The organism is Micromonospora chalcea, assembly GCF_028768405.1.
In the GTDB taxonomy this organism is placed as follows: Bacteria; Actinomycetota; Actinomycetes; order Mycobacteriales; family Micromonosporaceae; genus Micromonospora; species Micromonospora chalcea.
Genome location: NZ_CP118233.1, coordinates 2,241,364 through 2,356,706, shown reverse-complemented (window position 1 = coordinate 2,356,706; position 115,343 = coordinate 2,241,364). Strand labels below are relative to the sequence as shown.

46 protein-coding genes and 1 pseudogene (2 of these 47 only partly in view) are annotated in these 115,343 nt (G+C 74.4%); 39 read left to right on the top strand and 8 right to left on the bottom strand.

What is annotated here, in order from left to right; all coding sequences use genetic code 11:
- The 9 genes from PVK74_RS10335 to PVK74_RS10295 form a co-directional block, all read left to right on the top strand.
- Positions 1-12,701 carry the 3' portion of a type I polyketide synthase gene (locus tag PVK74_RS10335; protein WP_274478941.1) on the top strand. It extends 1,945 nt beyond the left edge of the window, so the window shows 12,701 of its 14,646 coding nt (coding positions 1,946-14,646); the start codon falls outside the window, past its left edge; the stop codon is at positions 12,699-12,701.
- A gap of 41 nt (positions 12,702-12,742) precedes the next feature.
- Positions 12,743-23,923, top strand: coding sequence for a type I polyketide synthase (locus tag PVK74_RS10330; RefSeq protein WP_274478940.1), 11,181 nt, complete (start codon positions 12,743-12,745; stop codon positions 23,921-23,923).
- Positions 23,924-23,969: 46 nt separating this feature from the next.
- Positions 23,970-38,102: a type I polyketide synthase gene (locus tag PVK74_RS10325; RefSeq protein ID WP_274478939.1), complete on the top strand. Its 14,133-nt coding sequence runs from the start codon at positions 23,970-23,972 to the stop codon at positions 38,100-38,102.
- A 47-nt stretch (positions 38,103-38,149) separates the two neighbouring features.
- Positions 38,150-49,120, top strand: coding sequence for a type I polyketide synthase (locus PVK74_RS10320; protein ID WP_274478938.1), 10,971 nt, complete (start codon positions 38,150-38,152; stop codon positions 49,118-49,120).
- Between the two features lie 36 nt (positions 49,121-49,156).
- Positions 49,157-54,151, top strand: a complete 4,995-nt coding sequence (locus PVK74_RS10315) for a type I polyketide synthase (protein WP_274478937.1) — start codon at positions 49,157-49,159, stop codon at positions 54,149-54,151.
- Positions 54,152-54,197: 46 nt separating this feature from the next.
- A complete protein-coding gene (locus PVK74_RS10310; RefSeq protein WP_274478936.1) occupies positions 54,198-63,695 on the top strand; it encodes a type I polyketide synthase in 9,498 nt (3,165 codons plus the stop codon).
- A 25-nt stretch (positions 63,696-63,720) separates the two neighbouring features.
- Positions 63,721-69,180: a type I polyketide synthase gene (locus PVK74_RS10305; protein ID WP_274478935.1), complete on the top strand. Its 5,460-nt coding sequence runs from the start codon at positions 63,721-63,723 to the stop codon at positions 69,178-69,180.
- An 87-nt stretch (positions 69,181-69,267) separates the two neighbouring features.
- Positions 69,268-70,320: an ABC transporter ATP-binding protein gene (locus PVK74_RS10300; RefSeq protein WP_030498869.1), complete on the top strand. Its 1,053-nt coding sequence runs from the start codon at positions 69,268-69,270 to the stop codon at positions 70,318-70,320.
- A complete protein-coding gene (locus PVK74_RS10295) occupies positions 70,317-71,156 on the top strand; it encodes an ABC transporter permease (RefSeq protein WP_043322806.1) in 840 nt (279 codons plus the stop codon). The genes PVK74_RS10300 and PVK74_RS10295 overlap by 4 nt, the downstream gene beginning before the upstream one ends.
- Positions 71,157-71,264: 108 nt before the next feature.
- Here PVK74_RS10295 and PVK74_RS10290 read toward each other — a convergent pair whose 3' ends face one another.
- Together PVK74_RS10290 and PVK74_RS10285 are read right to left on the bottom strand one after the other, a co-directional pair.
- Positions 71,265-74,087 carry a helix-turn-helix transcriptional regulator gene (locus tag PVK74_RS10290; RefSeq protein WP_210869391.1) on the bottom strand — a complete coding sequence of 941 codons (2,823 nt, stop codon included), beginning with the start codon at positions 74,085-74,087 and terminating at the stop codon, positions 71,265-71,267.
- A 513-nt stretch (positions 74,088-74,600) separates the two neighbouring features.
- Positions 74,601-77,456, bottom strand: a complete 2,856-nt coding sequence (locus PVK74_RS10285; RefSeq protein ID WP_274478934.1) for an AAA family ATPase — start codon at positions 77,454-77,456, stop codon at positions 74,601-74,603.
- Positions 77,457-78,728: 1,272 nt separating this feature from the next.
- Here PVK74_RS10285 and PVK74_RS10280 point away from each other — a divergent pair.
- Positions 78,729-80,102 (top strand): AMP-binding protein, encoded by a 1,374-nt coding sequence (locus PVK74_RS10280; protein WP_069088287.1) that lies wholly within the window; start codon positions 78,729-78,731, stop codon positions 80,100-80,102.
- Positions 80,103-80,144: 42 nt separating this feature from the next.
- Here the strand turns inward: PVK74_RS10280 and PVK74_RS10275 are convergent, their stop codons facing one another.
- Complete coding sequence (locus PVK74_RS10275) at positions 80,145-80,582, bottom strand: cold-shock protein (protein ID WP_104112195.1); 438 nt, start codon at positions 80,580-80,582, stop codon at positions 80,145-80,147.
- Positions 80,583-80,738: 156 nt separating this feature from the next.
- Here PVK74_RS10275 and PVK74_RS10270 point away from each other — a divergent pair, with 156 nt between their 5' ends.
- Positions 80,739-81,401, top strand: a complete 663-nt coding sequence (locus PVK74_RS10270; RefSeq protein ID WP_064445435.1) for a 4'-phosphopantetheinyl transferase family protein — start codon at positions 80,739-80,741, stop codon at positions 81,399-81,401.
- Here PVK74_RS10270 and PVK74_RS10265 read toward each other — a convergent pair.
- Positions 81,398-82,810 carry an acyl-CoA synthetase gene (locus PVK74_RS10265; protein ID WP_274478933.1) on the bottom strand — a complete coding sequence of 471 codons (1,413 nt, stop codon included), beginning with the start codon at positions 82,808-82,810 and terminating at the stop codon, positions 81,398-81,400. The genes PVK74_RS10270 and PVK74_RS10265 overlap by 4 nt on opposite strands.
- A 197-nt stretch (positions 82,811-83,007) precedes the next feature.
- On the opposite strand from PVK74_RS10265, the gene PVK74_RS10260 reads away from it, so the two are divergent.
- From PVK74_RS10260 to PVK74_RS10205, 12 genes and pseudogenes are all read left to right on the top strand, one after another.
- On the top strand, positions 83,008-83,673 hold the full coding sequence (locus PVK74_RS10260; RefSeq protein WP_274478932.1) for an HAD-IA family hydrolase: 666 nt from the start codon (positions 83,008-83,010) through the stop codon (positions 83,671-83,673).
- Between the two features lie 304 nt (positions 83,674-83,977).
- Entirely contained in the window at positions 83,978-84,919 is a 942-nt protein-coding gene (locus PVK74_RS10255; protein ID WP_043322824.1) for an ABC transporter ATP-binding protein, read from the top strand.
- Positions 84,916-85,653 (top strand): ABC transporter permease, encoded by a 738-nt coding sequence (locus PVK74_RS10250; protein WP_274478931.1) that lies wholly within the window; start codon positions 84,916-84,918, stop codon positions 85,651-85,653. The genes PVK74_RS10255 and PVK74_RS10250 overlap by 4 nt, the downstream gene beginning before the upstream one ends.
- A gap of 254 nt (positions 85,654-85,907) precedes the next feature.
- A complete protein-coding gene (locus PVK74_RS10245; protein WP_030498879.1) occupies positions 85,908-86,150 on the top strand; it encodes a DUF5988 family protein in 243 nt (80 codons plus the stop codon).
- Positions 86,151-86,170: 20 nt separating this feature from the next.
- A complete protein-coding gene (locus PVK74_RS10240) occupies positions 86,171-86,551 on the top strand; it encodes a VOC family protein (protein ID WP_064445437.1) in 381 nt (126 codons plus the stop codon).
- A 457-nt stretch (positions 86,552-87,008) separates the two neighbouring features.
- Entirely contained in the window at positions 87,009-87,572 is a 564-nt protein-coding gene (locus PVK74_RS10235) for a dihydrofolate reductase family protein (protein ID WP_274478930.1), read from the top strand.
- Positions 87,573-87,750: 178 nt separating this feature from the next.
- Positions 87,751-89,982, top strand: a complete 2,232-nt coding sequence (locus tag PVK74_RS10230) for a hypothetical protein (protein ID WP_274478929.1) — start codon at positions 87,751-87,753, stop codon at positions 89,980-89,982.
- A 141-nt stretch (positions 89,983-90,123) separates the two neighbouring features.
- Positions 90,124-91,244, top strand: a pseudogene (locus PVK74_RS10225) (MGDG synthase family glycosyltransferase).
- Positions 91,245-91,284: 40 nt separating this feature from the next.
- Positions 91,285-92,139 carry a DMT family transporter gene (locus tag PVK74_RS10220; protein WP_274478928.1) on the top strand — a complete coding sequence of 285 codons (855 nt, stop codon included), beginning with the start codon at positions 91,285-91,287 and terminating at the stop codon, positions 92,137-92,139.
- Complete coding sequence (locus PVK74_RS10215; RefSeq protein WP_255358557.1) at positions 92,136-92,270, top strand: hypothetical protein; 135 nt, start codon at positions 92,136-92,138, stop codon at positions 92,268-92,270. Before PVK74_RS10220 ends, PVK74_RS10215 begins: the two co-directional genes overlap by 4 nt.
- A 45-nt stretch (positions 92,271-92,315) precedes the next feature.
- Complete coding sequence (locus tag PVK74_RS10210; protein ID WP_167435504.1) at positions 92,316-92,852, top strand: phosphatase PAP2 family protein; 537 nt, start codon at positions 92,316-92,318, stop codon at positions 92,850-92,852.
- 748 nt (positions 92,853-93,600) lie between these two features.
- A complete protein-coding gene (locus PVK74_RS10205; protein ID WP_146074779.1) occupies positions 93,601-93,987 on the top strand; it encodes a DUF7144 family membrane protein in 387 nt (128 codons plus the stop codon).
- A gap of 82 nt (positions 93,988-94,069) precedes the next feature.
- On the opposite strand, the gene PVK74_RS10200 is transcribed toward PVK74_RS10205, so the two are convergent.
- Entirely contained in the window at positions 94,070-95,707 is a 1,638-nt protein-coding gene (locus PVK74_RS10200) for a lipase family protein (protein WP_244205972.1), read from the bottom strand.
- Between the two features lie 776 nt (positions 95,708-96,483).
- Between PVK74_RS10200 and PVK74_RS10195 the strand changes: the two genes are divergently transcribed.
- Genes PVK74_RS10195 through PVK74_RS10170 form a run of 6 tightly spaced genes read left to right on the top strand, consistent with a single transcriptional unit; the run spans position 96,484 to position 101,037 of the window.
- Positions 96,484-96,786 carry an urease subunit gamma gene (locus PVK74_RS10195; protein WP_043322840.1) on the top strand — a complete coding sequence of 101 codons (303 nt, stop codon included), beginning with the start codon at positions 96,484-96,486 and terminating at the stop codon, positions 96,784-96,786.
- On the top strand, positions 96,783-97,163 hold the full coding sequence (locus tag PVK74_RS10190; protein WP_051610833.1) for an urease subunit beta: 381 nt from the start codon (positions 96,783-96,785) through the stop codon (positions 97,161-97,163). Before PVK74_RS10195 ends, PVK74_RS10190 begins: the two co-directional genes overlap by 4 nt.
- Entirely contained in the window at positions 97,160-98,863 is a 1,704-nt protein-coding gene (locus PVK74_RS10185) for an urease subunit alpha (RefSeq protein WP_274478927.1), read from the top strand. Before PVK74_RS10190 ends, PVK74_RS10185 begins: the two co-directional genes overlap by 4 nt.
- A complete protein-coding gene (locus PVK74_RS10180) occupies positions 98,863-99,552 on the top strand; it encodes an urease accessory protein UreF (RefSeq protein WP_043322844.1) in 690 nt (229 codons plus the stop codon). Before PVK74_RS10185 ends, PVK74_RS10180 begins: the two co-directional genes overlap by 1 nt.
- A complete protein-coding gene (gene ureG / locus PVK74_RS10175) occupies positions 99,542-100,300 on the top strand; it encodes an urease accessory protein UreG (protein ID WP_043322846.1) in 759 nt (252 codons plus the stop codon). The genes PVK74_RS10180 and ureG overlap by 11 nt, the downstream gene beginning before the upstream one ends.
- Positions 100,300-101,037 carry an urease accessory protein UreD gene (locus PVK74_RS10170; protein ID WP_274478926.1) on the top strand — a complete coding sequence of 246 codons (738 nt, stop codon included), beginning with the start codon at positions 100,300-100,302 and terminating at the stop codon, positions 101,035-101,037. Before ureG ends, PVK74_RS10170 begins: the two co-directional genes overlap by 1 nt.
- Here the strand turns inward: PVK74_RS10170 and PVK74_RS10165 are convergent.
- Positions 101,024-101,500 carry a MarR family winged helix-turn-helix transcriptional regulator gene (locus tag PVK74_RS10165; RefSeq protein ID WP_043322852.1) on the bottom strand — a complete coding sequence of 159 codons (477 nt, stop codon included), beginning with the start codon at positions 101,498-101,500 and terminating at the stop codon, positions 101,024-101,026. The genes PVK74_RS10170 and PVK74_RS10165 overlap by 14 nt on opposite strands.
- 96 nt (positions 101,501-101,596) lie before the next feature.
- On the opposite strand from PVK74_RS10165, the gene PVK74_RS10160 reads away from it, so the two are divergent.
- The 8 genes from PVK74_RS10160 (at position 101,597) to PVK74_RS10125 (ending at position 109,802) form a co-directional block, all read left to right on the top strand.
- Positions 101,597-102,679, top strand: coding sequence for a substrate-binding domain-containing protein (locus PVK74_RS10160; RefSeq protein WP_043322855.1), 1,083 nt, complete (start codon positions 101,597-101,599; stop codon positions 102,677-102,679).
- Between the two features lie 443 nt (positions 102,680-103,122).
- Positions 103,123-104,328 (top strand): urea ABC transporter substrate-binding protein, encoded by a 1,206-nt coding sequence (gene urtA, locus PVK74_RS10155; protein WP_247660278.1) that lies wholly within the window; start codon positions 103,123-103,125, stop codon positions 104,326-104,328.
- Between the two features lie 65 nt (positions 104,329-104,393).
- A complete protein-coding gene (gene urtB / locus PVK74_RS10150) occupies positions 104,394-105,281 on the top strand; it encodes an urea ABC transporter permease subunit UrtB (RefSeq protein WP_274478925.1) in 888 nt (295 codons plus the stop codon).
- Positions 105,278-106,408: an urea ABC transporter permease subunit UrtC gene (gene urtC / locus PVK74_RS10145; RefSeq protein WP_274478924.1), complete on the top strand. Its 1,131-nt coding sequence runs from the start codon at positions 105,278-105,280 to the stop codon at positions 106,406-106,408. The genes urtB and urtC overlap by 4 nt, the downstream gene beginning before the upstream one ends.
- Entirely contained in the window at positions 106,405-107,181 is a 777-nt protein-coding gene (urtD, locus tag PVK74_RS10140) for an urea ABC transporter ATP-binding protein UrtD (RefSeq protein ID WP_084789371.1), read from the top strand. The genes urtC and urtD overlap by 4 nt, the downstream gene beginning before the upstream one ends.
- Positions 107,181-107,873, top strand: a complete 693-nt coding sequence (urtE, locus tag PVK74_RS10135; RefSeq protein ID WP_274478923.1) for an urea ABC transporter ATP-binding subunit UrtE — start codon at positions 107,181-107,183, stop codon at positions 107,871-107,873. The genes urtD and urtE overlap by 1 nt, the downstream gene beginning before the upstream one ends.
- Positions 107,874-108,055: 182 nt before the next feature.
- The gene (locus tag PVK74_RS10130; RefSeq protein ID WP_043322864.1) at positions 108,056-109,123 is read left to right on the top strand and encodes a lytic polysaccharide monooxygenase auxiliary activity family 9 protein; all 1,068 of its coding nucleotides are present in this window, start codon (positions 108,056-108,058) and stop codon (positions 109,121-109,123) included.
- Positions 109,124-109,217: 94 nt separating this feature from the next.
- Positions 109,218-109,802, top strand: coding sequence for a hypothetical protein (locus tag PVK74_RS10125; RefSeq protein ID WP_043322868.1), 585 nt, complete (start codon positions 109,218-109,220; stop codon positions 109,800-109,802).
- Positions 109,803-109,911: 109 nt separating this feature from the next.
- Here the strand turns inward: PVK74_RS10125 and PVK74_RS10120 are convergent, their stop codons facing one another.
- Positions 109,912-110,511: a TetR/AcrR family transcriptional regulator gene (locus PVK74_RS10120; RefSeq protein ID WP_043322870.1), complete on the bottom strand. Its 600-nt coding sequence runs from the start codon at positions 110,509-110,511 to the stop codon at positions 109,912-109,914.
- A gap of 129 nt (positions 110,512-110,640) precedes the next feature.
- Here PVK74_RS10120 and PVK74_RS10115 point away from each other — a divergent pair, with 129 nt between their 5' ends.
- Together PVK74_RS10115 and PVK74_RS10110 are read left to right on the top strand one after the other, a co-directional pair.
- Positions 110,641-111,798, top strand: a complete 1,158-nt coding sequence (locus PVK74_RS10115) for an alkane 1-monooxygenase (RefSeq protein ID WP_043322873.1) — start codon at positions 110,641-110,643, stop codon at positions 111,796-111,798.
- 227 nt (positions 111,799-112,025) lie between these two features.
- Positions 112,026-113,741, top strand: coding sequence for a tetratricopeptide repeat protein (locus PVK74_RS10110; RefSeq protein ID WP_274478922.1), 1,716 nt, complete (start codon positions 112,026-112,028; stop codon positions 113,739-113,741).
- Positions 113,742-113,833: 92 nt separating this feature from the next.
- On the opposite strand, the gene PVK74_RS10105 is transcribed toward PVK74_RS10110, so the two are convergent.
- Positions 113,834-115,343, bottom strand: the 3' portion of a protein-coding gene (locus PVK74_RS10105) for a lysylphosphatidylglycerol synthase domain-containing protein (RefSeq protein ID WP_064445452.1). 830 nt of this gene lie beyond the right edge of the window; 1,510 of the gene's 2,340 nt are visible here — the last part of the coding sequence; its start codon lies beyond the right edge, outside the window — the gene reads right to left on this strand; the stop codon is at positions 113,834-113,836.

The following is a 115,343-nucleotide window of genomic DNA, read 5'->3' as shown; positions in this document are numbered from 1 at the left end:
TGGTGGAGTCGTTCGGTGTGGTGCCGGACCTGGTGGCCGGGCACTCCATCGGCGAGATCGCGGCGGCGCATGTGGCGGGCGTGCTCTCCCTGGCTGACGCGTGCGCGCTGGTCGCGGCGCGGGGCAGGCTCATGCAGGTCCTGCCGGCGGGCGGTGGCATGCTCGCCGTGGCCGCCGACGAGGCCGCCGTCGCCGCGTCCCTGGCGGGGCTGACCGGCCGGCTGGACGTGGCCGCCGTGAACGGCCCCGCCGCCGTGGTGGTCGCGGGCGACGTCGAGGCGCTCGACGAGGTGCAGCGGGTGTGGTCCGAGCGGGGTGTGCAGACCCGCCGCCTGCGGGTGAGCCACGCCTTCCACAGCGCCCGGATGGACCCGATGCTGGCCGAGTTCGCGGCCGTCGCCGAGGGACTGACGTTCCGGCCGCCGACGATCCCCGTGGTGTCGAACCTGACCGGCCGCGTCGCCGACGCCGACCAGATCTGCGACCCGGGCTACTGGGTGCGCCACGTACGCGGCACCGTTCGCTTCGCCGACGCCGTCGACTGCCTGCGCGTGGAGGAGGTCGACACCTACCTGGAGGTGGGACCGAACGGCGTCCTCACCGCCATGACGCAGAACTGCCTCGCCGAGCGCGCGGAGGACGAGCCGGCGCCCCTGCTGGTGCCGGTGTCGCGCCACGACCGGCCTGAGCCGCAGGCCCTCCTGGAGGCCCTCGCGTCGCTGCACGTGCACGGCCGCGCCGTCGGCTGGGCGGGCCTGCTCGACCGGGCCGGCGGCCGGCACGTCGACCTGCCGACGTACGCCTTCGAGCACCAGCGCTACTGGCTGGAGCCGGCGGGCCGCTGGACGGACGTCTCCGGTGCCGGCCTCGGCGCGGCCGGGCACCCGCTGCTCGGCGCGGCGGTCTCCGTGGCCGGCGAGGACATGGTGGTGCTGACCGGCCGGCTCTCGACGTCGACGCACGCGTGGCTCGCCGACCACGTCGTCTCCGGCGCGGTGATCGTGCCGGGCGCTGCCCTGGTGGAGTTGGCGGTGCGGGCGGGTGACGAGGTGGGTGCGTCGCGGGTGCGGGAGTTGACCGTGGCCGCGCCGCTGGTGCTGCCGCAGGCGGGTGCGGTGCGGGTGCAGGTACGCGTCGGCGCGGCCGACGAGGCGGGCGTGCGTGTGGTGGCCGTGCACTCGCAGCCCGAGGGTGATCCCGAGGCGGAGTGGGTTTCGCACGCGGAGGGTGTGCTGGAGCCGGCGTCGGCCGACGAGCCGGGCGTGGGGGAGTGGCCGCCGGTCGACGGTGTCGAGGTGGACGTGGCGGGCTGGTATCCGGCCCTGGCCGAGCGCGGCCTGTCGTACGGGCCGGTGTTCCGGGGGCTGCGCCGGGTGTGGGCGGGCGGTGACGAGGTGTTCGCCGAGGTGGTGTTGCCGGACGAGGTGGCCGGTGACGCCGCGGGGTTCGGCGTGCACCCGGCGCTGCTGGACGCCGCGCTGCACCCGATCGGGCTGCTGTCCGGCTCGGAGGGCTCGGGCGGGGCGCGGGTGCCGTTCGCGTTCGAGGGTGTGCAGGTATGGGCCTCGGGTGCGCGGGTGCTGCGGGTGCGGTTGACCCGCAACGGTTCGGCGGTGCGCCTGGTCGCGTGCGACGAGTCGGGCGCGGCCGTGGTGTCGGTGGACAGCCTCGCCCTGCGTGAGCTGACCGGGGTGTCGGCGTCCCCGGACGCGTCGGCCCGGTCGCTGTTCGAGGTCGCCTGGCAGGCCCAGGAGGTCGCCCCGGCCGGGGACGCCTCCGGGTGGGCGCTGCTCGGCTCGCCCGCCGCCGGCCTGCCGGCCGTCGCTGAGCTGCCGGTGTACGCCGACGTCGAGGCGGTCGCCGTGGCGTCGGGTGTGGCGCCGCGTCTGTTGCTGGTGCCGGCGGGTGGCCTGCGCCGGGCCCTGCACGCCGAGACGGAACCTGCTTCGGTCCCCGGTGAGATGCCCGCCGCCGTCGACAATGGCCCCGAGTCGGTGCGGGCGGCGACGTCGCAGGTGCTGGCGACGGTGCGGTCCTGGCTGGCGGCGGACGCGCTGGCGGAGTCGCGGTTGGTCGTGGTGACCCGGGGTGCGGTGTCGATCGGGGACGGAGACCGGGTCACCGACCTGGCCGCAGCGGCGGTCTGGGGTCTGCTGCGCTCGGCGCAGTCGGAGCATCCGGGCCGCATCGTGCTGGCGGACGTCGACGGTGACGCGGACGCCGGGCTGCTGGCTGTGCTGGGTTCCGTGGCCGACGAGCCGGTGACGTTCGGTGGTCAGGTCGCGGTGCGCTCGGCTGAGGTGTTCGTGCCGCGTCTGGTGCGTGCGGTAGCGCCCTCGTCGGCGGACGGTGCCGTGGTGGGTGACGGCGCCGTGCTGGTGACGGGCGGTACGGGCGCGTTGGGCGCGCTGGTGGCGGAGCATCTGGTGTCGGCGTACGGCGTGCGGTCGCTGGTGCTGGTGTCGCGGCGCGGCCCGGAAGCCGCGGGTGCGGGTGAGTTGTCGGAGCGGTTGTCGGCGCTGGGTGCGTCGGTGCGGGTCGTTGCCTGTGACGTGACGGACCGGGACCAGGTGTTCGGTCTGGTGGCGGAGGTCGTTGCCGGGGGTCGGCTGGCGGGTGTGGTGCACACCGCCGGTGTCCTGGATGACGGGGTGATCGAGCGGGTCACCGAGGAGCGTCTGGCAAGGGTGCTGGCGCCGAAGGTGTCGGCGGGTTGGCTGTTGCACGAGGCGACGGCGGGTCTGGATCTGGATCTGTTCGTGATGTTCTCGTCGGTGGCGGGTGTGCTCGGTTCGCCGGGTCAGTCGGCGTACGCGGCGGGCAACGCCTTCCTCGACGGGCTTGCGGTCCACCGGCGGCAGCTCGGGTTGCCTGCGGTCAGCCTCGCCTGGGGCATGTGGGACACCCCCGGCATGGCCGCGTCCCTCGACGAGGCGGACCGGGCGCGATCGACCCGGGGCGGCATCACCGCGATGAGCGCCGAGACCGGGCTGCGGCTGTTCGACGCCGCCCTGACCGCCGGCCGGCCGGCCCTGGTGCCCGCCGTGATCGACCTGGCCGCCCTCCGGGCCGCTGCCGGCGCCGGCCTGGTGCCGCCGATGCTTCGTAACCTGGTCGGTACGACCACGACCCGCCGCCAGGCGGGACAGGGCACCACCTGGGCGACCCGCATCGGCGGCCTGACCGCCGACGAGGCGCGCGCCCAGCTCGACGTGCTGGTACGCGGCCTCGTCGCGCAGGTGCTCGGGCACGGCGGGGCGGAAGCCGTGCCCGCCGACCGGGCGTTCCGCGAGTTGGGCTTCGACTCGCTGACCGCCGTCGACCTGCGTAACCGCGTGAACGCGGCCACCGGCCTGCGGCTGCCCTCGACGCTCGTGTTCGACTACCCGACGCCGCAGGCGCTCGCCGCCCATGTGCACGCCGAACTTGCCGGCGCCGCAGGTCGCCCCGCCGCGCCGGGCGCGCGGACCACCACCCGCGCCGACGAGCCGCTCGCGATCGTGGGCATGGCCTGCCGCTACCCGGGCGGCGTCGAGACGCCCGACCAGCTGTGGGCGCTGCTGGCCGCCGGCGGGGAGGGGATCGGGGAGTTCCCCACCGACCGCGGGTGGGACCTGGAGAGCCTGTTCGACCCCGACCCCGACCACCCCGGCACGTCGTACACCCGCCACGGCGGTTTCCTGTACGACGCCGGCGCGTTCGACCCCGCCTTCTTCGGCATCTCGCCCCGCGAGGCCCTCGCCATGGACCCCCAGCAGCGGCTGCTGCTGGAGGCGTCGTGGGAGACGTTCGAGTCCGCCGGGCTGGACCCGCAGCGGCTGCGGGGCAGCCGGACCGGTGTCTTCGCCGGCGTCATGTACCACGACTACGCCTCCCAGCTGATGGAGCTTGCCGACGAGGTCGAGGGCTACGTCGGCACCGGCAACTCCGGCAGCGTCCTGTCCGGTCGGGTCGCCTACACCTTCGGCCTCGAAGGCCCGGCGGTCACCGTCGACACCGCGTGCTCGTCGTCGCTGGTGGCGCTGCACCTCGCGGCGCAGGCGCTGCGGTCGGGTGAGTGTGATCTGGCGTTGGCCGGTGGTGTGACGGTGATGGCCACGCCCGGCACGTTCGTGGAGTTCTCCCGGCAGCGGGGTCTGTCGCAGGACGGCCGCTGCAGGTCGTTCGCGGCGTCGGCCGACGGCACGGGCTGGTCCGAGGGCGTCGGCGTGCTGCTCGTGCAACGACTCTCCGACGCGCAGCGGGAAGGCCGGCGTATCCACGCCGTCCTGCGCGGCACGGCCGTCAACCAGGACGGCGCGTCGAACGGGCTCACCGCCCCGAACGGCCCGTCGCAGCAGCGCGTGATCCACCAAGCCCTCGCGAACGCCCGCCTGACCCCGGCCGACGTGGACGCCGTCGAGGCGCACGGCACCGGCACGACGCTGGGTGATCCGATCGAGGCGCAGGCTCTGCTGGCCACGTACGGGCAGGAGCGTCCCGTCGACCGGCCGCTGCTGTTGGGGTCGGTGAAGTCGAACATCGGGCACACGCAGGCCGCCGCCGGTGTGGCTGGTGTGATCAAGATGGTCATGGCGATGCGGCACGGCCTCGTCCCGCCGACCCTGCACGTGGACGAGCCCTCCCCGCACGTCGACTGGACCGCCGGGGCGGTCGCACTCGCCACCGAGCCCACCCCCTGGCCGGCCGTGGACCGGCCGCGTCGGGCGGCGGTGTCGTCGTTCGGGATCTCCGGCACGAACGCGCACGTCATCATCGAGCAGCCGCCCGCCGAGACGGTCGGCGCGCGGCCCACCGACCGGCCGCGCGCCGACGTCGTACCCCTCGTGCTCTCCGCCGTGGACGCCCCGGCGCTGCGCGACCAGGCGGCCCGGCTGAAGGCGCACCTCGCGGCACACCCGGAGCTGGCGCCGGCCGACGTCGCGCACGCCCTGGTCACCACCCGGGCCACGTTCGACCACCGCGCCGTCGTCCTCGGCCGTGACACCGTCGACCTGACGCGGGCCCTGGAGTCGTTCCACCTCGGCGAGGCCACCGCCGCCGTCACCGGCGTCGCGGCGCGCGCCGCCGACCCGGTCCTCGTCTTCCCCGGCCACGGCGACCCGTGGCCCGCCGCGACCGTTGAGCTGCTGGACCGGGCACCGGAGTTCGCCACCGCGATCGCCGCCTGCGAGGCGGCCCTCGCCCCCCACATGGACTGGTCGCTCGCCGCCGTGCTGCGCGGCGCGGAGGGCGCTCCCACCCCGGCCGACCCCGGGGTGGCGCCGGCCGTCCGGTGGGCCGTGGCCGTCTCGCTGGGACGCTGGTGGCGCTCCCTCGGCGTACGACCCGCCGCCGTGCTCGGGCACGCTCACGGCGCGCTCGCGGCCGCCTGCGTGGCCGGCGCGCTGTCGCTGGAGGACGCGGCGAGGACGATCGCCCTCGCCAGCCCGGCGGAGGACGGCCCGGACGCGCTGGCCGGGATCACCCTCCGGGCGGCCGACGTGCCGCTGTACTCGGCGACGACCGGCGGCCCGGTCGACACCGACGGCCTCGACGCCGCCCGGTGGTATCGGGACCTGACCACCCACGCCGACGCCGAACCGGCCGTACGCGCCCTGCTCGACCAGGGCCACCGGGTCCTCCTCGAGGCTGCCCCGGCGACCGTGCTCGCCGCCGGCATCCGCGAGAGCGCGCGGGCCGACGACGCCGTCGTGGTGGCCGCCGACGACACCGTGGCCGGCGGCTGGCAGCGCATGCTGACGGTCCTCGCCGGACTGCACGTGCACGGCGTGCCCGTCGACTGGACGGCGATCCTGGGCGCCCCCACCGGCCCGCCGCCCCCGCTGCCCACGTACGCCTTCCAGCGCCGGCGCTACTGGCCGCAGCCGACGGCGGCGACCGCCCCCGCCCCCGCCGGCACCGACGAGGCGGACCGGCGCTTCTGGGAGGCCGTGGAACGCGCCGACGCGTCTGCGCTGGCCGCCGCCATGCGCATCGACGAGGCCACGGTCAGCTCCCTCGACCCCGCGCTGCCGCTGCTCTCCTCCTGGCGCCGGCGCCGCCGCGACGAGTCCACCGTGGACTCGTGGCGCTACCGGGTGACCTGGAAGCCGCTGGCCGTCAAGCCGGAGGCCACCCTCGCCGGCACGTGGCTGCTGGTCGTGCCGGCCGCCGAAGCCGAGCACCCCCTGGTCGACGGCGTCGCCCGGACGCTGGGCGAGGGCGGGGCCGAGGTCGTCCGGATCGACGTGCCGGAGACGGGCCGGCCGGTGCTGGCCGAGCGGCTGGCGCGTACCGGCGGGCCCGTCGCCGGGGTGCTCTCCCTGCTCGGCCTGGACGACGCGCCGCACCCGGCCCACCCGGTCGTCCCGGCGGGTCTCGCCGCCACGTACGCCCTGGTCCAGGCCCTCGGCGACACCGGCGTCACCGCCCCGCTGTGGTGCGCCACCGCCGGCGCGGTCTCGACCGGCCGCGCCGACCAGCTCGACCGCCCCCGCCAGGCGATGCTCTGGGGGCTCGGCCGGGTGGTCGCCCTGGAGCACCCGGACCGCTGGGGCGGACTGCTGGACCTGCCCGCCGAGCTGGACCCCCGGGACCGGGCCCGGCTCGTGGCGGTGCTGGCCGGCGTCGACGCGGAGGACCAGCTGGCGCTGCGCCCCTCCGGGGTGTTCGCCCGGCGACTGGTCCGCGCCCGCGCCGAGCGCACCGCGACGCAGGACTGGCGTCCCGCCAGCGGCGCCGTCCTGGTCACCGGCGGCCTCGGGTCCATCGGGGCCCAGGTGGCGCGCTGGCTGGCCCGCGAGGGCGTGGGTGAGCTGGTGCTGACCGGCCGCCAAGGCCCCGCCACGCCCGGCGCCGACGAGCTGGCCGACGAACTGCGCGCCGCCGGCGCCACAGTCACCATGGCCGCCTGCGACGTCGCCGACCCGGCCGCCGTACGGGCCCTCGTCGAGCGGCTCGCCGGGCAGGGCACCCACATCGGGGCCGTGTTCCACACCGCCGGCGTCGCCCACGCCGCGCCCGTCGCGGCCACCGACGTCGCCGACCTCGCCGACGCCCTGCGGGCCAAGGTGGCCGGCGCGGTCAACCTCGACGAGGCGTGCGGCGACGAACTGTCGGCGTTCGTGCTCTTCTCCTCCGGCGCGGGCGTCTGGGGCGGCGGGCACCAGGGCGGCTACGCCGCCGCCAACGCCTTCCTCGACGCGCTCGCCGAGGACCGGCGACGGCGCGGACGGGCCGCCACCGCCGTCGCCTGGGGTGCCTGGGACGGCGGCGGCATGGTCGACGCCGAGGGCGCCGCCGACCAGATGTTCCGCTCGGGCGTCCGGGCCATGCGCCCCGACCTCGCGGTCTCCGTCCTGGCCGAGGCGCTCGACCACGGCGACACCACGCTCACCGTGGCGGACATCGCCTGGGACCGGTTCCTGCAGACCTACACGCTGGCCCGCCCCCGGCCGCTGATCGCCGACATCCCCGAGGTGGCCCGGCTGCTCGCGGCCGGGCAGCGCGACGGCGGCACGCCCGACGCGGCGTCCCCGCTCCGCGGCCGGCTGGCCGGCCTCGCCGTACCGGAACGCCGTCGGGTCCTGCTCGACCTCGTACGCGTCCACGCGGCGGCGGTGCTGCGCCTGTCCTCGCCGCAGGCGCTGGCGGCGGACCGGTCGTTCCGGGAGATCGGCTTCGACTCGCTCAGCGCCGTCGAGATGCGCAACCGCCTCGCCGAGGCGGTGGGACTGAACCTGCCGGCGACCCTGGTGTTCGACCGCCCGACGCCCGACGCCCTCGCCGAGCACCTGGCGGGCAGGCTCGCGGGCGACGACACCCCGGCGACCGAGCCCGTGCGGGCCGCCACCGCGCTGGACGAGCCGATCGCCATCGTCTCGATGAGCTGCCGCTACCCCGGCGGCGTCGCCGGCCCCGAGGACCTGTGGCGACTCGTCGCCGAGGGACGCGACGGCATAGCGGAGTTCCCGACCGACCGGGGCTGGGACCTGGCAGCCATCTACGACCCCGATCCCGACCGGCCCGGCACCTCGTACGTGCGCGAGGGCGGCTTCCTCACCGACGCCGCCGGCTTCGACGCCGCCCTGTTCGGCATCTCCCCGCGTGAGGCGATGGTGATGGACCCGCAGCAACGGGTGCTGCTGGAGAGCGCCTGGGAGCTGTTCGAGCGGGCCGGCACCGCGCCCGCCGACATGCGGGAGACCAACACCGGCGTCTTCGTCGGCACCAACGGCCAGGACTACGCGACGCTGCTGATGGCCGCCCGGGTCGAGACCGAGGGCTACCAGGCCACCGGCAACGTCGCCGCCGTCATCAGCGGTCGGCTGGCGTACCACTTCGGGTTGCAGGGGCCCGCCGTCAGCGTCGACACCGCCTGCTCGTCGTCGCTGGTGGCGCTGCACCTGGCCTGCCAGTCCCTGCGGCAGGGCGAGTGCGACGTCGCGGTTGCCGGCGGCGTGACGGTGATGGCCACCCCCGGCCCGTTCCTGGAGTTCGCCCGGCAACGGGGGCTCGCCCTCGACGGCCGGTGCAAGTCGTTCGCCGGGGCCGCCGACGGCACCGGCTGGGGCGAGGGCGTCGGCTTGGTGATGTTGCAGCGGCTCTCCGACGCCCAGCGCGACGGCCGGCGGATCCTCGCCGTCGTGCGCGGCTCGGCGATGAACCAGGACGGTGCCAGCAACGGCCTGACCGCCCCCAACGGGCCCGCGCAGGAGCGGGTGATCAACCAGGCGCTGGCCAACGCGCGGCTGAGCGCCGCCGACGTGGACGCCGTCGACGGGCACGGCACCGGCACCCGGCTCGGCGACCCGATCGAGGCGCAGGCCCTGCTGGCCACGTACGGGCGGCAGCGCCCCGCCGACCGGCCGCTCTGGCTCGGCTCCGTGAAGTCGAACATCGGCCACACCCAGGCCGCCGCCGGCGTCTCCGGCGTGATCAAGATGGTGCTGGCCCTCCAGCACGACCTGCTGCCGCCCACCCTGCACGTGGACGAGCCGTCGCCGCACGTGGACTGGTCGTCCGGTGCCGTCGCGCTGCTGACCGAGGCGCAGCCGTGGCCGGACGTGGACCGGCCGCGCCGCGCCGGCGTGTCGTCGTTCGGGGTCAGCGGCACCAACGTGCACGTGATCCTCGAACAGGCGCCCGCCACGCCCTCGGCCGACACCGCCGCCCCCCGTCCGGCCGGCGCCGACGCGCCCACGACCAGCTCCAGCCGCGGCACGCCCGGCGCCGCCGACGGGACGCTGCTGCTGCCGTGGGTCGTATCGGCAGACACCGCCGACAGCCTGCGGGCGCAGGCGGCCCGGCTGGCCGACTGGCTGCCGGGCAGCGGAACACCCGCGGCCGACGCGGCCCGGGCACTGGCCACCGGACGGTCCCCGCTGCGGCACCGCGCGGTGCTGCTCGCCGCCGACGCCGACGCCGCCCTCGCCGGCCTGCGGGCCCTGGCCGCCGGGCAGGACCACCCCGGGCTCACCCGGGGCGCCGCCGAGCCCGGCGGCGCGCTGGCGGCGCTCTTCTCCGGCCAGGGCGCGCAGCACGCCGGGATGGGCCGACGCCTGTGGGAGACGTTCCCCGTCTTCGCGGCGACCCTCGACGAGGCGTGCCAGCACCTGGACGCGTACCTGCCGCGGCCGCTGCGCGCGGTGCTGTTCGCCGAGCCCGGCACCGCCGAGGCCGACCTGCTCGACCAGACCGTCTTCACCCAGGCCGGGCTCTTCGCCGTCGAGGTGGCGCTGTTCCGGCTGCTCGAACACTGGGGGGTCCGGCCCGACTTCGTGGCCGGGCACTCCGTCGGGGAGATCAGCGCGGCCCACGTCGCCGGAGTGCTCGACCTGGCCGACGCCTGCGCGCTCGTCGGCAACCGGGGGCGCCTGATGCAGGCCCTGCCACCCGGCGGCGGGATGCTCGCCGTCGCCGCGCCCGAGGTCGACGTGCTGCGGGCCCTGTCCGGCACGCCGGGACAGCCCGCCGTCGCCGCCGTCAACGGGCCGGCCGCCGTCGTCGTCGCCGGCGCCGAGGACGTGCTGACCGAACTGGCCGCCCACTTCGCCGACCTCGGCGTACGCACCAAGCGGCTGCGGGTCAGCCACGCCTTCCACAGCCCGCTGATGGAGCCCATGCTCGCCGAGTTCGCGGCCGTCGCGGCGACCCTGTCGTACGCCCCGCCGACGGTGCCGCTGGTGTCGAACCTGACCGGCACGGTCGTCGACCCCGAGCAGCTCTGCACACCCGACTACTGGGTCCGCCACGTCCGCGAGGCGGTCCGCTTCGCCGACACCGTCACCCACCTGCACTCCCACGGGGTGACCCGGTTCCTGGAGATCGGGCCGGACACCGTGCTGACCGCCCTGACCGCCGACGCGCTGCCGGTGGACGCGCCGGTCGTCGTGACCGGCGTGCAGCGGCCCGGCCAGGACGAGGTGGCCACCCTGCTCGGCGCGGTGGCCCGGCTGCACTGCCACGGCGTGCCCGTACGCTTCCCGGCACTGCTGCCCGGCGCCGCCGCCCCGGTGGACCTGCCCACGTACGCGTTCGCCCACCAGCGGTTCTGGCCGACCCTCGACGCGGCGGCGACCCACACACCCGCCGCCGCGCACGACGACGTCGACTCGGCGTTCTGGCGGGCCGTGGCGTCCGGCGACGGCGACGCGCTCGCCGGCCGGCTCGGTCTCGACGCGGACCGGCCGCTGCGGGAACTGCTGCCGGACCTGGACCGGTGGCGGCGCCAGCAGCAGGAGGACACCCTCGCCGGCGGCTGGCGCTACCGGATCACCTGGCGCCCGCGGGCTCTCGTCGCGGGTGCCGTCGACGGCACGTGGACCCTGGTGCACAGCGGTACGGACCAGCCGGTCGTCGACCGGCTCGCCGAACTGCTCACCGCGCGGGGCGGCACCGTGCGGCAGCTCGCCGTCGACCCGGCGACGACCGACCGGAGCACGCTCGCCGGGCAGCTCGCCGCCGCGGCGCCCACCCGGATCGTGTCGCTGCTCGCCCTCGACGAGCGGGCGCACCCCGACCGCTCGGCCGTGCCGCTGGGCCTGACCGCGAACCTGGCCCTGGTGCAGGCGGTCACGGACGCCCTGCCACCGGTGCCGCTTTGGCTGCTCACCCGGCGGGCCGTGGCCACCGGCGCCGACGACCCCGTAGCCCACCCCGCCCAGGCCACCACGTGGGGCCTCGGCCTGGTGACCGCGCTGGAACACCCCCGGCACTGGGGGGGCCTGCTGGACCTGCCCGCCACCCTGGACACCGCCGCCGCCGAGGGAGTCCTGGCGGCCCTCACCGCCGCCGGTGACGAGGACCAGCTCGCGGTGCGTGACTCCGGGACGTACCTGCGGCGGCTGGAGCGCGCGCCCCGCGCCGAGGCGCCGGCCGGCTGGCAGGCGCCGGGCACCGTCCTGGTCACCGGCGGCACCGGCGCCGTCGGCCGGTACGCCGCCGGCTGGTTCGCCCGGCACGGCGCGCGGCGGCTGCTGCTGGTCAGCCGGCGCGGCGCGGCGGCCCCCGGCGCGGACGAGGCGGTGGCGGAACTGGCCGCCCTCGGCGCCGAGGCGCGGGTGCTGGCCTGCGACCTGGCCGACCGGGACGCGGTCGCCGACCTGGTCCGTGGCCTGCGCGCCGACGGTGAGGCCGTGCACGCCGTGGTGCACGCCGCCGGGGTGGGCCGGCTCAACCCGGTCGCCGCCGTGACCGAGGCGGAACTCGCCGACGTCGTCTCCGGCAAGATCGCCGGCGCGCGGCACCTCGACGAGTTCCTCGACCCGGAGGCGCTCGACCTGGTCGTGCACTTCTCCTCCATCGCGGCCGTCTGGGGCGTCGGCGACCACGGGGCGTACGCCGCCGGCAACGCCTTCCTGGACGCCTGGGCGCAGTCCCGGCCGGCCGGGCGGGCCCGGCACCTCTCGGTGAACTGGGGACCGTGGGCCGGCGGCGGCATGGTGACCGACGCGCACGCGGCGGCCATGAGCCGGCGCGGGGTGTCCCTGCTCGACCGGGAACCGGCGATGGCCGCCCTGCGCGCCGGCCTCGACGGCGACGACACCGCCCTCACCGTCGCCGACATCGACTGGGAACGCTTCGCGCCGGTGTTCGCCTCCGCCCGGCCCCGGCCGCTGATCAGCGAGATCGCCGAGGTGGCCGCCCAGGCCGCGGCGGCGCGCGCCGACGCCGAGGACGGCGACCAGGTCGCCGGCGAACTGCGCAAGCGGCTCGGCGAGTTGTCGCAGGCCGAACAGGCACGGCTGCTGGTCGATCTCATCCGCACCGCCGCGGGCGAGGTCATCGGCCACGACAGCCCGTACGCCGTGGAGGCCGGGCGGCCCTTCCGGGACCTCGGCTTCGACTCGCTCACCGCCGTGGAGCTGCGGGGCCGGCTGGCCCGCTCGACCGGGCTCAGCCTGCCCAGCTCGGTGGTGTTCGACCACCCGACCCCGCAGGCGCTGGCCGAGCACCTGCGGGCCGAACTGCTCGACGAAGCGTCGGTGGAGGCGCTGCCCACCCTCGCGGAGCTGGACCAGTTGGAGGGCGCCCTCGCGCTGCGCGACCCGGACGACATCGGCCGGGTGCGGATCACGATGCGCCTGCACAGCCTGCTCGAACGGCTCGGCGCCGCCGAGGAACGCCGGGAGGACACCGCCGAGGTGGCCGGCCGGCTGCGGGCGGCCAGCAACCAGGAGCTGTTCGACCTCATCGACCAGGACCTCGGGCTCTCCTGAGCCGCCCGGGGATCTGTGGTGTCACGAGAAAGCGAGATGTCATGGCGGACGAAGATCGGCTGCGCGAATACCTGACGCGCGTCGTCGCCGAGCTGCAGCAGACCCGCCAACGGCTGCGCGAGGTCACCGCCGAGGAGTCCGAGCCGGTGGCGATCGTGGCGATGAGCTGCCGCTACCCGGGCGGCATCAGCTCGCCGGAGGAGCTCTGGGAGTTCGTCTCGTCCGGCGGGGACGCCATCGGCGACTTTCCCACCGACCGCGGCTGGGACCTGGACCGGCTCTACCACGCCGACCCGGACAACGCCGGCACCTCGTACACCACCGCCGGCGGGTTCCTGCGCGACGCGGGGCAGTTCGACGCTGCGCTCTTCGGCATCTCGCCGCGTGAGGCGGTCGCCATGGACCCGCAGCAGCGGCTGCTGCTGGAGGTCACCTGGGAGCTGTTCGAACGCGCCGGCATCGCCCCGCTGTCGCTGCGTGGCAGCCGCTCCGGCGTCTTCGTGGGCACCTCCGGGCAGGACTACGCCGCCGTGCTGCACCGGGCGCCCGGCGTCGAGGGGTACGTGCTGACCGGCACCGCCGCCAGTGTCGTGTCCGGTCGGCTGGCGTACACGTTCGGCCTCGAAGGCCCGTCGGTCACCGTGGACACCGCCTGCTCGTCGGCGTCGGTCGCCATCCATCTCGCCTGCCAGGCGCTGCGCCAGCGCGAGTGCGGCCTCGCCCTGGCCGGTGGCGCGACCGTGCTGGCCACCCCCGGCCCGTTCGTCGAGTTCTCCCGGCAGCGCGGCCTCGCCGCCGACGGCCGGTGCAAGTCGTTCGCCGCCTCCGCCGACGGCACCGGCTGGTCCGAGGGCGTCGGCATGCTGCTGCTGGAACGGCTCAGCGACGCCCGCCGCAACGGCCACCCCGTGCTCGGCGTCATCCGCAGCTCGGCGGTCAACTCCGACGGCGCGTCGAACGGCCTCACCGCCCCCAACGGCCCGTCCCAGCAGCGGGTCATCCGGCAAGCCCTGGCCGGCGCGAAGCTCACCCCCGACCTGGTCGACGTGGTGGAGGCGCACGGCACCGGCACCACCCTCGGCGATCCGATCGAGGCTCAGGCGCTGCTCGCCACGTACGGCCGGGAGCGGGGCGACGCCGCGCCGCTGCTGCTCGGCTCGATCAAGTCCAACATCGGGCACACCCAGGCCGCCGCCGGTATCGCCGGTGTGATCAAGATGGTGCTGGCGATGCGGCACGGCGTCGTGCCGGCCACCCTGCACGTCGACGAGCCCACCCCGCACGTGGACTGGGCCGCCGGCGCGGTCACCCTCGTCACCGAGGCCACGCCGTGGCCGGCCGTGGACCGGCCGCGCCGGGCCGCCGTCTCGTCGTTCGGGATGAGCGGCACCAACACCCACCTCATCCTCGAACAGCCCGAACCGGCCGGCGTCGAGGCGGACCACCCGGTGCCGCCCGCGCCCGCGCCGGTGCTGCTCACCGGCCGAACCCGCACCGCGCTGCGCCGCCAGGCCGAGCGCTGGTCGGCCTACGTCGCCGACGACGCGCACCTGCGCCCGGCCGACGTCGCCTGGACCTCGGCGGTCTCCCGCTCGCCCCTGGAGCACCGGGCGGTCGTGCTCGCCGACGACCGCGACGGCCTGCTCGCCGCGCTGCACGCCCTCGCCGACGACCGGCCCGCCCCCGGGCTGGTCACCGGCGCCGCCGCCGAACGCGGCGGGGTCGCGTTCCTGTTCTCCGGCCAGGGCGCCCAGCGCGCCGGCGCCGGCCGGGAGCTGTACGAGGCGTACCCGGTCTTCGCGGAGGCGCTCGACGAGGTCTGCGGCCACCTCGACCACCGGCTGCCCCGGCCGCTGAAGCCGCTGCTGTTCGCCGAGCCCGGCACCGCCGAGGCCGACCTGCTCGACCAGACCGTCTTCACCCAGGCCGCGCTGTTCGCCGTCGAGGTGGCGCTGCACCGGCTGCTCGGCTCCTGGGGCCTGGCCCCCGACATGGTCGCCGGGCACTCCGTCGGCGAGCTGACCGCCGCCCACGTGGCCGGCGTGCTCAGCCTCGACGACGCGTGCGCCCTCGTCGCCGCCCGGGGGCGGCTCATGCAGGACCTGCCCACCGGCGGCGCGATGCTCGCCGTGGCCGCCGACGAGGCCCGGGTCGCCGAGTCGATCGCCGCGCTGACCGGCCGGGTCGCCGTCGCCGCCGTCAACGGTCCCGACGCCGTCGTCGTCTCCGGCGACGCGGCGGCCATCGACGAGCTGGCGGAACTCTGGACCGGCCGGGAGGTGAAGGTGCGGCGGCTGCGGGTCAGCCACGCCTTCCACAGCCCGCTGATGGAGCCGATGCTCGCCGAGTTCGCTGCCGTCGCCGCCCGCCTCGACCTGCGCGCCCCCACCCTGCCGGTGGTGTCCAACGTGACCGGCGAGCTGGCCGACCCGGCGCAGCTCACCGACCCCGGCTACTGGGTGCGCCACGTCCGGGAGGCGGTCCGCTTCGCCGACGGCGTACGCGCCCTGCGCGCCCACGGCGTCGGCACCTTCGTGGAGGTCGGGCCGGACGCCGTGCTCACCGCCAGCGTCCAGGAGACCCTCGCCGGGATCGAGACCGACGCCGCCTCCGCCGTGGTGGTGCCGGTGCTGCGCCGGGACCGCCCGGACCGCCGTGCCCTGCTCGCCGCCCTCTCCCAACTGCATGTCGCCGGCACGCCGCCGCACTGGGCGGACGTCCTCGCCGGCCGGCCCGGCCGGCTCGTCGACCTGCCCACCTACCCGTTCGAGCGGCAGCACTACTGGGTGCCGGCCGAGGCGCCCGCCGACGACACCACGACGGGCGGGGCCGGCGCGCTCGACCGCCGGTTCTGGGCGGCCGTCGAACGCGCCGACCTCGACGCGCTGCGCGACACCCTCGCCGTCACCGACACCGCCGCCGCCGAGTCGCTGCGTACCCTGCTGCCCGTCCTCGCCGACTGGCGGCGGCAGCGGCAGGAACACTCGGTCCTCGACGGCTGGCGGTACCGGGAGGAATGGCAGGTGGCCCCCGAGCCCGCCCCCGCCCGGCTGGCCGGCACCTGGCTGCTGGCGCTGCCCGCCGACGACGCCGACGACCCGGTGGCGCAGGCCGTCCGGGCCGCGCTGACCGGCGCCGGCGCCGACGTGCTGCCGCTGACGGTGGAGCCGGACGCCGACCGGGCCGGCCTCGCGGCGGCCCTCGCCGGCACCGAGCCCGCCGGCGTCGTCTCCCTGCTCGCCGGGGAACCACGCACCGCCGACGGCACCGTCCTGCCCGGCCTGACCGCCACCCTCGCCCTCGTGCAGGCGCTCGGCGACGCCGGCGTGGCAGCGCCGCTGTGGCTGGTCACCCGGGGCGCGGTCGCCGCCGCCTCGTACGACCGGCTCGCCGACCCGGCGCAGGCCGCGATCTGGGGCCTCGGCCGGGTCGTCGGCGTCGAGGCGCCGCACCGCTGGGGCGGCCTGGTCGACCTGCCGTCCGACCCCGACGACCGGGCCGCCTTCCGGCTCGCCGCGATCCTCACCGGTTCGACCGGCGAGGACCAGCTCGCCGTGCGCGGCCCCGGCGTCTTCGCCCGCCGCCTCGTCCGCGCCGCCCTCGGCGACCGTCCGCCGGCGCGCCGGTTCACGCCCACCGGCACCGCCCTGGTCACCGGCGGCACCGGCGGGCTCGGGGCGCGCGCCGCCCGCTGGCTCGCCGCCGCCGGAGCCGAGCACGTCGTGCTGGTCAGCCGGCGCGGACCCGACGCCCCCGGCGCCGCCGAGCTGGAGGCCGAGCTGGCCGGCCTCGGGGCCCGGGTCACCGTCGCCGCCTGCGACATCGCCGACCGGGCCGCCCTCGCCGACCTGCTCGACCGGGTCGAGGCCGACGGCCCGCCGGTGCGCACCGTCGTGCACACCGCCGGCGTCGCGCAGGCCACCCCGCTGGCCGAGGTCACCCCCGCCGAGCTGGCCGGGGTGACAGTCGGCAAGACCGCCGGGGCCACCCACCTCGCCGACCTGCTCGCCGACCGGGAGCTGGACGCCTTCGTCGTCTACTCGTCCATCGCCGCCACCTGGGGCAGTGGCGGGCAGGCCGGGTACGCGGCCGGCAACGCCTACCTGGACGCGCTGGTGCGGCGGCGGCGCGCCGACGGCCGGGCCGGCACCGCCATCGCCTGGGGCCCATGGTCCGACGGCGGCATGCACGCCGCCGACGCCGAGCGGAACCTGCGCCGCCGGGGCCTGCCCGCCATGGACCCGGCCGTCGCCATGGCCGCGTTGCAGCAGGCCCTCGACCACGACGACGTCACAGTGACGGTGGCCGACGTGGACTGGACCCGGTTTGCCCCCGCGTACGCCTCCGCGCGCCGCCGGCCGCTGCTGGAGGGCGTACCGGAGGCGCGGGCCGCCCTCGACGGCGGCGCCGCGGCCGACGACGGCGACGACGGCCCGGCGGCCACGCTGCGCCGGCGCCTCGCCGCGCTGACCCCGGCCCGCCGCGAGGAGACCGTCGCCGACCTGGTCCGCGAACTCGCCGCCGACGTGCTCGGCCACGACGGCGGGGCTGCCGCCGTGGGCGCGACCACCGCGTTCCGCGACCTCGGCTTCGACTCGCTGACCGCCGTGGAGCTGCGCAACCGGCTCGTCGCCGCCACCGGGCAGGCGCTGCCCACCACCCTGGTCTTCGACCACCCCACCCCGGTGGTGCTGTCCCGCTTCCTGCTCGCCGGCCTCTTCGGCGCCGACGCCGGGGCGGCTCCCGTCGCTGTCCCGGCCGCCGTGGGCGACGACGAGCCGGTGGCCATCGTCGCCATGGCCTGCCGCTACCCCGGCGGCGTCGACGGCCCCGAACGGCTGTGGCGCCTCGTCGCCGACGGCGTCGACGCGATCGGCGACTTCCCGACCGACCGGGGCTGGGACCTCGACCGGCTCTACGACCCCGACCCGGCCAACCCCGGCACCACGTACGCCGACAAGGGCGGCTTCCTGCACGGGGCCGGCGAGTTCGATCCCGGTTTCTTCGGGATCTCGCCGCGCGAGGCGGCGGCGATGGATCCGCAGCAGCGGTTGCTGCTGGAGGTTTCGTGGGAGGCGGTCGAGCGGGCAGGGGTTGCGCCTGGGGTTCTGCGGGGTTCGCGAACAGGGGTGTTCGTGGGCACGAATGGTCAGGACTATGGGGCCCTGCTGATGGCTGCGGGGGAGCAGGCCGAAGGGTTCGGGGCCACGGGCAACGCCGCCAGTGTGGTGTCGGGCCGGGTGGCGTACGCGTTGGGGTTGGAGGGGCCGGCGGTGTCGGTGGACACGGCGTGTTCGTCGTCGCTTGTGGCGTTGCACCTGGCGGTGCAGTCGCTGCGGCGTGGCGAGTGCGACCTCGCCCTCGCCGGCGGCGTCACGGTCATGGCCACCCCCGGCACCTTCTTCGAGTTCTCCCGGCAGCGGGGCCTGGCGGCCGACGGCCGGTGCAAGGCGTTCGCGGCGGGTGCGGACGGCACGGGCTGGGGCGAGGGTGTGGGCGTGCTGCTGGTGGAGCGGCTGTCGGACGCGCGGCGCAACGGGCACCGGGTCCTGGCGGTGGTGCGTGGGTCGGCGGTCAACCAGGACGGCGCCTCGAACGGGCTGACCGCCCCGAACGGCCCGTCGCAGCAGCGGGTGATCCGCCAGGCCCTCGCGGGGGCCCGGCTGGGCAGCGCGGATGTCGACGTGGTCGAGGCGCACGGCACGGGCACGACGCTCGGTGACCCGATCGAGGCGCAGGCCCTGCTGGCGACCTACGGCCAGGACCGCGAGGGCGGCGAGCCGCTGCTGCTCGGCTCGATCAAGTCCAACATCGGCCACACGCAGGCCGCCTCGGGCGTCGCCGGTGTGATCAAGATGGTGCTGGCGATGCGGGAGGGCGTGGTACCGGCGACGTTGCACGTGGACGAGCCGTCGCCGCACATCGACTGGACCTCCGGCGCGGTGGAACTGGCCACGCAGTCGCGGCCCTGGCCGGTGGTGGACCGGCCGCGCCGGGCGGCGGTGTCGTCGTTCGGCATGTCCGGCACCAACGCCCACGTGATCATCGAACAGGCCGACGAGCCGCAGGCCGTGGCTGCCGCTCCGGCCGAGCAGGGCCCCGGGCTCGTTGCCTCCGACGTCGTGGTGTGGCCGCTGTCGGGACGTTCGAAGGGCGCCCTGACCGGCCAGGCGGCTCGCCTGGCGGAGTACGTGCGCGAGCACGGCGAGGTGGACGCGGCGGCGGTGGGCTGGTCCCTCGCCGCCACCCGGTCGACGTTCGACCAGCGGGCGGTCGTGGTCGGGTCGAGCGCGGAGGAGTTGCTGGCGGGGCTGGACGCCCTGGCGGCTGGTGCGCCGGCGGGGAACCTGGTCACGGGTACGGCCGTCGGGACGAGTGCGGTGTTCGTGTTCCCGGGTCAGGGTGCGCAGTCGGCGCGGATGGCGGCCGGCTTGGTGGGTCGGACGCCGGTGTTCGACGCGCGGTTGGCGGAGTGTCAGCGGGCCCTGGCCCCGTACCTGGACGTCGATCTGGTGTCGGTGTTGACGGGTGACGACGAGTCGTGGCTGGCGCGGGTCGAGGTCGTGCAGCCGGTGCTGTGGGCCGTGGGTATGGCCCTGGCGGCGGTGTGGCAGCACGCCGGGGTCACCCCGGCGGCGGTGGTCGGTCACTCGCAGGGCGAGATCGGCGCGGCGTGTGTGGCGGGGATTCTCTCCCTGGAGGACGCGGCGAAGGCGGTGGCGTTGCGGTCGCGGGCGCTGACGGTGCTGCGGGGCACGGGGACGATGGCGTCGGTGGACCTGTCGGCGGAGGCGGTGGCTGAGCGGCTGTCGGCGTTCCCGGGTGTCGGGGTGGCGGCGGTGAACGGTCCGTCGACGGTCGTGGTGTCGGGTCCGCCGCAGCCGGTTGCGGATCTGGTGGCGGCGTGTCAGGCCGACGGGGTGCGGGCGCGGTTGATCCCGGTGGACTACGCGTCGCACTCGGCGGCGGTGCAGGACGTCGCGGAGCAGTTGCGCGCGGACCTGGCCGACGTGAGCCCGCAGCCGGGGCACACTCGGCTCGTCTCGACGTTGACCGGTGACTGGGTCGAACCGTCCTCGATGGACGCCGGTTACTGGTACGACAACCTGCGGCAGACCGTGCAGTTCGACGCCGCCGTGCGCGTCGCTGTCGCCGCCGGGCACACCACGTTCATCGAGATCAGCCCCCACCCGGTGCTGACGATGCCGGTGACGGCGATCCTGGACGATGCCGGCGTCACCGGGCACACGCTGGGCAGCCTGCGGCGCGGTGACGACGACCCGACGCGGCTGCTGACCAACCTCGCCACCGCCCACGCGATCGGCCTGCCCGTCGACCTGACGGCCGTCCTCGCCGAGACCGACGTGGTGGCACTGCCCACCTACGCCTTCGAACGGGGACGCTACTGGCTGGACGCGCCCGCGCACCGCGTACGCGACGTCGGCTCGGCCGGCCTCCAGGACACCGGGCACCCGCTGCTCAGCGCGGCCGTACCCGTCGCCGACGACCGGGCGGTGGTGCTGACCGGGCGGCTGTCGGTGCGTACCCACCCGTGGCTGGCCGACCACGCCGTCGGCGGGGCGGTGATCGTCCCCGGCACCGGCGTCGTCGACATGGTGGTCCGGGCCGGCGACGAGGTCGACGCCGGCCAGGTGGGCGACCTGACGCTGATCAACCCGCTGGTGCTCCCCGCGACCGGCGCGGTGCAGGTGCAGGTACGAGTGGGCCCGCCCGCCGACACCGGCGAGCGGAGCGTCACCGTGCACTCCCGCCCCGAAGAGGACGCCGACGCCGAGTGGACCCGGCACGCCGAGGGACTCCTGCTGCCGCAGCCGCCCGCCCCGACCGCCGTACCGGGGCAGTGGCCGCCGGCCGACGCCGTCGAGGTCGACGCCGACCTGGACGCCTGGTACGCGCAGACGGCCGAGGGCGGCCTCGGCTACGGCCCCTCCTTCCGGGGGCTGCGCCGGGTGTGGCGCGGCGACGGCGAGGTCTACGCCGAGGTGGCCCTGCCCGAGGAGGCGAGCGCCGACGCGTCCCGCTTCGGGCTGCACCCGGCCCTGTTCGACGCGGCCCTCCAGGCCAGCGGCGTCACCGCCCTGCTCGGCGACGCGGCGGACACCTCGGGGGCGGGCTGGATGCCGTTCGCCTTCCGCTCGGTCGCCCTGCACGCCCACGGCGCCACCCGGCTGCGGGCGCGGCTGCGCCCGCTCGGCCCGGACACCGTCGCGGTCACGCTCGCCGACACCGCCGGCCAGCCGGTCGCCACCGTCGAGTCGCTGACGTTCCGCCCGGTCGCCGCGGGCCGGGCCGACGAGGCCGCCGCCCTGCGCCGCACGTCGGTGTTCCACCTGGACTGGACGCCGTTGACGGACACCGGGGCGGCGGCCGGGGAGGCCCGCTGGGCGCTGCTCGGCGACGACCCCCTCGGCCTCGCCGGGGCGCTCGCCGCCGCCGGGCACCCGGTGCGGTCCCACGCCGACCTGGCGGCGCTGATCGCCGAGATCGGGGAGTCCGGGGACGTACCCGATGTGGTGCTGGACCTGCGCTCCGGCGCGGAGCCGGACCCGCAGCGGGCCGGTGAGGCCGCGCACGACGCGGCCCGCGACGCCCTCGCGCTGGTGCGGCAGTGGTTGGGCGAACCCCGGCTGGAGCGGTCCCGGCTCGTGCTGCACACCCGGGGCGCGGTCGGCGCGGCCCCGGGCGAGGCCCCCTGCGACCTGGCCCGGGCGACCCTGTGGGGGCTGGTCCGCTCGGCGCAGTCCGAGCACCCCGGCCGGTTCACGCTGCTCGACACCGACGACGCCGCCGCCTCCCTGGCGGCCGTCCCGGCGGCCGTCGCCTCCGGCGAGCCGCAGCTCGCGCTGCGCGACGGCGCGCCGCTCGTGCCCCGGCTGGCCCGGGCCCGCGACGCCGGTGTGTTGCCGCTGCCCGCCGACGAGGTGCCGTGGCGCCTCGACGTCACCGAAAAGGGCACGCTGGAGAACCTCGCCCTGCTACCCGGTCCCGAGGCGGGCGGGGAACTGCCGGCGGGCCACGTCCTGGTCGGGATGCGCGCCTCCGGGCTGAACTTCCGCGACGTGGTGCTGGCCCTCGGCATGGTCCCCGACCAGGAGGTGCTGGGCAACGAGGGCGCCGGCGTGGTGCTCGGCGTGGGGCCGGGCGTCGCCGACCTCGCCCCCGGCGACCGGGTGATGGGCATCTTCTCCGGCTCGTTCGCCTCGGCGGCGGTCACCGACCGCCGGCTGGTCACCCGCATCCCCGACGGCTGGTCCTACACCGACGCCGCCGCCGTGCCCGTGGTCTTCCTGACCGCCTGGTACGGGCTGGTGGAGCTGGCCCGGCTGCGCGCGGGCGAGTCCGTGCTCGTGCACGCGGCGGCCGGCGGCGTGGGCATGGCCGCCGTGCAGATCGCCCGCCACCTCGGCGCGGAGGTCTACGGCACGGCCGGCCCCGGCAAGTGGCCGGCGCTGCGCGACACCGGCTTCGACGACGCGCACCTCGCCTCCTCCCGCAGCCTCGACTTCGCCGACGAGTTCGCCCACCGCACCGGCGGGCGGGGCGTCGACGTGGTGCTCAACGCCCTGCGCGGCGAGTACGTCGACGCGTCGCTGCGGCTGCTCGCCGACGGCGGCCGGTTCGTCGAGATGGGCAAGACCGACAAGCGGGACCCGCGGCGGGTCGCCGCCGACCATCCGGGCGTCAGCTACCAGGTCTTCGATCTCATCGAGGCCGGCCCGGAGAAGATCGGCGCGATGCTGGGCGAGCTGATGGCGCTTTTCGCCGCCGGTGCGCTGCGGCCCCTGCCCCGGCGCACCTGGGACGTCCGGCGCGCCCCCGAGGCGTTCCGCTTCCTCAGCCAGGCCCGGCACGTCGGCAAGCTGGCCCTGAGCATTCCGCAGGCGCCCCGGCTCGACGGCACGGTCCTGGTCTCCGGGGCGACCGGCACCCTCGGCGCGCTGCTCTGCCGGCACCTGGTCACCGCGCACGGCGCCCGGCAGCTGCTGCTGGTCAGCCGGCGCGGCCCGGACGCCGAGGGCGCCGACGAACTGCTCGCCGACCTGAAGGCGCTCGGCGCGGACGTGTCGATCGTCGCCGCCGACCTGGCCGACCCGGACGCCGTGGCGGACGTGCTGTCCATGGTGGACCGGCGGCACCCGCTGCGCGCCGTCGTGCACGCCGCCGGCGTCCTCGACGACGCCACCGTCGAGTCGCTCACCCCCGACCGCCTCGCCGCGGTGCTGCGGCCCAAGGTCGACGTGGCGTGGAACCTGCACCGGGCCACCCTCGGCCACGACCTGAGCGCGTTCGTGCTCTTCTCCGCCGCCGCCGGCGTGTTCGGCGGTCCGGGCCAGGGCAACTACGCCGCCGGCAACGCGTTCCTCGACGCGCTGGCGGAGCACCGGCGGGCCCTCGGCCTGCCGGCGGTCGCGCTGGCGTGGGGCCGCTGGGCACAGGCCAGCGGCATGACGGGCCACCTCGACTCGGCCGACATCCGCCGCCTCGACCGGGGCGGCATGGCGGCGCTCTCCGACGCCGAGGGGCTCGCCCTGTTCGACGCCCTCTGGCGCTCGGAGCGGGCGACAATCATGCCCGCCAAGATCGCCACCGGCGTGGCCGCGCCCGGGTCGCCCGTACACCCGCTGCTGACCAACCTGGTCCGCGCCGCCGGCCGCCGGGCCGCGGCCGGCGAGGCCGCCGACGGGCAGGCGTACGCCGAGACGCTGCGCGCCCTGCCCGACGACAAGCGGGTACGCGCCCTGCGCGACCTGGTGCTGGCGCACGTGGCGGTCGTTCTCGGCCACGGCGACCCGGCCGGCATCGAGCCGACCCGCGCGTTCCGGGAACTCGGCTTCGACTCGCTGACCGCCGTGGAGCTGCGCAACCGGCTCGGCGCGGCCACCGGGCTGCGGTTGCCGGCGACGCTGGTCTTCGACAACCCGACGCCCGAGGCGCTCGCCGTCCACCTGGCCGGGCAGTTCGCCCCGGTGAGCCCGGCCGGCGAGCCGTCGGCGGCGGGCCGGGAACTCGACCGGCTGGAGGCGGCGCTCGTCGGGCTGGACCCGGCCGACGACGAGTTCCGCCGGATCACCGACCGGCTGCACGGCCTGCTGGGCCGGCTGACCGAGCGGCAGGCGGACGCGGACGGCGACGACGACCTGGAGTCGGCCACCGCCGAGAACATCTTCGACCTGATCGACCGCGAGCTGGAGACGTCGTGACCACCAGCCGCAACGACATCGGCATGCCGAGTGAGGTAGGTCCACGGTGAGCAACGAGGACGAGAGGTACGTCGAGTACCTGAAGCGTACGACCTCGGAGCTGCGGCGTACCCGGCGTCGGCTGCGCGAGCTGGAGAGCCGGGACTCCGAGCCCATCGCCATCGTGGCGATGAGCTGCCGCTACCCGGGCGGCGTCGACAGCCCCGAGGCGCTGTGGCAGCTCGTGCACGACGGCGGCGACGGGATCGGGCCGTTCCCCGCCGACCGGGGCTGGGACCTGGAGAACCTCTTCCACCCCGATCCCGACCACCCGGGCACCAGTTACGTGCGCGAGGGCGGCTTCGTCTACTCCGCCGCCGACTTCGACGCCGACCTGTTCGGCATCTCGCCCCGCGAGGCCCTCGCCATGGACCCGCAGCAGCGGCTGCTGCTGGAGACCTCCTGGGAGGCGTTCGAGCGGGCCGGGCTGCCGCTGCCGGCCGTCCGGGGCAGCCGTACCGGCGTCTTCGTCGGGGCCTCGTCGCACGGCTACGACGGCATGATGGCGCAGGCCGAGAACGGCGAGGGTCACCTGCTCACCGGCAACGCCACCAGTGTCATCTCCGGCCGCGTCGCGTACACCCTCGGGCTGGAGGGGCCGGCGGTCACGGTCGACACCGCCTGCTCGTCCTCGCTCGTCGCTATCCACCTGGCCGCGCAGGCCCTGCGCAACGGCGACTGCGAGCTGGCCCTGGCGGGCGGCGTGACGGTGATGCCCACCCCGGCGGTCTTCGTCGGCTTCAGCCGGCAGCGCGGTCTCGCCGCCGACGGGCGGTGCAAGGCGTTCGCCGCCGGCGCGGACGGCACCTCGTGGTCCGAGGGCATCGGCATGCTGCTGCTCACCCGGCTCTCCGACGCGCAGCGGCACGGCTACCCGGTGCTCGCCGTGGTACGCGGCAGCGCGGTCAACTCCGACGGCGCGTCCAACGGGCTCAGCGCCCCGCACGGCCCCTCCCAGGTGCGGGTCATCCGCCAGGCCCTCGGCAACGCCCGGCTCACGCCCGAGCAGGTCGACGTGGTGGAGGCGCACGGCACGGGCACCCGGCTCGGCGACCCGATCGAGGCGCAGGCGCTGCTGGCCACGTACGGGCAGGACCGCGACGAGGCCGCGCCGCTGCTGCTCGGGTCGGTGAAGTCGAACATCGGGCACACCCAGGCAGCCGCCGGCGTGGCCGGTGTGATCAAGATGGTGATGGCGATGCGGCACGGCGTCGTGCCGCCCACCCTGCACGTCGACGAGCCGTCGCCGCAGATCGACTGGACCGCCGGGGCCGTCACCCTCGCCACCGCCGTCACGCCGTGGCCGGCCGTGGAGCGGCCGCGCCGGGCCGCCGTGTCGTCGTTCGGCGTCTCCGGCACCAACGCGCACACCATCATCGAGCAGGCCCCGGCTCCCGCCGAGGTCGAGGCCGAGGCCGAGCCGACCACGCCGCAGGCCCGCACGGTGGCCCCCGTGCTGCTCTCCGCCCGCTCCGACGCCGCGCTCGCCGCGCAGGCCGGCCGCTGGGCCGCCCGGTTCGCCGCCGACGAGACCCTCCGCCCGCTCGACGTGGCCTTCTCGTCGGTCACCTCCCGCTCCACCCTGGACCGTCGGGCCGTGCTGTCCGCGACCGGCCGCGACGACCTGCTCGCGGGGCTGCGCGCCCTCGCCGCCGGGGAACCGGCCGGTACGGTCGTGCTCGGTGCCGGGGTGCCGCGCGGCCAGCTCGCGGTGCTCTTCTCCGGCCAGGGCGCGCAGCGCGCCGGCATGGGCCGGGAGCTGTACGCCGAGTTCCCGGTCTTCGCCGCCGCCCTCGACGAGGCGTGCGGGCACCTGGACAGAGCCCTGCCGCGCCCGCTGCGTGAGGTGCTCTTCGCCGCCGAGGGCTCGGCCGACGCCGACCTGCTGGACCAGACCGTGTTCACGCAGGCCGGTCTGTTCGCCGTCGAGGTGGCGCTGTTCCGTCTCGTCGAGTCCTTCGGCGTCGCCCCCGACCTGGTCGGCGGCCACTCGATCGGCGAGGTCACGGCTGCGTACGTGGCGGGGGTGCTGTCGCTGGAGCACGCCTGCGCGCTGGTGGCGGCGCGGGGCCGGTTGATGCAGGCGCTGCCCGCCGGGGGTGGGATGCTGGCCGTCGCGGCCACCGAGGCCGACGTGGCGGCCACGCTGGACGGGCTGGCCGGCGTGGGGATCGCGGCGGTCAATGGTCCGCAGGCCGTCGTGGTCTCCGGTGCCGTCGAGGCCCTCGACGAGGTGGAGCGGGTCTGGCGTGAGCGGGGCGTACGCGTCCGCCGCCTCACCGTCAGCCACGCGTTCCACAGTCCGTTGATGGAGCCGATGCTCGCCCGGTTCCGCGCGGTGCTCGACAAGCTCACCTTCGCCGCGCCGTCGCTGCCGGTCGTGTCGAACGTGACCGGGGCACTGGCCGACGCCGACGAGATCCGCACGCCCGACTACTGGGTGCGCCACGTCCGCGAGGCCGTCCGCTTCGCCGACGGGGTCGCCGCGCTGCGCGCCGCCGGGGCGGACACGTTCCTGGAGATCGGCCCGCGCAGCGTACTGACCGCGATGGCGGCCGACATCCTGCCCGCCGACGACGCCGTGCTGGCCGTCGCCGCGCAGCGCGCGGACCGGCCCGAGGCGCACGGGCTGCTGGCCGGGCTGGCCGAGTTGCACGTGCGCGGGGTGGCGGTCGACTGGCGGCAGTGGTTCGCCGACACCGGCGCGCGCCGCGTGGACCTGCCCACGTACGCCTTCCAGCACCAGCGCTACTGGCCCGAGGTCGGCGGCACCGCCGTGACGGCCGTGCCGGGTGACGCCGCCGAGGGGGACTTCTGGGCGGCCGTGGAGCGTGGCGACCTGACCGGGGTCGCCGCCCACCTGGCCGTGCAGGACGATCCCGCGGCAGTGGAGGCGCTCGCCCCGGCCGTACCGGTGCTGTCGTCGTGGCGGCGGGCCCGGCAGCGCGACGCCGTGGTGGACGGCTGGACCTACCGGGTCGAGTGGGAACCCGTACGCCCCGCCGCCGTTCCGGCGCTGACCGGCCGCTGGCTCGTCGTCACCGCCGACAACGACGACGCCGGGGTGGCCGGCACGTTGACCGGTGCCGGCGCCCACGTCGACACCCTGACCGTCGCCCCGGGCGTCGATCGCGCCGAGCTGACCGGGCTGCTGCGCGGCCACGGCGAGCAGGGCTGGGCCGGCGTGCTCTGCGTGCTGCCCGCGACCGACCGGGCGCTGCCGGACGCCCCGGCCGTCTCCGTCGGCGCCGCGCTGCTGCTCACCCTCACCCAGGCGCTCGCCGACGCGGGCCTGCCCGGCCGGCTCTGGTGCCTCACCCGGGGCGCCGTGCGCGCCGGGGCCGGCGAGACCCTCACCGACCCGTGGGCCGCCCTGGCCTGGGGCCTCGGGCGGGTCGTCGCCCTCGAACAGCCGGACCGCTGGGGCGGCCTGGTCGACCTGCCCGCCCGCGCCGACCGCGCCACGGCCGACGCGCTGCTCGCCGTCCTCGCCGACGCCGGGCACGACCAGGTGGCGATCCGCCCCCAGGGCGTCCTCGGCCGGCGGCTGGTGCCGGCCGTGCCGCCGGTGGGTGTGGGTTGGCGGCCTGCCGGGACGGTGCTGGTGACCGGTGGTACGGGTGCGTTGGGTCGGCATGTGGCGCGGTGGTTGCTGGCGAACGGGGCCGGTGAGGTGGTCCTCGCCTCGCGGCGGGGTCCGGGGGCGCCGGGTGCGGCGGAGTTGGTGGCCGAGTTGGGTGCGGTGCGGGTGGTGGGGTGCGACGTCACCGACCGGGCCGCCGTCGAGGCTCTGGTCTCCGGGCTGCCGGAGCTGACCGCCGTCGTGCACACCGCCGGCGTGATCGACGACGGCGTCCTCGACGGGCTCGACCTGACCCGGATGCAGGCCGTCCTCGACGGCAAGGTCCGCGCCGCCCGGGTCCTGCACGAGGCCACCGCCCACCGCGACCTCGACGCGTTCGTGCTCTTCTCCTCCCTCGCCGGCGTCATCGGCAGTGCCGGGCAGGGCAACTACGCGGCGGCCAACGCCTATCTCGACGCGTTCGCGGCCTGGCGACGCGACCAGGGCCTGCCCGCCACCGCCATCGCCTGGGGCGCCTGGGCTGAGGACGGCATGGCCGCCGCCCTGACCGCCCGGCTCGCCCGGGGCGGGGTCGACGCGCTCCCCGCCGCCGAGGCCGTCACCGCCCTCGGCCGGCTGGTCAACACCGCCGAGCCGGCGGTCACCGTCGCTGCCGTCGACTGGGGACGCCTCGCCGCGTCCTGGGGCCGGCCCACGCCACTGATCGCCGCCCTGCCCGGGGTGCCCGCCGTGCCCACCGGTCCCGTCCGCGCCGTGGTGGTCGGCCGGTCCCTGCCGCAGCTCGCCGACCTCGTACGCACCCAGGCTGCCGTCGTGCTCGGCTACCCGGCCGGGCGGCCGCTGCCCGAGCGCACCTTCCGTGACCTCGGCTTCGACTCGCTCACCGCCGTCGAGCTGCGCAACCGGCTGACCGCCGAGACCGGTATGACCCTGCCCGCCACGCTGGTCTTCGACCACCCCACGGTCGCCGAACTCGCCGCCCACCTGCACGGCCTCACCGCCGGGCACACCACCGGCGAGGTGGTCGCCGACGGCACCGGCCGTGACCGCGAACCGATCGCCATCGTCGCCATGAGCTGCCGCTTCCCCGGCGGGGTCACCTCGCCCGAGCAGCTCTGGGACCTGCTGGCCACCGGCACCGACGCGCTGAGCCTGATGCCCGGCGAGCGCGGCTGGAACCTCGCCGAGCTGTACCACCCCGACCCCGAGCACCTCGGTACCAGCTACGTCCGGGAGGGCGGCTTCGTCGCCGGTGCCGGCGAGTTCGACCCGGCGTTCTTCGGCATCAGCCCCCGCGAGGCCCTCGCCATGGACCCGCAGCAGCGGCTGCTGCTGGAGACCACCTGGGAGGCGTTCGAGCGGGCCCGGATCGACCCGACCGCCCTGCGCGGCAGCCGCACCGGCGTGTACGTCGGCACCAACGGCCAGGACTACGGCTCGCTGCTGATGGCCACCGGGGACGTCGACGAGAACTACCTCGCCACCGGCACCTCCGCCAGCGTCATCTCCGGCCGGCTGGCGTACACCTTCGGGCTGCACGGCCCGGCCGTCACCGTCGACACGGCCTGCTCGTCGTCGCTGGTCGCGATGCACCTGGCCGCGCAGGCCCTGCAGACGGGGGAGTGCGACCTGGCCCTGGCCGGCGGCGCCACCGTGATGGCCACCCCCGGCATCTTCGTCGGCTTCTCCCGCCAGCGCGGTCTCGCCGCCGACGGCCGGTGCAAGCCGTTCGCCGGAGCCGCGGACGGCACCGGCTGGGGCGAGGGCGTCGGCCTGCTGGTACTCCAGCGGCTCTCCGACGCCCGCCGCGACGGCAACCCGGTCCTCGCCGTGCTGCGCGGCAGCGCCGTCAACCAGGACGGCGCCTCCAACGGCCTCACCGCCCCCAACGGCCCCGCCCAGCAGCGGGTGATCCGGCAGGCCCTCGCGAACGCCGGACTCACCGCCGAGCAGGTGGACGCCGTCGAGGCGCACGGCACCGGCACCACCCTCGGCGACCCGATCGAGGCGCAGGCCCTCATCGCCACGTACGGCCAGGACCGGCCCGCCGACCGGCCGTTGTGGCTCGGCTCGATCAAGTCGAACATCGGGCACACCCAGGCGGCGGCGGGTGTGGCCGGGGTGATGAAGATGGTGCTGGCGATGCGGCACGGGGTGCTGCCGCCCACGCTGCACGTGGACGAGCCCACCCCGCACGTCGACTGGACCGGCGGCAGCGTCGAGCTGCTCACCTCCGCCCGGCCGTGGGAGCCGGCCGACGGGGTACGCCGCGCCGCCGTCTCCTCGTTCGGGATCAGCGGCACCAACGTGCACACCATCCTCGAACAGGCCCCCGCCGACGAGCCGGAGCCCGGACCGGCGGCCGACGTGCCGACCGGGGAGCTGCCCTGGGTGCTCTCCGGGCGCACCGTCGACGCCCTCACCGCCCGCACCCGGGACCTGCGCGAGCACCTCGGCACAGTGGACGACGACGCGCTCGCCGACGTCGGCTGGTCGCTGGCCGCCACCCGCGCCGCCCACGACCACCGGGCCGTCGTCTTCGCCGCCGACCGCGACGACCTGGCCGCGTCCCTCGACGCGCTCGCCGCCGGCCGGCCCGGCCCGCAGACCGTCACCCGCGCCCCCGGCACGCCGGGCGAGGTCGCGTTCGTCTTCCCGGGCCAGGGATCGCAGTGGGCCGGGATGGCCGCCGAGCTGCTCGACACCGCCCCCGTCTTCGCGGAGACGTTCGCCGCCTGCGCCGAGGCGCTGCGCCCGTACGTCGACTGGTCACCGACCGACGTGGTGCGCGGCGCGCCCGACGCCCCGTCGCTGGAGCGCGTCGACGTCGTGCAGCCCACCCTGTTCGCGGTCAGCGTCTCGCTCGCCGCGCTCTGGGAGTCGTACGGGGTGCGCCCCGGAGCCGTCGTCGGCCACTCCCAGGGGGAGATCGCCGCCGCGTACGTCGCCGGTGGCCTCACCCTCGACGACGCGGCGGCCGTGGTCGCGCTGCGCAGCCGGATCATCGCCGGCATCGCCGGGGACGGCGGCATGGTCTCGGTCGCCACCACCGCCGACGAGGCCACCGCGACGATCGCCCGCTGGGCCGGCCGCATCGCCCTGGCCGCCGTCAACGGACCCACCTCCGTCGTGGTCTCCGGCGACGGCGCCGCCCTCGACGAGCTCGTCGCCCACTACGAGTCCCACGAGGTGCGGGTGCGCCGCGTCCCCGTGGACTACGCCTCCCACTCCGCCCACGTCGAGCAACTGCGCGAGCAGCTCCTGGAACTGCTCGCCGGGCTGCGGCCCCGCACCGGCGAGGTCCGGTTCCGCTCCACCGTCGAGGGGGACTGGCTCGACACCGCCGCCCTCGACGCCGACTACTGGTACCGCAACCTGCGGCAGACCGTCCGCTTCGACGAAGCGGTACGCAGCCTCGTCGCCGCCGGCTACCAGACCTTCGTCGAGGTCAGCGCCCACCCCGTGCTGACGATGGCCACGCAGGAGAGCGTCGAGCTGGCCGCCGCCGACCCGGACGCGGTCACCGTCACCGGCAGCCTGCGCCGGGGCGAGGGCGGCCTCGGCCGCTTCCTGCGCGCCCTGGCCGAGGTCTGGGCCGGAGGTACGGCCGTGGACTGGCGGCCCGCCTTCGCCGGCCTCGCCGGGCGTCGCCTCGACCTGCCCACGTACCCGTTCCAGCGGCAGCTCTACTGGCCGCAGCCGTCGACCGCGCCCGCCCCCGCGGTCGGGACCGCCGGTGCCGTGGCCGACGACGAGGTCGACGCCCGGTTCTGGGCGGCCGTCGAGGCGGAGGACCTGACCGCGCTCACGGCCGAACTCTCCGCCACGACCGAGCCGGGGCCCGTCCCGGAGACGGCGTTCGCCGACGTGCTGCCGGTGCTCGCCGCCTGGCGTCGCCGGCACCGCGACCAGGCCACCGTGGACTCGTGGCGGTACCGGGACAGTTGGACGCCCGTCGCCCCCGACGCCTCCGGCGAGCCGGCCGTCACCGGCACCTGGTGGCTGCTGACCGGCCCCGACGACACCGGCGCGGCCGAGGCCGGCTTCTGCGCCGAGGCGTTGCGGCGCCATGGCGGCACCGTCGTACCGCTGGCGCTGGACGCCGACCGCACGGACCGCGCGGCGCTCGCCGCCCGGCTGCGCGACCTCGCCGACGGCGGCCCCCGCCCCGCCGGGATCGTGTCGCTGCTGCCGCTCGACGAGACGCCCGCCCCGGCGTACCCGTCCGTGCCGGTCGGCTTCGCCGGCACCGTCACCCTCGTGCAGGCGCTCGGCGACGCCGGCGTCCGCGCGCCCCTGTGGTGCCTCACCCGGGGTGCCGTCGCGACCGGCCCGGCCGACCCGCTGCCGCACCCGCTCCAGCAGCTCACCTGGGGCTTCGGCCGGGTCGCCGCGCTGGAGCACCCGGACCGCTGGGGCGGCCTCGTGGACCTGCCCGACGAGCTCGACGACGCGGCCGGCCGCCGGCTCGTGCGCGTCCTCGCCGGTGCCGACGGGGAGGACCAGGTCGCGCTGCGGTGGGCCGGCGTGTTCGGCCGGCGACTGCTGCACGCCCCGCTCGGCGACACGCCCGCCCCGCGCGCCTGGCGGCCCTCCGGCACCGCCCTGGTCACCGGCGGCACCGGCGCGCTCGGCGGGCACATGGCCCGCTGGCTCGCCGCCAACGGCGCCGCCCACCTGGTGCTGGTGAGCCGGCGCGGCCGGCAGGCCGAGGGCATCGCCGACCTCGAGGCCGAACTGGTCGCACTGGGCGCCCGGGTCACCGTCGCCGCCTGCGACGCCGCCGACCGCTCGGCGCTCGCCGCCGTCCTCGCCGACCTGCCGTCCGAGCACCCGCTGACCACAGTCGTGCACACCGCAGCCGTGCTCGACGACTCGGTGATCAACTCGCTGACGCTGGACCAGGTCGACTACGCGCTCAGCGCGAAGGTCACCGCCGCACTGAACCTGCACGAGCTGACCCGCGAGCTGGACCTCGACGCGTTCATCCTGTTCTCGTCGATGGCCGGCACCGTCGGCAGCTCCGGCGTGGGCAACTACGCCCCCGGCAACGCGTTCCTCAACGCCCTCGCCGAGCACCGCCGCGCCCTCGGCCTGCCCGCCACCTCCATCGGTTGGGGCGCCTGGGGCGGCGGCGGCATGGCCGACGGCGAGTTCGGCCGGATGCTGCACCGCCACGGCGCACCCGAGATGCCGCCGCGGCTCGCCGTCGCGGCCCTGCACCAGGCCGTCGAGCACGACGAGACGTTCCTGACCATCTCGAACATCGCCTGGGAGCGGTTCTTCGTCGCGTTCACCGCCACCCGGCCCGGCCCGCTGATCTCGGAGATCCCCGAGGCGCAGCGGTTGCAGGCCACCAAGGGACTGGCCGAGACGAAGGAGACCGACGAGGCCGGCCCGGCCGGCGCGTTCACCCGGATGAGCGCCGCCGAGCGCCAGCAGGCGCTGCTCGACCTGGTCCGCGACCAGGCGGCCACGGTCCTCAGGTACGCCGACGGCCAGGCCGTCGACCCGCACCACGCGTTCCGCGACCTCGGCTTCGACTCGGTGACCGCGGTGGAACTGCGCAACCGGCTCGCCACCGCCACCTCGCTGCGGCTGCCGGTGACCCTGGTCTTCGACTACCCGTCGCCGACCGCGCTCGCCCGGCACCTGCACGAGGAACTGGGCGGGGAGGCCGCCGTGGCCGTCGAGGCCGCCCCGGTGGCGTTCGGCGACGACGAGCCGGTGGCCATCGTGGCCATGTCCTGCCGCTTCCCCGGCGGGGCCAACGATCCCGAGCGGTTCTGGCAGATGCTGCACGCCGGCCGCGACGCCGTGTCGGACCTCCCCGGCGATCGGGGTTGGGACGTCGAGCGCCTCTACGACCCCGACCCCTATTCCACCGGCACCTCCTACGTCCGCAGCGGCGCCTTCCTCTACGAGGCGGCGGAGTTTGATGCCGGTTTCTTCGGGATTTCCCCCCGCGAGGCGTTGGCCATGGACCCGCAGCAGCGGTTGTTGCTGGAGGTTTCGTGGGAGGCGGTCGAGCGGGCAGGGGTTGAGCCTGGGGTTCTGCGGGGTTCGCGAACAGGGGTGTTCGTGGGCACGAATGGTCAGGACTATGGGGCCCTGCTGATGGTGGCGGGGGACGAGGTGGAGGGCTTCGCGGGAACGGGCAACGCCGCGAGTGTGGTGTCGGGTCGGGTGGCGTACGCGTTGGGGTTGGAGGGGCCGGCGGTGTCGGTGGACACGGCGTGTTCGTCGTCGCTTGTGGCGTTGCACCTGGCGGTGCAGTCGCTGCGGCGTGGCGAGTGCGACCTGGCCCTCGCCGGCGGCGTGACCGTGATGGCGACGCCCGGGCTGTTCGTGGAGTTCTCCCGGCAGCGGGGCCTGGCGGCCGACGGCCGGTGCAAGGCGTTCGCGGCGGGTGCGGATGGCACGGGCTGGGGCGAGGGTGTGGGCGTGCTGCTGGTGGAGCGGTTGTCGGACGCGCGGCGCAACGGTCACGAGGTGCTGGCGATCGTGCGGGGCAGTGCCGTCAACCAGGACGGCGCCTCGAACGGGCTGACCGCCCCGAACGGTCCCTCGCAGCAGCGGGTGATCCGGCAGGCGCTGGCCTCGGCGCGGCTCTCCGCGGCCGACGTGGACGTGGTCGAGGCGCACGGCACCGGCACCACGCTCGGTGACCCGATCGAGGCGCAGGCCCTGCTCGCCACGTACGGGCAGGAGCGCGACGAGCCGCTGCTGCTCGGCTCGGTCAAGTCGAACATCGGCCACACCCAGGCCGCCGCCGGCGTCGCCGGTGTGATCAAGATGGTGCTGGCGATGCGGGAGGGCGTGGTACCGGCGACGCTGCACGTGGACGAGCCGTCGCCGCACATCGACTGGACCTCCGGGGCCGTCGAGCTGGCGATCGAGTCGCGGCCGTGGCCGGCCGTGGACCGGGCGCGCCGGTCGGCGGTGTCGTCGTTCGGCATCTCCGGCACCAACGCCCACGTCATCATCGAACTGCCCGAGGACCTCCCCGCCGAGAGCGTGGAGCCCGACGGCGAGGCCGCCGAGGATCGCAGCCCGGGGCTCGTGGCCTCCGACGTCGTCGTCTGGACGGTGTCGGGGCGGTCGAAGGGCGCGCTGGCCGGTCAGGCCGCTCGCCTGGCCCGGCACGTCCGCGCGCACGCCGACCTCGACGCGGCGGCGGTGGGCTGGTCTCTCGCCGCCACCCGGTCGACGTTCGACCAGCGGGCGGCTGTGGTCGGGTCGAGCACGGAGGAGTTGCTGGCGGGGCTGGACGCCCTGGCGGCTGGTGCGCCGGCGGGGAACCTGGTCACGGGTACGGCCGTCGGGACGAGTGCGGTGTTCGTGTTCCCGGGTCAGGGTGCGCAGTCGGCGCGGATGGCGGCCGGTCTGGTGGGTCGGACGCCGGTGTTCGACGCGCGTCTGGCGGATTGTCAGCGGGCCCTGGCCCCGTACCTCGATGTGGACCTCGTTGCGGTGTTGACCGGTGACGACGAGTCGTGGCTGGAGCGGGTCGAGGTCGTGCAGCCGGTGCTGTGGGCCGTCGGCGTCGCCCTCGCCGCCGTGTGGCAGCACGCGGGTGTGGTTCCGGCGGCGGTGGTCGGTCACTCGCAGGGCGAGATCGGCGCGGCGTGCGTGGCGGGGATTCTCTCCCTGGAGGACGCGGCGAAGGCGGTGGCGTTGCGCTCCCGGGCCCTGACCGCGCTGCGGGGCACCGGGACGATGGCGTCGGTGGACCTGTCGGCGGAGGCGGTGGCCGAGCGGCTGCCGGCGTTCCCGGGTGTCGGGGTGGCGGCGGTGAACGGTCCGTCGACGGTGGTGGTGTCGGGTCCGCCGCAACCGGTCGCGGATCTGGTGGCGGCGTGTCAGGCCGACGGGGTGCGGGCGCGGTTGATTCCGGTGGACTACGCGTCGCACTCGGCGGCGGTGCAGGACGTCGCGGAGCGGTTGCGCGCGGACCTGGCCGACGTGAGCCCGCAGCCGGGGCACACTCGGCTCGTCTCGACGTTGACGGGGGACTGGGTCGACCCGTCCTCGATGGACGCCGGCTACTGGTACGACAACCTGCGGCAGACCGTCCAGTTCGAGGCCGCCGTCCGGGTGGCCGTCGAGGCGGGTCACACGACGTTCGTCGAGATCTCACCGCATCCGGTGCTGACGATGCCGGTGACGGCGATCCTGGACGACGCCGGCGTCACCGGGCACACGCTGGGCAGCCTGCGCCGCGGTGACGACGACCCGACGCGGCTGCTGACGAACCTCGCCACCGCCCACGCGATCGGCCTGCCCGTCGACCTGACGGCCGTCCTCGCCGAGACCGACGTGGTGGCACTGCCCACGTACGCCTTCGACCGCAGCCGCTTCTGGCCCACCGCCGTGACCGGGCAGGACGGCGCCGAGGAGACCCCGAGCGGCGTCGACTCCGCGTTCTGGGCGGCCGTCGAACGCGAGGACCTGGCCGCGCTCGCGGAACTCACCGAGCAGGACGCGACGGAATCCCTGGAACGGCTGGGCGGGGCCCTGCCCGTGCTCGCCTCCTGGCGACGCCGGCAGCGCAGCCGGTCCGCCCTGGACGACCTGCGCTACCGCAGCGTCTGGCAGCCGTACACCGGCACGCCCGTCAGCTTCCTCCCCGGCGCCTGGTGGGTGATCGCCGACGCGCGGCACCCGGAGGAGGGCGAGGCCGCCGTCGCCGAACTGTCCCGCCGGGGCGCCGACGTCCGGCTGGTGTCGCTGCCGGAGAACCTGACCGACCGGGCCGCCCTCACCGCGCACCTGAGCGGTGTGACCCGTACCTCCGACGGCGGAACGGCCCCGGTCGACGGGGTGCTGTCCCTGCTCGCCCTCGCCGACGGCGCGGTCGACGACACCCAGCCGGTGCCGCCGTTCCTCGCCCGGTCGCTGGCGCTGATCCAGGCGCTCGGGGACCTCGACGTCGCCGCGCCGCTGTGGTGCGTCACCCGGGGCGCCGCCGGCACCACCCGGGGCGGCACCGCCGGCCGCCCGGAGCAGTCGCTGCTCTGGGGCCTCGGCCGGGTCGTGGCCCTCGAACACCCCGAGCGGTGGGGCGGCCTGGTCGACGTACCGGCCACCCTGGACGACCACGGCTGGGACCTGCTCTGCGCCGCCCTCGCCGGCCTCGACGGCGAGGACCAGCTCGCGGTCGACGGCGCCACCATCCTGGTACGCCGGCTGGTGCGGGCACCCGGCGGCGAGGCGCCCGCCGATGACGCCGGCTACCCGGGCACGACGCTGGTCACCGGCGGCACCGGCGCGCTCGGCGCGGAGGTGGCCCGCTGGCTGGCCGCCCGGGGCGCCGAGCACCTGATGCTCGTCAGCCGCCGCGGCGCGGACGCCCCCGGCGCCACGGCACTCGTCCGTGAGCTGACCGGGGCGGGCACCCGGGTGACCGTCGCGGCCTGCGACGTGGCCGACCGGGCCGCGCTGGCCAAGCTGCTCGACGAGGTGCCCGCCGACGCGCCGCTGACCACCGTCGTGCACGCCGCCGGCGTGCTGGAGGACGGGGTGCTCGACGGGCTCACCCCCGACCGGCTCACCACCGTCCTGCGACCCAAGGTGCTCGGCGCCCTGCACCTGCACGAGCTCACCCTCGGGCGGGAACTGCGCGCGTTCGTGCTGTTCTCCGCGATGGCCGGCCAGCTCGGCGCCGCCGGTCAGGGCAGCTACGCCGCCGCCAACGCCTACCTCGACGCGCTCGCCGAGCAGCGGCACCGCCAGGGCCTGCCGGCCACCTCGGTCGCCTGGGGCCCCTGGGCGGCCGGCGGGATGGCCGCCACCGACCAGGCCGTCGAGGAGCGCCGCCGGCGTACCGGCGTGGCCCGCCTCGACACCGCGCTCGCGCTCACGGCGCTCGCCCAGTGCGTCGCGCGGGGCGAGCCGACGACGATGGTGACCGAGATCGACTGGGCCCGCTACGTGCCCGGCTTCGTGGCCGTGCGGCCCAGCCCGCTCATCGCGGGTGTGGCCGAGGCACGGCGGGCCGTCGCCGAGCGGGCCGAGGACACCGGCGTCTCCGCGGAGTCCCTCGCCGCCCTGCTCGCCGGGCAGACCGACGCCGAACGACGCAAGACCCTGCTGGAGCTGGTACGCGGGCAGGCCGCCGCGGTGCTCGGGCACGCCTCGATGGACGCCGTCGAGCCGGACCGGGCGTTCCGCGAACTCGGCTTCGACTCGCTGACCGCCGTGGAGCTGCGTAACCGGCTCACCGCGGCGACCGGCGTGCGGCTGCCCGCCACCGTGGTCTTCGACTACCCGACCGCCGCCGGGCTGGCCGAATACGTGCGGGCCGCGATCGTCGACGGCGGCGTGGCCGGGGTCGCACCGGTCTTCGGTGAGCTGGACAGGTTGGAAGCGGCACTCTCCGGCTCGGCGCCGGACCGCAGCGCCCGGATTCGGATCACCGAACGGCTGCGGGCGCTGCTGGCCTCCCTCAACGAGGCCGACGCCCCGGCGGACGGCGACACCGTCGCCGAGAAGCTCCAGGACGCGACGCCGGACGAGGTCTTCGACTTCATCGACCGCGAGCTGGGGATGTCCTGACGTGATCGCTGCTGCGACGACGGGTCAACACAAGGAGTGCGCGGTCCATGGCTGACGAGGCGAAGCTTCTCGACTACCTCAAGCGGGTCACCGCTGACCTGCACCAGGTGCGCCAGCGCCTGCGCGAGGTGGAGGCCGGTGAACAGGAACCGGTCGCCATCGTCTCCATGAGCTGCCGCTTCCCCGGCGGGGTGCGCTCTCCCGAGGACCTGTGGGAGGTGGTCGCGTCCGGCCGGGACGTGGTCACCGACTTCCCCGAGGACCGCGGCTGGGACCTCGGGTCGCTCTACGACAGCGACCCTGAACAGAGCGGCACGTCGTACACGCGGCAGGGCGGCTTCGTCCACGACCTGGCCGACTTCGACCCGGGCTTCTTCGCGATCTCCCCCCGCGAGGCGCTGGCGATGGACCCGCAGCAGCGCTGGCTGCTGGAGACATCGTGGGAGGCCCTGGAGCGGGCCGGCATCGACCCGCACTCGCTGCGCGGCAGCCGCACCGGCGTCTTCGCCGGCAGCACCGGCCAGGACTACGGCACCGTGCTGATGGGCGCCGCGCAGGGCCTGGAGGGGCACCTGATGACCGGCAACGCCGGCAGCGTGGTCTCCGGCCGGATCGCCTACACCTTCGGGCTGGAGGGCCCGGCGGTCACCATCGACACAGCCTGCTCGTCCTCGCTGGTCGCCCTGCACCTGGCGGGGCAGGCGCTGCGGCAGCGGGAGTGCACCCTGGCGATCGTCGCCGGGGTCACCGCCATGTGCACCCCGGCCGCCTTCGTCGAGTTCTCCCGGCAGCGCGGCCTCGCCGCCGACGGCCGCTGCAAGGCGTTCGCCGCCGCCGCCGACGGGACCGGCTGGTCCGAGGGCGTCGGCGTCCTGGTGCTGGAGCGGCTGTCGGACGCGCAGCGCAACGGCCACCCCGTCCTCGCCGTGGTGCGGGGCAGCGCCGTCAACCAGGACGGCGCCTCCAACGGCCTGAGCGCCCCGAACGGGCCGTCGCAGCAGCGGGTGATCCAGCAGGCGCTGGCCAACGCCGGCCTCGCCACCGGCGGCGTGGACGTGGTGGAGGCGCACGGCACCGGCACCCGGCTCGGCGACCCGATCGAGGCGCAGGCGCTGCTCGCCACGTACGGGCAGGACCGGGGGGACTCGGCGCCGCTGCTGCTCGGGTCGGTCAAGTCGAACATCGGTCACGCCCAGGCCGCCGCCGGTGTCGCCGGTGTGATCAAGATGGTCATGGCGATGCGGCACGGCGTCGTACCGCCCACCCTGCACGTGGACGAGCCGACGCCCGAGGTCGACTGGTCGGCCGGCGAGGTGTCGCTGGTGACCGAGGCGACGCCGTGGCCGGCGGTGAGCCGGCCGCGCCGCTCGGCCGTCTCCTCGTTCGGGGTGTCCGGCACGAACGCCCACACCATCCTGGAGCAGGCTCCGGAGCCCCAGCAGTCCCCGTCGGCCGCCGCCGCGTTGCCGGTCGAGCGGCCGGTCGTGCCGGTGCCGGTGTCGGCCCGGGACGCGGCCGGCCTCGCCGCGCAGGCGGGCCGCTGGGCGGCCCGGATCGCCGCCGACGAGACCCTGCGGCCCCTGGACGTGGCCTTCTCGTCGGTCACCTCACGCTCCACCCTGGAGCACCGGGCCGTGGTCTCCGCGACCGGCCGTGAGGAGTTGCTGGGCGGGTTGCGTGCCCTGGCCGCCGGGCAGCCGTCGGGTGCGGTTGTCGTGGGCCAGGCCGGCGGCCGGGGTCCGTTGGCGGTGCTGTTCTCCGGCCAGGGTGCGCAGCGCGCCGGCATGGGCCGGGAGTTGTACGCGGAGTTCCCGGTGTTCGCTGCGGCCCTCGACGAGGCGTGCGGGCACCTGGACAGGGCCCTGCCGCGCCCGCTGCGTGAGGTGCTCTTCGCCGCCGAGGGCTCGGCCGACGCCGAGCTGCTGGATCAGACGGTGTTCACGCAGGCGGGGTTGTTCGCCGTCGAGGTGGCGTTGTTCCGGTTGGTCGAGTCCTTCGGGGTCGTGCCGGATTTCGTGGGTGGCCATTCGATCGGTGAGGTCACGGCCGCGTGTGTGGCGGGGGTGCTGTCGCTGGAGCACGCCTGCGCGTTGGTGGCGGCGCGGGGCCGGTTGATGCAGGCGCTGCCCGCCGGGGGTGGGATGCTGGCCGTCGCGGCCACCGAGGCCGACGTGGCGGCCGCGCTGGACGGGCTGGCCGGAGTGGGGATCGCGGCGGTCAACGGTCCGCAGGCCGTTGTGGTCTCCGGTGCCGTCGAGGCCCTCGACGAGGTGGAGCGGGTCTGGCGTGAGCGGGGCGTACGCGTCCGCCGCCTCACCGTCAGCCACGCGTTCCACAGTCCGTTGATGGAGCCGATGCTCGCTGATTTCCGGGCCGTTCTCGACGGGTTGGAGTTCGCCGCGCCGGTGCTGCCGGTCGTGTCGAACGTGACCGGTGCCCTGGCCGGCGATGAGATCCGCACGCCGGAGTACTGGGTGCGGCACGTGCGCGAGGCGGTGCGGTTCGCTGACGGGGTCGCCGCGCTGCGCGCCGCCGGGGCGGACACGTTCCTGGAGATCGGCCCGCGCAGCGTCCTGACCGCGATGGCGGCCGACATCCTGCCCGCCGACGACGCCGTGCTCGCCGTGCCGGCGCAGCGCGCGGACCGGCCCGAGGCGCACGGGCTGCTGGCCGGGCTGGCCGAGCTGCACGTGCACGGGGTGGCGGTCGACTGGCGGCAGTGGTTCGCCGAGACCGGCGCGCGGCGCGTCGACCTGCCCACGTACGCCTTCCAGCACCAGCGCTACTGGCCCGAGGCGGGCGCCGGGTGGACCGGCGACGTCACCGCCGTCGGCCTGCGCCCCGCGCAACACCCCCTGCTCGGGGCCGCCGTCGGCGTCGCGCACGCCGAGGGATTCCTGTTCACCGGCCGGCTGGCCCGGCGTACCCACCCGTGGATCTGTGACCACGTCGTCTTCGACACCGTGCTGCTGCCCGGCACGGGCTTCGTCGAACTCGCCCTCCAGGCCGGCGCGCACGTCGGCGCGGACCACGTCCGCGAACTCACCCTGGAGTCGCCGCTGATCCTGCCGGAGACCGGGGGCGTCGACATCCAGCTCTGGATCGGCCCGGCCGACGAGACCGGCTGCCGGTCCGTGTCGCTGCACTCCGCCCAGGACGGCGAGCCGGCCGAGGGCGCGGGCGAGCGGACCTGGACCCGCAACGCCAGCGGTGTGCTGGCCAGCGGCCCCGCCGCCCCGGGCGGCCCCGCCGCCCCGGGCGGCCCCGCCGGTTGGTCCGACCTGACCACCTGGCCGCCGCCGGGCGCCACCGAGGTCGGCACCGACGACCTCTACCTGAACCTTTCCGCCCAGGGCTACGACTACGGTCCGTCCTTCATCGCCCTGCGCTCCGCGTGGCGGCGCGGCGACGACCTCTTCGCCGAGCTGGCGCTGCCCGAGGCCCCCGCCGCCGAGGCCGGCGGATACGGCCTGCACCCGGCCCTGCTCGACGCGGCGCTGCACACCCTCGGCCTGACCACGCCGGCCGGAGAGCCTTCAGGGGCGGGCATGCCCCCGGGGTACGGCCGGCTGCCGTTCTCCTGGAACGACGTCGCCCTGCACGGCGCCGGGGCCGCGGCGGCCCGCGTCCGGGTCTCGCACACCGGCCCCGACAGCATCTCGCTGCTGCTCACCGACGTCACCGGTGCGCCCGTCATCTCCGTCGGCTCCCTGGTCCTGCGGCCGGTCTCCGCCGACCAGCTCCGCACCGCCTCCGGCGGCGGCGGCACCGAGTCGCTCTTCCAGGTCGATTGGGCGCCGCTCGCGCTGCCCGCCGGCCCGTCCACTGTCGACTGGGCGGTCATCGGCGACGCCGCGGCGCTCACCGACGCGGTCGCGGCCACCGGCACGGCCGTGGCGGCGTACCCCGACCTGACGGCCCTGGCCACGGCGATGGACGACGGGACGGACGCGCCCGGCGTGCTGGTCCTGCCGTTGCTCGACCCGCCCGCGTCGGCGGACGTGCCGCGCGCCGTCGCCGAGGCGACCCACCGGGTGCTTGCCGTGCTCCAGCAGTTCCTCGCCGAGGAGCGCTACGCGGTGTCCCGGCTGGTGGTGCTGACCTCGGGCGCGGTCGCCACCGACCGGGACGCCGACCTGACCGACCTGGCCGGCGCCGCCGTGATCGGCCTGCTCCGCTCCGCCCAGTCGGAGAACCCCGACCGGTTCGTGCTTGTCGACGTCGACGACGTGGCCGGCTGTGCCGCCGTGCTCGTCCCGGCCGTCGCGACCGACGAACCGCAGGTCGTGATCCGCGCGGGTGTCGCCGCCGGCGCCCGGCTCACCCGGGTTCCCGCCCCGGCCGAGCCGCCGGCCGCCCCGTTCGACTCCGACGGCACCGTCCTGATCACCGGCGCCACCGGCACCCTCGGCCAGCTGATGAGCCGGCACCTGGTCAGCACGTACGGCGTCCGGCACCTCATCCTCACCAGCCGGCGCGGCCGCGCCGCCGGGGGCGTCGCGGAGCTCTGCGCCGAGCTGGAGGCGCTCGGCGTGAGCGTCACCGTCGCCGCCTGCGACGTCGCCGACCGCGCCGCCGTGGCCGAGTTGCTGGCCGGCATCCCGGCGGAGCACCCCCTCACCGCTGTCGTCCACGCCGCGGGCGTCCGCGACGACGGCGTCATCTCCTCGCTGACCCCGGAGCGGATGGACGGCGTGCTGCGGCCCAAGGTCGACGCCGCGTGGCACCTGCACGAGCTGACCGCCGACCTCGGCCTGAAGGCGTTCGTCTCGTACTCCTCGCTGGCCGCCACCGCAGGCGGCCCGGGCCAGGGCAACTACGCCGCCGCCAACGCGTTCCTCGACGGGCTGGCCCAGCACCGCAAGGCGCGCGGCCTCGCCGCGCTCACCCTCGCCTGGGGCCTCTGGGCCGACCGCAGCGGCATGACCACCGAGCTGGACGACGTCCACCTCAACCGGATCTCCCGCTCCGGCGTCGCCGCCATGGAGGCTGAGGAGGGGCTCGCGCTCTTCGACGTGGCCTGCCGCACCACCGACGCCGCGCTCGTCCCGGCCCGGCTGGACCTCGCCGCGATGAAGGTGCAGTTCGCCGGCGGGAGCATCCCGCCGCTGTACCGGGCGCTGATCCGCACGCCCGCGCGCGCCGCCGCGGCCACCACCGGCGCGTCACTGGTGCAGCAGCTCGCCGGGCTGGGCGACGCCGAGCGGGCCGCCGCGCTGGTCGAGATCGTCCGCGGGCAGGCCGCCGCCGTGCTCGGCTACCCCGACCCGGCGGCCATCGAGCCGCGCCGGGCGTTCAGCGAGTTCGGCTTCGACTCGCTGACCGCCGTCGAGATGCGCAACCGGCTCAACAACGCCTTCGGGATGCGGCTGCCGGCCACCCTCGTCTTCGACTATCCGACCCCGCACGACCTGGCGGGCTTCCTGGGTACGGAGATCGCCGGCACCCCGGTCCCCGTGCGACCCGCGACGACCACCGTGCCGGTCGGCGACGACGAGCCCCTCGCGATCATCGGCATGGCCTGCCGGCTGCCCGGCGGCGTGTGGTCGCCCGACGACCTGTGGCGGCTGGTGGTCGACGGCGTCGACGCGATCAGCGACCTGCCGACCGACCGTGGCTGGGACCTCGACAGCCTCTACAGCCCCGACCCCGACGCCCCCGGCACCTTCTACGCCCGCGGCGGCGGCTTCCTCAGCGGCGTGGACCGGTTCGACCCCGGGTTCTTCGGCATCTCGCCCCGCGAGGCCCTGGCCATGGACCCGCAGCAGCGGCTGCTGCTGGAAACCACCTGGGAGTCCTTCGAGTCCGCCGGCATCGACCCGGCCGACGTACGGGGCAGCAGCACCGGCGTCTTCGTCGGCACCAGCGGCCAGGACTACGGCTCGCTGCTCGCGTACTCGCCGGAGGCCGCCGAGGGCTACATGCTGACCGGGATGACCAGCAGCGTCATCTCCGGCCGGGTGGCGTACACGTTCGGACTGGAGGGGCCGGCGGTGTCGCTGGACACGGCCTGCTCCTCGTCGCTGGTGGCCCTGCACTGGGCCGGTCAGGCGCTGCGGCGCGGCGAGTGCGACATGGCCCTCGCCGGTGGCGTGATGGTGATGGCCACCCCGACCGCCTTCGTCGAGTTCTCCCGGCAGCGCGGCCTGGCCGCCGACGGCCGGTGCAAGTCGTTCGCCGCGTCGGCCGACGGCACCGGCTGGTCCGAGGGCGTGGGCATGCTGCTCGTGCAGCGGCTCTCCGACGCGCGCCGGCAGGGCCGCACCGTGTACGCGGTGGTGCGCGGCTCGGCGATCAACCAGGACGGCGCCTCCAACGGGCTGACCGCCCCGAACGGTCCGTCGCAGCAGCGGGTGATCCGGCAGGCGCTGGCGTCGGCCCGCCTTACCACGGCCGACGTGGACGTGGTCGAGGCGCACGGCACCGGCACCACGCTCGGTGACCCGATCGAGGCGCAGGCCCTGCTGGCCACGTACGGGCGGGAGCGGCCCGCCGACCGGCCGCTGCTGCTCGGCTCGATCAAGTCGAACATCGGCCACGCCCAGGCCGCCGCCGGGGTGGCCGGTGTGATCAAGATGGTGCAGGCCATCCGGCACGGCCTCGTCCCGGCGACGCTGCACGTGGACGAGCCGTCCCCGCACATCGACTGGACCTCCGGCGCCGTCGAGCTGGCCACGGAGTCGCGGCCGTGGCCGGCGGTGGACCGGCCGCGCCGGGCGGCGGTGTCGTCGTTCGGCATCTCCGGCACGAACGCCCACGTGATCATCGAGCAGGGTGACGAGCCGGTCGACGCCGCACGCGTGGACACCCGGCCCGGCCTCGTGGATTCCGGCGTCGTGGCATGGCCGCTGTCGGGGCGGTCGAGGGAAGCCCTGACCGGCCAGGCGGCCCGGCTGGCCCGGCACGTACGCGAGCACGGCGAGGTCGATGCGGCGGCGGTGGGCTGGTCCCTGACGACGACCCGGTCGACGTTCGACCACCGGGCGGCAGTGGTCGGGTCGAGCACGGAAGAGTTGCTGGCGGGGCTGGACGCTCTGGCGTCGGGGTCGCCGGCCGGCAACGTGGTCGCGGCGACGTCGTCGTCGCACGGTGCGGGCCCGGTGTTCGTGTTCCCGGGTCAGGGTGCGCAGTCGGCGCGGATGGCGGCCGGTCTGGTGGGTCGTACGCCGGTCTTCGACGCGCGGTTGGCGGAGTGCCAGCGGGCGTTGGCGCCGTATCTGGACGTGGACCTCGTGTCGGTGCTCACCGGTGACGACGAGTCGTGGCTGGCGCGGGTGGAGGTCGTGCAGCCGGTGCTGTGGGCCGTCGGCGTCGCCCTCGCCGCCGTGTGGCAGCACGCGGGTGTGGTTCCGGCGGCGGTGATCGGTCACTCGCAGGGTGAGATCGGCGCGGCGTGTGTGGCGGGGATCCTGTCGCTGGGGGACGCGGCGAAGGCGGTGGCGTTGCGCTCCCGGGCCCTGACCGCGCTGCGCGGCACCGGGACGATGGCGTCGGTCGACCTCCGCGCGGACGCGGTGACGGAGCGCCTGCCGGGCTTCCCCGGGGTGGGCGTCGCGGCGGTGAACGGCCCGTCGACGGTCGTGGTGTCGGGTCCGCCGCAACCGGTCGCGGATCTGGTGGAGGCGTGTCAGGCCGACGGGGTGCGGGCGCGGTTGATCCCGGTGGACTACGCGTCGCACTCGGCGGCGGTGCAGGACGTCGCGGAGCGGTTGCGCGCGGACCTGGCCGACGTGAGCCCGCAGCCGGGGCACACTCGGCTCGTCTCGACGTTGACGGGGGACTGGGTCGAACCGTCCTCGATGGACGCCGGCTACTGGTACGACAACCTGCGGCAGACCGTCCAGTTCGACGCCGCCGTGCGCGTCGCTGTCGCCGCCGGGCACACCACGTTCGTCGAGATCAGCCCCCACCCGGTGCTGACGATGCCGGTCACGGCGATCCTGGACGACGCCGGCGCCACCGGGCACACCCTGGGCAGCCTGCGCCGCGGTGACGACGATCCGACGCGGCTGCTGACCAACCTGGCTACCGCCCACGCGATCGGCCTGCCCGTCGACCTGACGGCCGTCCTGGCCGGGACCGACCCTGTCGCCCTGCCCACGTACGCCTTCGACCACCAGCGGTACTGGGTCGAGCCGCCGGCGCACCGGGCGCAGGACGTCAGCTCCGCCGGTCTCCAGGACGCCGGGCACCCGCTGCTCAGCGCCACGCTGACGTTCCCCGACAGCGAGCGGATGGTCTTCACCGGGCGGCTGTCGGTGCGTACCCACCCGTGGCTCGGCGAGCACCGGGTGATGGACAACATCCTGCTGCCCGGCACCGCCTTCGTGGAACTCGCCACATACGCCGGTGCGCAGGCCGGCTGCCCGACGGTGGAGGAGCTGACGCTGCTCGCCCCGCTCGTCCTGCCCGAACTCGGCGCGCTCCAGGTGCAGCTGACGGTCGGCGACCGCGACGACGACGGGCGGCGCACCGTCCAGCTCCACTCCCGGCCCTACCGGGACGGCTCCGACGAGATCCTCGCCGACGTCGCCTGGACCTGCCACGCCACCGGCCTGCTCGGCCCGCATCCGGCCGACGCCGCGCCCGCCTTCGACCTGGGGGTGTGGCCGCCGCCCGGCGCGACGCGCGTCGAGTCCGACGACTTCTACTCCGGCATCGAGGCGACCGTCTTCGGGTACGGGCCGGCGTTCCGGGGTCTGCGTGCCGCGTGGATCCGCGACGACGAGGTCTTCGCCGAGGTCGAGCTGCCCGCCGGCCACCACGCCGAGGCCGGCCGCTTCGGCGTGCACCCGGCGCTGCTCGACGGCGCGCTGCAGGCCATGTCGATCGGCGGCTTCCTCGGCCGGATGGGCGACGGCGCCGACGCCGGCGTGCCCCGTCTGCCGTTCGCCTGGACCGGGGTCTCCCTGCTCGCCGCCGGGGCCACCGCCCTGCGCGTGCGCGTCGCCGCGGCCGGCGAGGTCGGCGTCTCGTTCCAGGTGGCCGACGCCACCGGCGCCCCGGTGCTGCACGTCGACTCGCTGATCATGCGCCGTGTCTCCGGGGACTCCCTCGGCGCGGCCCGCTCCGGCCGGCACGAGTCGCTGTTCCAGGTGGACTGGCCCGTGCTGCCGGTGCCCACCGGCCCCGTGCCGGCGGCCATCCGCTGGGTGGCGCTCGGCGACGACCTGGTGCTCAGCGCGGCCTGCGAGGCGGCCGGTGCCCGGGTGCGTACCGACGTCGGGCTCGACACCCTCGGCGACCTGCTCGCCGGGGGTGAGCCGGCGCCCGAGCTGGTGATCGTCCCGGTCGGCGACGCCGGGAACCCGTCGGCCCCGGAGCTCGCCGCGCAGGCGCGCGCCGCCACGCACCGTACGCTCGCCGCGTTGCGGACCTGGCTCGCCGACGACCGGTTCGCCGACTCGCGGCTGGTGCTCGTCACCCGGGACGCGGTCGCGGCGGGGGAGCAGGAGCAGGTGAACCTGCGCCAGGCCCCGGTCTGGGGCCTGCTGCGCGCCGCCCAGCTCGAACACCCGGGCCGGTGCCAGCTCGTCGACCTCGACGACGCCCCGGACAGCGCCGCCGCGCTGGCCGCCGCCATCGCCTCCGGCGAGCCGCAGCTCGCCGTGCGCGACGGGCAGGTCCGCACCCCACGGCTCGGCCGGGTTCCGGCCGGTGTCGAGCCGCTGCCCGGCGGGATCGACCCGGCCGGCACCGTGCTGATCACCGGCGGCACGGGCGTGCTGGGCCGCATCCTGGCCCGCCACCTCGCCACCAGCCACGGCGTACGGCACCTGCTGCTGGCCGGGCGGCGCGGCGCGGCGGCCGAGGGGATCGGCGACCTGGTCGACGAACTCGCCGGCACCGGTACGGAGGTGACCGTCGCGGCCTGCGACGCCGCCGACCCCGAGGCCCTGTCGGCGCTGCTGGCCGGGGTGCCGGCAGCGCACCCGCTCACCGCCGTGGTGCACGCCGCCGGCGTCCTCGACGACGGCGTGCTGGAGTCGATGACCCCCGAACGGGTGGACGCGGTCGCCGTGCCGAAGATCGACGCCGCCTGGCACCTGCACCGCCTCACGGCCGACGCGAACCTCGCGGCCTTCGTCCTGTTCTCGTCGGCGGCGGCCACGCTGGGCAGCGCCGGCCAGTCCAACTACGCGGCGTCGAACGCCTTCCTCGACGCCCTCGCGGCGCACCGCCGGGCACGCGGGCTCGCCGGCATCTCGCTCGCCTGGGGCCTGTGGGCGCAGGCCAGCGGCATGACGGGCCACCTCGGCGGCGACGACGTGCGGCGGATGGCCGAGCAGGGCGCCACCGGCCTGCTCACCGAGCAGGCGCTGGATCTCTTCGACGCCGCGTGGCGGCTCGACGCGGCAACCGTCCTGCCGATGCGCCTGGACGTCGGGACGCTGCGCGGGCAGGCGGAGACCGGCACCCTCGCGCCCATGCTCCGGGCCCTGGTCCGGGTGCCGCTGCGACGCTCCATGGACGCCACCGGTGCCCGCTCCGGCGGGGTGCAGCTCGGCCGGCGGCTCGCCGGACTGGCCGCCCCGGAGCGGCTCAAGGTGGTGCTCGACGTGGTACGCGCGAACATCGCCGCCGTCCTCGGCCACGCCGGCTCGGACGCGGTCGACCCGAACCGGCTCTTCACCGACCTGGGCTTCGACTCGCTCACCGCCGTCGACCTGCGCAACCGGCTCAACAGCCTGTCCGGCCTGCGGCTGCCGGCGACGCTCGTGTTCGACTACCCGACGCCGACGGCGCTCGCCGAGAAGCTGACGAGCGAGATCGCCGCCGACGCGGCGCCCTCCACCCAGCCGCTCTTCCAGGGCATCGACACGGTGGAGAGCCTGCTCACCGCCATCCCGCTCGACCCGGCGGCCCGCGCCCGGTTCACCGCCCGGATGCAGGACCTGCTCGCCAAGGCGTCCGATCTGGCGGCCGGGCCCGCCGTCGAACCGGACCGGCCAGACCTCGACTCGGCCAGCGACGACGAGATCTTCGACTTCATCAGCAAAGAGTTTGGAATCTCCTGAGATGACCAACCTTCGGACCGAGGCAGGGGCCACCCGATGAGCGACGACAAGCTGCGGTACTTCCTGAAGCGGGTGACAGCCGACCTGCACGACACCAAGCGCAAGCTGCAGACCGTCGAGGCCCGCGACCAGGAGCCGCTGGCCATCGTCTCGATGAGCTGCCGCTTCCCGGGTGGCGTGCGGTCGCCGGAGGACCTGTGGGAGCTTGTCGCCGACGGCCGGGACGCGCTCACCGAGTTCCCGGACGACCGGGGCTGGGACCTGGAGGCGCTCTACGACCCCGACCCGAACAAGCCGGGCAAGAGCTACACCCGCATCGGCGGGTTCCTCGACGGCGCCGGTGACTTCGACCCGTCCCTGTTCGGGATCTCGCCGCGTGAGGCCCTCGCCATGGACCCGCAGCAGCGGCTGCTGCTGGAGACGTCCTGGGAGGCCGTCGAGCGGGCCGGCATCGACCCGCTGTCGCTGCGCGGCAGCTCCACCGGTGTCTTCGTCGGGCTGAGCACCTCGAACTACGGCATGGGTCTGCCGAACGTGCCCGAGGGCGTCGACATGTACATCGGCACCGGCAACACCACGAGCGTGGCGTCCGGCCGGATCTCGTTCACCCTCGGCCTCAACGGCCCGGCCGTCACCGTGGACACCGCCTGCTCCTCCTCGCTGGTGGCCCTGCACCTCGCCGTGAACGCCCTGCGCCGCGGCGAGTGCGACCTGGCCATCGCCGGTGGCGTCACCGTCATGGTCACCCCCGGCGTGTTCGTCGTCTTCTCCCGGCAGCGCGGCATGTCCGTCGACGGCCGGTGCCGGGCCTTCGCGGCCGGCGCGGACGGCACTGGCTGGGGCGAGGGCGGCGGCGTGCTCGTCGTGGAGCGGCTGGCCGACGCCGAACGCAACGGCCACCCGGTCCTCGCCGTGATCCGGGGCAGCGCCCTCAACCAGGACGGCGCCTCCAACGGGCTCACCGCCCCCAACGGCCCCTCTCAGCAGCGGGTCATCCGCCAGGCCCTCGCCAACGCCCGGCTCGGCTCCGCCGACGTCGACATGGTCGAGGCGCACGGCACCGGCACCACCCTCGGCGACCCGATCGAGGCGCAGGCGCTCATCGCCACGTACGGGCAGGACCGCCCGGCCGACCGTCCGCTGTGGCTGGGCTCGGTGAAGTCGAACATCGGCCACACCCAGAGCGCCGCCGGCGTCGCCGGGCTGGTCAAGATGGTGATGGCGCTGCGTAACGGCGTCATGCCGGAGACCCTGCACATCGACGAGCCGTCCCCGCACGTGGACTGGACGGCCGGGGCGGTCTCCCTGCTCACCGAGTCCAAGCCGTGGCCGGAACTGGACCGCCCCCGCCGCGGCGGCGTCTCCTCCTTCGGGGTCAGCGGCACCAACGCCCACGTCATCCTGGAGGAGTACCGCCCGCGCGTCGCCGAGGCGGCGACCGCCGACGGCAGGCAGGCGGACGGGACCGACGCCGTCGAGCCCGCGCGCCGGCCGGGCCTGGTCGCCTCGGACGTGACCCTCTGGCCGGTGTCGGCCCGGTCGAGGACCGCCCTGGGCGGGCAGGCGGCCCGGCTCGCGGACTTCCTGCGCAGGCGCGGCGAGATCGATCCGGCGGCGGTCGGCTGGTCGCTGGCCACCACCCGCTCGACGTTCGACCACCGTGCCGCCGTCGTCGGGTCGACCGCCGACGAGCTGCTGGCCGGGGTGGACGCCCTCGCCGCCGGCCAGCCGGCGGGGAACCTCGTCACCGGTACGGTCACCAGCGCCGGCGCAGGTCCCGTCTTCGTGTTCCCGGGTCAGGGGGCGCAGTCGGCGCGGATGGCGGCCGGGCTCGTCGGTCGTACGCCGGTGTTCGACGCGAAGCTGGCCGAGTGCCAGCGGGCCCTGGCGCCGTACCTCGACGTGGACCTCGTCGCGGTGTTGACCGGTGACGACGAGTCGTGGCTGGAGCGGGTCGAGGTCGTGCAGCCGGTGCTGTGGGCCGTCGGCATCGCCCTGGCGGCCGTGTGGCGCGCGGCGGGCGTCGTCCCGGACGCGGTGATCGGTCACTCCCAGGGCGAGATCGGCGCGGCCTGTGTCGCCGGGATCCTGAGCCTGGAGGACGCCGCGAAGGCAGTGGCGTTGCGGTCGCGGGCGCTGACGGTGCTGCGGGGGACCGGGACGATGGCGTCGATCGACCTGTCCGCCGACGCGGTCACCGAGCGCCTGGGGGAGTTCCCGGGCGTCGGAGTCGCGGCCGTCAACGGGCCGTCCACCGTCGTGGTGTCCGGCCCGCCGCAGCCCGTGGCCGACCTCGTGCAGGCGTGCCAGGCGCAGGGCGTCCGCGCCCGGCTGATCCCCGTGGACTACGCGTCGCACTCCGAGGCCGTGCAGCAGGTGGCCGAGCAGCTCCGCGCGGACCTGGCCGGCGTCACCCCGCGGGCCGGCCACACCCGGCTGGTCTCCACCCTCACGGGCGAGTGGGCCGACCCGCTCACCATGGGCGCGGAGCACTGGTACGACAACCTGCGGCAGACCGTGCAGTTCGACGCCGCCGTCCGTACGGCGGTCGCCGCCGGGCACACCACGTTCGTCGAGATCAGCCCGCACCCGGTGCTGACGATGCCGGTCACCGCGATCCTCGACGACACCGGCGCGAGCGGGCACACCATCGGCAGCCTGCGCCGGGGCGACGACGACGCGACCCGGCTGCTGACCAACCTCGCCACCGCGTACGCCGTCGGCCTGCCCGTCGACCTGGCGGACGTCCTCGCCGAGACCGAGGTCGCGCAGCTGCCCACGTACGCCTTCGACCACCAGCGGTTCTGGCTCGACGGCAGCGGCGGGCCCGACCTGGAGACCCTGCTGTCGGGCATGAGCGGCGACCCGGGCGACGCGGGCTTCTGGGCCGCCGTCGAGAGCGGGGACGTCACGGCGCTCGCCGAGACCATCGCCACCGAGGAGACCCCGGCACACGAGGTTCTCGACGCGCTGCTGCCGGCCCTGCCGATGCTCACCTCCTGGCGCCGGCAGCGGCGCCGGCAGGCCGACATCGACAGTTGGCGCTACCAGGACACCTGGAAGCCCCTGACCGGCGTCGCCAACCGGGGCATGGACGGCACCTGGGTCGTGGTCATGCCGACCGGCGACATCATCGAGCCCTGGCAGGACGCCTGCGTCGAGGCGATCGCGGCGGCCGGCGCGACGCTCGTGCCGGTGGCCGTCTCCACGCCCGACGTCGACCGCGACCAGTTCGGCAAGCTGCTGCAGGAGGCGCTCGCCGCCGCACCGGGCGGCGACGCCACCGCCGACGCCGCCGGCGTGGTCTCGCTGCTCGCCTTCGACGAGCTGGCCCACCCGCTGTACCCCTCCGTGCCCGGCGGCTTCGCCGCCACCGTCGCGCTCTTCCAGGCCCTCGGCGACATCGGCCTGCGCGCGCCGATGTGGAGCGTCACCTCCGGCGCCGCGTCGGTAGGCATGGCCGACCTGCTGCGCGCCCCGGCGCAGTCGCTGGTCTGGGGCTTCGGCCGGGTCGCCGCGCTGGAGCACCCGCAGCGCTGGGGCGGCCTCGTGGACCTGCCCGAGGCCGTGGAGGACCGCTGTGCCGACCTGCTGGTCGCGGCCCTCACCACCGCCGGGGACGAGGACCAGATCGCGGTACGCCCGAGCGGCCTGCTCGCCCGCCGGCTCACCCGCGTCCCGCTCGGCGACAGTCAGCCCGCCAACCCGTGGCAGCCGTACGGCACGGGGCTCGTCACCGGCGGCACCGGCGCGCTCGGTGGGCACGCCGCCCGCTGGCTGGCCCGCAGCGGTGTGGAGAACATCGTCGTCGTCAGCCGGCGGGGCATGGCCGCGCCCGGCGCGCAGCAGCTCGTCGACGACCTCACCGCGCTGGGCGCCCAGGCCACAGTGGTCGAGTGCGACGCCTCCGACCGCGACGCCCTGGCCGAGCTGATCGAGGCGATCCCCGCCGAGTACCCGCTCACCGCGGTCGTGCACGCCTCCGCGGTCCTCGACGACGCCATGATCAACGACATCCGGCCCGAGCAGATCGAACGGGTGCTGCGGGCCAAGGTCGACGTCGCGTACAACCTGCACGAGCTGACCCTCGACCACGAGCTGTCCGCGTTCGTCATGTTCTCGTCCTTCGCCGGCAGCGTGGCCAGCTCCGGCGTCGGCAACTACGCCCCGAGCAACGCGTTCCTCGACGCGCTCGCCCAGCACCGCCGGGGCCTCGGCCTCACCGCCACCTCCGTCGCCTGGGGGGCGTGGGCCGGCGGCGGCATGGCCGACGGGCCGCTCGGCGAGCTGCTGCACCGCCACGGCGTACCCGAGATGACCCCGGAGGCGGCGATCACCGCGCTGCACCAGGCCGTGGACCACGGCGAGGCGTTCCTCACCATCGCCGACATCGCCTGGGAACGGTTTTCCGTCGCGTTCACCGCCACCCGGCCCGGTCCGCTGATCAGCGACCTGCCGGACGTGCGGCGGCTCGCCGCCGCCGAGGCGATGGACAGCGTGGAGGTCGGCGACGGCCCGGAGTCGTTGCGGGAGCGGCTCGCCGGGCTGCCCGCCGCCGAGCGGTTCGCCGTGCTGCTCGGCCTGGTCCGTGGCCAGGTCGCCGCCGTGCTCAACTACCCGTCCGCCGACTCCGTGGACGAGCATCGGGCGTTCCGGGAGCTGGGCTTCGACTCCGTCACCGCCGTCGAGCTGCGTAACCGGCTCGGCGCGGCCACCGCCGTGGCCCTCCCGGTCACCCTGGTCTTCGACTACCCGACCCCGACGACCCTGGCGGAGTACCTCTACGCCGAGGTCGCCCACGACGACGTGGTCACCCCGAACGCGCTCCTCGACGATCTGGACCGGATCGCCGAGGGCCTCGACGTGGTCGCCCGGGACGAGGCGGCCCGGGTGCGGGCCACCGTACGCCTGCAGGCGATGCTCTCCCGGCTCGGCCAGGACAGCGGTGGCGCCGACATCGGCCGGCACCTCGACGACGCCACCGACGACGAACTGTTCGCGATGGTGGACAAGGACCTCGGCATCTCCTGACCCAGCTCCAGCTCTCTCCCGTCTCTTTCGAGGAAGCGGCACTCCGATGGCCAACGAAGACAAGCTCCGCGACTACCTCAAGCGGGTCATGGCTGATCTCCACGACACCCGCCGCCGACTCAGCGAGGCCCAGTCCCAGGAACTGGAGCCGGTGGCGATCGTGGCGATGAGCTGCCGGTTGCCGGGCGGGGTGCGCAACCCCGACGACCTGTGGGAGCTGTTGCGGGACGGCCGGGACGCCGTCGCGCCCTTCCCCGACGACCGGGGCTGGGACCTGGAGCGCCTCTACCACCCCGACCCCGACCACCCGGGCACCTCGTACGCCCGGGAGGGCGGGTTCGTCGACGGGGCCGGCGACTTCGACTCCGCCTTCTTCGGCATCTCGCCGCGCGAGGCGCTGACCATGGACCCCCAGCAGCGGCTGCTGCTGGAGACCTCCTGGGAGGCGGTAGAGGCCGCCGGCATCGACCCCGCCTCGCTGCGCGGCAGCCGGACCGGGGTGTTCGTCGGCACCAACGGGCAGGACTACGGCACCCTGCTGATGATGTCGCCCGACGGCGACGAAGGGCACTCGATGACCGGGGGCGCGGCGGCCGTCGCGTCGGGCCGGGTGTCGTACTCCCTCGGGCTCGAAGGACCGGCCGTATCCATCGACACGGCCTGCTCGTCGTCGCTGGTGGCGCTGCACCTCGCCGTACAGGCGCTGCGGGCGGGGGAGTGCGACCTGGCGCTGGCCGGCGGGGTGACCGTGATGGCCACCCCGGGCCTCTACATCGGATCCAGCCGGCAGCGCGCACTCTCCACCGACGGGCGCTGCCGGTCGTTCGCCGCCGCCGCCGACGGCGCCGGGTTCTCCGAGGGGGTCGGCTGGCTGCTGGTCGAGCGGCTGTCGGACGCCCGCCGCAACGGCCACCGCGTCCTGGCTGTGGTCCGCGGCACCGCCGTCAACCAGGACGGCGCGTCGAACGGGCTGACCGCGCCCAACGGGCCGGCCCAGCAGCGGGTCATCAGCCAGGCACTCACCTCCGCCCGGCTCTCCACCGCCGACGTCGACGTGGTGGAGGCGCACGGCACCGGCACCAGGCTGGGCGACCCGATCGAGGCGCAGGCGCTCATCGCCACGTACGGGCAGGACCGTGACGAGGCACCGCCACTGCTGCTCGGCTCGGTGAAGTCGAACATCGGCCATGCCCAGGCCGCCGCGGGCGTGGCCGGCGTGATCAAGCTGGTGCTCGCCATCCGGCACGGCCTCGTGCCGGCGACGCTGCACGTCGACGCGCCGTCGCCGCACGTCGACTGGACGGCCGGCGCGGTGGAACTGGTGACGCAGGCCCGCCCGTGGCCCGAGACGGGCCGGGTACGCCGGGGCGCCGTCTCCTCGTTCGGCATCTCCGGCACCAACGCTCACGTGATCATCGAGCAGTCGGCTGAGCCGGTCGAGTCGGATGCGGGTGGGCGTGGGGCGGGGTTGGTCGCTTCGGATGTGGTGGCCTGGCCGGTGTCGGCGCGGTCGGGGACGGCGTTGGCCGGTCAGGTTGCCCGGCTCGCGCGGCACGTGCGTGAGCGGGGTGGGATCGATCCGGTGGAGGTGGGCTGGTCGTTGGCGGCTACCCGGTCGGCGTTCGATCATCGCGTCGTTGTCGTCGGGTCGTCCGTCGAGGGGTTGCTTGCCGGGCTGGATGCCTTCGCTGCCGGTCAGCCGGCGGGGAACGTGGTCACGGGGGTGGCGTCGAGTCCGGGTGCGGGTCCGGTCTTCGTGTTTCCGGGTCAGGGCGCGCAGTCGGCGCGGATGGCGGCGGGGCTGGTGGGTCGTACGCCGGTGTTCGACGAGTGTCTGGCGGAGTGCCGGCGGGCGTTGGCGCCGTATCTCGATGTGGATCTCGTGTCGGTGCTCACGGGCGAGGACGAGTCGTGGCTGGACCGGGTCGAGGTGGTGCAGCCGGTGCTGTGGGCCGTCGGTGTCGCTCTGGCGGCGGTGTGGCGTGCGGCGGGTGTGGTTCCGGACGCGGTGATCGGTCACTCGCAGGGTGAGATCGGCGCGGCGTGCGTGGCGGGCATTCTGAGCCTGGAGGACGCGGCGCGGACGGTGGCGTTGCGGTCGCGTGCGCTGGCGGTGCTGCGGGGTACCGGGACGATGGCGTCGGTGGACCTGTCGGCCGAGGCGGTGGCCGAGCGGCTGCCCGCGTTCCCGGGTGTCGGGGTCGCGGCGGTCAACGGCCCGTCCACCGTCGTGGTGTCGGGTCCGCCGGAGCACGTCGCCGGCCTTGTCCAGGCGTGCGGGGCCGAGGGTGTTCGTGCCCGGCTGATCCCCGTGGACTACGCGTCGCATTCGCCCGCGGTGCAGGAGGTCGCCGAGCAGCTTCGGGCGGACCTGGCCGGTGTCGGTCCGCGGGCCGGTCACACCCGGCTCGTGTCCACTCTCACCGGGGACTGGGTGGATCCGGCGGTGATGACCGCTGACTACTGGTACGACAACCTGCGGCAGACTGTGCTCTTCGACGCGGCCGTGCGGACGGCTGTGGCTGCCGGGCACACCACGTTCGTCGAGATCAGCCCGCATCCGGTGCTGACGATGCCGGTCACCGCGATCCTCGACGACGCCGGTGTGAGCGGGCACACCATCGGCAGTCTGCGTCGTGGTGACGACGACGCGACCCGGCTGCTGACCAACCTCGCCACCGCGTACGCCGTCGGCCTGCCCGTCGACCTGACGAGGGTGCTGCCCGCCGCGGCCACCGTCGACCTGCCCACGTACGCCTTCGACCACCACCGGTACTGGCCCGCGCCGCCGCTCTTCCTCACCGCGGCCGACGCCGCCCCGGACATCGACCGCTGGCGCTACCGGGTCACCTGGCGGGCCCTGCCCGACCTGCCGCTGACCTGGCTCGCCGGCACCTGGCTCGTGCCGGTGCCCGCGGCGCTGGGCGACGACCCGCTGGTCACCGACGTGCTGTCGGCCCTGGGCAACTTCGGCGCGGACGTCGTCCCGGTGGAGCTGGACGTCACACACGACCCGGCGGCGCTGGCCGAGCGGCTGAGCGCCGCGCTCACCGGCCCGGACGGACCCGTCGCCGTGCTCTCGCTGCTGGGTCTGGACGAGCGGGCGCACCCGGAGCACCCGGCCACCTCGCTGGCCGTCTCGGGCACCGCCCTGCTGGTGCAGGCGCTCGGGCTGCTCGGCGTCGAGGCGCCGCTGTGGTGCGCCACCCGGGGAGCCGTCGTGGCCTGCGCCGACGACCCGGCGCCGCGCCCCGCCGCCGCCTCCGTCTGGGGGCTCGGCCGCGCCGTCGCCCTGGAACACCCCGCCCGCTGGGGCGGCCTGCTCGACCTGCCCGACGTGCTCGACGCGCAGGCCGGCGCGCTGCTCTGCGCGGCGCTCGGCGCCAGCGGTGGCGAAGACGCCTTCGGCGACGACGGCGCGGAGCAGTCCGGCCGGGGCGAGGACCAGCTCGCCGTCCGCGCCTCCGGCGTCTTCGTCCGCCGCCTCACCCGGATCACCGAACCCGAGCCGGTCGAGTCCGGCGACGCGGACGACACCCGGCGGATGCGCGGCACCGTGCTGATCACCGGTGGCACCGGCGGACTGGGCGGGCATCTGGCCCGCTGGGCGGGCCGCTCCGGCGCCGCGCACGTCCTGCTGGCCAGCCGGCGCGGCCCGGACGCCCCGGGCGCCGCCGAGCTGGAGGCGGAGCTGACCGGTCTCGGCGTACGGGTCACAGTGGCCCGCTGCGACGTCGCCGACCGGGCACAGGTGGCCGACCTGCTCGCCGCCGTCCCCGCCGACGCCCCGCTGAGCGCCGTGCTGCACACCGCCGCCGTCCTCGACGACGGCATCGTCGACACCGTCACCGCGCAGCGCCTGCACACCGTCGCCGCGTCGAAGTGCGTCGCCGCGCTGCACCTGGACGAGCTGACCCGCGACCTCGACCTGGACGCCTTCGTGCTCTTCTCCTCGGTGGCCGGAACCACCGGCAACGCCGGGCAGGGCGCGTACGGGGCGGCCAACGCCTTCCTCGACGCCCTCGCCGAACGGCGCCGGGCCGAGGGACTGCCGGCCCTCTCGGTGGCCTGGGGCGCCTGGCGCGGGGCCGGCCTGCCCGCCGAGAACGAACGCGCCCAGGAACGGCTGCGCCGGGGCGGCATGATCGGCATGGACCCGGAACTGGCCGTCGAGGCCCTCGCCCGGGCGCTGCGCCGCGACGAGCCCACCACAGTCGTCGCCGACATCGACTGGGCCCGTTTCGCCCCCGCGTTCACCCTGGTGCGGCCCAGCCCGCTGATCGGCGACCTCGCCGAGGCCCAGGAGGCGACGCAGCCGGCCGGGCAGCAGGAGGCCGCCGAGGAGGAGACGGGCGTACCGTCGGCCCTCGCCCGGCGGCTCGCCGCGCTCGCGCCGGGGGAGCGCACCGCGACACTGCTGGAGCTGGTGCGGCAGTGCGCGGCGACGGCCCTCGGCTACGGCGCCGCCGACGACATCCCGGCCACCCAGCCCTTCCGCGACCTCGGCCTGGATTCGCTGACGGCAGTCGACATGCGCAACTTCCTGGCCGCCGCCACCGACCTGCGGCTGCCCGCGACGCTCGCCTTCGACTATCCGAACCCGACGGTGCTCGCCGCGCACCTCGGCGAACTGCTCACCGGGATCGTCCCCGACGCGACCACCCCCGCCCCGACCGCCGCGGCCGAGGACGACGACCCGATCGCCATCGTGGCGATGAGCTGCCGCCTGCCCGGTGGGGCGGACACCCCGGAGCAACTGTGGCAGCTCCTCGCCGCCGGCGGCGACGCCATCGGGGAGTTCCCCACCGACCGGGGCTGGGACCTGGACCGGCTCTTCGACTCCGATCCGGAGAAGGAGGGCACCAGCTACGCCCGTGAGGGCGGCTTCGTCACCGGCGCCACCGACTTCGACGCCGGCTTCTTCGGCATCAGCCCCCGCGAGGCCCTCGCCATGGACCCGCAGCAGCGGCTGCTGCTGGAGGCATCCTGGGAGGCGGTCGAGCGGGCCGGGATCGACCCGCACACGCTGCGCGGCAGCGCCACCGGCGTATTCGTCGGCACCAACTACCAGGACTACCGCAACCTGATGTTCAGCGCCGAGGGCGCCGAGGGGCACCTGATGACCGGCAACGCCGGCAGCGTCCTGTCGGGCCGGGTGTCGTACACCCTCGGGCTGGAGGGGCCCGCCGTCTCGGTCGACACCGCCTGCTCGTCGTCGCTGGTCGCGCTGCACTGGGCCTGCCAGGCGCTGCGCCGCTCGGAGTGCTCACTCGCCCTGGTCGGCGGCGTCACCGTCATGTCCACCCCCGGGGTGTTCGTCGGCTTCAGCCGGCAGCGGGGCCTCGCCCCGGACAGCCGGGTCAAGGCGTTCGCCTCCGCCGCCGACGGCACCGGCTGGGGCGAGGGCCTCGGCCTGCTGCTCGTCGAGCGGCTCTCCGACGCCCGCCGCAACGGTCACCCGGTGCTCGCGGTCATCCGGGGCAGCGCCGTCAACCAGGACGGCGCTTCCAACGGCCTCACCGCCCCGAACGGGCCGTCGCAGCAGCGGGTGATCCGGCAGGCGCTCGCCAACGCCGGCCTCGCCCCGGCCGACGTGGACGCCGTCGAGGCGCACGGCACCGGCACGAAGCTCGGCGACCCGATCGAGGCGCAGGCCCTGCTCGCCACGTACGGCCGGGAGCGGCCCGCCGAGCAGCCGCTCTGGCTCGGCTCGATCAAGTCGAACATCGGTCACACCCAGGCCGCCGCCGGTGTCGCCGGGATCATCAAGATGGTGCTGGCGCTGCGGCACGGCTACCTGCCGCAGACCCTGCACGTGGACGAGCCGACCGACCAGGTGGACTGGAGCGTCGGTGCGGTCGAACTGCTCCGCGAGGGCCGCCCCTGGCCGGTCACCGACCACCCGCGCCGCGCCGCCGTCTCCTCGTTCGGCATCAGCGGCACCAACGCGCACACCATCCTGGAGCAGGCCCCGGAGCCGGTCGAAGCCGAGCAGCCGACCGGTGACCCGGCGCGGCTGCCGGTGGTGCCGGTGCTGCTGTCGGGCCGTTCGGGGCTCGCGCTGGCCGCCCAGGCGCAGCGCTGGTCCGAGCAGCTCACCGGGCTGGAGGCGCCACGTACGGTCGACGTCGGCTGGTCGTCGGCCGTCGCCCGGGCCGCCCTGGAACACCGGGCCGTCGTGCTGGCCACCGACCGGATCGCGCTGGGCGCCGGGCTGCGCGCCCTCGGCGCCGGCGAGGACGCGCCGCTGGTGGTCACCGGCGTGGCGGTGCCCCGGCCGAAGGTGGCGTACCTGTTCTCGGGGCAGGGCGCCCAGCGGGCCGGGATGGGTCGCGAGCTGGCCGAGGCGTTCCCCGTCTTCGCCGCCGCCCTGGACGAGGCCTGCGCCGCCCTCGACGCGCACCTGCCCCGCCCGCTCAGGCCACTGCTCTTCGCCGAGCCCGGCACGCATGAGGCCGAGGCGCTGGACCGCACCGAATTCACCCAGCCGGCGCTGTTCGCCGTGGAGGTGGCGCTGTTCCGGCTGTTCGAGGCGTGGGGGGTCCGCCCCGACGCCGTCGCCGGGCACTCGATCGGCGAGATCGCGGCCGCCCACGCCGCCGGTGTGCTCTCCCTGGCCGACGCCGCCGAACTGGTCGCCGCCCGGGGCCGGCTGATGCAGGCGCTGCCGGCCGGGGGCGCGATGCTCGCCGTCGCCGCCACCGAGGCCGAGGTGACCGCCACGCTCGGTGAGCGGGCCGACCGGGTCTCCGTCGCGGCCGTCAACGGCCCCGCCGCGGTCGTGGTGTCCGGGGCCGGCGACGCCGTCGAGGAACTGGCCGCCCAGTGGGCCGCCCGGGGTGTCCGGGTCCGGCGCCTGGCGGTCAGCCACGCGTTCCACAGTCCGCTGATGGATCCGGTGCTCGACGACCTCGCCGCCGTCGCCGGACGGCTGCGGTACGCGGCTCCGAGCATCCCGATGGTCTCCACCGTCACCGGCGCGCCGGTCGACGCGGCGGAGATCGGCGCGCCCGGCTACTGGGTGCGCCACGCCCGCGAGGCGGTACGCTTCGCCGACGCCGTCGTGGCACTGCGCGAGCGCAACGTCACCGGCTACGTCGAGATCGGCCCGGACGGGGTGCTCACCGCCCTCGCCCAGGCCGTCCTGGCCGATGCCCCGGCCGGCGGCCGGGCCCCGCTGGTGGTGCCCGCCCTGCGCCGGGACCGCGCCGAGCCGAGCACCCTGCTGCGCGCGCTCGCCGCGCTGCACACCCACGGCGTCTCCCCGGACTGGTCCGCCGTCTACGCCGGTACCGGCGCCCAGCGGGTCGAGCTGCCCACCTACGCGTTCGACCGGCAGCGCTACTGGCCGGAGCCGCCGCCGTGGGCCGCCCTCGTGGCCGCCGACGAGGCCACCGAGGTCGAGCGCCGCTTCTGGGCCGCGGTCGAGGCCGAGGACCTGGAGTCGCTGGCCCGCGACCTCGACGTGCACCGCGACCAGCCGTTCGGCACCGTGCTGCCCGCCCTGTCGGCGTGGCGCCGGCGCGGCCGGGAGCAGGCCCTGGTCGACGGCACTCGCTACCGGGCGGTCTGGGAGCCCATCGCGGAGACCTCGCAGGAGCAGGACCCCGGCCGGTGGCTGGTGCTGCTGCCCGCCGACCGGGCCGACGACCCCGACCTGCACTCCTGCACCTGGGCCCTGGGTGCCGAGGTGAGCATCGTGCCCGTGGACACCGCCGCCGACTCCGAGGAGCTGTGCGGCGGGTTCGCCGACGTGCTCACCGAGGCGCTCGGCGCGGGCGACGGGCCGCTGTCGATCCTGTCCTTCCTCGGCCTGGACGACGCCCCGCACGCCGAGCACCCGGCGCTGCCGCGCGGCCTCGCCGCGACCGTGCACCTGCTCCAGCAGCTCGTCGACCTCGACGCCTCGGTCCGGCTCTGGTGCGTCACCCAGGGCGCCGTCGGCCTCGGCGACGGCGACGCCCCGGCCAACCCGCGGCAGGCGATGCTGTGGGGCCTGGGCCGGGTGGCCGCGCTGGAGCAGCCCGCCCGCTGGGCCGGGCTGGTCGACCTGCCCACTGACCTGGAGCCGTGGACGGCGATGCGTCTCGGCGGCATCCTCACCGGCGGCGGCGTGGAGGACCAGCTCGCCGTCCGCGAGTCCGGGGTGCTGGTGCGGCGGCTCGTACCGGCCACCACCACCGACGGGGAGCTCACGCCGTGGCAGCCCCGGGGCACGGTGCTGATCACCGGCGGCGCCGGTGCGCTCGGTGGGCACGTGGCCCGCTGGGTGGCCGCCGAGGGCGCGCAACGGGTGGTGCTGACCAGCCGGCGGGGGACCGGTACCCCGGGCGCCGCCGAGCTGATCTCCGAGCTGGCCGGGCTCGGCGTGGACTGCCGGGTGGTCCGCTGCGACGCCGCCGACCGCGCCGCCGTCACCGACCTCCTGGCCGATCTCCGGCGGGAGGGACCGCCGCTGCGCGCGGTGGTGCACGCCGCGGGGGTCAGCGAGGTGGTGCCGCTGGCCGACACCACCCTGGAGGACCTGGCGTACGTCATCGCCCCGAAGGTCTGCGGCGCCGAACACCTCGACGAGCTGCTCGGCGACGCCGAACTGGACGCGTTCGTGCTCTTCTCGTCCATCTCGGCGGTGTGGGGCAGCGGCGGACAGGGCGCGTACGCGGCCGGTAACGCCTACCTGGACGCGCTCGCCGAGCGGCGACGCGGCCAGGGCCGGGCGGCCACCTCCATCGCCTGGGGACCGTGGACCGAGTCGGGCATGTACACCGAGGGTGCGGCGGAGCAACTGCGCCGCCGCGGCCTCCAGGTGATGCCGCCCGGCGTGGCGATGGCCGGGCTGCGGCACGCCCTGGCGGTCGGCGACAGCTGCGTCACCGTCGCCGACGTCGACTGGGCCACCTTCCAGCCGCTGTTCACCTCGCTGCGGCCCAGTCCGCTGCTGGCCGACCTGCCGGCCGTACGCGGGCTGGCCGCCGCCCCCGCCGAGGCGCCGGAGGCGGTCGCGCCCGGCGCCCGGGACCTGCTCGCCGGGCTGCGGGCGCTGCCGGACGACGAGCGGCGGGCCGCACTGCTGGAGATGGTGCGGGTCGACGCGGCGAAGGTGCTCGGCCACCCCTCCGCCGACGCGATCGAGACCGACCGGGGCTTCCTGGACCTCGGCTTCGACTCGCTCACGGCGGTGGAACTGCGCAACCTGCTCACCGCGGCGACCGGGCACGACCTGCCCACCACCGTCGTCTTCGACTACCCCACCCCGGACGGCCTGGCCGGCCACCTGTACGAGCAGCTCTTCGCGGGCGCTGCGGGGGACGACGGCGACGGCGGCGACGAGGAGTCCGTGCGCCGGGCCCTCGCCGCGATCCCGCTTGACGAGCTGCGGCAGGCGGGCCTGCTCGACCAGCTGCTCCAGCTGGCCCGTACGAGTGCCGGCACGCCGGCCGTGGCGTCCGCTGCCCCGGTCACGCCGTCCGCACCCGAGACCCAGATCCGCGAACTCGACGTCGCCGGCCTGGTCCGGATGGCCCTGGAAGGCTCCGACTCGTGACCCGGCCGGCCCTGAGGAGCGCCCGATGAATGTTTCCCTGGACGAGGTCGTCGGCGCGCTGCGTGCGTCCCTGCTCGACAACCAGAAGCTCAAGCAGCAGAACCAGCAGCTCACCGCCGCGCTCAGCGAACCGGTGGCGATCATCGGCATGAGCTGCCGGTTCCCCGGCGGTGTCGGGTCACCCGAGCAACTGTGGGACCTGGTGGCCGCCGGCGGCGACGCGATGTCGGCGTTCCCGGACGACCGGGGCTGGAACCTGGGCGCGCTCTACGACCCGGACCCCGACCCCGACAGCCGGGGCACGTCGTATGTGCGTGAGGGCGGGTTCCTCTACTCCGCCGGGGACTTCGACCCGGCGTTCTTCGGCATCAGTCCCCGCGAGGCCCTCGCCATGGACCCGCAGCAGCGGCTGCTGCTGGAGACCGCCTGGGAGGCGTTCGAGCGGGCCGGCATCGACCCCACCCGGCTGCGCGGCGCGCCCACCGGTGTCTACGCGGCCACCAGCAGCCAGGGTGACTACGCGGCCCTGCTCACCGGGGTCACCGGCGGCGTCGAGGGCTACCTCGGCACCGGCAGCGCCGCAGCCGTGGCGAGCGGCCGGATCTCCTACGCTCTCGGGCTGGAGGGGCCGGCGGTCACCGTGGACACCGCGTGCAGCTCGTCGCTGGTCGCGCTGCACCTCGCCTGCCAGGCGCTGCGGCTGGGCGAATGCACGATGGCGCTGGTCGGCGGGGTGTCGGTGATGGCCACCCCGACCGTCTTCGTGGAGTTCTCCCGGCAGCGGGGCCTGTCCACCGACGGCCGGTGCAAGTCGTTCGCCGCCGCCGCCGACGGCACCGGCTGGTCCGAGGGGGCCGGCATGCTGCTCGTCGAGCGGCTCTCCGACGCCCGCCGCAACGGCCACCCGGTCCTCGCCGTGCTGCGCGGCAGCGCCGTCAACCAGGACGGTGCGAGCAGCGGGCTGACCGCTCCGAACGGCCCGTCGCAGCGCCGGGTGATCCGGCAGGCTCTGGCGAACGCGGGGCTGGGTGCCGACCAGGTGGATGTCGTCGAGGCGCACGGTACGGGCACCACGTTGGGTGACCCGATCGAGGCGCAGGCGCTGATCGCCACGTATGGGCAGGGTCGGTCCGCGGAGCGGCCGTTGTGGCTCGGCTCGGTGAAGTCGAACATCGGGCACACGCAGGCGGCGGCGGGTGTGGCCGGGGTGATGAAGATGGTGCTGGCGATGCGGCACGGGGTGCTGCCGCCCACGCTGCACGTGGACGAGCCCACCCCGCACGTCGACTGGTCGGCCGGGGCGGTGTCCCTGCTGACCGGCCCGCAGCCATGGCCGGAGACCGGGCAGCCCCGCCGGGCCGCGGTCTCCGCGTTCGGCATCAGCGGCACCAACGCACACGTCGTCATCGAGCAGGCCGCCGCGACGGACACCGACGACGTCCGGCCGGCCGGTACGCCCGCCCCGCCGGTACCGTGGATCGTCTCGGCCCGCTCCGCACCGGCCCTGGCCGGACAGGCGCGGCGGCTGCTGGCGCATCTGGCCGATCACCCCGATCTGACCCCCGCCGACGTGGCGTACTCGCTGGTCACCACCCGGGCGGCCCTGCCGTACCGGGCAGCGGTGATCGGCGGGGACCGCGACGCGCTGCGGGCCGGCCTGCACGCGGTCGCCGAGGAGCGCGACACCCCCGGCGTGGTGCGAGGCGTGGCCCGCCCGGCCGGCAAGGTCGCGTTCCTCTTCACCGGGCAGGGTGCCCAGCGCCTCGGCATGGGCGCCGAGCTGTGCCGCCGGTTCCCGGTCTTCGCCGCCGCCTTCGACGAGGTGGCCGGGGAGCTGAACCGGCACTTGAGCCGGCCGCTGCGGGAGGTGGTCTTCGCCGAGGCCGACTCGCCCGGCGCGGATCTGCTGGACCGTACCGAGTTCACCCAGCCGGCGCTGTTCGCCTACGAGGTCGCCGCATACCGGCTGGTCACCGCCTGGGGGCTACGCCCGCAGTTCCTGCTCGGCCACTCGGTCGGCGAGCTGGCCGCGGCACACGTCGCCGGGGTGCTGTCGCTGGCCGACGCGGCGACCCTGGTGGCCGCCCGGGCCCGGCTCATGCAGCAGTTGCCGCCCGGCGGGGCGATGCTGGCGGTGCAGGCGTCCGAGGCGGAGGTGGTCCCGCTGCTCGACGAGCGGGTGTCCCTGGCCGCCGTGAACGGCCCCCGGTCGGTGGTGCTCTCCGGCGACGAGGAGGCCGTGCTCGCGGCCGGGCGGCGGCTGTCCGCCGAGGACCGGCGGTCCCGTCGGCTGCGGGTCAGCCACGCCTTCCACTCCGCCCGGATGGACGCCATGCTGGCCGACTTCCGGATCGTCGCGGAGAAGGTCGCGTGGCACCCGCCGAACCTTCCGATCGTCTCCGACCGCACCGGCGAGCCGCTCACCGCCGCCCAGGCCACGGACCCGGGCTACTGGGTCGACCACGTCCGGGACACCGTCCGTTTCCACGCGGGCGTCGCCACCCTCGCCGCCGGCGGCGTCGGAACCTTCGTGGAACTCGGCCCCGACAGCGCCCTGACCGTGCTGGCCCGGGAGTGCCTGCCCGACATGGAACCGGCGGCCTTCGTGCCGCTCGCCCGCCGGGACCAGCCGGAGGCGACCACGCTGCTCGCCGCCCTGGCCGCGGTCGACCTGCGCGGTGCCGGGGTCGACTGGGCGGCTCCCTTCGACGGCAGCGACGCCGCGCGCGTCGAGCTGCCCACCTACGCCTTCCACCGCGAGCGTTTCTGGCCGGACCCGCCCACAGTGGATCTCATCCCGCCCGCCGCGACCGGAGAGGACGAGGAGTTCTGGGCGGCCGTGGCGCAGGGACGACCGGCCGAGCTGGCCGCCGAGCTCGGCCTGCCCGCCGACCGGCAGGACGCGCTCGCCGACGTGCTGCCCGCCCTCGCCTCCTACCGGGACCGGCGGCGTCGCGGATCGGAGCTGGACGGGCTGCGCTACCGCGCCGACTGGGAACGCGTCGACCTGTCCCCGGGCCGTACCACGCCGACCGGCCGATGCCTGCTGGTGGCCGGGGCCGGCACCGACGCCACCGCGGTGCTCACCGTGCTGCGCGCCGAGGGCCTGGAGCCGACGCTGGTCACGGTCGGAGACGACCTGGACGCCGTCGCCCGGGCCTCGCTCGCCGACGGCACCTGGTCGGTCGTGGTCTCGCTGCTGGCGGCGGAGGACCCGGCGGCCGGCGCGGGAACCGGCGCGCTCGCCGGGACGGCCGCGCTGGTGCGGGCCCTCGCCGCTGCGGGGAACGGCACGCCGATGTGGACCGTGACCCGGGGCGCGGTGGCCGTCGACGCGCACGACGCCGCTCCCGGCGTGGCCGGGGCGTACCTCTGGGGCCTGGGCCGGGTGCTGGCGCTGGAGCAGCCGCGCGTGTGGGGCGGGCTGGTCGACCTGCCGGCGGAGCCGGACGACGTCGCGCTCGCCGCGCTCGCCCGGGTCGTCGCGTCCGGCGGCGACGAGGACCAGGTGGCGGTACGCGCCGGCGGGGTGTATGCCCGGCGGCTCCGCCGGGCCCCGGCCGGCGCCACCGATACGGACTGGCGGCCCCGCGGCGCGGTCCTGGTGCACGGGTCCGCGCAGGTGCGTACCCCGCACCTGCTGCGCTGGCTCGCCGAGCGCGGCGCGTCGCACCTCGTCCTCGTGGGGCCGGTGGCGGATGCCGACCCGCCCGGCCCGGACGTCACAGTCACCGCCGTCGGCGACCTGGACGGGCTGCCCGAGGTGCTGGAGCGGCTGGCCGCCACCGGCAGCGAGATCCGCACCGTCCTGCACGTCGCCGACTCCGACGGGGCCGGCGACCCGGTGGCGGTGCTGGACCCGCACGAGCTGGCCGACGCCGTGGCCGCCCGTACCGCCGCCGTGGAACTGCTCGGGCGGGCCTGCGCCGGCCTGCCGGTCGACGAGTTCGTCGTCTTCGCCTCGACGGCCGCCGTCTGGGGCAGCGGGGGAGCGGCGGTCGCCGCCGCCGTGGGCGCCGGGCTGGCGGCGCTGGCCGCGGGCTGGCGTGCCGCCGGCCGCCCGGCCACCGTCGTCGCGTGGGTGCCCTGGGCGGACGAGATCACCGACGCGGCGCAGTTGCGCCGCCGGGGGGTCCGGCCGCTGCCCGCCGACGTGGCCCTGTCCGCGCTGGGGCAGGCTCTGGTCCGCGGCGACGACCAACTGGCCGTGGCCGACCTCGACTGGCCCGCTTTCGTGCCGGCCTTCACCGCCGTACGGCCCAGCGCGCTACTACGCGGCGTGCCCGAGGCGACGGCCGGCGCGGAGCCGGGGGCCGGCGACGCCGCGACCGATCCCGCCCGCGCGCTGCGCGAGCGGCTGGCCGGCGTTCCGGCCGGCGACCGGCACCGGATCCTGCTGGACCTGGTCCGGGCGCGGGTGGCCACCGTCCTCGGGCACGCCTCGCCCAACGCGGTCGAGGCCGACCGGGACTTCCTGGAACTCGGCTTCGACTCGCTGACCGCACTGGAACTGCGCGACGCGCTGCGCCAGGAGACCGCGGTGGAGCTGTCGGCGACCCTGCTCTTCGACCACCCCACCCCTACGGAGCTGGCCGTTCACCTGCTCGGCCAGCTCCTCGGCGCGGACGACGCCGGTGGACCTGCCGGGGAGAGTGCCGGCGGCGGACTGCTCGGCGGGTTGTTCAACCAGCCGAAGGCGCGCGAGGACCCGGCCGGGTATGCCGAACTGCTGGTCAAACTCGCCCAGTTCCGCCCCCGCTTCCGCGAGCCGGCGCAGCTCACCCGCCCGGCCGGTATCCTCCGGCTGGCCGAGGGCGGCGCCCGGGCGCAGTTGGTGTGCTGCTGCACGATGTCGCTGCTCTCCGGCGCGCACGAGTACGCCCGGCTGGCCGCCGGCTTCCGGGGCGTACGTGACGTGTGGGCCCTGCCCAACCCCGGGTTCGGCGTGGGCGAGGAGCTTCCCGCCGACCTCGACGCGCTGCTGCGGGTGCACGCCGACACGGTGCTGCGTACCGTCGGTGCCGGCCCGTTCGTGGTGGCCGGTCACTCCGGTGGTGCGATGGTGGCCAACCTGCTCGCCGGGGAACTGGAACGCCAGGGCCGCCCGCCGGACGCGGTGGTGCTCATGGACACCTACCCGGCCGACAGCGAGGTGCTCGGCGGGTGGGTGCCGCAGCTTCTCGACGGGATGATCGACCGGGACACCGCGTACACGCCGATGGACGACTGGCGGACGACGGCGTGGGCGGGCTACCTGCCGCTGTTCCTGGACTGGCAGCCGACCGAGATGGCGGCGGCGACCCTGCTGGTGCGGGCCACCGAGCCGCTGGGGGAGTGGGACGGCGAACCGGACGGCTGGCGGTCGCGCTGGCCCTACCCGCACGAGGCTGTCGACGCGGCCGGCGACCACTTCAGCATGGTCGCCGACCGGGGGCCGGAACTCGCCGGCACGGTCCAGCGCTGGCTGGCCGCGCGGGGTCTGTGACCGGTTCCGCCCCTGGCGTGCCCCTAGCGCCCCCTATCGGCACACATACATCTATCGGACCGACGTTCCAGGACGGAGCATGACGACGTGGACGAGGCAGTGGTGGTCACGGAGCTGGTCAAGCGGTACCAGCCCAACATGCCACCGGCGGTGGACGGGCTGAGTTTCTCCGTCGCCGCCGGTGAGGTCTTCGGCCTGCTCGGGCCGAACGGTGCGGGCAAGACGACGACGATCGGGGTGCTGACCACACGGGTGCGGGCCACCTCGGGCCGGGCCCGGGTGTGCGGCGCGGACGTGATCGGCTCGCCCGCCGCCGCCCGGCAGTTGCTGGCGGTCGTACCGCAGCGGGTGAACCTGGACCGGGCGCTGACCGTCCGGCAGAACCTGCTGTTCCACGCGGCCTACCACCGGGTGCCCCGGGCGCAGCGCATCCGGCGGGCGGACGAGCTGCTGGACCAGATGGGGCTCAAGGACTTCGCGAACCACCGCACCGACTTCCTGTCGGGCGGCCTCGCCCAGCGGACGATGATCGCCCGCGCGCTGATGCACTCGCCCCGGGTGCTCTTCCTCGACGAGCCGTCGGCGGGCCTCGACCCGCAGTCCCGGCTCTTCGTGCACGACCGGATCGCCGAGCTGAAACGGGACGGCGTGACAGTGGTGGTCACCACGCACGACATGGACGAGGCGGAGAAGCTCTGCGACCGGGTCGGCATCGTCGACCACGGCAAGCTGCTCACCATGGACACGCCGTCCGCGCTGACCCGTACGCTGCCGGGCAGCAGCACCCTGACCCTCGTGGTGACCCCCGGCGCCTCCGCCGAGGAGGTGCGGGCCGCGCTCGACGCGATCCCCGACGTGGAGCAGGTGGAACACTTCAAGATGACCGCCAAGGTGCCCGTCGCCGCGCCGGCGTTTCCCGGCATGCCGGCGATGCCGATGCCCGCCCCGGTCCCGGACGCGCCCGCCGACTCGGACGCCCCCCTGTCCTTCCGGGTCTACACCAGCGGTCAGCCGGCCAACGCCATCCCGATGGCGATGAAGATCCTCGCCGACCTGGGTTGCGAGGTTCGTGACCTCAACATCGGCCAGCCCAGTCTGGAAGATGTCTTCATCCACCTGACCGGAAGGGAACTTCGGTGAGCGTCACCGCCCCCGCCCCCCCGTCCGCGCCGTCACCGCCCGCGGCGCCGCCGCCGGTGCGCGCGCTGGACCAGCTCGCCACCTTCCGCGCGGTGCTCTCGCGGGACCTGTTCGTCACCGGCCGGGAGCTGATCGGCTTCCTGCTCCAGGTCTTCATCCAGCCGCTGTTCATGCTGCTGATCTTCGGCAAGGTGCTCAGCGACCTGGGCTACGCCAGCGACGACTTCTCCAACGTGCTGCTGCCCGGCGTCATCGCGCTGAACGCCTTCCTGATCGGCCTGGAGAACACCGCGCTGCCGATGATGATGGACTTCTCCTTCACCCGGGAGATCGAGGACCGCCTCCTGGCGCCCATGGCGACCCCGCTGGTGGCGCTGGAGAAGATCGTTTTCGGGGGCATCCGTGGCCTGATCGCCGGTGTGGTGCTGATCCCGGTCGGCATGCTCATGCTCGGCGTCACCTGGCCCTGGGCGGTGGTGCTCAAGGTGGTCGGGGTGTTGGCGATCGGCGCGCTGGTCGGCGCGGCGGTCGGTCTCGCCTTCGGCACCCTGGTGCCCACGCAGCACATCCAGATCATGTTCACCGTGGTGATGACCCCGATCATGTTCACCGGCGCCACCCAGTTCCCGCTGCTCGGCCTGGACTCGCTGCGCTGGTATCAGGTGATCTGTTCGCTGAACCCGCTGACCTACATCAGCGAGGCGACCCGGTCGCTCGTCGGCCCGCCGGGGGTCGAGTCGCTGCCGCTCTGGCTGTGCATGTGTGTCCTCACCGGGGTCTTCGTGGTGTTCTCGGCGATCGGCATGCGTGGCTTCATGCGCCGCGCCATGGACTGACCGCCCGGACGCGATCCGCCGAGGGCCCGAACCGCACCTGCGGTTCGGGCCCTCGCTTTCGCCCCGTGTCGCAGGGGGCCGGTGGTCACCGCGCCCCTGCGACAGCCGTCAGGACGTGGCGCTCTGTGCCTCGTCGGCCAGCGTCTCGGCATACACGACGAGCCGGGACGGCAGGTCGGTCCGGCGCTTCACGTCGAGCTTGCGGTAGACCCGGGTCAGGTGCTGCTCGACAGTGCTCACCGTGATGAAGAGCTTGCTGGAGATCTGGCGGTTGGTGTGGCCGTGTGCGGCCAGCGCGGCAACGCGCCGCTCGGCGTCGCTCAGCCCGTCGTCCGGTTCCTGGAGTTCGGCGGCGGCCGGGTACGCCGGCAGTCCACTGCCCGGCTCCCGGCGGATCAGCCGCTGAGCCAGCACCGACGCCCCGCAGTCCTGCGCGAGCTGGTAGGCGCGGCGGACGAGCAGCCGGGCGCGGGCGGAGTCTCCGGCGCGCTGCAGCGTCTGACCGGTGTCGCCGAGGGCACGGACGAGCTCCAACCGGTCGCCGCTGGACTGGAGCAGGTTGACCGCTTCGGAGAGCAGCTTGCGCCGGTGGTCCTGGGCGGCGGTGGTGGCGAGCAGGCGCAGCGTACGGCCCCGGGTCCGGTCGTCGACCCCGTGCGGCACCCGCAGTTGCTCCTGCAGGAGCTGCATGGCCTGCGTCTTGTTGCCGACGCTGAGCTGCACCCGGGCCAGCTCCAGCCGCCACGGCACCAGTCCGGCCGCGTCGATCCCCCACGTGCGCATCAGCTCGCCGCAGCGCCGCAGGTCGGTGGTGGCGGCGTGCGGCCGGCGTACGGCCAGGTGGTGCCGGCCGCGTGCGGCCAGGTAGTGCAGGCCCAATGGGGTGCGGAAGATGCCGGGCGGGGTCGGGTGGGCCAGCCACCGGTCGGCCTCGGCGAACCGGCCCGACTCCGTCGCGGACGCGATCAGGGTGGACAGCGGTCCGGCGATCGCCACTCCCCAGGCGGGGGCTGGCATGTCCTCCAGGGCCGCGCGGGCGTGGTGCTCGGCACCGGGCAGATCGCCGACGCGCAGGGCCGCCTCCGCCCGGATCGCCCGGATCACCGCCCGCCAGCCCGGCGCGTGCTGAACCACCGGCCGGTCGAGCAGCACGTCGCCCCAGACCACGGCCCGGTCCGACCGGCCGGCCCAGAGCAGCGCCAGCAGGGGCGCGGTCAGCAGGCCGAGGGCGCCGTCGTCCGTGTGGTGGCGCTGCAGGATCTGCTCGGCGGTCGGCGCCGTGTCGTTGTCGGCGGTCGGCGTCAGCGCGGTGCCGAGCACCGTGACCGCCTGCAGGAGCGGGCTGACGGTGGTCGGGGCGCCGGCCGCGCGGCTCCAGGTGGCCGGCGTCTGCCGTACGCTCGCCAGGTGGTCCGGGTGGGAGAGGGAGACCAGAAGCTGCATGATCCGCAGGCGGCCGGGCGGGGTGGCCTGAGCCTGCTCCTCGTCCGCCGAGAAGCCGCTGACGGCCTCGGCAGCCTCGTCGACGCGGCCCTGCCAGAGCAGGTACGGCACGGCGGAGAGGCTCGCATCGGTGGACCAGCCGGCGGCGCGCGCCGTCTGCACCAGCTCCGTCAGCTGCCCGTTCACCGTCAACGGGTTTAGCTGCCAGCGGGCATTCACCAGCATCTCGGTGGTGGCGGTGCGTTGCCGCTCGTCCACCGGCGCGCTGGCGAGCAGCCGCAGGCAGGCCGCCGCGACGTCGGGCCGGCCGGACGAGAGCGCGTGACCGGCGGCGTCCTGGAGCACCGGCACCCGCCAGCCGGCCACCGTCGCACCGGCGGCCACGAGGTGCTCGGCTACCACGCTCGCCTCGGCGCCGCGGTCGTGCAGCACCTCGGCGGCCCGCTGGTGCAGGGCGCGCCGCTCGTCGGCCGACATGTCAGCGAGGATCGAGTGCAGGATACGCGAGTGGCGTAGCTGGTCGGACTCCATCAGACCCGAGGTACGCAACACCCGCACCGCCGGGACCGTGGTCGCGGGCATCACGTCGAGGAGGTGGCCGAGCAGTTCGGCCGACGCGGGCCGGTCGAGCACGGCGAGCGCCTGGGCCACCCGGCGTACCCCGGGCTCGTGGCGGTAGAGGCACCCGAGCACGGCCTGGTCGAACGCGTCACCGACGGACGGAAGGTCGTGGTCGCTGCCCCCGCCACCGGCCCGTTCGTCGAGCAGCGCCCGGGTGAGCAGTGGATTGCCTCCGGTCATCCGTACGTAGTGTTCCGCGGTCCTGCGGGTGTCGGCGTCGTCGACGGCGCCCTCGACCAGCCGGGCGACGGCGTCGACGGTCAGTGGTGGCAGGCCGATCCGGGAGAAGTGCGGCTGGCTGAGCAGCTCGGCGCGGAACAGCTGGTGCGGCGGGCGCAGCGTCGACGCCTCCGCGAACACGACCATGATCCGGGCGTGGCGCAGCCGCCGGGTCACGTAGAGCAGGCAGTGCAGCGAGGCCGGGTCCGCGTGGTGCACGTCGTCGACGAGGAGGACCAGGGGCCCGTTGGCCGTCAGGTCGATCAGGGTGGTGAAGAGGCCGTGCAGCAGGGGTGCCCAGGCCCGGTCTACGTCGGACGCCTCGCCGCCGACTTCGGGCAACGGCACCGCGGAGGTGGCGTCGCGCAGCAGCTTCCCGACGTGGGCGGCGGCCTCCGGGGCGAGTCGTGCACTGTGGAACAGCTGCCCGACGACTCCCAGGTGGAGACCGCGCTCCGCCCGCGAGCCGGTCGCGCTCATCACCTGCCCGCGGGAGCCGGCCGTCCACTCGCCGAACGACTCCAGCAGGCTGGTCTTGCCGCTGCCCACGGCACCGGTGACCAGCGCGACGTGTCCGCGCTGCTGCTCTTCGCACGCGTGGAACACGCGCCGCAGACGGGTGATCTGTTCCTCTTGCTGAACCAACACCTGCGCGTAAGCCCTCCTTGTACGCGGCGCGGGCCTGGAAACGCCGGTGCGGCCCGACACCGCCACCCCTGCCGGAGACAGCCGCCCCTCCGCCCGCGTCTCGACGGGTAGGGGTGGAGCGCGCCGGGCGGCCACGCCGGGTGGACCTGAAATCCTTCGTCGGACCGGTCTTCTCGCCGTACGGTCCGCGTGTCGAGGCGAGTCTGGCACCGGCATGATGGTGCGACAACGGGCGTGAGACCCCATCGTTTCGCATCCAAACCTGCGGGCCCCGGAAGGCATTTAGGGGTTGCGCGGTTCGGGGTGATGGGTGTTGGAGCCGATCGGCCCGGGGGAGGCGACACGCCGGTGAGCGGCTGGTGCCGGGGCGTACGGCTCGATGGTGCCACACCGCGACTCCCGGCGCACGCCGATGGTACCCACAGTGGTGGTGAGCGAACTCTTCGCGACGGTCGGCGAGGGTGACGGTCGCGTGACGCCCGTCGGCTGTTCCGTGCGGAAGCCCGACCGGGATCAGCGCGGCCGAGGGCCGGACGGACGGCCGCCCGGGGGGTCCGTGCCCCGCGTCAGCGGATCCAGCACCGTCGTGCCGGAGCGGTCGAACCGCAGCCGTCCGGCGAGTTCGCCGCGCGAGTTGACGTCCAGCTTCCGGTAGATGCGCGTCATCCGCTGTTCGATCGCGCTGACCGTCAGGAAGAGCTTCTCGGCGATCTCACGATTGGTGTGACCCTGGGCGGCCAGGGTGGCCATCCTGGATTCGGTGTCCGTCAGGCCCTGGACCAAGACCGCCGCATCCGCCCGGCTGCCGGTGGCGCCGTCCCTGGTGGACAGGGCGCTGGGCCACAACGTCGGGATGCCGCACTCCTCGGCGAGAGCCCGGGCCGACCGGGTCGCGGCGCGGGCCTGCCGCCGGTCGCCGGCCTGCTCGTAGGCGTGACCGAGGTCGGCAAGGTTGTGCGCCAGTTCCATCCGGTCGCCGCACTGCCGCAGCAGCCGTACGGCGCTGCGCAGGTGCGGGATCCGTTCCTGTCCCTCCTCGGTCGCGGCCAGAACCCGCAGGGCCGCGGCCCGGTACCGGACATGGACGGGCCGCAGCCGGGCCAACTCGTCGCGCACCAGCTTGCGCGCCTGCAGACGGCGGCCCATCCGGAGCAGTGCCCGAGCCGACTCGGTGCGCCACGGCACCAGGCCCGAGAAGTCCAGCTGCCACCGCTGCATCAGCTGCCCGCAGAGCTGGAAGTCGGCCAGCGCGGCCTCGGGGCTTCCCGCGGCGAGGGCGTGCGTCCCGCGGGCGTGCAGGTAGTGCAGCCCGAGCGGGGTCTCGAAGATCGCCGGCGGCACCGGCACCTGAAGGCAGGCGGCCGCCGTGTCGAGCTGGTCCATATAGGTCAGGGCCCGTATCCGGACGGCGAGAGGTATCCCGATCACCACCCCCCAGCCTTTCGGCGAGAGCTGCCCCAGTGCCTCGTCGGCCAGCTTGCCGGCGCGGGGGAGGTCGCCGAGCCGGCCGGCGACGGCGGCCCGCAGGGCGGTGAGCGTGGCCGAGGGGGTGGGGTGGTGCGGGGTGGCGAGGTGGCGGTCCAGCCGGTCGCACCAGTCGTCGGCCAGGTCGAGCTGGTCGGCGTAGATCATGGCGATGAGGGCGCAGATGACCCTCCACATGTGCGGTTCGTCGTCCGGCCCGGTGGTCGACAGTGTCCGCTCGGCCTGCTCGACCACGCCCGCGTCACCCCGGGCCAGCACGCCGGACAGCAGGATGACTCCGCTGAGCCCGTGCTTGACCCGGGCCAGCGTGAGCGGATCCCGCGCGGCCACGGCGGGCGCGGGCCGGTCGACCATGACCCCGGGATAGAGCGTCGAGATCCAGCCGGTGATGATGAGCAGCTCGGCCACGGACTGCGGATCTGCGGGATCCGACCGCTCGCTGAGGTGCCTGACCAGGTCGACGGCCTTGTCGATCTCACCGTGCCAGAGGAGGTACTGGATGGGACCGGCGGCCTGTTGGCTGCCGAGGTGCCCGGCCCGGATGGCGGTGGCGACGCTGACCAGGTGGGGGATCGTGGCCTGCGGGTCGAGTCGCCACTCGGCGCGCGCCAGCGCGGAGCGGATCCGCGCCCGCAGACACTCGCCGACGCCACTGCGGTGCGCCCGGCGCAGGTACCGCAGGGCGGTCTCCACCTCGCCGTCGAGCAGCGCCTGCTCGCCGGCGTCCAGCAGGGTCTGCGCCATCCAGGGTTCGGCCAGCTCGCCGATGTCCACCAGGTGCGGCGCGATGCGGGCCGGGGGCGCGCCGTCGTCGTGCAGCAGGCGGGCTGCTCCCAGATGCAGCCGTACGCGTTCCTCGGCGGTCATCCCGTCGATCACGGCCTGGGTCACCGCCGGATGGCGCAACCCCTGTTCGTCGATCAGCCCGGCGCTGGTCGACTTGTCGACAGCGCCCAGCGCGGGGTGCAACCGGGCGTCGACGAGATGCGGCAGCAGGCTGCCGTGCAGCGGCTCGCCGGTCACGGCGAGCACCCGGGCGGCGTTGAGCACCAGGCGGTCGCAGCGGTACAGGCAGCTCAGCACGGCCTCCCGGAACGACTCGCCGACCGCCGGGGCGCCGGCGGACCGTGGCGCGGCTGCCTGGTCATCGGCGAGCGCGTGCACCAGGAGCGGATTCCCGCCGCTGATCCGGTGGCTCTCCTCGGCGATGCTGCGGGCGAGCGGGATGTCGAGCCGCTGGGCGAGCAGCTGGAACGTCCCCTCGGCGGTGAGCAGCGGCAGGCGGATGCGGTGCAGCTTCGCCGGTTGCAGCATCTCGGCGTGCACGTCCGCCTGCCACGGCCGGGTGCGTGGCGCCTCCGTCAGGACCATCAGCACGGATAGGCCGGAGAGCCGCCGGGCCACGTAATCGAGACAGCGCAGCGACGGCACGTCCGCGTGGTGGATGTCGTCCACCACGATGACCAGCGGCCCCCGCGAGGTCAGTTCGAGCAGGGCGCGCCCGATGGCGGCGGTGAGCCGGGCGTTCTCCGCGTCCGCCGGATCGGCGTCGCTCCATGCGAGGGCGCCCGCGTCCAGCAGCCGGGCGAGGCGGGCCCGGATGTCGGGGGCGTCCGCGGCGCACGACGGCACCGCGCGGACGAGCTGCCGGACGACCTCCAGCGGTACGCTGCGCTCCGCGCGGGAGGCGCTCGCGCCGATGACCCGTGCTCCGGCGTCGCAGGCGCGCCGGGCGAAGGCCTGTGAGAGCGCGGTCTTGCCGGAGCCGACCGGGCCGGTCAGCACGGTCACCGGCCGGTCGCTCGGCGAGGTGCCGCCGCGGAGCAGGTCTGCGAGTCGGCGCTCCAGCAGGCCGAGCTGGCTCGAACGCTCGGTCAGCTCCATCACCGCCCCCTCCGGGGGAGGGCCGGGTGCCCGGTGCGGCCCGATAGCTCGACCAAATTGGAGACCGGCAATTCTTGACCCATTCCATTATCGGCAAGGATCGACTGGTGTCGAGCCTTGCCGGTGCGCCATCGACCGACTTGACCGGTTGGCTGCTGCGAGCCGTGTTCCCGTGTGCGTCGGCGATAATTCCCCAGCTCTCTCGGGGTCGACACTTCCTATCGACCTGCTTGATGGTGGGAGTATGGCAGTTGGGCAATTGGGCGGCAAGCCGAGTTGTGTAAAGGATGGGCAAACATGGGTTACTTGTCTCGGGTGACCCGACCGGGGGTGGCGACGGAAAGTCGCCGACTGGTCCCGTACCGTGACAGAGCGCTCTCCTGAGCCGATGGTTCCGCTTATTCGGCCCGCCTGCTGATTGGCGAATGGGCTCTTCCGTGCTAATCCGACGTCCGGGCGTTACCGGTCGCTCTCGCCGCAAGGTTCGAGGCTGCCGCGGTCGCGGCGTGCGGAGGCGTCGAGCTGGGCGTCATCGTCGTTGAACTCGGCGTTCGTGACCCCGCCCGTGCCGATCCCGGCGCGGGCGGGCGTGGTGCCGGAAGCTGCTGTGGAGGTGTCGTCCGCCCCCGGGGCGGGGCCGTGGGGTCCGGTCGGGGCTCCGGCAATTGCCGGAGGCGCTCGATTGTTGCGATGTAAGGCATTGATGCCGGAACTGCGATCGATGCCTGTCCGGCCCTGCCGGCGGTCGAGGCTTGGTGTGCGTCGGCGGGCCACGATTCGGACGTTTGGGAGATTCTGCGATTATGTATGAAAAAGAATTATGAATCCGAGTGTCCCGTTGGTTGCGGAGGCCTGCGGTCCCATCCGGCCCGAAGGCTGATCTAATGCGGCACACGTCAATGCGATAAAGCCGTGACGGCGAGCTGCCGGGCATCGACGAGGACGTTTTACGGTCGATTTTCGCTCGCTGAGGACAAATGCGGCCTCTGCATTGTTCGCCGAGCCGGAGTGAGCGCTCGGGTCGGCCGTTGTGTCAGGACGGCCGGGATTCGGTCCTAGCTGGCCAGTAGGCCCGGACAGGGGGATTCGGACTCGGCGGCTAGGGGTTGTGCCCGACGATAGCCCGGCCCTAATTTCGGGGCACCCGGTCTCCACCGTCTGGATAGCCGGACATGGGGCCGTGCAGGCCCGAGACCTGAAGGGTTCTGTGGCCGTCGTGATGTCCCAGCTGCCGCCGCGACTCGTTGCGGCCCCGCGCAGGGGATAGCGGAGATGACGCTGCTGCCGGTGCTGCGTGGATTCGGTGCGGATCGGGCCGACGCGGTCACGGTGGCCGGAGAAGCCCTCTCCAGCGAGGCCCTGCTGGGCTGCGTCACCGCCGTCGCCGATCGGATCAGGGGCGCGACCGCGGTCGCGGTCGACGGCACACCGACGCTGGAAGCGGTGGTCGGAATGCTCGGCGCCCTCCTCGCCGGGGCGCCGCTCGTACCGCTGCCTCCCGGCGCCGACGAACGCGAACGCCGCCGTATCCTGCGGCAGTCCGGAGCGACGGTGATCCTCGGCCGTGCCCCGTCCGGGGCCGACGGCCTGTCCACGATCCCGGTCGACCTGCGAGAACACGCCTCGACGCGGCATCCCGAGCCCGCCCCGGGCAGCGACGCCGTCATCCTCTACACAGGTGGCGCATCAGGGCCGCCACGAGGGGTGCGCATCTCGCGCCGCGCCATCGCCGCCGACCTCGACCTTCTGGCCCGTGCGTGGCACTGGAGCGAGGAGGACGTGGTCGTCCAGGGCACCCCGCTGTTCCGGGCGTACGGTCTGGTCGTCGGCCTGCTCGGCGCGCTGCGGGCCGGCAGCCGTTTCGTCCACCTCGACCACGCCGGCACCGGGCCGGTCGGCTCCGTGCACCTGGCGTCGCCCGACCAGTGGGCGAAGATAGCGCTGGACGGCCACCGGGCCCGGCCGCTGTCCGCGGCGCGGATCCTCGTTTCCGCGGACGGCCCGCTGGCCCGCGCCGTGGCCGAACGGCTCCGACTGCTCACCTCGCACCGGCCGGTGCAGGCCTACGGCACCACCGAGACGCTCGTCGCGCTGACCGGGCGCCCCGGCGACCGTACGGTGCCGGGCGCTGTCGGCACCCCCCTGCCCGGCGTCGAGACGCGCGTGCTGGACCGCGAGGACCGGCCGGTGCCGGCCGACGGCCAGTCGGCGGGCGAGCTGAGCGTCTGCGGGCCGATGCTGTTCAGCGGGTACGTCGGCGGGCGGAGCCTCGCCGCCGGTCGCTGGCACGCCACCGGGGACCTGGCCAGCGTGGCCCCCGACGGCACGTACCGGATCATCGGGCGACGCGGGCTCGACGTGGTGCACAGCCGGGGCCGGCGGATGCCCGCCGGGCAGATCGAGGAGGCGTTGCTGAGCCACCCCGGCGTGCGCGACGCCGCCGTCGTCGGCACGCCGCACCACGCGCTCGGCGAGCAGGTCACCGCCTACGTCGTCGCCGAGGGGGTGACCGCGCAGGTGCTCATCGACCACGTCGGCCGGTACCTCTCGGCAGGCCAGCGCCCCCGGCGGGTGCACTTCGTCGACGAGTTGCCGCGCAGCGCCTTCGGGCGGATCAGGAAGTCCCTGCTGATCGCCGGCGGCTGAGCCGGCCGGACAGGGGGCAGCGGTGACCCGCCCCCGCCACGGTCAGCCCTCCACCCAGCCGTGCCGCCGGGCCAGCTCCAGCATCCTCGCACGTACCGCCACGATCTGCGCTCCGGTCAGGTCCGACACGGAGGTCACCAGCGCCTCGGTGGTCTCCGCGGAGAAGGCCCGCTCGGAGAGGACGTCGCACAGGCCCTCGTCGTCCTCCGCGCCGCCCGCGGCCTGCCCGCTGTCCCTGCTGCGCCCGCCGCCGACCGTGACGCCGGACACCCGCACCAGCACGGCCTTGGGCCCGCGCTCGGTCTCCACCGCGTCGTACTCGACCGGGACGCCGGGCGTCAGCGCCCACTTGTCGCCGTCGAGCATGTTCGCGTGCACGAACACGTCGTCGCTGCCGTCGTCCGGGGCGATGAACCCGTAGCCCCGCACCTCGTCGAACCGCACCACTTTGCCAGTGAGCATCGCCATTCCCGCGTCCATCCGCCCCAAATCCAGGTGCCCCGCCCGCAGGACCGGGACGGCGCTCAGAGTGGCACCTGTCCCGTGCAGGCCGGCACCCGTACCCGACCCCTATGGTGCACCTATCGCCGAGGCCCGCCGCGGCGAGGGGTGCCGCAGCGCCTACCATCGGCCAACGTGATCGAGCAGATCCTGCCCTCCACCGTGGCGGTGTCCGAGTCCTTCACCGATCCCGCCGGCGTGACCCTGTTCCCCGAGGAGGAGGCGCTGGTGGCACGGTCGGTGGAGAAACGACGCCGGGAGTTCACCACCGTGCGGCACTGCGCCCGGCTGGCCCTCGGCGAACTGGGCCTCGCCCCGGCGCCGATCGTCTCCGGCGCACGCGGTGCGCCGCTCTGGCCCGACGGCGTGGTCGGCAGTATGACGCACTGCGATGGCTACCGGGCGGCGGTCGTCGGCCGTACGGCGGCGTTCGCCAGCCTCGGGGTGGACGCCGAGCCGCACGCCCCGCTGCCCGACGGGGTGCTCGGAGCGATCGCCCTGCCGGCCGAACGGTCGCGCACCGTCACGCTGGCCGCGGTCCGCCCCGCCGTCTGCTGGGACCGGCTGTTGTTCAGCGCCAAGGAGGCGGTGTACAAGGCGTGGTTCCCGCTCACCGGCCAGTGGCTGGACTTCTCCGAGGCGGACATCGTGTTCGACCCGGCCGGCACGTTCGAGGCCCGGCTGCTGGTGCCCGGTCCGGTGCTCGGCGGGGCCGAGGTGCGGGCGTTCGCGGGCAGGTTCCTGGTCGAGCGGGGACTGGTGGTCACCGCGATCAGCATCCCGGCGGTCGCGTCCTAACCGTCGGCGCTGAGCCGCGTCTTCTGCACCTTGCCCAGGGCGTTGCGGGGCAGGGCGTCGACCAGGCGCACCTCGCGTGGTCGCTTGTGCGCCGAAAGGCGCCGGGCCACGAAGTCGATCAGCTCGGCCTCGCCCACCCCGTCGCCCACCACGTACGCGGTGACCTGCTGACCGAGGTCGGGGTGCGGTGTGCCCACCACGGCTGCCTCACGGACCCCCGGGTGCGTCAGCAGGGCGTCCTCCACCTCCCCGGCGCCGATCCGGTAGCCACCGCTCTTTATCAGGTCGGTCGACGCCCGGCCGACGATCCGGTGCCAGCCGTCCGGGTCGACGGTGGCGACGTCCCCGGTGCGGAACCAACCGTCCGGGGTACGGCTCGCCGCGTCGGCGTCCGGACGGTTGAGGTAGCCGTCGAACAGCGTGGGGCCGGTGACCTGAAGCTCGCCCATCGTCGCCCCGTCGGCCGGGAGCGGGGTGCCGTCGTCGCCGACCAGCCGCGTACGGACCCCGGGCAGCGCCAGCCCGACGGTGCCGGGCCGGCGTGGGCCGTCCGTCCGGGCGCTCACAGTGATCAGGGTCTCGGTCATCCCGTACCGCTCGACGACCCGGTGACCGGTGAGGGTGGCGAGGTCGGCGAAGACCGCCGCCGGCAGCGCCGCGCTGCCCGAGACCAGCAGCCGCGCCGGACGCAGCGCCCGGGCCGCGTCCGGGTCGGCGGCGATTCGGGACCACACCGTCGGCACCCCGAAGTACATCGTGCCGTTGGCGGCGGCGTACCGGTCGGGGCTGGGGCGGCCCACGTGGTGCAGCCGGCCGCCCAGCCGCAGTGGTCCGAGCACGCCGAGCACCAGCCCGTGCACGTGGAACAGCGGCAGGCCGTGCACCAGCAGGTCGTCCGGCGTCCATGCCCAGGCGTCGGCCAGCCCGTCGAGGCAGGCGGCGATCGCGCGGCGGGAGATCACGGCGCCCTTCGGGGCGCCGGTGGTGCCGCTGGTGTAGAGGATCACCGCGGTGCGGGCCGGATCCGGCTCGGGGTGGACGGTGTCCGACCGGCGGGTCAGGTCGACGGGTACGACGGGCCGGCCGGCGTCACCGACGGTGCGTTCCGCGCCGGCCGGGACCAGCAGCGCCGTCGCGCCCGAGTCACGCAGGATGTGATCGCGCTCCATCGGCCCGGCGTCCGGCGGGATCGGCACGACCGCAACCCCGGCCGTCAGCGCGCCCACCACGCCGACCACGGTCTCCAGGGTGGCGGTGGCCTCGATCGCCACCCGGTCGACGCCGCGCAGCTCGTCGGCCAACGCCGTGGCAAGGCGGCGAAGCTCCACCCAGGACGCCGCCCGGCCGCCGACCCGGATCGCGTCCGGGTGCTCGTCGGTGCCCTTCGTCAGCCAGCCCAGCAGCGGCATGGTGCGATCCTCTCAGCGGCCCGGTCCGAGCCCTGCCGGGGGCCGCGACGCCGGTAGGGTCGTGGGGTACCGCCGGATCCGGGCGGGCGAGTGCGCCGCCGGTGGGCCGGGAGAACGGTCCTGACCGTAGTCGGGGGTCTCCGCGGCCTGCCACCCCTACCGGCCGTGGCGGTCGTGCGGGCGGGGAGGTGACATCGATGGTCGCGAGGGCGACGGCGGCACCCGACGGTGTCCGGGCGGTGGTGTTCGACCTCGACGGGGTGCTGGTCGACAGCCTCGCCGTGGCCAGAGAGGCGTTCGCCCTCGCCTACGCCGAGGTGGTCGGCGACGGCCTGGCCCCGGTCGACGAGTACTGCCGCCACCCGGGCCGGTACCTGCCGGAGGTGCTGGAGCTGATGGGTCTGCCGGCGGCGCTCGCCGAGCCGTTCGTGCGGCAGAGCAACCGCCTTGCACACCGGGTCAGCCCGGTCGTCGGCGCGGCGGAGCTGCTGCGCACCCTGCGTCGGCGGGGGATCGGGCTCGCCGTGGCCACCGGCCGCAGCGGTGTACGCGCCCTGGACCTGCTCGGCCGGCTCGACCTGTTGCCGCTCGTCGACCACGTGGTGGGCTCGGACGAGGTGCCTCGCCCGAAGCCCGCGCCCGATATCGTACGGCGGGCGCTGCACCTGCTCGGGGCCCGGCCGGAGGAGGCGCTGATGGTCGGCGACGCGCCCAGCGACCTGGCCAGCGCGCGGGCGGCCGGGGTGACGGCGGTGGCCGCGCTGTGGGGCGAGTCCGACGAGGAGACGCTGCGCGCGGCCGGCCCGGACGTCGTTCTGACCCGGCTCGACGAGCTGCTGCCGCTCTGCCCGGCACGGCGGTGACGAGCCACACCGGATCCGTGGGCGAGAAGCCGCCCGGAGCCGCCGCCCGCCCGGACGGGACGCCCGGACACCTGGAGTGACCGGGCGACACCCCTGTCGTCGGGCGGTACCCCTGTGGAGGATGGTTTCCCGCCTCGACACCCCCGATTCGTCACCTGATCAGTTGATCGGGGCATCGGTTGCGCGGATGATGTCGGGCGTCGGTCGGCCCGGGTCCGGCCCGTTGCCGCGGACCGACGCCGCGATCAGCCGAGTGGTCCGCCCTTCCCGGCGGCAAACCGCACATGAAGGAGGACCATCCCGGATGCCGGTCATCGAGGTCGATCATCTGCAGAAGCGGTACGGCGAGAAGGTCGCGGTCGACGACGTTTCCTTCACCGTCGAGCAGGGCGAGATCTTCGGCGTCCTCGGCCCGAACGGCGCCGGCAAGACGACCACTGTGGAATGCGTGCAGGGGTTGCGCCGTCCCGACGGCGGGACCGTCCGGGTGTTCGGGCTGGACCCGGTGCGCGACCGCACCGAGGTGCGCCAGCGCGTCGGCGCCCAGCTCCAGGAGAGCCAGCTGCCGGACAAGGTGCGGGTGCGGGAGGCGCTGGACCTGTACCGGTCCTTCTACCGCAACCGGGCCGACATCGACGAGCTGCTGACCGACCTCGGCCTGGCCGAGCAGCGCAACACCTACTTCCAGAAGCTCTCCGGCGGGCAGAAGCAGCGGCTGTCGGTAGCCCTGGCGCTGGTGGGCAGGCCGGAGATCGCCATCCTCGACGAGCTGACCACGGGCCTCGACCCGCAGGGCCGCCGGGACACCTGGGATCTCGTCGAGCGGATTCGCGACCGCGGCGTCACCGTCGTGCTGGTCACCCACTTCATGGAGGAGGCGCAACGACTCTGTGACCGGATCGCGATCATCGACAAGGGGCGGATGGTGGCCATCGACAGCCCCGCTGGCCTGCTCGCCCGGGTCGGCAGCGAGCACCGGGTGCACTTCCGCCCGGCGGAGCCGGTCGAGGACGCCCTGCTGCTCGCCGCGCCCGACGTGACCGGGGTCAGCCGCTACGGGGCGGAGGTGACGGTGACCGGCACGAAGGACGTGCTCCAGTCGGTCCTGGCAGTGCTCAACGGGCGCGGGACGACCTACACGGACCTGCGGGTCGAGCAGCCCACCCTCGACGACGCCTTCGTCGCCCTGACCGGCCGCGGCGGCCGGGCCGCCGCGCAGTCCCCGACCGACGGGAGGTCGTCGTGAGCGCCCTGTCCAAGCTGATCGCCGTCGAGACGAAGCTGTTCCTCCGGGAGCCCGTGTCGTTGTTCTTCGTCTTCGCCCTGCCGATCGGCCTGATGCTCGTCTTCGGCCTGCCGCAGCGTGCCGGTACCGCCGCCGACACCGGCCAGCACGCCGAGCAGACGTTCCTGCCGTCGCTCGCGCTGGCTCTCACCATCGGCATGCTCGCGCTCTTCACCCTGCCGATGGCGCTGGGCATCTACCGGGAACGCCGGATCCTGCGCCGTCTGGCGACCACCCCGGTGCAGCCCGCGCTGCTGCTGGTCGCCCAGGTCGTGGTCAACCTCGTGATGGGCGTGCTCGGTGCGGTGGTCACCTCGATCGCCGTGCGGTTCCTGCTGGACCAGCCGGCGCCGGCCAACCTGCCCGGGTTCGTACTGGCCTTCCTCCTCGGGGTCGCGTGCCTGTTCGCCGTCGGCCTGCTGATCGCGGCGCTGGCGCCGTCGGCCCGGGCGGCACAGTCGATCGGCCCCGCGCTGTTCTTCCCGCTGCTCTTCCTGGCCGGCGCCTGGCTGCCCCGCGACCGGATGCCGGGTGCCCTGGCGGCCGTGGCCGACTACTCGCCGCTCGGCGCGACTGTCGACACCATCGGCGCGGCGTGGGCGGGGGCCGACCCGGAGCTGCCGCAGCTGATCGCCCTGGCCGTCATGGCCGCCGTCGCCGCCCTGGGGGCGACGCGGTTCTTCCGCTGGGAGTGAGCCCGCCTCCCGACCGGGCTGGTCCGCCGGCATCGTCGCTGCCCAGGGCCGTTTCTAGGGGTGCGCTAAGGGTGCTCACGAAATGTGATCTGCACTACGTTCGGAGCTGAACGGGTGGCCGCTCACCGGACAAGGACGTTCGACCGCGGAGCGACCGTTCACCCGGCAACGGGTGTCGTTGGACCTGTGTGGACCGAACCGTGTCGCCCCTGCGGCGGCTCGTGGGGTGTGCGGAATGCGACGGAGGTCGTGCCATGAAGGACGTTTCGCAAGCTGATCCGGTCGCCCGGGACGCCGCCGGCGTCATCGATGTCGTCCTGGAGGGCGGCCCGGCCGGCCTGCCGGCCGATCTGCGCAGCCGTCGGGTGTCCAGGGCCGAGAAGAAGATCAAGATCCTGTACTACGGCGGGTACGAGCACTTCGAGCGGGGCACCGCCGCCGCGACGGTCGAGCCGGTGGTCTTCCGCTGGACCGGCCGGACCCGGATCGCCGAGTAGCGAAGGGACGCAGCAGTCTCATGCGGGCACAGGACCAGCGGACGGGACCGCACCTGACGGTCAGCGACACGAGCGAGGCGATCGCCTTCTACACGGACGTCTTCGACGCCGTGGCCATCCAACGGGAGTGCCTGCTCGACGGGCATGTCGTGCACGCGGAACTGGCCGTCGGCGGTCATCGCCTGATCGTGAGCGAGTGGTGGGAGGCGGGCGACCCGTCGGTGGCCGCGAACCGTGACGAGGTGTTGACCATCGAGCGGACGGACCCCGAGTCGGTGCTGCGGCGGGCGGTGGCCGCGGGCGCCCATGTCGAGCCGCCGGCTGCCCCGTCGCACCAGGTCACGTTGCGCGACCCCGCCGGCCTCTGCTGGACCGTCGTCGGCCCGCAGCGGGCGGGGTAGGGCGAGTCCCGGCGGACCCGGGACAGGCCGCGGGAACCCGCGCGTACGGCGCGGGTTCCCGCGGCCTGTCCGGCGGGACGTCGCCGGAGTCCGCGCGGTGCGCGGCGCCTGGGCGCTCCTCCGGTCTCCTGGTCAGCCGCGCGGCGGTCCCGCCGACAGTCCGGCTTCCGCCGTCAGGTCCTGAGTCGTACGCGGGCCGGCGGGGGCGACGATCACCTGATCGTCTACCGGGCCGACGGTTCCCTCAGCGCCTCCGCCACCAGCGTACGCAGCCGCCCGGCGGTCGCCCCGGCCGGCACACGCGGCGGTGGGCGTGCACCGTTCGCCGTTGGTGTCGGCCGGAGGTGTCGGATCTGGGCAGGGGTGTTCGTAGTCAATGAGCGGGGCAGCCCACGAGGCTGCTGGGTGATGCGCCCGTGCGTCCAGGCTGTTGCGGTTGACCATCGAGAGGTAAGGCATGGCCAAGCTGATCTATGTGAACAACGTGTCGCTCGACGGCTACATGGAGGACGAACGCGGCGCGTTCGCCTGGTTGCCGATGGACGACGAGGTGTTCGTCGTCTACACCGATCTCCTGCGGTCCGTGGGCACGTTCCTCTACGGACGGCGGCTGTACGAGGCGATGGCCGTCTGGGAAACCGACGCCGCTCTGGCCGCGCAGTCCGACCTCATGGCCGACTTCGCAAGCGCCTGGCAGGCAGCGGGAAAGGTCGTGTACTCCACGACCCTCGCCGCGGTGTCGACCGCCGACACCCGCCTCGAACGCCGCTTCGACCCCGCCGCGGTACGCGAACTGAAGGCCACGGCCGGCAGCGATTTCACCGTTGGAGGTGCAAACCTCGCGGCGCAGGCTCTTGAGGCCGGGCTGGTCGACGAGTGCCAGCTGTTCGTCTGGCCCGTGGTCGTCGGCGGGGGTAAGCCGGGCCTGCCGTCCGGCATGCGCGTCGACCTCGAACTCCTCGACGAGCGCCGATTCCGAAACGGCGTAGTACACCTCCGCTACCGCCCTGTCGGGCAGTGAACGACGGCCCGTCCGATCGCCTGCGCTTGCGTGAAGGTGGGGCGCTGACGGCTGATCCGACCGGATGAGGTCGACCATCACCCACTCCGGTGAACGCACCCCGGGCGCGGCTCAATCCCCGCTCTCGGTGTTCGGTGTTCGGCAGCGGCACCGTGGCAGCTTCTGTGACCCTGTCCTGGTGAGCGCGCCCGGTGACGAGGCTGTCGAGCTGCGTGTTCACGGGGTCTCCGGCGCGTCGGCGGAGACCATCGTCGATCATCCGATCGTGGTGCGGGTGGCGGGGGACCGGCACGCCGGGTTCTACCGGGTCCGGGAGGGACTCGGTCGGGCGGGCGGCGCCACCGCCGGGGTGGTGGTGGAGGCGTACCGGTGGGGGCCCCTGACCGCGGGGGTGGCGGTGCGGACGGCGTCCATGCTGCTGCTGTTGCCGTTCATGCTGGGCAACCTCGCGGTCTGGCTGCGCCCCACCCTGGCGGACCGGTTCGGCCTGCTCGGCGGGTTGTGTCGCCTGCTCGCCGGGTCGCTGACCGTGGCGTTCACGCTCGCGCTGGTCGGGGTGAGCATGAACCTGCCCGGCTGGCAGTGCGTGCCGTACGTGGAGTGCCGGCAGGGGCGGCCGTACCTGTCCTGGCTGGCGGCGTTGCCAATGGGCCCGCGCCTGGCGGTGCTGGCATTGGTGCCGCTGCTGGCGTTGCGGGTGTTCTGGGCCGTCGGCGCGCGCTCGGCGCGTGCCTTCGAAGGCTTCGAGGCCGCCCCGCCCCACGAGCGGGTGCTGGAGTCGACCGGGAGCCTAGCCGCACCGGGGATCTGGCACGACGAGCGGATGACGTCGTGGCTGCGTCAGATCCATGTCGGGCTGGGCGCCGGCACTGTTTACCTCAGCCTGGTCGTCGCGGTGTCACACGATCGGTGGAACGGCGTAGCCGTCGCGCTGCTCGGCCTCACCGGCGGACTCGTGCTGTTCTGCGCGGCGCTGCTGCTGGTGACAGTGAGCGTGAGGTGGGCCGGCCCGCTGCGACGCCTGCTGTGGATCCTCGTCGCGGTGGCCACCGTGTCGAGTCTCGGATACGCCGTGTCCCGACGGGAGATGCCGGTGGTGGTCGGGCAGATGCCCGGCTACGAGGGCGCGGCCGCCGGCCTGGTCACCGCGCAGGGACTGCTGCTGGTCCTGATCGCCGCGGTGACGCTGGCGCGGCAGCACACCCGGCCGGCCGGCTCGCGCGCGCTGCTGCGCGGACTCGGCACGCCGCTGGTGGCGGCGATGTCGGTCACGGTCACCTCCGCCTACACCACCACGTTGGTGTTCCGCACCGCCGACCATCTCGACCGGGGCCGCATCCCCGACCCGATCCGGCCCAGCCCACCTGCGCTGGGCCCACTGGAACCACCGGTGGCGTACTGGTGGGCCGCGCTCGCCGGGCTGGCCGCGTTGCTTGTCGTCACCGCGGCGATTGCCCTCACCCTGCCCGCCGCCCGGCGCCGTCGTCGGGCGTACGCGCAACGCGTGGTCGAGCGGGACTACCCCGACGCGCCCGCTTCGGCGGCGCCGCGGCTGGCCGCGGTCCGCGACACGGTCGCCCGCTCCTTCGTCACCGAGGAACTCGGGCCGACCCTGGTCGCGTTCTTCGTGGTCTCCTCACTCGGGCTCGCCACCGTGGCGCTCGACCTCGTCGGGATCGGCCCCACACAACTCGCCGCCCGCCTCAATCGGCGCCACGACGTCCTCGCCGTGCTCACCGCATATGTCACCGACATCGGTATCTGGATCATCAGCCTCATCGTCGTCGGACTGCTGATCCTGGCCTACCGCGCGTACCGGTCGCCGGAGACCCGCCGGCTCGTCGGCGTGTTGTGGGATCTGGGCACGTTCTGGCCCCGGACGGTGCACCCGTTCGCACCGCCCTGCTACGCGGCGCGGGCCGTGCCCGAACTGACGCGGCGGGTCTGCGCACTGGCCGCGCATGGGCCCGTGGTGATCTCCGGGCACAGCCACGGCTCGGTACTGGCCGCCGCCACCGTCCTGCACCTGCCATCCGAGACTCTGCCACGGATCGCGTTGCTGACCCACGGCAGCCCCCTGTACCGGATCTATGCCCGCCTCTACCCGGCCTATCTCGGCGAACGGGTGCTGTGGGAGCTCGGTGAGCGGATCGACTGGCGGTGGCGCAACCTGTGGCGTGATACCGACCCGATCGGCGCGCCGATCTTCGACCATCCCGACCTCACGCCTGGCGTACCTCGGGAGGCCGCAACTGTCGACGTGCGGCTGCGCGATCCCCGCGGTGTCACCGTGGAGCCGACGGACACCGTTCCGCCCGCGGTGGAACGCCACTGGCCGTATCACACGCAACCGGAGTACCAGGACGCTGTCAGGCTCCTCGTCGGGAGGATCCGTGGCCGTGCGCCGTAGGTGGTGAGGTCAGGTTCGGGGCGCGGCCTGGACGACCACGGGGGGAGTCGCCCAGGCCGCGTCGGTGGTCAGGTGTGACGACGGTGACAGCGGGTACCCGCGCCCGTGAACAACGGGTGGCGGGAGCATCCTCATGCCCGGATCCCTCCCGGAACGTGGCCTGCACCGGATCGCCGGTGTGGCGGCGGAGGGATCGTCGTGGTGTCGGCCGACATCGGCGCGGGCCACGACGCCGCCGCCGCTGAACTGGCTGCCCGGCTCGCCCTCGACGGCGTCGAGGTGCACCACCTCAACTTCTTCACGTCCCTGCCCAAGCCCCTGCACGGGATGATCCGCGAAGGTTACCGGTCGCTGTTGCGCTGGTGCCCGCTCAGCTACGACGCCTTGTTCACGATCACCGACCGTTCGCCACCGCTGGTGGCTATGATCAGGTCCGCCTTACGGTCGGCCCGCCGGCGGATGCTGATGCAAATGCCGCCGGACACCCGCCTGGTCGTGTCGACGTTCCCGTTCGCCAACCAGATCCTCGGCCCGCTGCGCCACAGCGGGAGGCTGAGCACACCGGTCGTCACCTATGTCACCGACTTCGTCATCCACCCGACCTGGATGGCGACCGGCGTCGACACCTACTGCTGATCCACGAGGCCACCCAGCAGCAAGCCGCTGTTCGTGGCGCACCGGACGTCCGACTCGTCGACCCGCTTGTACCCGCCCGCTACCGGCCACCGACGGATGCCACCAGACGCGCCGCCCGCGCCCAGTTCACGCTGCCCGAAAAGGGAAGACTAGCGCTCATCGTCGCCGGGTCCTGGGGTGCCGGCGACGTGGCCCGTACCGCCAGGGAGGTACTGGCCGCCGGCTGTGTCACACCGGTGGTGGTATGCGGACGAAACGACAGCCTGCGCCGGCGCCTGGCCGGCTTTCCCGGGCACGTCATGGGCTGGGTCGACGACATGCCCACCCTCATGCAGGCGGTGGACCTGATCGTGGAGAACGCTGGTGGCCTCACCTGCCAGCAGGCACTGGCCGCGGGTCTGCCCACCATCACCTATCGCCCGCTTCCCGGCCACGGCCGAGCCAATGCGCAGGTGCTCGCCGGCGCAGGCCTGACCACCTACGTCCGAAACCCCGCCGACCTGTGCCAGGAGTTGACCCGCACAGCGGCTTCCGCCCTGCCGGCGTTCACCAGCGCCGACGACATGGCCGCGATCGTGTCCGCGACCCTACGGTCCGGGGCCGGAGTGGATGGGAACCCGCGGTGACGTCCCGGCGCTCACCCGCGGACCGCTCCTGCACCCAGCCATGATCTTTTACGCGCTGGCCGGGGCCTTCAGCTTCGCGCTGTCCGCCGCGCTGCATCAGCGCGCCGCGGCCCAGCAGCCGCGCTTCGCAGCGCTCGACCCGCGGCTGTTGCTGCGGCTGTTCCGCAACCGCCTGTGGCTTTCCGGCTGGATCCCGGACACGGCCGGAGTCGTCTTCCAGGTGCTCGCGTTGCGTTCCGGCGCGCTCGCGGTCGTGCAACCCATCATGGCCAGCGGGCTGTTCATGGCAGTGCTGATCGAGGCCGTCATCGCCGGCCAGCGCGTCGCGCGCCGGGACCTGCTCGCGGTTGCGGTGGGCGTGGTGGGCCTGACCGCGTTCCTGCTTCTCGCCGACGTCCGCGCCGGTGTGACCCGCCCTGCGCCGACGGCCTGGACGGTCGCCATGAGCTGCGCGGTGGCGGCCATTACGGCCTGCGTCCTGGCCGCGCGCCGCCGCCATGGCGCCGCGCGGGGCGCGCTGCTGGGCGTGGCCAGCGGCGTCGCGTACAGCTTCGCGGCGGCGCTGGTCAAGGACCTCGCCGGCGGCTCCCCGGGCTCCCTGCTGTCCGCCGTGGTCAGCTGGCGATCCGCGGCGCTGATAGTGGCCGTCGCCATCGGGCTGATCCTGAATCAGGCCGCCTTCCAGCACGGTCGCCTCGCCGCACCCCTGACAGCTCTCACGCTCACCGACCCCGTCGTCAGCGTTCTCGTCGCCATCACCGTCTTCCGGGAAACACTCTCCGAGGAGCCCATCCGTATCGTCGGCCTTGTCCTGGCGGCCGTCACGGTCGGCGGCGGCGTGTGGCTCGCTGCTTCCGCCTGCTCGGCGGGATCGGTCGAACACCGCCGACGGTGACCGTCACCCTTCCCGGTGCCTTCGTGGGCGTGCTGCTCGGCGTCGGCGCACCCGTCGAGGCGGTCGCCGTCGCGGTGACCATCGAACTGGTCGCCGACGGGCTGCTTCGCCGACCGGAACGCCGCGGATAACCCGATCTCCCCGAGGTCCCGCCACCGAGTCGGCAGGATGACATGGTGAACTACCGCCTGTTCGAACTCATAAACGATCACGCCGGACGCATCGACGGTATCGACGACGTCATGGAGTTCGCCGCGACCAGGTTGCTGTATCTGATCTTCGCAGTCACCGCGTTGCTTGCCGTGGTGACACTGCGCCGCCGACGAACACGCCCGGTCGTCGAGCTCGGCGCCGCCCTGGTCCTCGCCTTTGCCGCAGCCACCGTCCTGGCGCATTCGAACAGTCAGCAGCGCCCGTTCCAGAGTCATCACGTGCACCAGCTGATCCCTCACGGTGCGGGAGTTTCGCTGCCCAGCGACCACGCCACCGCCGCGTTCGCGCTGGCGTTCGGCGCTTACGCCTTCCTGAGCCGCCGGTGGGGCGTGGTACTGGCCGGAGCGGCGCTTGTCGTCGGGGTCGCCCGCGTCTGGGTCGGCGTGCACTACCCAGGCGACATCCTCGCCGCGGCAGTCATCGCCGGCCTCGCCGTCGTGGCCGTCAGCCTGGCGGGCCACCGCCGGCGTCGACTCGGCGCACCGAGTCGACGAACATAGCGGGGCACCAGTCAGCCGGACCCTGGCTCCGATCATCACATTCACGAGGCGCCACCGCGTGAAGCCTTCGGTAACGACGAGGCCGTCACCCGTGATGACCGGCGTATGTCCCAGGACGTGCCTCATGCCGGGCTGCCGCGAGGCAGACCATGCGTTGGGCGCTCTGCTTGTGACGCCCCTGCCATGGCCGTCGCCCCCGTAGGCGAGGTGCGGGGGCGGTGGCTGTGCCTCGGGGAGCGGGCTGCCCGTTGGGCCCTACGAGGCGTCCGCTTGGCCTGGGCGGTCAGGGGACCCAGCAGACGGAGGTTGCCGTGGGCCGGGACGCCGGGGTCGGTGGCGCAGAGGAACAGCGTCTGGTCCGGGGTGCCCGGCATGGCGCCTCGTCAGCATGCTCGGTCCGACCGCCGGGTGGCTCATCCGCTTGATGCCGTGCCCGCGCTCGTACACGTGGTGCCTGTTGCGGCAGGTACCGGACTGCGGATTCCTGATCGGCAGCTCGCTGACGAGCTGGTTGTTCGGGTGCACGGGTCGCCCGGCACGCCTGCACGGCCGGTGCATGTGGTCACGCACCGACCGTTCTCGGCCCGCCGGAGGTCACCCGCAGCGGTGACGCTCCCGCTTCGGTGTCTGGGATCGGCTCGTTTCGGCAAAGATCGGAGGGCGGGGCAGGCGCAGCAAGGGCCCGAATGGGTGTCTGCCCGCCACATCGACGCTCCGCCAGCAGGGGCGAGTTCCTACGGAGGGTGTGGTGGCCGACGGGAACGCAAGCGACAGGGGCCTACGGCTGGCGGCTGTCCTGCTGGGCCTGGCCGGGATCTTCGACGCGGTAGCTGGTGCGGCCGACCTGAGCGGCACCCGCTACGTCTCGGTTGCTGACGGTGCCGTGCACGAGCACGACCTCACCGGCTGGGCTTGGCTGCATCTGGCCGTCGGGGTGTTCACGGCGCTGGCCGGAGCCCTCGGACCGCTCCGCCGCCGTTGGTCGACGTCCCTGGCTCTGGCCGCGGTGGTGATCTTCGTCGGGCTCCACCTGTTCTTCCTCACCTATCACCCGATCCGCACGGTGCTGGTGCTCGGACTGGCACTGGCTGCCGCCCGCTTACTGATCATCAATCGATCTCGCGCTGTGGCTTGAGAGCGTCCGGGCGACGGTACCCGCACGCCTTGGCAAGGCGAGCGGCCGGCTCCGCGGTGGGCCGGCGACCAACGAGGACGGATCAGTCGGTTGGCCGACACACCTTCCCCGTGAAGGCGGGATCGGGTTGCCGGAACGCGGACCAGGCCGGGTTGGCCGCGATGGGCAGGGGCGGGGCCTGCCAGGCGGCGCCGAGACGTTGCAGGAGTGGGTACTCCTCGCGTTCCTGCTGGATCGGTTCGCCGGAGAGGAAGGTCAGGAGCCGGTCTTCGACCAGGCTGCGGTTGAGAAGACCCCCGTGTACGCCGGGCATCTGGAAGACGGGGATCCCGCTGTAGTCGCCGGGTGGCGCCTCTGCGGCCGTGGTGGTGGGAATGAAGGCGACCATCCGGATCCCGGGCACCGGACACATGAGTTGGTTACGGTAGAACGGCGCGTCGTCGACCAGGGAGCGGATGAACGGTTCGTCGGGCCCGGCATGCGGGCCACCGAACAGACGCATCACGCCGAACACGATTCGAAGCTGCGATCCCGTCGCCACGCCCCAGCCGTGGTTCTCGCGCGGGGGCGGGTAGTAGGCGCGACCCGCGTTGATCAGGGGACTGAACATGGCCAGCGTGTCGACGGCGGGGTGCGCTCGCTGCTGAAGGTAGGTTCGGGCGACGATCGCGCCTTCGCTTTCCCCGATCAGGGCGATCGGCCGGCCGGTGCGCTGGTGTAGTCGTCGCACCTGTGCGTCGAGGAGTCCCACGCTGTCCGCCACCGAGATCGTGGTGTCGTGCGGCCGGTAGGGCAGGGGTGTGCCGTCCCGGCTCAACCCCCGGTAGGAGAACCTCTCGACACGATTGTCGAGAGGTTGCTCGCCCCCGTACGACGACCCGTAACCTGCGAGGACGATGACTGCCTGCGGCACGTCGGGCGGCAGCGGGTGGTCGAGGACCACCGCCTCGGCCCGCAGGCTCTTGTCCGGCACGGCATCCACCATCGGCGGGATGAGCAACGGCACCGCAAGGGCGAGAACCGCCGCGACGGGAGTCGCCGGCACCCTCACCCACCGTGTCGATGGATTGATCAGCGCGGTACGGACCGTCCGGTTCCACAGCAGCCCGTTGACCACCCCGGCCACGGCGGCCACCGGCACCGACCACCAGCCCGGCAGACTCCAGCACAACGCGCCGGCCACGGTCAGCACCACGAAGTTGAGCATCGACCATCCCACCAGCGAGATCGACGGCAGGCCTCGCCACCACGGCCCTACCACAGCCGCCCGTTGCAGGAATGGCGCCAGCAGGAACAACGGCACCAGGGAGGCCAGCAGGACCCAGGACAGCGCCACCACCGACGCGGCCACCGAGATCAAGGCCCACGGGGCGACGAAGACCGCCACCAACGCGGCGAGCCCGACATTCCGTTTCAACAGCCACCGCGCCGGTGGCCGAGGCACCTCAGCCGGCCATGCCAACATCACCAGCAGCGTGTGAAAGAGCCCTCGGGCCACCACCAGCAAACTGAGCCAGAACACGAATGACGGCCACGAGTCGTGATAGACATACAGCCACCGCAGGTCGTGGTAGGTGTCGTACGGCCACACCGCCGCCGCCTGCGGCGCGAGGCCCCGCGCCGCGACGAAACCCAGCGAGACCAAGACGACGGCCTCGACCGTCGGAGACACCGCGGTCAGCAGCAGCAGGCCCACCAGTCTGCGGTCCGCGACCAGCACGCTGCCTCCCTTGCCGTTGCCCTCTGCATGGAGATTTCCGCACACCACACCCAAACGACGGCGTATCCCGCAAGGCCGTACCCGATAGGAACAGCACCGCCGCGCCTGCCGGGATGGCCGGACCGCGAAGGCGGCGTTGCTGGCGCCGCCGGCTGCCCTTCTGGGAGCGGGTTCGGACCCTTGTCAGCGAGTCGCCATCCGCGCACCGCGCCGGCTACCCACCACCGGGCGGGCCCTCACCCTCCGGCAACCTGTCCGACATCGACGCCGCCGGCCGCGGTGGCTGCACCTGCGTCCTCGACGTAGGGACGAAGTTCGGCGACGCTCGGTGCGGCAACCTCGTGCCATCGCGGCAGCGCGTTCGAGCACCGCCTGCCGTCGGATCTCCTCGTCTTCGCACCACAGTTGCAGGAATACCCGACGACGGCTTCCCCGACGTGCGCCCGCGTCAGCTCGCGAATGGGGTACTGCGGGCGTCCCTGGCGTGCCATCCGACCCGGACACCGGCAGGGCTCGATCCCTCACACCGAGCACACTGTTGCCCCCGCCGGTGGCGATCCTCTACGGTCTGCTCAAGCGGTGGGCGGTGCGGTCCGCATCCGACCGACACCGCCGGGTGCCCGTCGCGCGGGCCGGGATGGTGGAGTCCCGGGCCACCCGTAGGCGGCGTCGCGGCGGTCGTGTGACTCCAGCTCGTACTCCGGGTGGTCCTGCCCGGCGCGGCTCCACGCGGAGCCGACGGCGAGCGGGCCACGCCGACCCCACCGGAGAATCCCGTGTTCCTCAGCCCGCACGAGCAGGACCGCCTGCTCGTCCACGTCGCGGCCGACGTCGCTCGCCGCCGCCGCGAGCGCGGCCTGCGACTCAACTATCCCGAAGCCGTCGCGATCATCACCGCTTTCCTTCTCGAAGGGGCCCGTGACGGACGGTCGGTGGTCGACCTCATGTCGGCCGGCCGGAGCGTGCTCGGCCGCGAGGACGTCCAGGACGGCATCCCCGAGCTGCTGAGGGAGGTGCAGGTGGAGGCGACGTTCCCGGACGGTACCAAGCTCGTGACGGTGCACCACCCGATCCCGTGATCCCCGGGGAGATCCTGCCGGCGGCCGGCCCGGTCGAGATCAACGTGGGCCGGCCGGTGACCACTCTGGTCGTGGTCAACACGGCCGACCGTCCGGTGCAGGTCGGCTCGCACTACCACTTCGCCGAGGCCAACCCGGCCCTGATGTTCGATCGGGCGCTCGCCTGGGGTCAGCGTCTCGCCGTTGCGGCGGGCACCTCGGTCCGGTTCGAGCCGGGCGTGAGCCGCACCGTCGAGCTGGTTCCGCTCGGCGGCGCACGCGTCGTGCCCGGCCTGCGCGGCGAGTGCGCCGGGCCGCTGGACGAAGCGCCACCGGCCGCGCCGGGAACAGACGCGCCGACGAGCGGGGCGCCGACGACCGACGGGCCGACGCGGTGACCGCCGTGCGGCGGGACCGCTACATCGATTTGTACGGGCCGACCACCGGCGACCGCATCCGGCTGGCCGACACGAGCCTCCTGATCGAGGTGGAGACCGACCACTGCGCAGGCGGCGACGAGGCGGTCTTCGGCGGCGGGAAGGTGATCCGCGAGTCGATGGGCCAGTCGCGGGCGACCCGTGCCGAGGGCGCCCTCGACACCGTCATCACCGGCGCGGTGGTGCTCGACCACTGGGGGGTGGTCAAGGCCGACGTGGGTCTGCGCGACGGGCGGATCGTGGCGCTGGGCCGGGCCGGCAACCCGGACACCATGCCCGGCGTCCACCCCGAGCTGGTCATCGGCCCGGCCACCGAGGTCATCGCCGGGAACGGCCGGATCCTCACGGCCGGCGCCGTCGACACGCACGTGCACTTCATCTGCCCGGAGATCGTCACCGAGGCGCTCGCCAGCGGCATCACCACACTCGTCGGCGGCGGCACCGGCCCCGCCGAGGGCACCCGGGCCACCACTGTCACCCCGAACGCCTGGCACCTGGCCCGCATGCACGAGGCGCTGGACACGCTGCCGGTCAACGTGCTGCTGCTCGGCAAGGGCAACACCGTCTCACCGGAGGCGCTGTGGGAGCAGTTGCGCGCCGGCGCGGGCGGTTTCAAGCTGCACGAGGACTGGGGCACCACACCGGCGGCGATCGACGCCTGCCTGCGGGTGGCGGACGCCTCCGGGGTGCAGGTCTCCATTCACACCGACACCCTCAACGAGGCCGGTTTCGTGGCCGACACGCTGCGGGCGATCGCCGGCCGGGCCATCCACTCGTACCACACCGAGGGCGCGGGAGGCGGGCACGCGCCGGACATCATCACGGTGGCCGGCGAGCCGAACGTGCTGCCGTCGTCGACCAACCCGACCCGGCCGTACACCGCCAACACCCTCGCCGAGCACCTGGACATGCTGATGGTCTGCCACCATCTCAACCCGTCCGTGCCGGAGGACCTGGCCTTCGCCGAGAGCCGCATCCGGCCGTCCACCATGGCCGCCGAGGACCTGCTGCACGACCTCGGCGCGATCTCCATCATCGGCTCCGACTCGCAGGCGATGGGCCGGGTGGGCGAGGTGATCCTGCGAACCTGGCAGAGCGCGCACGTCATGAAGGAGCGGGTCGGCGCGCTACCCGGCGACGGCGCGGCCGACAACCACCGTGCCCGCCGGTACGTGGCGAAGTACACCATCTGCGCGGCGATGGCGAACGGGCTGGACCGGGAGATCGGCTCGGTCGAGCCGGGCAAGCTGGCCGACCTGGTGCTGTGGGATCCGGCGTTCTTCGGCGTACGACCGCACCTGGTGCTCAAGGGCGGCATGATCGCGTACGCCCAGATGGGTGACGCCAACGCGTCCATCCCGACGCCGCAGCCGGTGCTGCCACGCCCGATGTTCGGGGCATACGGCGCCGCGGCGGCTGCGACCAGCCTGGCGTTCGTCGCGCCGGCCGCCCTCGACGCCGGGCTGCGCCTGGACGTGCGGCGGCGGGTGGTGCCCGTCGCGGACGTGCGCTCGCGGGGCAAGGCCGACCTGCCGGAGAACGACGCGATGCCCCGGATCGAGGTGGACCCGGACACGTTCACCGTGCGGATCGACGGTCAGGTGGTGGAGCCGGACCCGGTGACACGCCTGCCGATGGCCCAGCGGTACTTCCTGTTCTGATGACGACGTCGAGCCTGCTCCTGCTGGTGGCCGACGGTCGCTTCCCGGCCGGCGCGCACGCCCACTCCGGCGGCCTGGAGGCGGCCGTCGCCGCCGGCCGGGTCACCGACCTGGCCACGTTGGAGGCGTTCCTGGCCGGCCGGCTGGCCACCGCCGGGCTGGTCGGTGCGGCGTTCGCGGCGGCGGCGCACCGGGCGGTGACGTCGGGTTCCGCCGTACGCGGGTCCACGCTGGCGTTGCTCGACGCGGAGCTGGACGCCCGGACGGCGGCGCCGGCGCTGCGTACGGTGTCCCGCCGCCAGGGACGGGCCCTGCTGCGCGCGGGCCGGGCCATCTGGCCGGAGGCGTCCTTCGACGACCTGCCCGCCACACCCGGCGGAGCGCACCAGCCGTTGGTGCTCGGGCTGCTCTGCGCCGCCGCGGGCCTGAGCCGCGCCGAGACCGCCACGGTCGCTGTCCACGGGACGGTGACCGGTGCGGCCAGTGCGGCGGTACGCCTGCTCGGCCTCGACCCGTACCGGGTCCAGGCCCTGCTTGTGGGTCTCGCCGGCCGGTGTGACGGCATCGCCGCGGCGGCGGCCCGGGCCGCCGACGACCCACCCGAGCGGCTGCCCGCGGCGGCCGCCCCGCTTGCCGACATCCATGCCGAAGCTCATGCCACCTGGGAGGTGCGTCTCTTTGCGTCCTGACACCGTTGCGCCCGAGGCCGACCGGAATCCTGCCCCGCACGACGAGACCGTTCCGCACACCCACCCCGAGCCGGGGGTGGACCCGCATCCGCCGCTGGCCCAAGCCGGCCGGGCGCTGCGCGTCGGCATCGGCGGGCCGGTCGGGTCCGGCAAGACCGCCCTGGTGGCGGCCCTGTGCCGGGCGTTCGCCGGGGAGCTGCGACTCGGCGTGGTCACAAACGACATCTACACGACCGAGGACGCCGACTTCCTCAAGCGGGCCGGTGTGCTGGACCCGGCCCGGATCCGCGCCGTGGAGACCGGTTGCTGCCCGCACACCGCCATCCGGGACGACATCGGGGCCAACCTCGACGCCGTGGACGAGCTGGCCGAGGCGGTCGGCCCGCTGGATCTGGTGCTGGTCGAGAGCGGCGGGGACAACCTGACCGCCACGTTCAGCCGAGGGCTGGTGGACCGGCAGATATTCGTGGTCGACGTGGCCGGCGGGGACAAGGTGCCGCGCAAGGGCGGACCCGGGGTGACGTCCGCCGACCTGCTCGTGATCAACAAGACCGACCTGGCCCCCATGGTGGGCGCGGACCTGGCCGTCATGGACCGGGACGCGCGGGCCCGGCGCGGCGACCTGCCGACCGTGTTCCTGTCGATCGTCGGCGACCCGGCGGCGGGGCAGGTCGCCGACTGGATCCGCCACGAACTGGCCCACCACGCGGCTCTGCACCCGGTCGCCGCGCGGGGCGGCCCGGCCTGATGCGCGCGTACGCCCGGCTGGTGGCCCGGGCCGACGGCCGGGGCGGCACGGTCCTCGCCGAGTTGCGCGGTGAGACGCCGCTGCTGCTGCGGCAGACGCCCGGGCGCGGTCGGGCCGTGACGGTGTACGTGGTCGGCGGGGCGGCCGGCCCGCTCGCCGGCGACGACCTGCGGCTGGAGATCGACGTGGGACCGGGGGCGGCGGTGCGGTTGCACACCGTCGCCGCCTCGGTCGCCCTGCCCGGCCGGCCCGGCGTCGTGTCGCGGATGGCGGTCCGTGCCGTGGTGCACGACGGCGGCGCGCTGCACTGGCTGCCCGAGCAACTGGTCGCCGCGGCCGGCTGCGCCCACCTCGCCGAGTCCTGGGTCGAGGTGGCCGCCGGGGCGAGGCTGACCTGGCGCGACGAGGTGATCTGCGGCCGGTACGGCGAGGCGCCGGGCAGCGCGGTCGTGCACACCCGGGTCGACTACGACGGCCGTCCGTTGCTGCGCCAGTCGCTTGCCGTGGGACCGGGCGCGCCCGGCTGGGCCGGCCCCGCGGTGCTCGGCGGCGCGCCGGCCACCGGGTCACTGCTGGTGGTGGACCCGTCGCTTCCCCACGAGTCCGCGACGGTCGAGGGCACCGTCGCCCGGCTGCCCCTGGCGGGCGGTCCGGCGACACTGTGGACCGCCACCGCTGCCGACGCGCACACGCTGCGCGCCCACCTCGACAGCGATTCGCTGCTCACCGAGGTGTAGTGAGGCGAACGCCGGCCGCCTCGGCGTTGTCGCGGCGAGTCGTCGGGTCGAGGCGGGCGATCAGGTCGGCGAGGTGGTCGAGCAGGGGAGTGTCGGCCGGTACGCCCGCCTCGGCGAGGCTGGTGCGGACCCGCTCGTCGAGGCGGGCGTGCTCGCGGCGGCCTCGGGCGGTCAGGTGGGCCCGGATGCGTCGCCGGTCCAGCGGGTCGATCCGCCGGAACACCAGGTTCCGGTCGACGAGCTGGTCGACCAGCTTGGTGAGGGTCCCCGGCGGCAACGACGCCTCGGCGGACACTTCGCTCATCGGATGGCCCTGCCCGTCGGCGAGCAGGCAGAGCACCCGCCACGCCTCGGTGGTCAGGTCGTCGTCGGCCAGCACGGCGGCCAACCGGCGGGAGAGCAGCCGTTCGGCGCGGGTGAGCGAGCGCAGCAGATCGGCTGGCGCCCCGGGCACGTCTGACATGGAACTCCCTGGGCCGGTGGCCCTGCCATGGTAGCGACTCGTCCCGCTCCATGGAGAGCTATGGTTTTCCCACGTCGGCCGGGCAATCATGGGCTCATGTCCGCGCCGGCCCCGCCGTGGCTCACAGTCGATCGGGCCGTGGTCAGCATCGCGCTGGTGTACCCGATGCGCGGGCCGGCGGGAATGTTCGGCCCGACCTGCGAACTCTGCGCCCAGCTCGCGGTCGAGGAGATCAACGCCGGTGGCGGGGTGCTGGGCCGCGAGGTGCGGCTGGTGCCGGTCGACGGTGGCGCGCCGCCGGCCGAGGTGGCCGCCCAGGTGGAGGCGCTGGTGTCGGTGGGCGCCGTGCAGGGCGTGACCGGCTGGCACATCTCCTCGGTGCGGCAGGCGCTCGCGCCCCGGGTCGCGCACCGCGTGCCGTACGTCTACACCGCCCTGTACGAGGGCGGTGAGCGTACCGAAGGGGTCTATCTGACCAGCGAGACGCCGGACGCCCAGCTGTGGCCCGCGATGCGGCTGCTCGCGGGGGAGCAGGGCGCGCGCCGCTGGTTCGTGGTCGGCAACGACTACGTGTGGCCCCGGCGCACCGCGCGGGCGGCCCAGCGGTACGCGCTGCGCGGCGGTGGTCGTGTGGTGGGGCAGGCGTTCCTGCCGTTGGAGACACACGACTTCGACGACGTGTTGCGCCGGATCGAGCGCAGCGAGGCCGACGCGGTGGTGATGCTGCTCGTCGGCGCGGACGCGGTGCGGTTCAACCGGGCGTTCGCGCGTGCCGCGATGGACCAGCGCTGCCTGCGGCTGAGCACCCTGATGGACGAGAACATGCTGCTGGCCAGCGGGGCGGGCGCGACGCGGCGGCTCTACAGCACGGCGGGCTTCTTCGCCGGCCTCGTGACGCCGGAGAACCTCGACTTCCACGGCGAGTTCGCCCGCCGGTTCGGGGTGGAGGCGCCGCCGCTGGGCAGCCTGGGGGAGTCCTGCTACGAGGGCGTGATGCTGCTCGCCGCGCTGATCGGGCAGGCCCGCACCCTCGACGTACGGGCGATCGAGACGGCTGCCGACACGGTGGCGTACCACGGGCCGCGCGGCCGGCTGCAGCTGCGTCGACGGCACGTGCGCCAGCGGATCTACCTCGCCGAGGCAGACGGTCTCGACTTCACAGTGCTCGCCCAGCTCTGACCGCCCGGTACCGGCCCTTGACACGTCCACCCGGCCCGGCCCTAAGATACTTCCTGCGTGAAGTATCTACCCCAGGGGTGGGTACCGCGAATGTCTGTCCACCGTCGGCGGAATCTGTCCGCCGACCATTGTGGTGGCGCAATTCTTCACCGAATTCATCACGGCTGACACCGCCTCGCACGGGGCGGTGTCAGCCGTTGCGGCGTGCGTTCTCTCCGGGTTTCCGGGAAACAGTCAATTAAGGACCGGGAAACGTCCGCGCAATCATGCCGGTCAACGCTTTGCGTGCCCATAGCCGATGCGATGACCACAGGCGACGTCCACCCGTCGACCCCGGCATCGCCAACTCCACCGGACCGCACCGACCGTCCTTTCGCTACTTGAGCGCACCGCAGGGAGATTAGATGTCACTTCTTTGGGGCCGCCGCATCCTGGCGGGGGCCATGACCCTCGTCGCCGCGGTCGCCGTGACCGCGTGCGGCAGCAAGACCAGTGACGAGGGCGGCGCGGCCGGCGTCACCGCCGACGTCTCCGGCGACACCGTCAAGGTGGGCCTGCTCAACTCGCTCTCCGGCACCATGGCGATCAGCGAGGTCACCGTCCGCGACTCCATCATGCTCGCTGTCGAGGAGATCAACGCGGCCGGCGGCGTCCTCGGCAAGAAGATCCAGCCGATCGGGGAGGACGGCGCCTCGGACTGGCCCACCTTCGCGGAGAAGGCCGAGAAGCTGATCTCCGAGGACCGGGTCGCGGCCGTTTTCGGGTGCTGGACGTCGGCCAGCCGCAAGGCGGTCAAGCCGGTGTTCGAGAAGAACAAGGCGCTGCTGTTCTACCCGGTGCAGTACGAGGGCCTGGAACAGTCGCCCTACATCTTCTACACGGGCGCGACGACAAACCAGCAGATCGTCCCCGGGCTCGACTACCTCAAGGCCCAGGGAACGAAATCGGTCTACCTGGTCGGCAGCGACTACGTCTTCCCGCGAACGGCGAACAAAATCATCAAGGCGTACGCGGCGGCGAACGGCATGACTGTGGTCGGTGAGGATTACGCGCCGCTCGGGTCCACCGAATTCGGCACGATCGTCAACAAGGTCAGGTCGTCCGGCGCGAAGGCGGTCTTCAACACCCTCAACGGCGACAGCAACGTGGCGTTCTTCAAGGAGTACAAGTCGGCCGGGCTCACCGCCGCCGCGATGCCTGTGGTGTCGGTGTCCATCGCCGAGGAGGAGGTCAAGAGCATCGGCACCCAGTACCTGGAGGGTCAGCTGACCGCCTGGAACTACTACCAGACCACGCCCGGCGCGGCGAACGGCAAGTTCGTGGCCGCGTACAAGGCGAAGTACGGCGCGGACAAGCCGACGAGCGACCCGATGGAGGCCGCCTACGTCAGCGTCTACCTGTGGAAGGCGATGGTCGAGAAGGCCGGCGCGTTCGACGTCGAGAAGGTCCGTGGCGCCTCCGACGGCATCACCTTCGAGGCGCCGGAGGGCCTGGTCACCGTCGACGGCAAGACCCAGCACATCGCCAAGACCGCCCGCATCGGCAAGGTCGGCGCGGACGGCCTGATCACCGAGGTGTGGAACTCCGGCAAGCCGATCGCGCCGGACCCGTACCTGAAGACCTATCCGTGGGCGAGCGGCCTGAGCTGACGACGCCGGCCCCGGGCGGGGTGGCCCCGCCCGGGGTTTCGACCAGCAGTACGGGAGTACCCACCGTGACAGTCCTCTTCGGTCAACTCTTCACCGGCATCAGCATCGGCGCGGTGCTGCTGCTCATCGCGCTCGGGCTGGCGCTGACCTTCGGCCAGATGAACGTCATCAACATGGCGCACGGCGAGTTCATCATGGCCGGCGCGTACACCACGTACGTGCTGCAACAGAGCATCACCGGCGCCGGCCTGTCGCTGCTGGTCGCGCTGCCGGTGGCGTTCGTGGTCGCCGGCACGATGGGGGTGCTGCTGGAGATCCTGCTGATCCGCCGGCTCTACGCCCGTCCGCTGGACACCCTGCTGGTCACCTGGGGCGTGTCCCTGATGCTGCAACAGCTCGCGCGGGACATCTTCGGCAGTCCGAACGTGCAGACCCGCGCGCCGAACCTGCTCACCGGCAACGTGGCGGTGCCCGGCGGGCTGACGGTCGCCAACAACCGGCTGTTCATCCTGGCCCTGGCCCTGGCCGCCGTCGCCGCCCTCACGCTGGCGCTGCGGTTCACCCCGCTCGGACGCCGGATCCGCGCGGTCGTGCAGAACCGCGACCTCGCCGCGGTGTCCGGCATCCCCACCGCCCGGGTCGACCGGACGACCTTCTTCCTCGGCTCGGGCCTGGCCGGGCTCGCCGGGGTGGCGCTCACCCTTCTCGGCCCGATCGGCCCGACCATGGGCACCAACCTGATCATCGACGCCTTCCTGGTCGTCGTGGTCGGCGGGATCGGTCAGCTCAAGGGCAGCGTGATCGTCGCCTTCGCCCTCGGGGTCCTCCAGGCCACCGGGGAGTACCTCACGACCCTCAGCGTCGCCAAGGTGATCGTCTTCGTGGCGATCGTCGCGTTCCTCCAGTGGCGGCCACAGGGCCTGTTCACCCTGCGGACCAGGAGCCTCGCATGACCGCCGTGACACCCGCGCCGCCGAGCACCGCCGGCGCACCGGCCCCGGCCGACGTCGCGCCTGGGAGCCGGCCCGGTGGCCGGTCCCGGCTGCGCGCGGCCGCGGGGTTCGCGTTCGGCGCGGCGCTGCTGTTCGCCGTCGCGCCGCTGGCGCTGTCGGACTTCCGGCTGGCCCTGCTCGCCAAGTACCTCTGCGTCGCCATGGTGGCCGTCGGCATCGGCATCGCCTGGGGGCGCGGCGGCATGCTCACCCTCGGCCAGGGCGTCTTCTTCGGCCTGGGCGGCTACGCGATGGCCATGCACCTCAAGCTCGCCGACGCGGGTCCCGGTGGGATGCCCGACTTCATGCAGCTGTACGGGCAGCTCGACGAACTGCCGGTCTGGTGGCGGCCGTTCGCCAGCCCGTGGTTCGCGCTGCCGGCCACGGTGCTGCTGCCGATGGCCGTCGCGTTCGGGCTCGGCTCACTGGTGTTCCGCCGCCGGGTGCGGGGCGCGTACTTCGCCATCCTCAGCCAGGCGCTCGCCGCCGCCATGGTGATCCTGTTGATCGGCCAGCAGGGGACCACCGGCGGCACCAACGGGCTCACCGACATCCAGGGCTTCTTCGGTTACGACCTGGACGACCCGGTCAACCAGCGGATGGTCTACTTCATCATCGCCGGCGTCCTGCTCGCGCTGCTCGCGCTGGCCCGCCAGCTCGTCCACAGCCGCTACGGGGAACTGCTGGTGGCGGTGCGTGACAGCGAGGAGCGGGTCCGTTTCCTCGGCTACGACCCGGCGTCGGTCAAGCTCGTCGCCTACGTGGTGGCGGCGGGCATGGCGGGCCTCGCCGGCGCGCTGTTCGTGCCGGCGGTGGGCATCATCTCGCCCGCCCTCATCGGCATCGTCCCGTCGATCGAGTTCGTCATAGGTGTGGCGGTGGGCGGCCGGGCCACGCTGCTCGGGCCGGTGCTCGGCGCGGTGGCGGTGGCCTGGGCGCGTACCGCCCTCTCCGAACGTTTCCCGGGCACCTGGACGTACCTGCAGGGTCTGCTCTTCGTGGTGGTCGTGGCGTTCCTTCCCGGCGGCCTGGCGTCGCTGTGGGCGCTGGCCCGCCGCCGCGCCGAGCGGGCGGAGGTGCACCAGTGAGCGACGACCGGCTGGACGGGCTGTCCGTCCGTGACGTGCGGGTCAGCTTCGACGGCTTCACCGCCGTCGACGGCGTCTCGCTGGAGGTGCCCGCCGGTGACATCCGGTTCCTGATCGGGCCGAACGGCGCCGGCAAGACCACCCTTGTCGACGCGATCACCGGTCTGGTGCGCGCCACCGGCTCGGTGCGCTTCGGCGACCAGGAGCTGCTGGGGCGCCCGGTGCACCGGATCAGCCGGCTCGGCGTCGGCCGGACGTTCCAGACGTCGACGGTCTTCGAGGAGCTGTCGGTAGTGCAGAACCTCGACATCGCCGCGGGCGCCCGCCGGAGCTGGGCCACCCTGGCCCGGCGCCGGCGGGGGATCCCCGACGAGGTGGCCGCCGCGCTGGAGACCATCGGGCTGGCCGGCCGGGCCGACCAGCTCGCCGGCACGCTCGCGCACGGCCAGAAGCAGTGGCTGGAGATCGGCATGCTGCTGGTGCAGGACGCGCGGCTGCTGCTGCTCGACGAGCCGGTCGCCGGGATGAGCCACGAGGAGCGCGACGCCACGGGCGTCCTGCTGGAGACGGTGAGCCGGGACCGCACGGTGGTGGTGATCGAGCACGACATGGACTTCCTGCGTCGCTTCGCGCGCAGCGTCACCGTGCTGCACGCGGGGAGGGTGCTCAGCGAGGGCACCGTGGCGCAGGTCCAGGCGGACCCGCGCGTGCAGGAGGTCTACCTCGGCCACCCGGTCGACGCCGGGTCGGTCCCCAGCCCTCTGGAGGCATGATGCTTGCCCTGCGTGGGGTGCACGCCGGATACGGGCGTTCCCGGGTGCTGCACGGCGTGGACCTCGCCGTCCCGCCCGACGGGGTGGCCGCGGTGCTCGGGCACAACGGCGCCGGCAAGAGCACCCTGCTGCGGGTCGCGGCGGGCCTGCTGCGCCCGAGCGCCGGCACCGTCGAGCTGGACGGCGAGGACGTCACCCGTCTCGCGCCGCACGAGCGGGTGGCGCGTGGCATGGCGTACGTCCCGCAGGGCCAGCAGTGCTTCCCGCACCTGACGGCGGCGGAGAACCTGCGCCTCGTCGCCGACGCCCGGCGCGACGGCGCGGTGGCGACGGCGGAGGCGCTGGACCTGTTCCCGGCGCTGCGTCCGCTGCTGCGGCGGCGGGCCGGGCTCCTCTCCGGCGGCCAGCGTCAGCAACTCGCCATCGCCCGCGCGTTGATCACCCGGCCCCGGCTGCTCATGCTCGACGAGCCGACCGAGGGCATCCAGCCGTCGGTGGTCGCCGAGATCCAGGAGCGGATCGTCGAGCTGACCCGGCAGTCCGGCTTCAGCGTGCTGCTCGTCGAGCAGCATCTCGGGTTCGCGCTGCGGGTGGCGAACCGCTATCACGTCCTCGAATCCGGCCGGGTCACCTCGCACGGCGACGGGGGAGTGACGGCGGAGCGGGAGGTACGGGCGGCTCTCGCGGTCTGATCCGGGGCGGGTCCGATTTACATTGACGGCGGTCTTTACTAAGATCGTGGCTGGGAGTCGCCAAGCGCTGCTGGGCAGCAGTGTCGTCCACCTGGTGGGCGGCTTGAATCGATCGGCGTCACCTTCTCCGGGGTGGGCACCCAGCGAGGGCCACTGGGCGTCGGCGCATCCACTGGAGCATCATGAAAATCTCACGGACAGCACGCCGTCTGGGACTGGCCGCGGCCGCAGTTCTCGTCGCCTCGTTCACGATGGTCGTGGTCAACCAGGCCGGTCCGGCCTCGGCGCACGGATCGGTCACCAACCCGCCGTCACGCAACTACGGATGTTACGAGCGCTGGGGTTCCGACCACCTCAACCCCACGATGGCCCAGACCGACCCGATGTGCTGGCAGGCGTGGCAGGCCAACCCGAACACCATGTGGAACTGGAACGGCCTGTACCGCGAGAACGTCGGCGGCAACCACCAGGCCGCCGTGCCGGACGGGCAGCTGTGCAGCGGTGGTCGCACCCAGAACGGCCTGTACGCCTCGCTCGACGCGGTCGGCGCGTGGACCGCGAAGTCGATGCCGAACAACTTCACGCTGACGCTGACCGACGGCGCCAAGCACGGTGCCGACTACATGTTGATCTACATCACCAAGCAGGGTTTCGACCCGACCACCCAGCCCCTCACCTGGAACAGCCTCGAACTGGTGCTGCGCACCGGCAGCTACCCGACCACCGGGCTCTACGAGGCGCAGGTGAACGCGGGCAACCGCACCGGGCGGCACGTCGTCTACACCATCTGGCAGGCGTCCCACCTCGACCAGCCGTACTACCTCTGCAGTGACGTGATCTTCGGCGGCGGCAACAACCCGCCGCCGACGACCCCGCCGCCGACCACGGCGCCGCCCACCACCCCGCCGCCCACCACGGCGCCGCCCACCACGCCGCCGCCGGCCGGCAACGGCGCCTGCACCGCCACCTACCGCAAGACCAGCGAGTGGTCCGGTGGCTTCGGCGCCGATGTCACCGTCCAGGCCGGCAACGCCGCCATCTCCGGATGGACGGTGGCGTGGACCTGGCCCAACGGCCAGAGCATCACCAACGCCTGGAACGCGACGGTCACCTCCAGCGGCTCGTCGGTCTCCGCGTCGAACGTCGCCTACAACGGTTCCCTGAGCGCCAACGCCAGCACCAGCTTCGGCTTCAACGCCTCCTGGAACGGCACCAACTCCGCACCCACCCTCACCTGCACCGCCCGGTAACAGCGTCTGCGGTGGGGTGGCGCGGCACGCGCCACCCCACCGCCGGCAGGGCCCTGCGCCAGCATCAGGAACCGCGACGAGGTGAGGAACGACAATGATTTCCCGGGTAGGCGTCGGCGGCTGGTACCGAAGCGTCTTCGTGTGGATCGAGGTGTGCCTGCTTGCCGCGTCGCTCGGTGTGGCCGCCCTGTTCACCTCGACCACCCCGAGGACGGACCCGGCAGTTCTCCGCCAGGAGATCCTGACCCGGATGCGTACGACCCTCGAGCAGGCGGACCCGAAAGATCATCAGCACGCCGGGCACACCGCCCCACAGGCGCCGGCCGGAGAGCAGGCGCCGCCGGCGATCGTCTGCGGAGTCCATGTCTACGGTTACGAGCCCACCGGGGCCGCCACACTGGCCGACGTCGAGACGGTCTACGGCTTCCACCTCTGCGGCGTCGCCGAACAGAAGCGCCACTGGGACGGGGCGGTCAAGCTCGTCGGCCCGGTGATCATGGACATGACCACCCAACCTCCCGGCATTCAGGTGGTCGAGGCGACCGCCGACGTCAGGTTCGTCGACCGGCTACGGGAGATGTTCCCCGACAAGTACGAGGAACTGGCGCTCAGGGAGGCGTTGCCCGCATCGGAGATGGCCGACCTGCGACGCCGGTACGACGCCGCCGCCGGCCTCTGACCACGCCGGACGGCCGACACCCGCCGGCGGGCAAGCGGCCTGGCCGGCAGCAGATCGTCACCGGCGGGGATGCTCTCCTTCCGCCGTCTGTGGCAGCTGTTGCGCCGGTTCACGCCCGCGGCGGGTCCAAAAAGCGTTGTGCCAGATCGGCGAGGGTGTCGGCGGTGGTGTCGACGGGCGCGGTCGGCAGCACGATGTGGCTGACGACCAGTCGCGCGAGGGATTCGGCGCCGACGGTGACGTCATCGGCCGGCACCCGGGGCAGGTGCGTGCCCGCCCACTCGCTCAGCACCGTGACGGCGGCGGCCAGGGCCAGGTCGGCGCGGGTGGTCAGGTAGGGGAGCAGGGCGTCGGTGCCTCGGGCGCTGTTGAGGACGGTTTTGACCAGCGGGTCGGTGCCGGCCTGCGTCAACACGAACGTGACCGCGGCATGGACGGCGGCCCGCACGTCGCCGCCGTGTGCGGACAACGCCTCCCGTACGCCGTCCGTGAACCGGTCGATCTCGCGGTGTGCGATGGCTTCGCCGAGTCCGGCCTTGTTGGTGAACTCGTTGTAGAGCGTCTGCCTGCTCACGCCCACGCGGGCCGCCACGTCGGCCATTCGTACCGCGTCCCAGCCGCGGTCGATCGCCAGGTCGCGGCCGGCCTTCAGGACCGCGTCGCGCAGGTGGCGGCGCGCGGTGTGGCGATAAGGCGGAGGGTCGACCATGGTGCGCCGAGTCTATCGACTGGACACATGCGCCTTGCATGCCCACCAAATTTACGCGGGGTCAAATATTGTCAAGCATGGGTATCCGTGTGACAGTCGACGCAGCGCTCGACACTCCGGAGGCGGCACATGCAGACCTCGATCGATGCTCCAGCGGTCGCCGCCGGTTGGCATGACGGCAAGAAGCACCTGTGGCCACTGGCTCTTCTCGTACCGGTGCTGCCGTTCCTGGCGTACGCGTTGTGGCAGGCCGGCGCGGGACCCGCTGCCTGGTGGCTCACCCCGGCGGTGGTCTTCGGACTCATCCCGGTCATCGACGTGCTGCTCGGTGACGACGGGGAGAACCCGCCCGACGACGTCGCCCGGCGGTTGCAGGAGGTCCGTTACTACCGCTGGATCACGTTCCTGTTCCTGCCGGCGCAGTACGCCGCCCTGCTGCTCGGAGCATGGGTCTGGACGCGTGGCGGCCTCGGTCTCGCCGGCGCCGCCGGCCTGGTCGCCACCATCGGAATCGTCAACGGACTGGCCATCAACACCGCACACGAGCTCGGCCACAAGCGCGAAACGGTCGAGCGGTGGATGTCGAAGATCGCACTCGCGCCCACCGGGTACGGCCACTTCTACGTCGAGCACAACCGCGGACACCATGTCCGTGTCGCCACACCGGAGGACCCGGCCAGCGCCAGGCTGGGGGAGAGCTTCTACTCGTTCTGGCCACGTACGGTCTGGGGCAGCCTCATCTCGGCGTGGCGGCTGGAGACCGGCCGCTTCCGGCTGCGGCACAAGAGTCCGTGGACGCTGCGCAACAACCTGCTCAACGCCGGGCTCATGACCGTCGTGCTCTTCGCCCTGCTGATCGCGGTGTTCGGGTGGCGGCTCGTGCCCTTTCTGCTCCTACAGGCGATCGTCGGCTTCTCGCTGCTGGAAGCGGTCAACTATCTCGAGCATTACGGACTGTGCCGCCGGCGCACAGCCACCGGCCGCTTCGAGAAGGTCGACCCACGACACAGCTGGAACAGCGACCGCGTCGTCACCAACGTGTTCCTCTTCCAGCTGCAACGCCACAGCGACCACCACGCCAACCCGCTGCGCCGCTACCAGACGCTGCGCAGCTTCGACGTCTCGCCGCGGCTGCCCGGAGGCTACGCCTCGATGGTGTTGCTCGCTCTCGTTCCGCCGCTGTGGTACCGGGTGATGAACCCACGGGTTCTGGCGCACTACGGCGGCGACCTGAACCTCGCCAATCGCAACCCCCGCGCCGAGGCCCGACTGCGGCGCCGCTACTAGACCTCGGCCCTGCGCCGCGAATTGCGAGCACCCTTCTTATTTGCATCGACCGGGATTACGCTCTGGGCCAGTCCTGAGGTGGATCACATCGGAGGTTCCTATGAGGAGAATGACCATCCGTCGCACTTCTGCGCTCCGCCTGGTGTCGGGCGCACGCCGGCTGTGGATCGAGTGGTGCTGGTAACTGCCGGTCCGGCGGGCGCTTCCGGGCGCCCGCCCCTGCGGCGGTGGGCCCTGCGGTGACCGGCGGGCCGGAACGTTACGACTGCCACCGCGACCACGGGCCGTACGCCGGGGTCTCGGTCTTTCTGGGTCGGGTCGCCGCCGATCGGCCCCGCCTGGCGGCCCGGCACGCGGTCGAACTGCGCGCGATCGCCCCCCGGCTCGATCCGGCGGCCCGGCCGGCCGCCGAGGAGGAGCCCATCCGCTTCCACCCCGCCCGCCGTACCGCCTGCCTTGCCTACGGCGCGGCGGAGTTGGTGGCGGCCTGGGCCGGCACGCTCCGGCGGCCGGTGACCGTCCGGTTCGATCACGTCGCCAGCGCCGACGAGACGACCACCGAGCTGCTGGACGCGCTGGCCCGCCGGCTCGGGCCTTCCCGGGTGCGCCTCGACCTGCGCGACGAGGGCGCCCCCGACCCGGCGCCCGACGGGCGCACCCCGCAGGCGCTGCGGCGGGCCCTGGGCGACAGCCTGGCCCGCGGCTACTACCACCACGCGGCCCGGGTCGCCCGGCGCGGGCGGGCGACGGTCACCCCCGACGGCGACCTGCGGCACTGGTGGGCGTTCACCACCGGCCTGGCCACCGCCCTGGCAGCCCTGAACCGGGCCGCCGAGGCGCTCGACCTCTACGACGAGGCGCGGGCCGTCACCGACGATCCGAAGATCACGATGTCGGCGGCGTACGCCACCGCCATGCTGCACGCCCGGCACCTGCCGGTGGCCGAGCAGGACCCGGCGCTGGCCCGGCAGTGGCTGGAGCGGGCGCTGTACCTCGCCGCCGAGCTGGCCGACCCACGCCAGCGGCTGTTGTCGACGGTCTTCTACGAGCAGGGCCTGGCGCTGCTGGACAGCCGGGCCGGCCGGCCCGACCGCGCGCTGCGGCTCGTCGACGACGGACTGGCCCGGCTGACGGCCGCGCTCGGGCCCGGCGAACGCCCGCAGGACCTGGCCCGGCTGCGCCACAACCGGGCGCAGGTTCACCTCGCGCTGGGCGACCCGGCGCGGGCGTTGGCCGACCTGGACACCGTGATCGCGCACGACCCGGACAACTGCGAGTACTACGTGGACCGCGCCGCCCTCTACCGGGCGGCGGGCCGGACCCGGGCCGCGATCAGGGACTACGACGCCGCCATCCGGCTGGGACCGCACCTGCCCGAGGCGTACTACAACCGGGCCGTGCTCCACCAGGAGCGGGGCCGCCCCGAGCGGGCGCGCGCCGACCTGGAGCGGGTGCTCGCCATCGAACCCGGGCACCTCGACGCCCGGATCGCCCTGGTCAACCTGCACGTGGAGCGCGGCGAGCTCGACGCCGCCGAGGCCGGCGCACGGGCCGGGCTGGCCGGCGCTCCGTACGAGCCCGCGCTGCTGTGCACCCTGGGCCTGGTTCTCGCCGAGCGCGGCCGGCCCGCCGAGGCCGACGAACTGCTCACCCGGGCCCTGAGCGGGGACCCCGAGCTGGTGGAGGCGTGGACGAACCGGGCCGCCGCCCGGTTCGAGCGCGGCGACGTGGCCGCCGCGCTCGCCGACCTGAACCGGGCGGTGGCGCTGTCGGAGGCCCCCGTGCCGCGCTACAACCGGGGCACGGCCCTGACCCGGCTGGGCCGGTGGGACGAGGCGGCCCGCGACTTCGCCCATGCGCTCGCCCAGCCCGGCCTGGACCGGGCCCTGCGCCGGGATCTGCGCGCGGAACTCGCCCGCTGTCGCCGGGCGCTGGCCGGCTGACCCGGCCGGGCGTAGCTCGGGAGACGGCCGAAGACGCGCGGATCGCCACTGCCGCTCCGGCCCCGCCCACGATCGCCCGCCGGCGCCGGCGTTCACAGCAGCCGGCGCCGGGTCAGGAGCCGGAAGGCCAGATATCCCGGCGGTACCGGGAGCCAGAACGTCGCGAGACGGTAGATCAGGGTGCCCGCGACGGCGGCGTCCAGTGGCACTCCGTAGAGCAGCAGACCGGAGACGAGCGCGGCTTCGGTGGCGCCGAGCCCGCCGGGGGTGGGCGCGGCGGACGAGACACCCTCGCCGACGAGGCAGACCAGGATCACCGGGGGCAGGTGGGCCAGCGGGACCGGGCCGGCGGCGATCAGCGCGACGTAGAGACAGAGGCCATAGGTGAGGGTGAGCGCCGTCGACGCGACGACGAGCCACCGCAGCCCGTGCTGGTGGCGCAGTTCGCGCAGCGCGGTCACGACCTGGCCGGCCGCGGCGCGTCCACGCCGCCGGACCCGGGGTACGGCGAGCACGCCGGCGAGGACCAGCAGCACGGCCAGGGCGCCCAGTAGCAGCGGCAGTGCCCTGGCCGCGTCGTGGGTGAGGATGCGGGCGGGCTGGCGTGCGAACGGCAGCAGCACCGGCAGCAGCAGCACGACGGACACCACGCCGGCGGCGCGGGAGACGGCCACGGCGGTGCCCGCGTCAGCGGCGACGAGTCCCTTCTGGTGCAGGTAACGCAGGCTGAGCGCGGCGCCGCCGAGGCTGCCGGGCGCCAGCCGGTTGGCGAACGACGCGGCCACCTGCACCAGGGTGGCCTCGCCCAGCGGGACCCGGCCGGCCGTGGCCAACCGGAGCACGAGACCGCTGAGCAGGTAGGTCAGGGCGGAGCCGAGCAGCGTCGCGGCGACCGCTACCGGGTTGGCGTGCACGATCAGACCCAGGGCGGTGCGGATCTCGCCGAGCTGGGGGAGCAGCAGGTGCACGACCAACCCCAGGACCAGCAGCTCCAGGACGGTGCGGCGGCTGATCCGGACCACCTTCGCCGCCGGGCGGTCGCGGTCCGGGCTGCGTCGCAGGATCTCCTGGTGAAGGCTGTCGAGCATGCCGGGCCGGGCGCGCAGGGCGGTCCGGCCGGCGCGGGACAGCACCGCGGGTTGCAGGAACGGCACGCTGTCCGCGACCGCCGCGACACCCAGGCGGTCGATCGCCGCATCGACCACGCCGGCCGGGTCGACCCGGCCGGCCAGGGCGACCATCAGCTCGACGACGTCGCGGGCCCGCTGCTCGGCCGAGGCGTCGTCGGCGCCGAAGCCCAGGTCCACCAGGTAGACGTGGTCCCGGCCGACGAGCACATTCGCGGCCCGCAGGTCCCGGTGCGCGATGCCCACCCGGTGCAGACGCGCCACCTGGTCCCAGGCGTCGCGTACGGCGGCAAGCGGGACCGGCCCGACGACGGCGTCCAGCGGGGCGGCGTCGATGAACTCCTGCACCAGCACGGCGTCGCCGCCGGGCGCGGCGGCGGTCGTGACGACGGCCGGTATCCGCACGCCGGCACGCGCGGCGAGCAGGGTCAGACAGGTCTCGTGTTCGCTCTGCTGCCGTGCGCTCAGGTACGGC

Coding starts and splice junctions, on each gene's coding strand:
- PVK74_RS10255 (WP_043322824.1), top strand. CDS start 83,978: ATGCCGGTCATCGAGGTCGATCATCTGCAGAAGCGGTACGGCGAGAAG.
- PVK74_RS10165 (WP_043322852.1), bottom strand. CDS start 101,500: ATGTCAGACGTGCCCGGGGCGCCAGCCGATCTGCTGCGCTCGCTCACC.
- PVK74_RS10275 (WP_104112195.1), bottom strand. CDS start 80,582: ATGGACGCGGGAATGGCGATGCTCACTGGCAAAGTGGTGCGGTTCGAC.
- PVK74_RS10120 (WP_043322870.1), bottom strand. CDS start 110,511: ATGGTCGACCCTCCGCCTTATCGCCACACCGCGCGCCGCCACCTGCGC.
- PVK74_RS10125 (WP_043322868.1), top strand. CDS start 109,218: ATGATTTCCCGGGTAGGCGTCGGCGGCTGGTACCGAAGCGTCTTCGTG.
- PVK74_RS10180 (WP_043322844.1), top strand. CDS start 98,863: ATGACGACGTCGAGCCTGCTCCTGCTGGTGGCCGACGGTCGCTTCCCG.
- PVK74_RS10260 (WP_274478932.1), top strand. CDS start 83,008: ATGGTCGCGAGGGCGACGGCGGCACCCGACGGTGTCCGGGCGGTGGTG.
- PVK74_RS10130 (WP_043322864.1), top strand. CDS start 108,056: ATGAAAATCTCACGGACAGCACGCCGTCTGGGACTGGCCGCGGCCGCA.
- PVK74_RS10235 (WP_274478930.1), top strand. CDS start 87,009: ATGGCCAAGCTGATCTATGTGAACAACGTGTCGCTCGACGGCTACATG.
- PVK74_RS10320 (WP_274478938.1), top strand. CDS start 38,150: ATGGCTGACGAGGCGAAGCTTCTCGACTACCTCAAGCGGGTCACCGCT.
- PVK74_RS10115 (WP_043322873.1), top strand. CDS start 110,641: ATGCAGACCTCGATCGATGCTCCAGCGGTCGCCGCCGGTTGGCATGAC.
- PVK74_RS10170 (WP_274478926.1), top strand. CDS start 100,300: ATGCGCGCGTACGCCCGGCTGGTGGCCCGGGCCGACGGCCGGGGCGGC.
- PVK74_RS10285 (WP_274478934.1), bottom strand. CDS start 77,456: ATGGAGCTGACCGAGCGTTCGAGCCAGCTCGGCCTGCTGGAGCGCCGA.
- PVK74_RS10160 (WP_043322855.1), top strand. CDS start 101,597: ATGTCCGCGCCGGCCCCGCCGTGGCTCACAGTCGATCGGGCCGTGGTC.
- PVK74_RS10265 (WP_274478933.1), bottom strand. CDS start 82,810: ATGCCGCTGCTGGGCTGGCTGACGAAGGGCACCGACGAGCACCCGGAC.
- PVK74_RS10305 (WP_274478935.1), top strand. CDS start 63,721: ATGAATGTTTCCCTGGACGAGGTCGTCGGCGCGCTGCGTGCGTCCCTG.
- PVK74_RS10280 (WP_069088287.1), top strand. CDS start 78,729: ATGACGCTGCTGCCGGTGCTGCGTGGATTCGGTGCGGATCGGGCCGAC.
- urtA (WP_247660278.1), top strand. CDS start 103,123: ATGACCCTCGTCGCCGCGGTCGCCGTGACCGCGTGCGGCAGCAAGACC.
- PVK74_RS10330 (WP_274478940.1), top strand. CDS start 12,743: ATGGCGGACGAAGATCGGCTGCGCGAATACCTGACGCGCGTCGTCGCC.
- urtE (WP_274478923.1), top strand. CDS start 107,181: ATGCTTGCCCTGCGTGGGGTGCACGCCGGATACGGGCGTTCCCGGGTG.
- PVK74_RS10220 (WP_274478928.1), top strand. CDS start 91,285: ATGATCTTTTACGCGCTGGCCGGGGCCTTCAGCTTCGCGCTGTCCGCC.
- PVK74_RS10240 (WP_064445437.1), top strand. CDS start 86,171: ATGCGGGCACAGGACCAGCGGACGGGACCGCACCTGACGGTCAGCGAC.
- PVK74_RS10245 (WP_030498879.1), top strand. CDS start 85,908: ATGAAGGACGTTTCGCAAGCTGATCCGGTCGCCCGGGACGCCGCCGGC.
- PVK74_RS10310 (WP_274478936.1), top strand. CDS start 54,198: ATGGCCAACGAAGACAAGCTCCGCGACTACCTCAAGCGGGTCATGGCT.
- urtC (WP_274478924.1), top strand. CDS start 105,278: ATGACCGCCGTGACACCCGCGCCGCCGAGCACCGCCGGCGCACCGGCC.
- PVK74_RS10315 (WP_274478937.1), top strand. CDS start 49,157: ATGAGCGACGACAAGCTGCGGTACTTCCTGAAGCGGGTGACAGCCGAC.